This is a genomic window from uncultured Paracoccus sp. (assembly GCF_937873615.1).
Lineage (GTDB): Bacteria > Pseudomonadota > Alphaproteobacteria > Rhodobacterales > Rhodobacteraceae > Paracoccus.
Genome location: NZ_CALMYP010000067.1, coordinates 1 through 113,090, shown reverse-complemented (window position 1 = coordinate 113,090; position 113,090 = coordinate 1). Strand labels below are relative to the sequence as shown.

Below are 113,090 nucleotides of genomic sequence, written 5' to 3'. Positions count from 1 at the left end.
TGCGGAACTACGGCGCGCTGCGCAAGAAGATCCCGCTGACCTTCTATGCCATGCTGATCGGCACGCTGGCCATTACCGGCGTCGGCATTCCGCTGACCACCATCGGTTTCGCCGGCTTCCTGTCGAAGGATGCGATCATCGAAAGCGCCTGGGTCGGCAACGGCTTCGCCTTCTGGGCCCTGGTCGTGGCGGCCGGCTTTACCAGCTTCTACAGCTGGCGGCTGATGTTCCTGACCTTCTACGGCTCCGAGCGGGGCGATCACCACGCCCATGAACATGCCCATGAATCGCCGCCGGTGATGACCATCCCGCTTGGGGTTCTGGCCGTCGGCGCGATCTTCTCGGGCATGGTCTGGTATGGCGACTTCTTCGGCGACAAGGTGAACAGCTTCTTCCACCTGGGCGGGGCCGAGGCCCACGCGAGCGCCGAAGGCGACCATGCCGAGGCCGCGCCCGCCGATCACGCCACCGATGCCGCTCCGGGCACCGAGACCGCACCTGCCGAGGCCGCCCATGCGGAACCGGGCGTGCTGCGCACCGATGTGCCGGCCCCGGTCGGCGGCGCGATCTACATGCATCCCGACAACCATGTCATCCACGAGGCCCATGCGGCGCCGAAATGGGTGAAGGTGTCGCCCTTCATCGCGATGCTGATCGGGCTTTTCACCGCATGGATGATGTATATCCGCTATCCCGAGGCGCCGGCGAAGCTGGCGGCGACGCAGCGGCCGCTTTACAACTTCCTGCTCAACAAATGGTATTTCGACGAGCTCTATGACCGCGTCTTCGTGCGTCCGGCGCGCTGGCTTGGCCGCGTGCTCTGGCTCGACGGCGATGGCAAGGTCATCGACGGCACCATCAACGGTATTGCCATGGGGCTGATCCCGCGGCTGGCGCGCTTCGCGGGCCGGTTGCAATCGGGTTACGTCTTCCACTATGCGCTTGCCATGGTGGTGGGCGTCCTTGGCCTGCTGATCTGGGTGATGATGCGCGGGAGCATGTGATAAGATGACCAATATTCTCTCGATCATCACCTTTCTGCCGATTGTCGCGGCGCTGATCCTGGCCATCTTCCTGCGCGGGGATGACGAATCGTCTCAGCGCAATGCGAAATGGCTGGCCCTGATCGCCACTTCGGCGACCTTCGTGATCTCGCTCTATGTCCTGTTCGGCTTCGATCCGGCCAATACCGGCTTCCAGTTCGTCGAGGATCGCAACTGGATCTTCGGGCTGCGCTACAAGATGGGCGTCGATGGGATCTCGGTCCTGTTCGTGCTGCTGACCACCTTCCTGATGCCGATCACCATCCTCTCGACCTGGGAGGTGAAGGCCCGCGTCAAGGAATACATGATCGCCTTCCTGGTGCTGGAAGGGCTGATGATCGGCGTCTTCACAGCGCTCGACCTGATCCTGTTCTACCTGTTCTTCGAGGCAGGCCTGATCCCGATGTTCCTGATCATCGGCATCTGGGGCGGGCAGAACCGCATCTATGCGGCGTTCAAGTTCTTCCTCTATACCTTCCTCGGCTCGGTGCTGATGCTGGTCGCGATGATCACCATGTATCGCGCCGCCGGCACCACGGATATCGAGCAGCTTCTGGCCTTCGACTTCTCCTCCTCGCCGATCCACTTCCTTGGCTGGACGATCTTCGGCGGGATGCAGACGCTGCTGTTCCTGGCCTTCTTCGCCAGCTTCGCGGTGAAGATGCCGATGTGGCCGGTCCATACCTGGCTGCCGGATGCGCACGTTCAGGCGCCGACGGCGGGGTCTGTCGTGCTGGCGGCGGTGCTGTTGAAGATGGGCGGCTACGGCTTCCTGCGCTTCTCGCTGCCGATGTTCCCGATTGCGTCGGACATCTTCCAGCCCTTCGTCTTCTGGCTGTCGGCGATTGCCATCGTCTATACCTCGCTGGTGGCGCTGGCGCAGTCGGACATGAAGAAGCTGATCGCCTATTCGTCGATTGCGCATATGGGCTATGTCACCATGGGCGCCTTCGCGGCGAACCAGGCGGGCGTGAACGGCGCCATCTTCCAGATGCTGTCGCATGGTTTCGTCTCGGGTGCGCTGTTCCTGTGCGTCGGCGTGATCTACGACCGCATGCACACGCGCGAGATCGACGCCTATGGCGGTCTCGTGAACCGGATGCCGAAATACGCGCTGATCTTCATGTTTTTCACCATGGCCAATGTCGGGCTTCCCGGCACCTCAGGCTTCGTCGGCGAGTTCCTGACCCTGCTGGGCACCTTCCGGGTCAATACCTGGGTGGCCTTCGTGGCCGCGACCGGGGTGATCCTGTCGGCGGCTTACGCGCTCTGGCTTTATCGCCGGGTGACGCTGGGGGCGCTGATCAAGGAAAGCCTCAAGACCATCACCGACATGACCCCGCGCGAGCGCTGGATCTTCGTGCCGCTGATCGTCATGACCCTGTGGCTGGGCATCTATCCGCGCGTTGTGACCGACATCACCGGCCCGAGCGTCGAGGCCTTGGTGAGCCAATACAGCGCCGCGACCGAAAGCCGGCCGGAAAACCCGGCAGCCTACCGTGTGGTCGAGGCCACAACTGCGGCGGATAGCGCCGCGGCAGAGCACTGAGAGGACCGTCATGACTTCGCTCGATTTCACGATCATCATGCCGGAAATCCTGCTGGCGGCCTACGCCATGCTGGCGCTTCTGGCCGGGGCCTATTTCGGCAAGGACGCGATTGCGCGCCCGCTGCTCTGGGTGACGGTTCTCGTCTTCCTGGGGCTGGCCTTCTATATCGAACTCGGCGTCGCGCCCGAGGGTGCGGCCTTCCACGGCATGTTCGTCTCGGACATGTTCTCGCGCTTCTGCAAGGTGCTGATCCTGCTGTCGGCAGCCGCCGTCATGGCGATGAGCGCCGATTACATGGAGCGTCGCGGCATGCTGCGCTTCGAATTCCCGATCCTGATCGCACTGTCGGCGACCGGGATGATGGTCATGGTGTCCGCCGGCGACCTGCTGTCGCTTTACATGGGGCTGGAGCTGCAATCGCTGGCGCTTTACGTCATCGCCGCGATGCGCCGCGAATCCTCGCGCTCGTCGGAGGCCGGCCTGAAATATTTCGTGCTCGGCTCGCTCAGCTCGGGGATGCTGCTTTACGGTGCTTCGCTGGTCTACGGCTTTGCGGGCACCACCAGCTTTGCCGGTATCATCACCGTGGTGCAGGCCGGCACGCTGCCCGTGGGGCTGCTGTTCGGTCTGGTCTTCGTGATCGTGGGCCTGGCCTTCAAGGTCTCGGCCGTGCCCTTCCACATGTGGACGCCCGATGTCTATGAGGGCTCGCCCACGCCGGTCACGGCCTTCTTCGCCTCGGCACCAAAGATCGCGGCCATGGCGCTTCTGGCCCGGGTGCTGGTCGATGCCTTCGGGCAGGTGCCGGGCGACTGGGGGCAGATCCTCGCGGTGCTGTCGCTGATGTCGATGTTCCTCGGCTCGATCGCCGGTATCCGGCAGACCAATATCAAGCGCCTGATGGCCTATTCCTCGATCGCCCATATGGGCTTTGCGCTGATGGGCCTTGCCGCTGGCACCGCCATCGGTGTGCAGGCGATGCTGGTCTATATGGCGATCTATGCGGTGATGAATATCGGCGTCTTCGCCTGGATCCTGTCGCTGGAACGCGACGGAGAGCCGGTGACCGATCTGGCCAGCCTGAACCAGTTCGCCAAGGTCGAGCCGGTCAAGGCCTTCGCGGTCATGATCCTGATGTTCAGCCTTGCCGGTGTGCCGCCGATGCTGGGCTTCTTCGCCAAGCTGGGCGTACTGAACGCGGCTGTGAATGCCGGGATGGGCTGGCTGGCGGTGGCGGGCGTGATCGCCTCGGTGATCGGTGCCTTCTATTACCTGCGCATCGTCTATTACATGTATTTCGGCAGCGAGACCGAACCGCTGACAAGCCGCATGGGGCCGGTCTCATTCGTCATGCTGGCGGGGGCTGCGGTCATCGTCGTCCTCGGCGCGGTGACCACCTTCGGCGTCGACCGTGCGGCGGGTCGGGCGGCGGAATCGCTGATGCTGAGCGAGGGCGTCGCCGTCGAGCAGGCCGCAGCACCCGCGACCCAGCACGGTGGCTGAGCGCGATACCTGGCCCGAGGGCGTGGCGCGGCATATCCTGCCGCGCAGCCCCTCGACCAATGCCGATGCCCTGCGCATGGCGCCGCAACTCAGCGGGCCGGCCTGGATCCTGACCCATGACCAGTATCAGGGCCGCGGTCGTCGCGGTCGCAACTGGTCCATGCCGGCGGGCAATTTCGCGGCCTCGCTGGCGCTGCGTCCGACCGGGTCGCCGGGCGAGGTGGCGCTTTATTCCTTCGTTGCCTGTCTGGCGCTTTACGACGCGCTTGCGGCTGCCGCCGGACCGGTGGCGCGACTGGCGCTGAAATGGCCCAATGACGTGCTGCTGAATGGCGGCAAGGTGGCCGGCATCCTGCTGGAAAGTCAGGGGCAGGGCGGCGCCGTATCTGCGCTTGCAATCGGCATCGGCGTGAACCTGGCCGAGGCCCCACCGGCCGAGCCCGGCACCGCCTTCGTTCCGGTCAGCCTGCGCGGCGAGACCGCCATCGGCATCGCGCCCGAGGATTTCCTCGACCTTCTCGCCCCTGCCTTTGCGCATTGGGAATCGCGCCTGAAAGCCGAGGGTTTCGCGCCGCTGCGCCAGGCCTATCTGGCCCGCGCCGCCCGGCTTGGCGAAACCATCATCGCCCGCACCGGCACCGCCGAATGGAGCGGTCGCTTCGAGGGCATCGACGATGGCGGCGCGCTGATCCTCGTTTCGGCCAGCGGGCGGCAACTGATCCCCGCTGCGGATGTGTTCTTCTGATGCTGCTCTGTATCGACACCGGCAATACCAACACCGTCTTCTCGATCTGGGATGGCGAGAAATTCCTGTCGCATTGGCGCATCGCCACCGATCACACCCGCACCGCCGACGAATATTTCGTCTGGCTGGAAACACTGATCTCGCTCAGGCATTTCGAGCTGGATATCGACCGCTGCATCATCTCCTCGACGGTGCCGCGCGTGGTCTTCAACCTGCGGGTTCTGTGCAGCCGCTATTTCAACACCCGGCCCCTGGTCGTCGGCAAGCCCGACTGCCTGCTGCCGGCCGATCCGCGCGTCGATGCCGGCGCCACTGTCGGCCCCGACCGCATCGTCAACACCTGGGCCGCGCATGAGCGTCATGGCGGCGACCTGATCGTCGTCGATTTCGGCACCGCCACCACCTTCGACGTGGCCGCGCCCGATGGCGCCTATGTCGGGGGCGTGATCGCGCCGGGGGTGAACCTGTCGCTTGAGGCGCTGCATATGGGCGCGGCTTCGCTGCCCCATGTCGATGTGACCAAACCCGCGCAGGCCATCGGCACCAATACCGTCGCCTGTATCCAGTCGGGCATCTTCTGGGGCTATATCGGCCTCATGGAAGGCATCATCCGCCAGATCCGCGCCGAGCGCGGCCTGCCGATGAAAGTCATTGCAACCGGGGGGCTCGCCCCGTTGTTCGAACAGGGAACGGATGTCTTCGACAGCATCGAAGACGACCTGACCGTCCACGGGCTGCGGCTCATCTACGATCACAACAAGGAGGCGGGGAATGTCTGACCGGCTTTTCTATCTGCCGCTTGGCGGCGCGGGCGAAATCGGCATGAACGCCTATGTCTATGGCTATGGCCCCAAGGGCAAGGAACGCCTGATCGTCGTCGATCTGGGGGTGACCTTCGGCGATATGGATTCGACCCCCGGGGTCGATCTGATCATGGCCGATACTGCCTGGTTGCAGGCCAACAGAAACCGGATCGAGGCGATCTTCATCACCCATGCGCATGAAGACCATGTCGGCGCACTCGGGCTGCTCTGGGACCGGCTGGAAAAGCCCGTCCATTGCCGCCGCTTCACCGGTGCGCTGGCGCGGATGAAACTGGAAGAACGCGGGCTGTCGCCCGATGCCGTCCAGATCCACGAGCCGCGCCCGGCGGTGATCGAGGCCGGCCCCTTCAAGGTGCAGTTCGTCCCGATCAGCCATTCGATCCCGGAAAGCTCGGCGCTGATCATCGACACGCCCGCTGGCCGGATCGTGCATAGCGGCGATTTCAAGCTGGACGGCTCGCCCGTGGTCGGCGAACCCTTCGATCCGATCCTGTGGCACGACATCGCCGGCGAAGGGGATGGCGTGAAGGTGCTGGCCTGCGATTCGACCAATGTCTTCAGCCCGCATCCGGGCCGGTCCGAGGCATTGCTGGCCAACCCGATCCTCGATTTCGTCATGAAGCAGCCGAACATGGTCGCGGCGACCACCTTCGCGTCCAACGTGGCGCGGCTGAAGACGCTGGCCGATGCCGGCGTGGCGGCGGGGCGCAAGATCTGCCTGCTCGGCCGCTCGATGCGGCGGATGACGCAGGTGGCGCAGGAAACCGGCGTGGTGCACAACTTCCCCGCGACGATCAGCCCAGAGGAAGCCGCGAACCTGCCCCGGAACGAGGTCATGCTGATCGTCACCGGCAGCCAGGGCGAACGCCGGGCGGCGACGGCGCAACTGGCGCGCGGCTCCTATCTCGGGCTCAGGATGAAAGAGGGCGACAGCTTCCTGTTCAGTTCCAGCGTCATCCCCGGCAACGAGCGCGGCGTGATCCGGATCATGAACCAGTTCTCGGAAATCGGCGTCGATGTCTTCGATGCGCAGGACGGCACCTATCACGTTTCGGGCCATGCCAACCGGCCCGATCTGGAAGCCGTGCACGACCTGCTGAAGCCGAAGATGCTGATCCCGATGCATGGCGAGCATATGCATCTGCGCGAACATGCGGCCATCGGTGCGTCCAAGGGCATTGCCTCGATCGTGGCCACCAATGGCGCCATGGTCGATCTGACCGGCAAGCGCCCGCAGATCGTCGACAATGTCGATTCGGGGCGGATCTATCTTGACGGCTCGGTGCTGATCGGGGCCATGGACGGGGTCATCCGCGACCGCATCCGCATGGCGCTGAACGGTCATGTCACCGTCAGCGTGATCGTGGACGAGGACGACAATCCCTTCCCCGATGCCTGGGTCGAGCCGATGGGCCTGACCGAGTGCGGCCGTTCGAACCAGCCGGTGGCCGAGCAGATCGAATCCGAACTGGCCGAATTCCTGGAACGCGCCGATGCCAAGACCGTCGCCGACGACCAGAAGCTTGAGGAAGCGGTGCGCAAGATCACCCGGCAGGTGACGATGGAGGAGATCGGCAAGAAGCCCGAGGTCACCGTCATCATCAGCCGCCTGGCACCCTGACGGGCCGCTGATCGCGGCAGCGAGGGGGGGGCGGATAATGGCGGCACTGGCGCTTGCGGCGATGGTCCTGACCATGTTCGGCACCGGCCTTGGCCTGCATGGCCGCGATTTCCTGCGCGTCCAGACGGCGCCTGCGCCGATCCTGATCGGGCTGGCCCTGCAGGCGCTGCTGTTTCCGATGGCGATGGCGCTGCTGGTTGCGGGGCTTCTGCCGGCGGGCGATCTGGCTTTCGGCCTGTCGCTGGTGGGGTTGCTTCCGGCGACGGCGGCCAGCCATGCCTTTGTCGGTCTGGCGGGCGGCAATATCGGCATTGCCCGCTCGCTGACCGCATGGTCCTCGCTGACCTTCCTGATGGTGGTCTGGGCCATCGACCTGGACGAGGTGATGCCGCATCTGAACCTTGTCCTCGGGGCCTGCTATGTCCTGCCGCTGGCGGCGGGGATGGGCCTGCGCCAGTTGCGCCCGCAGATCGCGATCCGTGCCGAGCGGCCGGTCTTCATGGCCGGCTCGGTCCTGACCGGGCTGGCGGTGCTGGCGACGCTCTGGCTGGAATGGGATCCGCAATTGCTGGCGCAGTTCCCGCTGGCGCTGCTGATCGCCTGTATGGCGGGCCTGTTCGGCGGCGTCGCGGGCGGGCTGCGCGGCACCGGGCGGGGCGAGGCGATGGGGATCTCGCTCGCCATGCAGAATGTCGTGGTGCTGCTGGCCCTGGCCTGGGCGGCGGGACATGGCGGTTTCGCGGCGGGGGCGGCGGTCTATGCGGTCGCCATGTATCTGGCCGTCTTCGGCCTCATGATCTTCTGGCGGCGCATCGGATAAGGCCGCTTGACGGCGCCCCTGCGGCTTGCCACATGCTGCGCCATGTCCGACAAGCCCTTCGATCCGAACCCGACCCATCGCAATTTCTATGGCCGCCGCCATGGCAAGACGCTTCGGCGCAGCCAGAAGGGCTATCTGGCCGAGGATCTGGGCGCGCTGCAACCGGCCGGCATCACCCTGCAGGACAATCCCGGACGCACGCCCATCGAGCCCGGAGCGATCTTCGGCGACGACCGCCCGATCTGGCTGGAAATCGGCTTCGGCGGGGGCGAGCACATGGTTCACATGGCCGCCACCTATCCCGAAATCGGCATCATCGGCTGCGAGCCCTTCATCAACGGCGTCGCCATGCTGGTCGGCAAGATCAAGGCGGCGGGGGTGAAGAATGTCAGCGTCCATCCCGGCGATGCCCGAGACCTGATGGATGTTTTGCCCGATGGCGCCATCGCCAAGGCGTTTCTGAACTATCCCGATCCCTGGCCGAAAACCCGCCATCACCGCCGCCGCTTCGTCACCCCCGAACACCTGATCCCGTTGCACCGGGTCATGGCCCCGGGCGCGGAGTTCCGGGTCGCGACCGACATCCCCTCCTATATGGAGCAGACGCTGGAGGAGGTGCCGAAGGCCGGGTTCGAACTGCTCAGCCAGCGCGCCGAGGCCTGGCCCGACTGGTTCTCGACCCGTTACGAACAGAAGGCGCTGCGCGAGGGCCGAGTCCCCGCCTATGCCTCGTTCCGGCGGGTCTGAGCGGCGCTGTCCAGCCAGGCGCGCAGCTCGGCATTGCTGGAGGGCGCGAATTTCTGTTTCGGAAAGTCGTTATTGCCCGAGGGCGCCACGCGCAGCAGATCGAAGCCGGCATCGAGGCAGGCGATGCCGATCATCCGTTCGACCGCATGGGCCAGCGTGCCGTCCATCTGCCGAGCTTCCGGCGGGAAATTCGAAACGCCGAGCCCGAGGTCCAGCAGCGGCTGCAGGGCACCCGTTCGCGCCCAGAACATCGACCCAGCTGGAAAATCCAGCGCCCGGTCATCGGGCAGCGGGGCTGTCATCTTCAGGCGGTGGCGCAACTCCTCGGCCAGTTCGCGGTCATGCGCCCAATGCGCGACCCTGAGCGTCGGGCGATAGCCCTGCGGCGCGATCAGCCCGATCCGGTCGATATCCTTGAAGAAGGATAGGATGCGGTTGATCTGCGCGGTCTCGGGCAGCAGGCAGTCCAGCACATGCTCCATCCAGCCATCCAGCTTCCGGGCATGGGTCGAACGCTTGCCATGCAGGTGCAGCACGATGTCGTGATCCTCATGCGCCTTGCCGAAGCCGCAGAATTTCGGCGCGATGTCGCGGCCGCGATTGGGCATGATCTCGATCCGCGCCTGCGGCAGCGCCTCGGCAATCGTCGCCGCCTTCTGGTCGCTGTCGGTCGAGACGTAAAGCCGCAAGGGCGCGTCGATCCGGGCCAGCCTTTCGGCGAAGATCCCGGCCAGTTCGGCGTAATAGAGATGCAGGAAGACGCCGATGGGCCGTTCCGGTGCCAGCGCCGCGCGCCGGGGCCAGAGCGCGACATGCGTCTTCTGCCGGTCGAGGTCCAAGGCCGGCCCCTCATGCCGGTAAAGCGGCTTGTTGATCATCACCCGGACCAGATATGGATCGGTCAGCCTGCATGGCAGCAGGATTGTTTCAGCATTATCGGCGGCAAGAAGCTGGTCGATGATCCGTTGGGCGCGCAGCGCCAGCGCCTCGGCCCGGGCGGGCAGATCCTCGGGCGGCGGGCCCTCCAGCAGTGCCTGCGCCCGCCGATGATCCTGCATCAAAGGGTGGATGATGGCTTGGCCGTCGCCCTCGGGGTCGCGGAGGATTTCCAGCCCGGCAAGGGCAGGGCGGCGGGCCAGCACCTCAAGGATGCGCCGGATCGCCAGTGCGGCGCGCAGCATGGCCAGCGGCAGGCTGTCGATCCCGGGCATCGAGGCCGGATCGCAAAGCCGCATCCTGAGCCGAACCGGCCCCGCCGCCAGTGCCGCATCCAGCCGGGCGATCGGATCCTCGGTCGGCGTGCGGTTGTCGGGGCTGACATCGTCGGTCAGATCGAAGGCGGTCGCGGGGGCAGTATGTGCGCGCGGCGGTTGCTGGGCGAAAAGGCGCGGCACCCGGATATCGCGGGCCAGCAGATCTGCGAAGATCGCCAGCATCGCATCCGCCCGCGCCCCGAAGCTGTAGCCCTGCCGGATCCGGGCATTGCGGTCCAGCCGGGTCGCCATATCGGCGGGAGGCGTGGCCAGGGCCTTATGCAGCCAGGCCTCCAGCCTGGCCGGGTCTTCCTCGATCTGGACCAGTTCGGGCAGGTCCGGGGCCATGAACCCCTGCACCGGGTCCGACAGCACCATGGCCCCGGCGGCCAGCGCGTCGAAGCTGCGATTGCTCATCATTCCCAGCTGCGCCATATGGCCCATATGGCTGTTCAGCACGATGCGGCTGCGGGCATAGAGGCCCGGCAGATCCTCGTAGGGATAGCGGGTGCCGCGTATGCAGCGATCCGGGATCACGCCTTTCCAGCCATCGCCCCAAAGCGCCAGATCGAAATCCTGCAGCCCGGCCACCAGCCGGATCAGCCGGCGCGGCGCGCGCAGGCCGTAATTGCCGACGAAGACAAGCGGCAGGGTCTCGGTGCCCTCGGGCCGGCGCGAAGGGTGGAACAGGTCCGGGTCGGTCGCCTGCGCCATATAGAGCGCGGGCAGCCCCGCCTGCGCATATTGCCGGCTGAGCGCCGCCGACGACGTGATCACCCCCTGAAACCGCGCCAGCGCCCGGATGCTGACGTAATTCGGCATCGAGATCATCCAGACCAGGTTCGGCACCCCCGGCACGGTATCGTCGAGATGCGGGCCAGCGATGCGCAGGACCACGTCGCCCGCGCCCGACAGGCGCGGCGCTTCGCCAGAGAAGAACAGTTCGGCCTCATGCCCACGGGCGCGAATCGCCTGGGCAATCGCCTCGGCATAGGCGGTATCGCCCCAGTTCTCGCGGTCGTTGCGCTGCGCGCAGGTGCTGATATGGACCCGGATCGGGTGGGACGGCAGGTTCTGCATCTGGCCCCGATGGTTATCCGCGCTCGGCCCGCTTGGCCGCGTCCCAGAGCGCGTCCATCTCGGTCAGGGTCGAATCCTCGGGGCGACGGCCTTCGGCCTGCAATGCCGCCTCGATCGACTGGAAGCGACGGGTGAATTTCGCATTGGCGGCCCGCAGCGCCTCCTCGGGGTCGATATCGAGATGCCGGGCGAGATTGGCCATGACAAACATGAGATCGCCGAATTCCTCGGTCAGATGGGCGTGATCGGCATTGTCCTTCGCCTCGACCAGTTCGGCGGTCTCCTCGGCAAGCTTGTCGAGCACCTGTTCCGGGCCGGGCCAGTCGAAGCCGACCCTTGCCGCACGGTTCTGCAGCTTGATGGCGCGGGTCAGGGCCGGCAGGCCAAGCGCCACCCCGTCGAGCACGCCCTTCTCGGCCTTGGCGGCGCGTTCGGCGGCCTTGATCGTTTCCCAATCCTTGATCTGCTGCTCGGCCGACTTGTCGCGCGATTCGTCGCCGAAGACATGCGGGTGGCGGTCGATCAGCTTCTCCGAGATCTTCGCCGCGACATCGGCGAAATCGAACATGCCCTTTTCCTCGGCCATCTGGGCATGGAAGACCACCTGCAGCAGCAGATCGCCCAGTTCGCCCGGAAATTCGTCCCAGGCCTCGCGGGCGATGGCATCTGCGACCTCATGCGCCTCCTCAATGGTATAGGGAGAGATCGAGGCGAAATCCTGTTCGATATCCCAGGGACAGCCGGTCTGGGGGTCGCGCAGGGCGGCCATGATCCCGATCAGGCGGGCGATCTCGGCCTGGTTGCGGTCGGGCGTCTCGGGCATGTTCAGGGCGGCGCTGTCGGGCATGGCGATCTCCTTCCCGGGCAGGGGTGCCACAGCGCGGGGGGTAAGTCCACTCTGGCCCGATACCGCCCGGCGCGGCAACCGCGCCTGCATCGTTGCCGCTTTCTTGCCATTACCCGCCGCGAAGATTAGGTTGCGCGGCAATTCGGGGCGCGTGCACGCGTTCCATCACCCTGACCGACATTCCGAAAGGACCGCCGATGTTCATTTCTCCTGCTTATGCGCAAGCCGCCGGTGGCGCGGGTGGCGTGGCCGCGATTGGCCAGTTCATCCCGCTGATCCTGATCTTCGTGATCATGTATTTCCTGATCCTGCGCCCGCAGCAGAAGCGCATGAAGGAACATCGCAACATGGTCGGCGCGCTGAAGCGCGGCGATCAGGTGATCACCCAAGGCGGACTGATCGGCAAGGTCACCGATGTCAAGGACGAGGAAGTGACCGTCGAGATCGCCCAGGGCGTCAAGGTTCGCGTCGTGCGCAGCACCATTGCCCAAGTGCTGAACGTCACCGCCCCTGTCGCCGCCAATTCCTGAGGCCCATTCAAGGCTTTCCGACATGCTGGACATCCCGCTCTGGAAACGCGTCCTGATCCTGGGCGTGGTGGCAATCGGCCTGATCTGGGCGATGCCGAATCTGTTCTACAGCCGGGTCGAGACCCATAACGACGCGGTTGCCGCGTCTGAAAAGGCTGGATTTGCAACCGAGGAACAGCAGGCTGCCATGGCAGGCTGGCCGAACTGGCTGCCGAACGGGCTGGTCAATCTGGGTCTCGACCTGCGCGGCGGCGCGCATCTTCTGGCCGAGGTCGAGGTTGCGGAGGTCTACAAGTCCCGCATGGACGCGCTCTGGCCGGAAATGCGCCGGGTGCTGGCCGAACAGCGCGACACCATCGGCGCGGTGCGCCGGGTGCCGGCGCCCGATGGCGAATTGCATATCGAGATCGGCAATGCCGACCAGATGGCCGCCGCCGTCGCCGCGGCACGCACATTGGCCACGCCGGTCGTCTCGTTGAGCGGGGCGGGGCAGAACGACATCGACATCTCGGCCTCGGGCAAGGTGCTGACGATCAAGCTGTCCGATGCGGAAAAGACCGCGACCGACGACCGCACCGTCCAGCAATCGCTGGAAATCGTGCGTCGCCGCGTCGACGAGGTCGGCACTCGGGAACCGACCATCCAGCGTCAGGGCGCGAACCGTATCCTGATCCAGGTGCCGGGCATCGGTTCCGCCGCCGAGTTGAAGGCGCTGATCGGCACCACCGCCAAGCTGACCTTCAACCCGGTGATCCGCCGCACCACCGATGCCAATGAATCGCCCGGGATCGGCAATGCGCTACTGCCCTCGATCGACGAGGAGGGCGTCTATTACGTCATCGAGGACAGCCCCGTCGTCACCGGCGAGGAGCTGACCAACGCCCAGCCCAGCTTCGACCAGAACAGCCAGCCGGCGGTCAGCTTCAACTTCAACCCTTCGGGGGCACGCAAGTTCGGTGCCTATACTGCGGCGAATATCGGCCAGCCTTTCGCCATCGTGCTGGATAACGAGGTCATCTCGGCCCCGGTGATCCGCGATGCGATCACCACCGGGGCGGGGCAGATCTCGGGCTCGATGGATGTCGCCAGCTCGACCCAGCTTGCGGTTCTGCTGCGCGCAGGCGCCCTGCCGGCCAAGCTGACCTTCCTGGAAGAACGCACCATCGGCCCCGAGCTTGGCCAGGACAGCATCGATGCCGGTCGTATCGCCTCGCTCGTGGGCTTTCTGGCCGTGGTCGCGCTGATGATCGCCAGCTATGGGCTTTTCGGCGTCTTTGCCTCGGTCGCGCTGACGCTGAATATCGGGCTGATCTTCGGCCTTCTGTCGATGATCGGCGCGACCCTGACCCTGCCGGGGATCGCCGGGATCGTGCTGACCATCGGTATGGCGGTCGACGCCAATGTGCTGGTCTTCGAGCGTATTCGCGAAGAAACCGCCCGTGGACGCGGCCCCGCCCGCGCCATCGAGGAAGGCTATTCCAATGCCATGTCGGCCATTGTCGACGCCAACGTCACCACGCTGATCATCGCCGGTATCCTGTTCACCATGGGCTCCGGCCCGGTGAAGGGCTTTGCCGTGACGCTGGCCATCGGCATCGTGACTTCGGTCTTCACGGCGCTCTGGGTGACGCGCCTGATGATGGTGACCTGGTTCGACCGCGCCCGCCCGAAGACGATTGAGGTGTGATATGGCCTGGCGACTGAAACTCGTACCCGACAATACGCAGATCGACTTCTTCCGTCTGCAGGCCATCACCTTCGGGGTGTCGACGCTGCTGGCGGTGGCCTCGGTCGTCTGCCTGTTCGTCATGGGGCTGAACTTCGGCATCGACTTCCGGGGCGGCACCACCATCCGCACCGAGGCCACGCAGCCGGTCGATGTCGGTGCCTACCGGCAGGCGATTGCGCCCCTGAACCTCGGCGATGTTGCGATTTCGCAGGTCTTCGATCCGACCTTCGGCGCCGACCAGCATGTGGCCCAGATCCGCATTCAGGCCCAGGAAGGCGCCGAGGCGGTCAGCCCCGAGACCATCGCCAAGGTCGAGGATGCGCTGAAACAGGTCGATCCCTCGATCACCTTCCCCTCGGTCGAATCGGTCGGTCCCAAGGTCTCGGGAGAGCTGATCCAGACGGCGGTCATGGCAGTGATGGCCTCGCTGGTGGCGATCTCGGTCTATATCTGGTTCCGCTTCGAATGGCAGTTCGCGGCCGGTGCCTTCGTTTCGCTGATCCATGACGTGCTGATCACCCTCGGCGTCTTCAGCCTGTTCCAGATCAAGTTCGACCTGACCACCATCGCGGCGCTGCTGACCATTCTCGGCTACTCGATCAACGATACCGTCGTCGTCTTCGACCGGCTTCGCGAGAACCTGATGAAGTTCAAGACCACGCCGCTGCGCGATCTGATGAACCTTTCGGTCAACGAGACGCTCAGCCGGACGGTCATGACCTCGGGCACGACGCTGGTAGCGCTGATCGCGCTGCTGGCTTTGGGGGGCGACGTGATCCGTGGCTTCGTCTTCGCCATCACCTTCGGGATCGTGATCGGGACCTATTCCTCGATCTATGTTGCCAAGAACATCGTGCTCTGGCTGGGCGTCAAGCGCGACTGGTCGAAGCCCGACCCCGAGGCACTGCCCGACCAGTTCCGGGACGCGCCCTGATGCAACTGACCGAGGCCCAGTTTCCGTCCGGGGCAAGGCCCATCGACGGCTACGGGCCCGGTTTCTTCCGCATCGCCGGCAAGGTGCACGAGGGCGGGGTGACCGTCTCGGCCCTCGGTGTCTCGCCCTGGCGCGGGCTGGCGGATAAGGCCCCGCTGCTGGCGCTGGCAGGTCAGACGGATGTGCTGTTTCTGGGCATGGGCGGCGATATCGCGCCGCCGCCGCGCCCGCTTCTGGCCCAGCTTGAAGCGGCGGGGATCATGGCCGAGGCGATGTCCTCACCCTCGGCTGCGCGCAGCTATAACGTGCTGCTGGCCGAGGGGCGGCGCGTGGCCTGCGCGCTCATCCCGGTATGAGCCTGCTGGCCGTCCACGAGCTTGCCGTCGCGCGCGGCGGGCTGAGGGCGGTGGAAGGGCTGTCCTTTTCGCTCGATGCCGGGCGGGCGCTGATCCTGCGCGGGCCGAACGGCATCGGCAAGACCACGCTTCTGCGCAGTGTCGCCGGGTTGCAACCGCCGGCTGGCGGAAGGGTAGAGATCGCCCCCGAGAGCGTCGCCTATGCCGCCCATGCCGACGGGCTGAAATCGGCGCTGAGCGTAGTTGAGAACCTGCGCTTCTGGGCCAATATCTTCGGACAGCCCGACATTGCCCCGGCGCTTGATGCGATGAACCTGCGCGAGCTGGCCGAGCGTCCGGCCGGTGCGCTTTCGGCCGGCCAGAAGCGCCGGCTGGGGCTGGCACGACTGCTGGTCACGGGCCGCCCGCTCTGGGTGCTGGACGAGCCGACCGTGTCGCTCGATGCCGAATCGGTGGCGCTTTTTGCCGGTCTGGTCCGCGCCCATCTGGGGCAGGGCGGCGCGGCGCTGATCGCCACCCATATCGACCTTGGCCTGCCCGAGGCCGAAATCCTCGATCTTGGCCCTTACCGCGCAAGGCTGGGCGACCGGCAGAACGCGCCGAAAAGCTTCAACGAGGCCTTCGCATGAGCCGCGCCGTCAGGGAGACCCGGCCATGATGGCGCTGCTTCTGCGCGATCTGCGGCTTGCCACCCGCGCCGGCGGCGGCTTCGGGCTGGGACTGGGGTTCTTCCTGATCCTCTGCATGTTGATCCCCTTCGGGGTCGGACCGGAAGGCGATGTTCTGGCGAAAATCGCCCCCGGCATCCTCTGGGTCGGGGCGCTGCTCGCGTGCCTTCTGTCGCTCGACCGGATCTTCGCGCTGGATCACGAGGATGGCTCGCTTGACCTGCTGGCGACCGCGCCGATCCCGCTGGAAGGTGCGGTCGCGGCAAAGGCCTTCGCGCATTGGCTGACCTCCTGCCTGCCGCTGATCGTGGCCGCCCCGCTGTTCGGGCTGCTTCTGCACCTGCCCACTGCTGCGACCGGCTGGCTGATCGCCTCGCTTCTGATCGGCACACCGGCGCTGTCGATGCTCGGTGCCTTCGGGGCGGCGGTGACGGTGGGCCTGCGGCGCGGCGGGCTGCTTCTGTCGCTGCTGGTGCTGCCGCTTTACCTGCCGACGCTGATCTTCGGGGCCGAGGCCACCCGGCGCGGGGCCGCCGGCATGGACCCGACCACGCTGCTGGTGCTGCAAGGCGCGATCACGCTTCTGGTGCTGGCACTGATCCCCTTCGCGGCGGCTGCGGCAATACGTATCAACCTGCGGTAAAGACTTCGCCAGCCGAAGCCGGTAAGGGCTTCACGCGAACCCCGCCGCGCGCTAGGAAATGCCCATGTCGATCTGGGAATACGCCAACCCCGTCAAGTTCATGCAGACCTCCGGGCGATTTCTGCCCTGGGTGGTCGCGGGCGCGGTGCTGTGCATGGTGACGGGGCTGGTCTGGGGCTACTCGACGCCGCCCGATTACCGGCAGGGCGCCTCGGTCAAGATCATGTATCTGCATGTTCCCGCCGCGATGATGGCGATCAATTGCTGGCTGATGATGCTGGTCGCCTCGCTGATCTGGATCGTCCGGCGCCACCATGTCAGCGCGCTTGCCGCCAAGGCCGCCGCCCCCATCGGTGCCACCATGACCCTGATCGCGCTGGTGACCGGTGCCGCCTGGGGCCAGCCGACCTGGGGCACCTGGTGGGAATGGGACCCGCGCCTGACCTCTTTCCTGGTCCTGCTGCTGTTCTATTTCGGCTATATCGCGCTTTGGGAAGCGGTCGAGAACCCGGACAGCGCCGCCGACCTGACCGGGGTCCTCTGCCTTGTCGGTTCGGTCTTCGCGCTGCTGTCGCGCTATGCGGCGCTGTTCTGGAATCAGGGCATCCATCAGGGATCGTCGCTTTCCGTCGCCCCGGGCGAGCGGATGAGCGAGGTCTATCGCTATCCCCTTTACCTGACCATGCTGGGGTTTTTCCTGACCTTTGTGGCGCTGCTTCTGATCCGCACCCGGACCGAGATCCGCATCCGCCGCACCGCCGCCCTGCAAGCCCGCGAGGCCCGCTCATGATGGAACTCGGCAAATATACCCTGCCGGTGCTGCTGTCCTATGGGGTCAGCATCACGCTTCTGGCCCTGCTGATCTGGCAGAGCCTTTCCCGCAATGCCCGCGCCCGGCGCGCGCTGGAACGGCAGGAGGGCAAGCGCGATGCGCATTAAGCCCCTGATGCTGATCCCGCCGCTGGTCTTTCTGGGTCTGGCGCTGCTGTTCCTGTGGGGGATGGGTCGCGACGATCCGAACGCGATCCCTTCGACCTTCGTCGGGCGCGAGGCACCGCCCCTGCCGCAGACCGCGCTGCCCGGCAACACCCAGCTGACCGACGAGATGCTGCGCCAGCCCGGGGTGAAGCTGGTGAATTTCTGGGCCAGCTGGTGCCCGCCCTGCCGGGCCGAGCATCCGACCCTGACCGAGCTTTCGGCCCGCCTGCCGGTCTACGGCGTCGATCTGAAGGATAACGAGGCCGACGCGCTGCGCTTCCTTTCGCAGGACGGCAATCCCTTTCACGCCATGGCCACCGATCCGCAGGGGCGCGGCGCCATCGACTGGGGCGTGACCGCGCCGCCCGAGACCTTCATCATCGATGCTCAGGGCCGCATCCTTTACCGCCATGCCGGCCCGCTGGTGCGCGAGGATTACACGAACCGCTTCCTGCCCGAACTGGAAAAGGCGCTGGCCGCAGAATAACGGCATGTCCTGTCGCTGTCAGGGCGAGGCCGCCGGTCCGAAAGGGCCGGCTGTTTGCATATGCCCCGTCGCCTGTGGAGCAATCCATCGAACGGTGCCCGCGCCGAACGCAACCAGATAATCTGGCCGGTTCCGGGGCCTGCCCTGCGTGCGTTGGCAGCGGATCGCCTGCCTTGGGACGCAAGCCGGCTGACTTCAGATAGGCCACAACCATTGCGAATGCACTCCGGCGCGAGTCGCATAAATATGCAGAAAAAAGTCAAGAATTTCTGCGCCAGAAGCGATATGTGAGCGCAAACCTGCCGAAAAGGACAGGTTCAGAACAAATTTAGCTAATTTGTATATGCTTTGGTATAGTCTATCCTAACCCAGCGTCACGCCAAAAGGCGTGGCACAAGTGAACCATACGTTTCCGTATGGATAATTGCCTATCGATTGCGACGCGGTCTGCCGCCGTTGCGTCTGTTAAAGGGGAAAGTGTGAATGGCTCAATCTGTTACCTGGTATTTGACCGATGTGACGAGAACGGGTGGCAGCGGGGATTAGACGGTCAACGGCACATCGACGCAGGTCGATGTCTGGTTTGGGACCCAAGCAGAGTGGAATGCGCTGACCACGACCGAGCAGGGTGCTTACGATATTCATATCATAAGCACGGATTCCCTCGTCAACGCGGATGAGACCAAAGCGGCGTTTTCAACCTACAGTTCGACTAACAGCCTGAGCTACACGTTTCCCAACAATTCCGGTTTCCTGGGCACGAACGATATCGACCTTGATGGCAGCGGTCCCGGCGGGCTGGAGCCTTCAGTAGGCCTTGCTGTCGACGGCGGTTCCATCCAGTCCTCCAATCACGCCATTATCATTACTCTGGACCCGATCACGGCCGCGACAATAGGTGATGGCTATCAGCCTGGACAGGGTAACTTCAGCCCGTTCCGCCCCGGCAAGCTGACCCCGCCCTGCCTGACGCGCGGCACGCTTGTGCGCACGCCCGGCGGTACGGTCGCAGTGGAAGCGCTGCGTGTCGGCGATATGGTCGCAACGGCGGATCACGGTGCCCGTCCGGTGGCGATGATCTGCTCGACCAAGGTCGCTGCGTCCGGGTTGAGCGCTTCGCCCGAGTTGCGCCCGATCCGCATTCGTGCCGGCGCGCTTGGGGATGGGCTGCCCACTGCTGATCTTGTGGTCAGCCCGCAGCACCGGATGCTGGTCCGCTCGAAAATCGCGCAGCGCATGTTCGGCGCGCTGGAAGTGCTGGTTGCGGCCAAGCAGCTTCTGGCAATCGACGGGGTCGAGATCGACGAGATCGGGCAGGGGGTGGAGTATTTCCACATCCTTTTCGAGGAACATGAGGTGATCTTCGCCAATGATGCCCCGACCGAAAGCCTGTTCACCGGGCCAGAGGCGATAAAGGCGTTGTCCCCGGCTGCGCGGGCAGAGGTCTTCTCGATCTTCCCAGAGCTTGTGGAAGACGATACCACCATGCTGCCGGCACGGCTGCTGGTACAGGGTCGGCGCGGTCGCCAACTGGCAAACCGCCACGCAATCCAAAGCAGGGAACTGCTGATGTAATGGAATTTCGGGCCGGTTCGCTTGGCGATCCGGCCCGAATTCTGTCTTCTCGCTCGCCTCAGACGATCCCGCCGCCGCCGCCCGCCGATTTGGGCCGCGTCGCCGCCACTTTCGCCCGATAGCCCGAGGCGCGGTAGGCTGCGACCGGGTCGATGGCCGCGCCGGCACGTTGTCGCGCCATGGCCAGGATCGGCTCGACATCGGTGCGGAAGGCCGCGCGCAGGGTCGCCGCCGCCATCAGCGCATCGTTCTCCTGCCGGAAGCCCTCCAGCGCCGCACGATCCACCAGCGAGGCCTGCACATAGGCGCGCTGGATCTCGCACGCGCTGACGATCAGGCTTTCGATGGGATCGGTGACATTATGGCTCTGGTCGATCATGTGCGACAGGTTCAGGCCGGGCGTGTCTTCCAGCTCGACCAGCTCGTTGAAGACGAGGAACAGGCGGAAGGGTTCGATGGTGCCGCTGTCCAGGTCGTCATCGCCATATTTGCTGTCGTTGAAATGGAAACCGCCCAGCTTGCCGGCGCGGATCAGGCGCGCGACGATCATCTCGATATTCACATTCGGCGCGTGGTGGCCCAGATCGACCAGACATTGCGCCTGATCGCCCAGTTCCTGCGCGATCATCAGGCTGGTGCCCCAGTCCTGCACCACGGTCGAATAGAAGGCGGGTTCATAGATCTTGTGCTCGGAGAAGATCCGCCAGTCGCCGGGCAGCTTCGCATACACCTGCTTCATCGCATCGAGATAGCGCTCGAACTGCTGCGACAGCGAGGTCTGGCCGGGAAAGTTCGAGCCGTCGCCGATCCAGACCGTCAGCGCCTTGGAGCCGATCTTCTCGCCGATCTCGATACATTCGATATTATGCTCTATGGCCTGTTGCCGGGTCGCGGCGTCGGTATGCGACAGCGAGCCGAATTTATAGCTATGGGCCTGATCCGCCTGATCCTGAAACGTGTTCGAGTTCATGGCGTCGAAGCCCAGGCCCTGTTCTTCGGCCTTGACCAGCAGGTCGGCGGGGTCGGCCTTGTCCCAGGGGATATGCAGGCTGACTTTGGGCGTGGCGTCGGTCAATTGCTGGATGACCCCGCAATCGTCCAGCTTGTCCATGATGCCATTGGGCTCGCCCTCGCCCGGGAAGCGGGCGAAGCGGGTGCCGCCGGTGCCGGTGCCCCAACTGGGGATGGCGACGCCGAAACCGGTGGCGCGGGCGGTCAGGGCCTCGATATCGACGCCGCGCCGCGCCAGACGGGCGCCGAGGGCGTCGTAATCGCTGGCCAGATCGGCGGCGCGTGTGGCGTTTTCGGATTCGATGATGTGCTTGTCGATCATGGCGCTCACCGGGTGAAGGCCTGGACGTTGCCTGCGTCCACGTTGAGGATATTGCCGGTCGACTTGGCAGACAGGTCGCTGGCGAAGAAATAGGCGGCTTCGGCGATATCCTCGGGCAGGACGGATCGCTTCAGCATGGAACGCTGGCGATACATTTCCTCCAGCCCCTCCTTGTCGGTCTTGTAGGTCGAGGCGCGCTGATCCAGCCAGTCGCCCTCCCATATCTTCGAGCCGCGCAGAACCGCGTCGGGGTTGACGACATTGACGCGGATGCCCGCCTCGGCCCCTTCAAGCGCAAGGCAGCGCGCAAGGTGGATTTCCGCCGCCTTCGCCGTGCAATAGGCACTGGCATTCGGGCTGGCGGCAAGGCCGTTCTTCGAAGCCACGAAGATCACCGAGCCGCCGATATTTTCGGTGCGGAACAGGCGGAACGCCTCTCGGCTGACGAGGAAATAGCCGGTGGAGAGGATGTCCATGTTCTTGTTCCACAGCGCCAGCGAGGTCTCCTCGACCGGGGCCGAGGACGCGATGCCGGCATTCGATACCAGAATGTCCAATCCGCCGAACTCGACCGAGGTTTCCGCGAAGGCGGCGGCGACCTGGGCTTCGTCGGTGACGTTCATCGCAACGCCGCGCACGACATCGGCGCCGTGCCGGGCGGCGAAGCCCTTCGTCACCTCATCCAAGGCCGTGGCGTCGATATCGGCCAGCATGACGCAGGCGCCCTCGCGCAGGAAACGCTCGGCGGTGGCGGCGCCAATGCCCCCCGCGCCGCCGGTGACAAGCGCGATCCGGCCCGCCAGCGCCTTGGGTTTCGGCATCCGCTGCAGCTTGGCTTCCTCAAGCAGCCAGTATTCGATGTCGAAAGCCTCCTGTTCCGGCAGGCCCTGATAGGTGCTGACGCCGGAGGCACCGCGCATCACGTTGATGGCGTTGACATAGAACTCGCCCGAGATCCGCGCCGTCGCCTTGTCGAGTGCGAAGGTCAGCATACCGACGCCGGGGACCAGATAGACGACCGCATTCGGGTCGCGCAGCGCCGGGCTGTCGGGATGCTTGCAGCGGTCGTAATAGGCGGCGTAATCGGCGCGATAGGCGGCGACGGCATCGGGCAGGCTGGCGATGGTGGCGTCCAGATCGGGGTTGGCCGGGTCGAAATCGACGACCAGCGGGCGGATCTTGGTGCGCAGGAAATGATCCGGGCAAGAGGTGCCGAGCGGCGCCAGATCGTCCAGCATGTCCGAGCCGACGAAGTCCAGCACCGCCTTCTGGTCGTCGAAATGACCGACCTTGTGGCGATCTTTCGAGATCAGCCCGCGAATGACCGGCATCAGTTTCGCGGCAATCTCGCGGCGCTGCGCCTCGGGCAGGGTGGGGCCCTTTTCGCCGCCAAAGGCCGGCTTGCCGTCGGTCTTCGCCTCCAGCCAGGCGGCGGCCTTGTTGATGACATCGAGCGTGGTCTGATAGCAGTCTTCCGCCGTGTCGCCCCAGGTGAACAGCCCGTGGCTTTCCAGCACCGCGCCCTTGGCGTCCGGGTTTTCCCTGGCGAATTTTTCCAGCCACAGGCCAAGCTCGAAACCGGGGCGCTTCCAGGGCAGCCAGCCGATTTCGTTGCCGAAGATCTCGGCGGTCAACTCCCTTGAATTGACCGAGGCCGCGATGGCGATGATCGCGTCGGAATGGACGTGATCGACATGCTTCTTCGGCACATAGGCGTGCAGCGGCGTGTCGATGCTCGCGGCGCGCGGGTTCAGCGCGAAGGTGCAATGGGGCAGGTAGCCGACCATTTCGTCTTCATGTTCCAGCCCGCGATACTTGCCCTTCAGCGCCTCAAGCTTCTCCATGTAGAGCGTCGAGAACCCGTCCATCTTCATCGAGCCGATATCGCCTCCCGAGCCCTTGACCCACAGGACCTCGACCTGATCGCCGCTCAGGGGGTCGGTTTCCATCACCTTGGCCGAGGTATTGCCGCCGCCGTAATTCGTCACCCGCTTGTCGGACCCCAGCAGGTTCGACCGGTAAAGCAGTTTTTCCGATTCGCTCATGGATGCGGCTTTTGCGTCATCCCACAGATTTTCAAGACGATTCCCGGTATCGGACTGGGTCATGGGTGCCTCCCTCATCGCAGCGCGGCGGCGCGCGTTCCTGCCTTCGGATACAGGCAAAACCGCGTAATGGTCAATCAATTTCGATCATAAGCGATCATTATGCAGGTGCAGAAAGCAATTCTGCGATTGAAAATGATTGACAATGATCGAAACCGATGAAATTTTGCGACAAGGGAGAGGGACATGCTGGAAACCGAACGCCATCGCATCATTCTGTCCGCCGTGCAGGAAAAGCCGGTGGTGACGGTCGCGGACCTGTGTGCGCTGACCGGCGTGTCCGAGGCGACGGTGCGCCGCGATATCGCCACGCTGCATATGGGCAAGAAGCTGCGCCGGGTGCGCGGCGGGGCCGAGGCCATCGCGCCGCCGCAATTCGCCGGCATCAATGCGCGCCCCTTCGCGGTGAACCAGACCGTCAACGTGGCCCAGAAGCGCGCCATCGCCCAGGCGGCGGTCGAGTTGTGCGATGACGGCGACGCGATCATCATCAATGGCGGCACCACCACCTTCCAGATGGTCCACCCGCTGACCACCAAGCGGTTGCAGGTCTTTACCAACAGTTTCCCGATTGCCGAACATCTGCTGAAGCAGTCGAAGAACACCGTGCTGCTGCCCGCCGGCGCCATCTATCGCGAACAGAACATCATCCTGTCGCCCTTCGATGCCGATGGCTCTGGCCATTTCTATGCCAAGCGCATGTTCATGGGTTGCCGGGGCCTCGGCCCGCTGGGGCTGATGGAGGGCGATCCGCTGCTGGTTCAGGCCGAACAGAAGCTGATCGGTCAGGCCGATGAGTTGGTCGTGCTGGCCGACAGTTCGAAATTCAAACAGCGCTCCAGCCTGCTGCTCTGCCCGCTGAACCGCATCCATACCGTCATCACCGACGATGGCATCGGCGATCGCGAGGCGCAGATGCTGGAGGCCGCCGAAATCCGTCTGATCGTGGCCGAGGTGGCTGCCTCGGACCGCAGGAAACGCGCGGAGGAGTAACGCGCAATCACGCTCATGGGGAGGATAACGATGAGCATTCTGAAGAAGGCACTGACCACCGCAGCACTGGCGACGGCACTTCTGGCCACCACCGCCCAAGCTGAAAACATGCGCATCGCGCTTGTCGCCAAGGCGCTCGGCATCGGCTTTTTCGAGGCCGCCGACAAGGGCGCCGAGGAAGCCGCGAAGGAGCTCGGCGATGTCGAGATCATCTATACCGGCCCGACCGACACCACGGCGGAAGGCCAGATCGAGGTCATCAACAGCCTGATCGCCCAGAAGGTCGACGCCATCGCCATCAGCGCCAATGACACCGACGCGCTGGTGCCGACGCTGAAAAAGGCCATGGATCGCGGCATCACCGTGATCAGCTGGGATTCGGGCGTGGCCCCGGAAGGCCGGATGATGCAGCTGAACCCGTCCAGCTCGCCCCTGATCGGCAATACCATCATCAAGCTGGCCGCCGATCACCTGCCCGATGGCGGCGATGTGGCGGTGCTGTCGGCCACCACCACCTCGACCAACCAGAACACATGGATCGAGGAGATGAACAAGGTCAAGGACAACTACCCGAACATCAATGTCGTGGCGACGGTTTACGGCGACGATCTGGCCGACAAGTCCTATCGCGAGGCGCAGGGGCTGATGCAGACCTATCCCGACCTGAAGGCGATCATCGCGCCGACCTCGGTCGGGATCGTGGCGGCCGCGCAGGCGGTGACCGATGCCGGCAAGATCGGGCAGGTGAATGTCACCGGTCTGGGCCTGCCGTCCGAAATGGCGGGGCATGTGAAATCGGGCGCCTCGCAAAGCTTCGCGATCTGGAACCCGATCGACCTCGGCTATACCGCGACGATGATCGCCTATCACCTGGCCAAGGGTGACGTGAAGGCGGAACCCGGCGCGGTGATCCCGGTCGGGCGCATGGGGGAAGTCACGCTCGACGACAAGACCGAGGCCGCGATGGCCGACCCCTTCACCTATGACGCCAGCAATATCGACGAGTTCAGCTCGATCTTCTGATTGCGACTTGCGGGGTCCGGTGGGTCCGGGCCCCGCTTTCATTGGGGGGGAGCACATGCAGGATCAATCGACACAGCCGGTGCTGTCCCTGCGCGGCATCGTCAAGACATTCCCCGGCGTGCGGGCGCTGGATGGGGTGCAGATCGACCTTTACCCGGGCCAGGTCACCGCGCTGATCGGCGAGAACGGGGCCGGGAAATCGACCATCGTGAAGACCCTGACCGGGATCTATCAGCCTGACGAGGGCCAGATCTTCGTCGACGGGGTCGAGACGCGCTTTCCCACCGCGCAGGCGGCGGGTCATGCCGGCGTCACCGCGATCCATCAGGAAACCGTGCTCTTCGACGAATTGACCGTGGCCGAGAATATCTTCATCGGCCATGCGCCCCGGGGCCGTTTCGGGCTGATCGACCGCGCCGCGATGAAGGCGCGCGCCAGCGAGATTCTGGACAGCATCGAGGCCGATCTGGATCCCGGCGTGAAGCTGGCCGATCTGGGCATCGCGTCCAAGCACCTCGTCGCCATCGCCCGCGCGCTGTCCATCGACGCCCGCGTGGTCATCATGGACGAGCCGACCGCCGCCCTCAGCCACAAGGAAATCGCCGAGCTTTACGAACTGGTCGAGAAGCTGAAGGCGCAGGGCAAGGCGATCCTGTTCATCAGCCACAAGTTCGACGAGATCTTCCGCATCGCCGACCGCTGGACCGTCTTCCGCGACGGGCAATTCGTGGGCGAAGGCCTGATGGCCGATGTGACCGAGGCCGAACTGGTCCGCCTGATGGTCGGCCGTGCGGTCGACCAGATCTATCCCAAGCGCCCGGCCGAAATCGGCCCGCCGGCGCTGACCGTTTCCGGCTATAGCCACCCGACCGAGTTCGAGGACATCAATTTCACCCTGCATCAGGGCGAGATCCTGGGCTTCTACGGGCTTGTCGGCGCCGGCCGATCCGAGGTCATGCAGGCGCTGTTCGGGATTACCCAGCCGTCGAAAGGGGCCACCCGGATCGGCGAGGATGTGCGAGTCATCCGCTCGACCGCGCAGGCGGTAGAGGCGGGGATCGTCTATGTCCCCGAGGATCGCGGCAAGCAGGGCGTGGTCAAGGGCATGGCGATCTTCGAGAACGTCACCCTGCCATCGCTGAGCCAGACCAGCCGGAACGGGTTCCTCAAGCTCGCCAATGAATTCGCACTGGCGCGGGACTATACGCAACGGCTGGATCTGCGCGCGGCCAGCCTCGATCAGGATGTGGCGCTGCTCTCGGGCGGCAACCAGCAGAAGGTGGTGATCGCGAAATGGCTGGCGACGAAGCCGCGCGTCATCATTCTGGACGAACCGACCAAGGGCATCGACATCGGCTCCAAGGCCGCCGTGCATGACTTCATGTCGGAACTGGCGGCGGAAGGGCTGGCGGTCATCATGGTCTCCAGCGAGATCCCCGAAGTGCTGGGCATGGCCGACCGCGTCATCGTCATGCGCGAGGGCCGCATCGCCGCAGAATTCGCGGGCGACGAGATGACGCCGGAAAACCTTGTCCGCGCCGCCGTCGGAATCGAAGGAGCCGCCGCATGAACCTGCTGAAATCCCGCGAGGCGATCCTGGGTCTTGCCATTCTGGTCCTGCTGGCGGTGATCGCCACCCGCTTTCCCGCCTTCGTCCGGCCCGACAACCTCGCCCGCGTCTTCACCGATACCTCGCCGCTGATGCTGCTGGCGCTCGGGCAGATGGTGGTGATCCTGACCAAATGCATCGACCTGTCGGTGGCAGCGAACCTCGCGCTCTGCGGGATGATCGCGGCGCTGATGGACGGGGCAGGGGTGCCGCTGGTGGTGATCCTGCCCATGGTAATCGCGCTTGGCGCGGTGCTTGGCGCGGTGAACGGGGTGCTGGTCTGGCTGCTGGGGATCCCCTCCATCGTCGTCACGCTTGGCACCATGACCATCTATCGCGGCACCATCTTCCTGCTGACCGATGGCGCCTGGATCAATGCCCACCAGATGAGCGACGCCTTCAAGGCCTTCCCGCGCGCCGTGATCCTTGGCCTGCCGGTCATGGCATGGATCGCCGTGGCGGTGATCGCGGGCTTCGTCCTGCTGCTGAGCCGCACCGCCCTGGGCCGCGCCTTCTATGCGGTCGGCGGCAACCCTCATGCGGCGGTCTATACCGGCATCTCGGTCGGGCGGACGCAATTCGCCGCCTTCGTGATCGCAGGCGCGCTTGCCGGGCTGACCGGCTATCTGTGGGTCGCGCGCTATGCCGTCGCCTATGTCGATATTGCCGGGGGTTTTGAGCTCGACGTGGTCGCCGCCTGCGTCATCGGCGGCATCGCCATCGCCGGCGGGGCCGGCAGCGTCGCCGGCTGCGTCATGGGGGCGCTGTTTCTGGGCATCATCAAGAACGCGCTTCCCGTGGTCGGCATCTCGCCGTTCTGGCAGATGGCGATTTCCGGCAGCGCCATCCTGATCGCCATAGCCTTCAACGCCCGCACCAACCGCGCGCCGGGCCGCATCATCCTGAAACAGGCGGAGCACCGGGCATGACCGATATGACCGAAACCCATGCCGACCATCCCACGGGCCGCGCCGTCCCCGACCGGTTGCAGACACCGCTCGCGCGCGCGCTGAAAAGCTGGGAGGCCCTGCTGCTGGTCGTCGCCGTGGCGATCTTCATCCTGAACTCGCTGGCCTCGCCCTATTTCCTCGATCCGTGGAACCTGTCGGACGCGACCTTCAACTTCACCGAGAAGGCGATGATCGCCTTCGCCATGGCGCTGCTGATCATCTCGGGCGAGATCGACCTGTCGGTCGGCGCGATCATCGCGCTTGCCTCGACCGCGATGGGCCTCGCCATGCAGGCGGGTGCGGGCACGCCGGTTCTGGTGCTGGTAGGCCTCGCCACCGGGCTGGCCTGCGGTGCCTTCAACGGGCTGCTGGTGGCGCGTTTCGGGCTGCCCTCGATCGTCGTCACCATCGGCACCATGAGCCTCTTTCGCGGCATTTCCTATATCGTGCTGGGCGACAGCGCCTTTACCGGCTATCCGTCCGGCTTCGCCTGGTTCGGGCAGGGCTATGTCTTCTGGGTCATCACCGTCGAACTGGTGATCTTCGCCATCGCCGCGCTGATCTTCGGCATCCTGCTGCACCGCACCGATTTCGGCCGCATCACCTATGCCATCGGCAACAACGACACCGCCGCGCGTTTCAGCGGCATCCGGGTCGAGCGGATCAAGTTCATCCTCTTCCTGCTGACCGGGCTGATGAGCGGGATCGCCGCGATCTGCCTGACCTCTCGCCTCGGCTCCACCCGGCCCAGCATCGCGGCGGGGTTCGAGCTGGAGGTGGTGACGATTGTCGTCCTCGGCGGGGTCAGCATCCTTGGCGGCTCGGGGTCGATCCCCGGCGTGGTCATTGCCGCCGTGGTCATGGGGCTGGTGACCTTTGGCCTTGGGCTGCTGAACGTGCCCGGCATCGTCATGTCGATCATCATGGGCCTGCTGCTGATCGGGGTGATCGCGCTGCCGAGGCTCTGGGCGATGGCAAGGAGGAGATGATGCAGAAATACGCCTTCCGCATGATGCTGAACCCCGGCATGGAGGCCGAGTATCGCCGCCGCCATGACGCGATCTGGCCGGAACTGGTTGAGCTGCTGAAAGGCGCGGGCGTCAGCGATTATTCCATCCATCTGGACCCCGAGACCAACGCGCTTTTCGGGGTCCTGTGGCGCGAGGACGATCACGGCATGGACGACCTGCCATCGCATCCGGTGATGCGCAAATGGTGGGCGCATATGGCTGATCTGATGCAGACGCATCCGGATAACGAACCGATGGCGGTGCCGCTGATCCCGATGTTCCACCTGCCATGACCCGTATCGCCGTCATCGATATCGGCAAGACCAATGCCAAGCTGGCGCTTGTCGACGGCGCGACGCTGGCCGAGATCGACGTGGTGACCCGCCCGAACAAGGTCCTGCCCGGCCCGCCCTGGCCGCATTTCGACCTCGACGGGCATTGGGATTTCTTCCTGACTCATCTGGCCGATTTCCATGCCCGCCACGGGATCGACGCGATTTCAGTGACGACGCATGGCGCCTCCTGCGTGGTGCTGGATCGCACGGGCGGGCTGGCGGCGCCAATGTTGGATTACGAACATCCCGGCCCGGACGATCTGGCCGCCGAATATGACGCGCTGAGGCCGGATTTCGCCGAAACCGGATCGCCGCGCCTGCCGATGGGGCTGAATGTGGGCGCGCAGCTGCACTGGATGCTGAAGACTGATCCGGGGCTGGATGCGCGGCTGGCGCATGTGCTGACCTATCCGCAATATTGGGGGCTGCGCCTGACCGGGGAACTGGCCAGCGACGTGACCTCGCTCGGCTGTCATACCGACCTGTGGAACCCGTGGGTTGGCGATGTTTCGGCGCTTGTCGACAGGCTGGGCCTGACCGGCCGCATCGCGCCCCCGCGCCAGCCGGGCGAGCGTCTGGGCGGTCTGCTGCCCGAAATCGCGGCGCGCACCGGCCTGCCCGCCGGGCTGCCGGTGGCGGTCGGGATCCATGACAGCAATGCCTCGCTTTATCCCTATGTGCTGGGGCGGGCCGCGCCTTTCGCGGTGGTCTCGACCGGCACCTGGGTGATCGCGATGGCGATGGGGGCCGAAGATCCGGTGCTGGACCCGGCCCGCGACGTGCTGGTGAACGTCAACGCCCTTGGCCAGCCGGTGCCCTCGGCGCGGTTCATGGGCGGGCGCGAATACGAGATCGTCCGCGAGGGCAGCGAGGCCGTGCCCAGCGATGCCGACCGCAAGGCGGTGCTGGCGGCGGGGGCGATGCTGCTGCCCTCGGTCGAGCATGGCTCGGGTCCGTTTCCCGGCCGCGCCGCCGGCTGGCACCACCGGCCAGAGCGACCGGGAGAGATCATGCTGGCGCTCTCCTGGTATCTGGCGCTGATGACCGAGACCTGCCTGAACCTGATCGGCGCGCGCGGCCCGACCATCATCGAGGGACCATTCGCGCGCAATCCCGATTACTGCGCCATGCTGGCCGCGCTGCGACCCGATGGGGTCGAGGTGGCGGCCTCAGCCACCGGCACCTCGGTCGGGGCGGCGCTGCTGAGCCTTGGCCAAGCCGCACCGCCGGCGACGCGGGCCGTGGCGGTGCCTGATAATGCCGAGGCCCTGCGCGCCTATGCCAGACGCTGGCGGGCAGCGGTGGACGCGGCCTAGACGCGGCCTAGCTGGCCGCGCCTACCGCAGTCGCATCGCCCTCGACCGGGGCCGGCGGAAGCTCTCCGATAGGGGCAGGCTGACCCGCTGCAAGCCGCGCGGCCTTGATGCGTTCGCCGAGCGCGCGGACCTCTGCTTCCAATTCGACGGTGGCGGTCTGCGCCGCCTTCAGCATCTCGGGGTTTTCGTGGCTGACAATGTCGGGACGCCAGGCCTGCGCCATCGTCAGCATGTGCGTCTGATCGGCAGCGGCAAAGCCACTGGTGATCTCCTGCGCCTCGGGCCGGGTCAGGCCAAGCGCCTCCAGCACCGAACGCGCCATGCGCAGCGAGCTGTCGAAGGTCTCGCGGATGATGTCCTGCGCGCCGGCGCTGTAAAGTTCGAACACATGCATCCGGTCGAAGGCGCGGGCGACGATATGCACATCGGGATAGTTCTGGCGGATGTAATGCGTGATCTCGGTGGTCTGGTCCTTGTTGTCGATGGCGATGACCACGACCGAGGCCTCGGCAACTCCGGCCGCATGAAGCATGTCGGGGCGGGTGGCATCGCCGAAATAGGCCTGCACCCCGAAGGCGCGCAGCATTTCCAGCTGTTTCGACGAAAAATCGACCACCACAACCGATTTGCCAAGCGCGCGCATCATCCGCGCGACGATGCCGCCGACGCGGCCATGACCCAGCACGATGATCTTGCCCGGCTCGTCGATCTGATCGGCCTCGCGCTCCTGCTCGTTCAGGAAGCGGGGGGCCACGACGCGGTCGTAAAGGATGAACAGGCCGGGCGTCAGCAGCATCGACAGGGCGACGATCAGCAGGGCAATGTCGGCCACGCTTTGCGGGATCACGTCATTGGCGACGGTGAAGGACAGAAGCACGAAGCCGAACTCGCCCGCCTGCGCCAGTGCCAGCGCGAACAGCGCGCGGTCGCTGCCGCGCACGCCGAAAACCCAACCGAGCCCGTAAAGCACCGCCGCCTTCAGCACCATCAGCGCCAGTGTCGCGCCGACGACGATCAGCGCATTATCCAGAAGCAGGCCGAAATTGATGCTCGCCCCCACGGTCATGAAGAACAGACCCAGCAGCAGCCCCCGGAACGGGTCGATATCGCTTTCCAGCTCGTGCCGGTATTCGCTGCCGGCCAGAACCACGCCGGCCAGGAAGGTGCCAAGCGCCGGCGACAGTCCCACCGCCGACATCAGCAACGCGATGCTGACCACGAAGCCGAGCGCGGTGGCGATGAAGATCTCGCGCAGGCCGGCCATGGCGACATAGCGGAAGACCGGCCGGGTCAGATAGGTGCCGGCGGCGATCACCACGGCGATGGCCGCAAGCGTGATCAGCGCCACCTGCCAGCCGGGCCGACCATCAACCAGGCTGAAACTGGCATGTGCCGCCTCGGTGGCGTGTTCGGCCACCGGGGCGGGGTCCATCAGCCCGGGCATGGCCAGCAGCGGGATGAAGGCCAGCATCGGGATGACCGCGATATCCTGAAACAGCAGAACCGAGAACGAGGCCTGCCCGCCGTCAGAACGCAGCAGCCCCTTTTCCCCCAGCGTTTGCAGCACGATGGCTGTTGACGACAGCGCAAAGACCATCCCCAGCGTCAGCGCAATGGTCCAGTAAAGCCCGAAGGCGATCCCCGCCGCCGCGACCAGAAGCGAGGTCAGCACGACCTGCAACCCACCAAGGCCCAGAAGCCGGCTGCGCATCTGCCAGAGCATCTTCGGCTCCAGCTCCAGCCCGACGAGGAAGAGCATCATCACCACGCCGAATTCGGCGAAATGCTGGATCGAGACCACATCGACATGCAGCCAGCCGAGGATCGGCGAGATCACGATCCCGGCGACCAGATAGCCCAGAACCGAGCCGAGGCCGAAACGCGAGGCCAGCGGCACGGCCAGAATGCCCGCCACCAGAAAGATCGTCGCCAGCATCAGAAATCCGGACATGCGGAGGCCTCCATCATTACGGCCCCAAAAAGGGCGGCTACCGTTTCATGTCGGCCAGAATTACAGCCTGTTACGGCCACGTCCAGAGGGGATCAGGCGATGCGCTGCCCACGCACCCATGTCTCGCGCAGGGCCGGGGTGCCGCCCACCAGCCGGAAGCGGATCAGATCGGCGCGCAGACCCGGCTGCAACCGGCCCCGGTCGGCCAGACCTGCGGCGGCGGCGGGGGTCGCGGTGACGCAAGCCATGGCACGCGGCCAGTCGGCCCAGATATCCGCCAGCAGCGCCGCCGCCGAGAGCAGCGCCGAGGGCACATAGTCGGAACTGACGATATCCAGAAGCCCGGCCTCGGCCAGTTCGCGCGCCGAGACATTGCCGGAATGCGAGCCGCCCCGGATCAGGTTCGGCGCCCCCATGATGGTGCGGATCGAATGGCGCCGACATTCCTCGGCGGCCTCGCGGGTGGTCGGGAATTCCGCCAGCCGGATGCCATGCGCGGCCGAGCGGCCGACCTCGCCCGCGGTCGAATCGTCATGGCTGGCCAGCACCGCGCCCATGCGGCCGGCAAAGGCCACGGTTCCGGCCTCGTGCGCGGCACCGTTACGGGCCGACATCTCGCGAAGCTGGGCGAAATAGGCGTCGATCTGGTCGTCGGTCAGTTGCACCTTGCTGCGCAGATAGGTGCGGAAGGCGGATGTGTCGCGGAACTGGCGCTGCCCGGGGGTGTGATCCATCAGGCTGACCAGCCCGACGCGGTCGCCGGGACCGAAGCTGGCGAGTTCTTCCAGCAGGCTCTCGCAGCAGATTTCCGCGCGCAGATGCAGGTGGTGGCTGATGCGCAGGTTCCCGGCATCGACCTGAGCCAGCAGCTCGGTCGCCAATTGGCGCGCATAGGGCGCGTAATCCTTGCGGTCGGGGATCGAGCCCACACGCATCGCATCGAAGACGGTGGTGATGCCGCAACCGGCCAGCTCCGCATCATGGGCATAGATCGCCGCCGCATGGGGCCAGTCGACGCCGGGGCGGGGCTGGATATGGCGTTCCAGATTGTCGGTATGCAACTCGATCAGGCCGGGGGCGATATGCGCGCCGTCGCAATCCTGCGCGGATCGCGGCGCTGTGCCCTCGCCGATCTCGGCGATCAGGCCGTCGCGGATCACGACATGGCCTTTCATCAGGCGATCGGGCAGGATCAGCGTCGCATGGGCCAGAACGGTTTCTTGCATTGTCATACCCAGAGGTCACCTGATGTCGCCATATCGCAGATACGCCGTCTATTACAGCCCACCGCCGGGACCTTTCGCGGATTTCGGCGCGGCATGGCTGGGATGGGACGTGGCGACGGGCCGCGAGGTGGCGCAGCCGGCGATCTCGGGGCTGGACCTGCCGGCACTGACCGCCGCGCCGCGCCGCTATGGCTTTCACGCCACCCTGAAGGCGCCCTTCCGTCTGGCCGCCAGCATGGGGCCAGTCGAGCTTGTGGCCGCCGTCGCGACGCTGGCGGCAAGGACCGCTCCGGTTGTGCTGCCTTGCCTCGACCTGGTGCGACTGGGCTCGTTCCTTGCATTGGTTCCCAAGCAGAATGATCTTCCCTTGGCGGAATTTGGCGCAGCCATCGTGACCGGGCTCGATCCGCTGCGCGCACCCCTGACCGAGGCCGAGCGCGCCCGGCGCTACCCCGACCGGCTGACGGCGCGGCAACGGGAATATCTGGATCGCTGGGGCTATCCTTTTGTGCTGGAAGAATTCCGCTTCCACATGACGCTGAGCGGGCCCTTGACAGATGCCGATCTGGACCGGGTCGCGGCGGTGCTTGAACCGCGGCTGAGGGTGGTGCCAAAGCCTTTGCCAATCGAAGACATCTGCCTGATGGGCGAAGATGAGGCGGGTCATTTTCATCTGATCGAGCGGTTTGCATTGCAGGCGCGGGCACCCGTTCACGAAGGCGTTACAGGCAGCGTTTGTTGACCATGCGTCAGGCCGAACGCCTTGCCCCTTTCCCGTGGGCGGGGTGCCGGCATGGCATCAGGGAAAATATTTCGCCCTCGCATTTTCATCTGGACCGGCAGCGCGCCGAGGCGGCGATAAAAGCGCAGGATCTGATTCGCGTCGCGGTAGTGCAAAGAATGAACGACGTTCAAAATCTTGCGTCAAAACGGGTGGATTTCGAAATTTTACGCTGCGTCACTATCCAAAAAGATAGGTCCAAGGGCGATTTTTTACTCTGCAAGCGCGATCATGTTTGCTACATTTACATTGTGTTGCGAGTTAACTTGGTTGAGTGGCGGCAGTGTCGAGAGGCACTGCCGCGGCTGCTCCCAAAGAAGCGGGAAAAGGGCGCCATTCGGCGCCCTTTCGTTTTTCAGGAATATTGTTCCGATCGGTCTTGGTCGTGCCGGAGCGCGAAAAGCCGTCCGCCGGCCTCGTTCCTGGTTCGTCGCCGCCGCTCCTGCAACCTGCCCGAGAGTTCACCTTCGTCCCGGCGGCCCTGGTCGGTTCGTCACCCTCTCACGCCACGGCTCCCTGAATTGGTCCCGCTGCCCTCAACGATACTGCGGCTCATCTGACCCACGCCGATAATCTTCGCCCACGGCCTCCAGCCCGCCGATGACGAAGCGGTGGATGTGGTCCACCATCTGCGCCCGTGGCAGCTCGAATGCGCTGCGGTCGAAGGGGGAATGCGCGCTGTCCAGAAGCAGCAGCGCCAGGCAGGGCGCGCCGACGCAGGGCACGCAGCGCAGCAGCGCCGGGTCGCCCACCGGGATCCCGGTAATCTCGCTTAACACCGGCAGCAGCAGGCGCAGCTTCGGCGCAATCTCGGTTTCGCGCAGCACCGCGATTTGCGAACTGGGCGAGGCGATCTCGCGGACCAGCACGATGATCGGCCAGCGATCCGTGCCCGAAATGCTGAAGGCCAGGAAGGCGATGAACTGGCGCAGCTTTTCGCGCGCCGGCAACTCGGATGTCGCCAGCGGCTCGATCTTGCTGCGGTCGATGATGCGGCGATGGGCCTCGATCAGCACCGCCTGATAAAGCCCGTTGCGGCTGCCGAAATGGTAATTGATCGAGGCCATGTCGACCCCGGCCCGGGCGGCGATCATCTTGTTCGTCGCCTCGGCAAAGCCGGCGCTGGCAAAAAGCGCGCCGGCGGCTTCCAGAATCCGGGCGCGTGTCGCCTCGCCATCGGCGCGCTGCGGGCGTGTGGTGCTGGTCATGAGGTAATGCGCCCCTCCGGCTGGTGTCGATGAAGATTCCATCTCGACATGAAATCAAATTTAAACTAAATCAATATTAGACTAATGGTCAAGCCATGTCAGGCCCGCAATATCGAAAGCCCTGCCCATGAAGAAGCTCATCCCGATTGTCGTCCTTGCCGCCGCCATTGCCGGCGGCTGGTATTGGTGGGGTCATCGCGACAGCGGCACCGGCACCGATCTGCTGCTTTACGGCAATGTCGATATCCGTCAGGTCGCGCTCGCCTTCGATGGCAGCGGCCGGATCAGCGAAATGCGGGTCGAGGAGGGCGACCGGGTCACGAAAGGGCAGGTGGTGGGGCTGCTGGATACCGAGGTGCTGGCATTGCAGGCCGATGCGCAGGTAGCGGCGGTCGAGGCGCAGCGTCAGGTGCTGCTGAAGCTGCGCAACGGCTCCCGCCCCGAGGAGGTCGCTCAGGCCCGCGCCATGCTCGATTCCGCCGAGGCCTCGGAACTGCTGGCCCAGCAGGAGTTGACGCGCGCGACCCAGCTTCGCGCCTCGCGCAGCGGTGCGGCCAGTCAGCAAAGCGTCGATCAGGCGCAGGCCCAGGCGCAGGCGGCGGCGGCCAGTGTCGAACAGGCCCGCGCCGCGCTGCGTCTGGTCGAGGCCGGCGCCCGGGCCGAAGAAATCGCCCAGGCCGAGGCCCAGTTGCGCGGTGCCGAGGCGCAGTTGCGATTGCTGCGCCACCAGATCGGGCAGGGGGAATTGAAATCCCCCGCCGATGCCGTGGTCCGCACCCGCCTGCGCGAGCCGGGGGACATGGTCACGCCAAGCGCGCCGGTCTTCTCGCTGGCGCTGACCCAGCCGAAATGGGTGCGCGTCTATGTCAGCGAACCGGATCTGGGCCGGGTCCAGCCCGGCATGGGGGCCGAGGTCACCAGCGACGGCTCCGACCAGCCGGCCGCGGGCTCGGTCGGCTATATTTCCTCGGTCGCGGAATTCACCCCGAAATCCGTCCAGACCGAGGAATTGCGCACCAGCCTCGTCTATGAGGTCCATATCATCCTCGACGATGCCGAGGACCGCTTGCGCCTTGGCCAGCCGGTCACCGTGCGCCTGATCCCGGCGGCGTCATGAGCGGCGACATCATCCGGGCCGAGGGGCTGCGCCAGACCTTCGCCGGGCCGGATGGGGGCCGGGTGGTGGCCTTGGACGATCTGTCGCTCTCCATCCGCCCCGGTGCGCTGACCGCCCTTGTCGGGCCGGACGGGGCCGGCAAGACCACGCTGATGCGGCTGTTTGCGGGGCTGCTGGGGCCAGAGGCCGGGCGGCTGTCGGTTCTCGGCACGGATGTGCTTGCCGATCCGCAGGCGGTGCAGGACCGGATCAGCTATATGCCGCAGCGCTTCGGCCTTTACGACGACCTGAGCGTGCAGGAAAATCTGGACCTCTATGCCGATCTCCACGGCGTGCCCATGGCCGAGCGGCAGGCGCGGTTCCAGCGCATGCTGGACATGACCGACATGGCCCGCTTCACCGCGCGGCCCGCCGGCAAGCTCTCGGGCGGGATGAAGCAGAAGCTGGGGCTGGCCTGCACGCTGGTGCGCTCTCCCGACCTGCTGCTGCTGGACGAACCCAGCGTCGGGGTCGACCCGCTGTCGCGCCGCGATCTGTGGTCGATCATCAAACAACTGGTCGAGGACGAGAAGCTGAGCGTGGTCATCGCCACCGCCTATATGGACGAGGCCGAACGCTGCGCCGAGGTCTTCGTCATGGATCGCGGCAGGTTGCTGGCCAGCGATACGCCCGACGGGCTGACCGCGCGGGCCGAGGGGCTGACCTATGCGGCGGTCCCGCCCGCCGGGATGCCGGCGCGGGCCCTGCAGGCGCGGCTGATCGACCGCCCCGACCTGATCACCGATGCCGTACCCGAGGCCGGGCGCGTCCGCTTCATCCGCCAGCCCGCTGCCACGCCCGATGCGCTGGCCGGGCTTCTGGGCGACATCCCTGCCGAACCCCGCCCGCCCGAGCTGGAAGACGCCTTCATGATGCTCCTGCGCCAGCAGGGCGAGGTGCCGCCCGCCACGGTGCCCGCCGATACCCGGATCGCCGCCACCGGCTCGGCCCCCGGTCCGGTGATCGTGGTGCGCGATCTGGTGCGGAAATTCGGCGATTTCACCGCCGTCGCCAATACTTCCTTCGAGGTCGCGCGGGGCGAGATCTTCGGGCTTCTCGGCCCAAATGGCGCCGGCAAGACCACCACCTTCCGGATGCTCTGCGGGCTGCTGCCGGCCACCAGCGGACATCTGGAAGTCGCCGGTCGCGACCTGCGCACCGCCTGGGCCGAGGCCCGCGCCCGGATCGGCTATGTAGCGCAGAAATTCGCGCTCTATGGCAATCTCACCGTGCGCGAGAATCTGGAATTCTTCGGCGGCGCCTACGGGCTGCGCCGCAAGGCGCTGCAACAGCGCATCCGCGCCTCGCTGGAGCAGTTCGAGCTCGACCCGGCGGCGAAAAGCGGGCTTCTTCCGGCGGGCTTCAAGCAGCGTCTGGCCATGGCCACGGGGCTGCTGCACCAGCCCGGCATCCTGTTTCTGGACGAACCGACCAGCGGCATCGACCCCCTGGCCCGGCGCGCCTTCTGGCGCACCATCACCGCCCTGGCCGAGGGCGGCGTGACCATCGTCGTCACCACACATTTCATGGAAGAGGCCGAATATTGCGACCGCATCGCCATTCAGGACGCGGGCGAGATGCTGATCATCGGCACCCCGCGCGAGGTGCGCGAACGCGCCGCCCTTGGCGTGGGCGGCGCGACCGTGCGCAACATGAACGAGGCCTTCATCGCCGTGGTCGAACAGAATCGCGCCCGCCGTGACAACGGGCGGGCGGCGGCATGACCAGTTCCGGTTTCGCCCGGCGGCTGATCGCGCTGACCCGGAAAGAGACCCGGCAGATGCTGCGCGACCGCAGCAACCTGATCATCGGGCTGATGCTGCCCGCCGTGTTGATCCTGCTGTTCGGTTACGGCCTGTCCTTCGACGTGCGCGATGCGCGGGTGGCGGTGGTGCTGGAAGACAGCTCTCCGGCGACGCTGAACGCGGTGGCGGGGCTGGCGGGGTCCGACTATCTCAGCCCGATCTGGCTGCATTCCATGCCAGAGGCCGAGGCGATGATCCGCGCCGGCAGCGCCGATGCCATCCTGCGCGTGCCTTCGGAATTCATGCGCGATCTGGTCCATGGATCGGGCCAGTTGCAACTGATCCTGAACGGCGTCGATTCCAACACCGCCCAGGCGATCGAGGGCTATGCCACCGGTGCCGTCACCAATGTGCTGGACCATCTCTCCGACCGCAGCGACACCCGCATCACCGGGCCAGAGGGCATCGCCATGGTCCAGCGGATCTGGTTCAACGAGGCCAATAACAGCACCTGGTTCCTCGTCCCCGGCCTGATCGTGCTGATCATGACGCTGATCGGTGCCTTCCTGACCTCGCTGCTGATCGCCCGGGAATGGGAACGCGGCACACTGGAATCGCTTTTCGTTACCCCGGTCCGCCCGTTGGAGCTGGTGCTGTCGAAACTCGCGCCCTACATGGTCGTCGGCGCCATCGACCTCATCATGTGCCTCCTGGCGGCGAAGCTACTGTTCGGGGTGCCGATCCGAGGCTCGCTCGGCATCATCGCCTTCAGTTCGATGCTTTATCTGCTGGTCTCGCTGGCGCTCGGGCTGTGGATCTCGGGGGTGACGAAGAACCAGTTCACCGCCAGCCAGATCGCGCTTCTGGTCAGCTTCCTGCCCGCCACGATGCTCTCGGGCTTCGTTTTCGACCTGCGCAATGTGCCGCTGGTGGTGCAGGGCGTCAGCCAGATCCTGCCGGCCACGCATTTCATGACCCTGATCAAGACCCTGTTCATGGTCGGCGACTACTGGCCCGAGATCGTCCGCGAAGTCCTCATCCTCTCGCTTTACGCGGTGGTGCTGATCTGGGCGGTGCGCCGCAAACTGGTGAAAAGGCTGGATTAGGGCCATGGCGATGATGATCTATCTGGCGCGGATCGTCGCGCTGATCCGCAAGGAACTGCTGACCATCCTCAAGGATCCGTCCAGCCGGGCGCTGCTGTTCGGCCCGGCGCTGATGCAGGCGCTGCTGTTCGGATACGGCGCCACGTTCGAGCTGACCAACGCCCCCTTCGCCGTGCTGGATCAAAGCCGCAGCGAAGCCTCGACCGAAATCCTCGCCCGGCTGGAAGGCACCGGGGTCTTTCACCGCATCGCCACGCTGGACAATTCGGACCAGATCGCCGCCCAGATCGAAAGCGGCAACGCGCTCATGGTGGTGCATTTCCAGTCCGATTTCGCCGCCCGTCTGGCCTCTGGCGGGCCGGCGCCGGTGCAGGTGTTGCTGGACGGGCGCAATTCGGCGACGGCGGGGCTGGCCTCGGCGCAGGTGGCGGCGATCATCGGGCGCTACAATGCCGAGACCGGCGCCAGCCATCCGCTGACCGTGGTCCGCCGGGCCTGGTTCAACCCGAATTTCGAGTCGCGCTGGAACCTGCTTCCGGCGCTCATCGCCTCGCTTTCCATGCTGCAAACGCTGATGCTGGCGGCGCTGTCGGTGGCGCGAGAGCGCGAGCAGGGCACCTTCGATCAGCTTCTGGTCACGCCCCTGACCCCGACCCAGATCCTGATCGGCAAGGCGCTGCCCTCGATCATGGTCGGGCTGCTGCAATCGACGATCATCCTTCTGGTCATCCGCTTCTGGTTCGGCGTGCCGATGAATGGCCAGATCTGGCTGCTGTATTTCGGCCTGATCATCTTCACCACGGCAGCAGTCGGGATCGGGCTGTCGATCTCGGCCATTGCGCTGACCATGCAGCAGGCGATGCTCTACACCTTCATCCTCATCATGCCGCTGATCCTGCTGTCGGGGCTTCTGACCTCGGTCCAGAACATGCCCGAGATCCTGCAATGGGCAACTTACGCCAACCCCCTGCGCTTCGGGATCGAGCTGACCCGGCGCATCTATCTGGAAGGCGCGAGCTTCCGCGACATCGCCCCCGCATTCCTGCCGCTGCTGATCGTGGCGGCGCTGACCCTGCCGCTGGCCGGCTGGCTGTTCCGCCACCGGCTCAGCTGATCGGCGATTCCCTGCCGGTTCGGGGGCGGGATATCCAACCGGCCCGAGGGCGGCGCGCCTTCGGTGCGCCGCATTTCGCTCAAGCGGGCTTGACGATTCCCCGGTTGTGGGAAACAACAGGACCCCAGTGAGGTTCCCATGTCAGATCTGTCCCCGCCGGCCGCGTCCGAGGACGCGCCGCCCGCTGCCGTAACGCCCCCGCCCGAGAAGACCACCTGGCTGATCCTGGCCGGCGTCAGTCTGGGCCACATGTTCAACGATGTGATGCAATCGCTGCTGGCGGCGATCTATCCGCTGCTAAAGGCCGAATTCGCGCTGAAATTCTGGCAGATCGGTTTCCTGACCCTGGCCTTCCAGGGCACCGCCTCGCTTCTGCAACCGGCGGTGGGGGCGGTGACCGACCGCCGCCCGATGCCGATGTCGCTGCCCATCGGCATGGGCTCCAGCCTGATCGGGCTGGTGGCGCTGTCGCAGGCCGCCAGCTATCCGATGCTGGTCTTCGGCGCGATGCTGATCGGCTTCGGCTCTGCCGTCTTCCACCCCGAGGCCAGCCGGGTCGCCCGCCTCGCCTCGGGCGGGCGTTACGGCACGGCGCAATCCTTCTTTCAGGTCGGCGGCAATGCCGGCACGGCACTCGGGCCGCTGCTGGCGGCCTTCATCGTGGTGCCGAACGGGCGCGGCTCGATCCTGTGGTTCACCGTCATGGCCATGGTCGGCATTCTGGTCCTGACCCGGGTCGGGCGGTGGTATGGCGCCTATATGCGCGCCTCGGCGGCGCGGCGGCGGCCCCTGCCCATGCACAACCTGTCACGAGAGCGGGTGCGGCTGGCCATCGTGGTGCTGGCGCTGCTGACATTTTCCAAGAACATCTACACCGCCTCGATCACCAGCTATTACACCTTCTTCCTGATCGACCGCTTCGACCTCAGCCAGCAGCAATCGCAGCTGATGCTGTTCGTCTTCCTTGCCGCCATGGCGGTGGGGGTATTGCTGGGCGGCCCGCTTGGCGACCGCTTCCGGCCGATCACGGTGATCTGGATCTCGATCCTCGGCGTGTTGCCCTTCACGCTCATGCTGCCCCATGCCGGGCTGGTCGGCACCGGCGTGCTGACGGTGGTGATCGGCATCGTCATCGCCTCGGCCTTCCCGGCCATCGTCGTCTTCGCGCAGGAACTGGTGCCGGGCCGGGTCGGGCTGATCGCCGGCATCTTCTTCGGCTTCGCCTTCGGCATGGGCGGCATCGCGGCGGCGGTGCTGGGCGTGATCGCCGACCGCAACGGGGTTGCCTATGTCTATCAGCTTTGCGCCTGGATGCCGGCCATCGGCCTGCTGACGATCTTCCTGCCCCGCGATGCCGAGATGCGCACCCGCTGACGAAAAAGGCCCGCCCGCATCGCTGCGGGCGGGCCGTGATCCGGCAAGGCCGCGGTCTTATTCGGTGGCGATGATGCTGTCCATCAACTCCTTGCCATATTGCGCTTCATAATCGGCATAGGCCCCGGCCAGTTGCTCCTGAAACGCCTTCTTGTCCTCGGGCGAGACCTCGTTCACCTCCATGCCGCGCTCTTTCAGCGTGGCGACGCCCTCGGCCTCGACGGTATCGACATAGGCGCGCATGGCGGCAACGGCAGCAGTCCCGGCCTTGTCGAAGGCGGCCTTCTGGCTGTCATCCAGCCCGTCCCAGAGCGTTTTTGACACCAGGATGATCGCCGGCGAATAGACATGGCCGTCCAGCGACAGGTATTTCTGCACCTCGTTCAGATTGGCCGAGACGATCACCGAAAGCGGGTTTTCCTGCCCGTCGATGGCACCCTGTTGCAGGGCCGGGATCACCTCGGGCCAGGCCATCGGCGTCGGCGCCGCGCCAAGCGCCTCGAAGGCTTTCAGATGGACCGGGTTCTCCATGGTGCGGATCTTCAGCCCGTCCAGATCGGCCGGCGCGGCAATCGGGCCACGGCTGTTGGTGATATGGCGGAAACCCTGCTCGCCCCAGGCCAGCGCATGCAGCCCGGCATCGTCGAACTTGGCCAGCATCTCCTGCCCGATCGGGCCGTCCAGAACCGTGCGCGCATGATCGAGATCGCGGAACAGGAAGGGCACGTCGAAGACGCCCACCTCGGGCACGAAATTCGACAGCGTGCCAGAGGAGGCGATGGTCGCCTCGATGGTGCCGATCTGGATGCCCTCGATCACCTCACGCTCGCCGCCCAGACCCGAATTCGGGAATTGCTGAACGGTGAAGTCATCGCCCAGCTCAGCGTCGATTACCTCAGCGAAGGCCTTGGCGCCGGCACCGTAATGGCTGTCCTCGGACAGCGCATAGCCCAGCTTCAGATCGGTGGCCGAGGCCATGACGCTCGATGCCGCCAGCAGCGCGGCAGCCAGAGTGAAATGTCGTGTCATATGCAGTATCTCCCTTTGCGGGCCACAGATTGGGCCGGTGCGCGGCCCGCGTCAATGGCTGCAACCCTAAAGCCGGTACTTGCGCGCATCGGCCACCAGCTGTTTCAGATCGGCGACATTCAGCTTGCCGAAGGCGGATTCGTGGCCGGCGATAAAGGTTGGCGTGCCGGTCAGCATCATCGTGTCGGCCAGATCCATGGTCTCGTAGATCTGATCCAGAATGGCGCGCTTCTCCATATCCACGCGCAGCTTGTCGGTATCCAGCCCGACCTCGCGGGCGGCGCGCATCACCGTCGCCTCCTCGGCGCGGGCCTTCATCGTCATCAGCGCCTCGTGGAACTGCCAGTATTTCCCCTGCTGAAGCGAGGCCAGCGAGGCCTTGGAGGCGAACATCGACCCCTCGCCGAAGACCGGCCATTCGCGATAGACCACCCGCAGCGCCTTGTCCTCGCCGATCAGGCGCTGCACGTCGCGCATGTTCTGGCGGCAATAGGGACAGTTATAGTCGAAAAATTCGCTCAGCGTGACATCGCCCTGCGGATTGCCCAGAACCGGCAGGGCCGGGTTGCGTTCCAGCACCTTACGCAATTCCGCCGGCATCGGATTGGGATGTTCGGGCCGGGTGTCCTGCGCCCGCGCCGGCAGCCCGCCAAGCGCCGCCCCCATGGCGGCCGCACCCGCCCCGATCACGATCCGCCGGTTCATCCGCTGCCCGGTTTCTGGCTTCTGCATCATCTGCCCTTCCTGTTTTCCGGGACACAGCCTGACGCCCCCCGGCGCTTCCGGCAAGTGTGCCACGCAAACAATGCCGTGATGGGGCGCGCGCATTCGCCGCTGCTGCGCAATTGTCCGTTTGTCGCATTGCTGTTACGAGAAAGTCGCGAATCCTGCGGGGGAATGATGGCCGACAGCGACCCAAAGTCTTGGAAGACACTGAACAAGGACCTCGAACGCATCTCCATGCTGGAGCAGGCCGCGACGCTGGTCTCGCGCCCGCTGGTGGCGCCGGGGATCGGGCTGGCCTTCATGGTTCTGGTCGGGCTGGCCGTGGCCATCTTCACCGGTCTGAGCACCACCACCGCCATCGTCATCGCGGCGGCCGTGGTCGGCGCCTATATGGCGCTCAATATCGGCGCCAACGATGTGGCGAATAATATGGGCCCGGCGGTCGGCGCACGGGCGATGACCATCGGTTCGGCCCTGGTTGTGGCGGCGGTCTGCGAGACCGCCGGCGCGCTGCTGGCCGGGGGCGACGTGGTCTCGACCGTGTCGCGCGGCATCATCTCTCCCGAAAGCGTGGCCCAGCCGGGCGTGTTCATCTGGGCGATGTTCTCGGCGCTTCTGGCCGGCGCGCTCTGGATCAACCTCGCCACCTGGATCGGGGCACCGGTCTCGACCACGCATTCCATCGTCGGCGGAGTCATGGGAGCGGGCATCGCCGCTGCCGGCTTTGCGGCGGTGAACTGGTCCACCATGGGCGCCATCGTCGCCAGCTGGATCATCTCTCCGCTCATGGGCGGGCTGATCGCGGCGGCCTTCCTCGCCTTCATCAAGATCAAGATCATCTATACCGAGGACATGATGGCCTCGGCCCGGCGCTGGGTGCCGGTGCTGATCGGCATCATGGCCGGCACCTTCGCCTCCTATCTGGCACTGAAAGGCTTCAAGAAGATCTTCCCGGTCAGCTTCGGCACCGCGATTTTTCTGGGGCTGGCCATCGGTCTTGTCACCACCTTCGCCATGCGCCCGATCATCGCCCGCCAAAGCGCCGGGCTGGAGAACCGCAAGAAGGCGCTGAAAGAGCTGTTCGCCATCCCGCTGGTGCTGTCGGCGGCGCTGCTCTCCTTCGCGCATGGCGCCAATGACGTGGCCAATGCGGTCGGCCCGCTCGCCGCAATCGTCCACGCCGTGCAGGATGGCGGCATGGGCGACAAGGTGCAGATCCCGCTCTGGGTGATGCTGATCGGCGGCGTCGGGCTGTCGGTCGGGCTGCTGCTCTTCGGCCCGAAGCTCATCAATATCGTCGGCAACGAGATCACCCGCCTGAACGCCATGCGCGCCTATTGCGTGGCGCTGTCGGCGGCCTTCACCGTCATCATCGCCTCCTGGCTCGGGCTTCCGGTCAGTTCGACCCATATCGCCATCGGCGGCATCTTCGGCGTCGGCTTCTTCCGCGAATGGTATCACGAGCGCGTCATGGGAGAGATGCGGACCGACACCGCCTCGACCCCCGAACAGCGCCGCCGCCGCAAGGTCGTGCGCCGGGCGCATTTCACCACCATCCTCGCCGCATGGCTGATCACCGTGCCGGCGGCGGCGCTGCTTTCGGCGCTGCTCTATTGGGTCTTCACCGGCATCTGGCTGTGACGATGGGGAACTGGCCCGATCTCTGGCTGATGCGGCATGGCCAGACCGAATGGAATGCCGCCGGCCGGATGCAGGGCCATATGGACAGCCCGCTGACCGCGCTTGGCCGGACCCAGGCGGCGCGGCAGGCCAGGATCATGGCCCCGGTCCTTGCCGATCCGGGCATTGCCCGCATCGCCAGCCCGCTTGGCCGCGCGGTCCAGACCGCCGGCATCGTCTTCGGCGAAAGGCCCTATGCCACCGATCCGCGCTTCCGCGAGATTTCGGTGGGCGCGTTCGAGGGCCGCACCCGCCCGGAACTGGAAGCCGCCTTCCCCGAACTGTTCGCCGAAAGCTGGCTCGGCTGGTATGACCGCGCCCCGGGGGGCGAGCGTCTGGACGGGTTGCGCGCCCGCGTGACCGCCGCGCTGTCCGATCTGAGCGGGCCTGCGGCCATCGTCTGCCATGGCATCACGCTGCGGATGATCCGGCTGGTGGTGCTGGGCTGGCCTGACAACCGGCTGGAGGAGTTGGAGGTCCGGCAGGGCGCCGTCCATCTGATGCGCGACGGCCAGCATCAGATGCTGGTCTGAGCCGGGCATGAAAAAGGGGGCCGCGATGGCCCCCTTTTCCGTTCCGTCGGTTTCACAGTCTCAGGCCGCTTCCAGCACCAGATGCGGCTGGCCGTCCGAGGTGCGCCCGATGCTGCGCCCATCTGCGTTGATCGTGGCGTTGATCCGCTTGCGCGGCACCTCCATCAGCGCCGATTGCGAGACGTTCACCGGCCTGTCGAAGGCGATGGTCAGCGCGTGGTGCTTCGGTCCGCGCTCGCTTGCCGCGATTACCCGGCCGGTAAATTCCTGACCGAGATAGCGGCCCTTCACCGCGCCGCCGAACTGCCAGAGCGGCGCCGTCTCGGCACTGGCATGGGCGGTGTTCCAGTCGCGCGCGCCGTGGCTTTGCGCGACCAGTTCCAGCGCCTGCGAATGGCTGACCGGATTGCCCGCACGTTCCAGCGCGGCGCGAAGGTTCTTCGCCTGGGATTTCATTCTGTTCAAATCATGGATCATGGCCATGGTATCACCTGTCTGCATACATGCCTGAAAGGGCGGGGCTCACATTGCCGCCAACCGGCAGGATGCCAGATGGGGGTCTCGATCTCAGGACTTCACCATGGGCTTGCACCCTGTGAGCGGCCGGGGCCTGACCCCGTGAGCGCTGATATGGGAGGACGCCCGTTCTTCGTCAAGCCCCCCTCAGGCCGGGCCGGATTCCGGGGGCTGCCGCTGTATCGACAGGGTATGCACAGGCTATGCACGCGATATGGACGGGATATGCCACCCCGAAAATTGCACAAAAAACAGGCGCCCAGAGGGGCGCCTGTGGATGGTTCTGTGGATAACTGCCCGATCAGCAGCTGTAATACATCGCGTATTCGACCGGGTGCGGGGTGTGCTCGTAGTTGTAGACCTCTTCCCACTTCAGCGCCATGTAGCCTTCCAGCTGGTCGCGGGTGAAGACATCGCCCGCCAGCAGGAAGTCCATGTCTTTCTCAAGTTCTTCAAGGGCTTCGCGCAGGCTGCCGCAGACGGTCGGGATCTCGGCCAGTTCTTCCGGCGGCAGGTCGTAAAGGTCCTTGTCCGAGGCCGGGCCCGGGTCGATCTTGTTCTTGATCCCGTCGAGACCCGCCATCAGCAGCGCCGCGAAGCACAGATAGGGGTTCGCCGAGGGGTCGGGGAAGCGGGCTTCGACGCGCTTGGCCTTCGGGCTTTCGGTCCACGGAATACGCACGCAGCCCGACCGGTTCCGCGCCGAATATGCCCGCAAAACAGGGGCTTCGAAGCCAGGGATCAGGCGCTTGTAGCTGTTGGTCGAGGGGTTGGTCAGCGCGTTCAGCGCCTTGGCATGTTTCAGCACGCCACCGATGAACCACAGCGCTTCCTGCGACAGGTCGGCATATTTGTCGCCGGCGAACAGCGGCTTGCCGTCCTTCCAGATCGACATGTTCACATGCATCCCCGAGCCGTTATCGCCCTTCATCGGCTTCGGCATGAAGGTCGCGGTCTTGCCATAGGCATCGGCGACATTGTGGATGACATATTTGTATTTCTGGATGTTGTCGGCCTGCTCGGTCAGACCGCCGAAGATCATGCCAAGCTCGTGCTGGGCCGAAGCGACCTCGTGATGGTGCTTGTCGACCTTGATGCCCATGCGCTTCATGGTGGACAGCATCTCGCCGCGGATATCCTGGGCGGCGTCGATCGGGTTGACCGGGAAATAGCCGCCCTTATGCGGGGCGCGGTGGCCGAGGTTGCCGTCCTCATAGGCGGTGTCGGTGTTCCAGGCGGCATCGACCGAATCGATCTGATAGCCGACTTTCTGCGGGGTCACCGAATAGCGCACGTCGTCGAACAGGAAGAACTCGGCTTCCGGGCCGAAATAGGCGGTGTCACCGATGCCCGAGGATTTCAGATAGGCTTCGGCCTTCACGGCGGTGCCGCGCGGGTCGCGCGAATAGGCTTCGCCGGTATCGGGCTCGGCCACGTTGCAGTGCACGCAAAGCGTCTTCTCGGCATAGAACGGGTCGATATAGACCGAGGCCGGGTCGGGCATCAGCTTCATGTCGGACTGGTCGATGGACTTCCAGCCGGCGATCGAGCTGCCGTCGAACATGAAGCCTTCTTCGAAGAAGTCCTCGTCGACCAGGTCGGCGACCAGGGTCACATGCTGCAGCTTGCCCTTCGGATCGGTGAAGCGGATGTCGACATATTCGACCCCTTCATCCTTCATCAGTTCGAGGACGTCTTTGACTTTCATGGCGCCTTTTCCTTCTTCAAGGCGGAACCGGCCAAGGCCGGTCCCAGTGTAATGGTATCTGGTTGGTAACGTGTAAGCTGTGTGGATCAGACCGCGTCGTCGCCGGTCTCGCCGGTGCGGATGCGAATCGCCTGATCGACCGGCGAGACGAAGATCTTGCCATCGCCGATCTTCTCGGTCCGGGCAGCCGAGGTGATGGCCTCCACGGCTGCGTCGATCTGGTCGTCGGGCAGGATCATCTCGATCTTGATCTTGGGCAGGAAGTCGACGACATATTCCGCCCCGCGATACAGTTCCGTATGCCCTTTCTGACGACCGAAGCCCTTGACCTCGGTGACGGTCAGGCCCTGCACGCCGACTTCCTGTAGGGCTTCTTTCACATCATCCAGTTTAAAAGGCTTGATGATCGCTTCGACCTTCTTCATCGCGGTGATCCTTCCTGCGCTTGTCTGTGACCTGCTTGCCGGGTTTGCCGTCAATCGTCCACGCGTTCAGCGTAATATGCGGGCGTTTGGGGTCAAGTTAGCCGGATATCTGCACATAATTTACGCAACATGTCGAAATTTCGCGCAGATCACCATTGCGAGACCTTCCGATCCACCTCCAGGATCCCGCTCCGCCAGGTGGGCACCGGATAGGAATCGGGCCAGTATTCGGTCTGCCGCAGGATCTGTTCGCCCCGTATCTCGTGAAAGGTGATGGCGTGGATCGAGACCTCCAGCGGGTTGTTCGAGATGCGCATGTCGGTCACCACGCGCAGCCCGGCATCCACCAGCGAGAATTCCTCGAACTCCCAGGTGCCGCCGCCGGGGAAGGCCCGGTTGATTTCGGCATATTTGCCCGGGCCACGAATGACCTCGCCGGTCTGGGGCCAGAGACCGATATAATCGGGCGCGAGCCATGTCCGCGCCGCCCTGTCGAAATCGTTGCTGCGCATCGCGGCCCAGAAGGCGCGCACAATATCAGCGCTGTTCATCAGACCTCCTGAACAAAAAAGCCGCGACCCGAGAGTCGCGGCTTTTCCGTTCAACTGCAAGGTGCAATCAAAGTTCGTCGAGCGCCTCGACCGCCTTTTCCAGATCCTCTTTCGAGACTTCCTTGTCTTTCACCTTCGCCTGCTCGGCGATGTGATCGACAACCTTGTCCTCGAAGATCGGGGCGCGCAGCTGCTGTTGCGCCTGCGGGTTCTGCTGGATGAACTCGAAGAACTGGCGTTCCTGACCCGGGAACTGACGCGCCTGCATCATCACCGCCTGGGTGAATTCCTGATCGGAAACCTGAACTTCGGCCTTCTGGCCAACTTCGGCCAGAAGCAGGCCCAGGCGAACGCGGCGCTCGGCCAGCTTCTTGTGCTCGTCGGTCGGCTCGATCGCGCCATGTTCGTGGCCATGATCGTCCGGGTGTTCCTCGTGGTAAAGCTGATGCGCGATCTGGCCGGCCTCGGCCTCGACCAGCACGTCAGGCAGATCGAACTTCACCAACCCGTCGAGCTGGTCCAGCAGGGCGCGCTTCATCACCGCGCGGCTGGCACCCTTGTATTCGGATTCCAGACGCTCGCCGATCTGCTCTTTCAGCTTGTCCAGCGATTCGGCACCGAAGCGCTTGGCCAACTCGTCGTCGATCTTGGCATCGACCGGCTTCTTGACCGCCTTGACGGTGGTCGCGAAGACGGCGTCCTTGCCGGCCAGGGCGGCATGGCCGTAATCGGCCGGGAACTGCACCTTCACTTCGACCTCGTCGCCGGCCTTGGCACCGGTCAGCTGATCCTCGAAACCGGGGATGAAGCTGCCCGAGCCCAGAACCAGCGGGTAATCCTCGGCAGTGCCGCCTTCGAACAGCTCGCCATCTACCGACCCCTTGAAGTCGATCACCACCTGATCGTCCTTGGCGGCCTTGGAGCCCTTGCGCTTGTCCTCATAGGATTTCGCGTTCTTGGCCAGATTTTCCAACGCCTCGGTGACGGCGGCGTCCTCGGCCTTCACGACCAGACGTTCCAGCTTCAGCTTGGCCAGGTCCACTTCCGGGATTTCCGGCAGGATTTCATAGGAAACGTTGACGATGACATCGTCGCCCTCTTTCCAGTTCTCGCCATCCTGCATCTCGATCTTCGGCTGCACGGCCGGGCGGTCGCCGGATTTCTCCAGATGCTCGCGCAGGGCGCCGTCGATGGAATCCTGCATGGCATCGCCCATCACGCGGGGGCCGAACTGCTTTTTCAGCATCGCCATCGGCACCTTGCCCTTGCGGAAGCCCTTCATCTCGACTTCGGGCTGGGCTTCTTTCAGTTTCTGATCGACCATGGTGGCCAGATCGGCCGCCGGGAGGGTCATCTGGTAGCCGCGCTTGAGGCCGTCGTTCTGGGTCTCTTTGACCTGCATGTCCTATCCTTCGTCATGGTGCGGGTGGAGGGACTTGAACCCCCACGCCTTGCGGCGCCAGAACCTAAATCTGGTGCGTCTACCAATTTCGCCACACCCGCAATGTCCAGTAGCGGACACCAAGGCCCGCCACGAAAATCCGCGCCGTTCTAGCAAAGCGCAGGCCGGGGCGCGAGGGGAAAATCAAGCCCCCTCGCCGAGGATCGCGGGGATCTGTTCGGGCAGGTCGTCGGCGATCAGTCCCGGCCCGAAGCGGCGGGCGGCCTCGGCATGTATATGGGCACCGAAGCGGGCGGCGTCGAAGGGCGTAAATCCGCGCGCCAGCAGTCCTGCAATCAGCCCGGAGAGCACATCGCCCGATCCGGCGGTGGCCAGTCCGGGCGCGTCCTCGGCCCGGTTCAGCGCCGATTCGCCCGAGGGCGAGGCGATGGCCGTGGCCGGGCCTTTCAGCAGCAGGGTCGCGCCAAGTTGCCTTGCGGCGCTGCGAGCGGCCTGCACCAGGCCCTCGGGATCGTCGGGAAGGTTCCGGGCCAGATCGGGCAGAAGCCGCGCGAATTCGCCGCGATGCGGGGTCAGGACGATATCCGGGCGCAGGGGCAGGGGCGCTTCCTGCCCGGCAAGGGCGGTGATCGCATCGGCGTCCAGCACCGTGGGCAGGTCTGCGGCCAGCACCGCCGGCAGAAGCGAGGCCGCGCGTGCCACCCCGCAGCCGGGGCCGATGACGATGACGCCGATCCGCCGTGCGGCGAGCAGCCCGGGCAGGTCACGCGCCTGATCGAGCGGATGGCGCATCAATGCGTCGGGTGGCCCGCAATGCTCGATCATGGCCGAGGCGGGCGGCGCGATGGTCACCAGCCCGGCACCGATCCGCAACGCCGCCCGCGCCGCAAGCCGGGCCGCGCCGCCCATGCCTGGCCCGCCGGCCACGATCAGCGCATGGCCGTGATCGTATTTGTGGCCGCCCCGCTTTTGCAGCAGGTCGATCAGGCCGGGCATCTCTGGCGCGTCGGCCATCGGTCAGAGGTTCCGCATACGCTTGTCGTTCTCGGTGCGCTCGGCCTCGGCCTCGCGCTCGGGCGTGTCGCCGCTGCGGGTGTTGAGAAATTCGTGCAGCCGGTCGGCGGCATTGCTGAAATCGCGGATGATCTCGTCGCTATTGGTCGAGACCTGGCGGAAGGCTTCCAGCGCCGTCGCCGCCGCGCCGATCAGGGCGGTCACATTGCGCGCGGCCGCGCCGATATTGTCGCCGAGGCTGGCCGTCTGCGGGGGCCGGCGGCGTCTGCGGCGCGCGCGCAGGGCGGCGGCGCGGATTTCCTCGGCGCGGTCCTCGTAATCGGCGAAATCGGCCTGGGCGCGGGCGCGCATCCGGTCGCGGGCTTCCGCATCCAGTGCCGCATAGCCCGGCGCGTGGCGGGGGCGTGGGGGTTGCCGGGGCCGGTCCTCCCTGTCGCCGGCCAGCGCATCGGCGGCGGCGCGGGCGGCAAGCGCGCCCACTGTCAGGGCCAGCCCCAGCCCGCCCCAGACAAGCAGGGTCGAGCGCAGCGATTTCGGCGCAGGGGCCGGCGGCGGATCCTCGGTCGGGATATGGTCTTCGGGAACCGGGCGCGGTCCGTGCGGCGTGTCGGAGGTGACATCGGCAAAGCGTGACATGCTGGCGGTCCCTTTCAGATCATGAGTGCTACGAAAACGAGCGGCAGGGCGGTTTCGTTCCGGTTGTGACCTGTCCCGGCGCGGATTGCCATCGGGACGGACAGTATCGTGCGGGATAAATCGCGCAGGATAAAAAAAACCGCGCCGGAAATCCCCGGCGCGGTTCTGGTCCTTGCAACGGATGGTGCGGCTTATTCGCCGGCGCCCGCCGTCGTTTCCGGGCCGTCCTCGTCGCGCGAGGCGGAACCGATATCGTCGAACAGCTCGGCGATCTCGAACTCGGCAGCGGCATCTTCTTCCGCGGCCAGATCCTGGATCGACTTGCCCGAGGCCTGCAATTCGGCCTCTTCGGTCGAGCGGGCGACGTTCAGCACGATTTCCGCCTCGACTTCCGGGTGCAGGACGACCAGCACCTTGTGCAGGCCCAACTCCTTAATCGGCGCGCCCAGAACGACCTGCTTGCGGTCGACCGAATGGCCCGATTCGTTGGCGGCATCGGCGGCGTCACGCGGGGTGACCGAGCCGTAAAGTGCGCCGGCATCCGAGGCCGAGCGGATGATGACGAAGGTTTCACCATCGAGTTTCTCGGCCAGTTTCTGCGCATCGACCTTCGATTCGTCGTTCTTGGCGACGAGGGCGGCCTTCTGCGCTTCGAAAGCGGCGATATTGGCGTCCGAGGCGCGCAGCGCCTTGCCCTGGGGCAGCAGGAAGTTACGGGCGTAACCTTGCTTGACGTTCACCACGTCGCCCATGGCGCCGAGCTTGGCCACGCGTTCCAGCAGGATGACTTGCATCGGTCTTCCTCCTTATTTCACGACGTAGGGCAGCAGCGCCAGGAAGCGCGCGCGCTTGATGGCCTGGGCCAGCTTGCGCTGGTTCTTGGCCGAGACGGCGGTGATGCGCGACGGCACGATCTTGCCACGCTCAGAGATGTAGCGCTGCAGCAGACGGGTGTCCTTGTAGTCGATCTTGGGGGCGTTATCGCCACCGAACGGATCGACCTTGCGACGACGGAAAAACGGTTTGTTCGCCATGGATCAGATCTCCTCAGTTGTCGCGGTCGCGGCGCTCGCGGCGTTCGCCACGGTCCGAACGATCACCACGGTCGCCACGATCCCCGCGCTCGCCACGCTCTTCGCGCTTCTGCATCTGGACCGAGGGGCCTTCCTCATGCGCGTCGACCTTGATCGACATCACCCGCATGACATCGTCATGCAGACGGGCGAGGCGCTCCATCTCCTGCACGGCGGCCGAGGGCGCGTCGGTGCGCAGGAAGGCGTAATGGCCCTTGCGGTTCTTGTTGATCTTGTAGGCGAGGGTGCGCACACCCCAGTATTCGCTGTCGACCACCTTGCCGCCATTATCGGCCAGCACGGTGGAAAAATGTTCGATCAGCCCTTCGGCCTGCGCATTCGACAGGTCCTGACGGGCGATCATCACATGCTCGTATAGCGGCATGTCAGACCTTTCAGGTTCAGGGCGGCTTCAACGGCGGGATAACCTTCCGCGCCCCGCCACGAGGGGCCTGCCGGTTTCGCGATTGCGGAAGGATGGGGCTTTATAGCGGCGAAGCGCGTCAACACAAGGCGATTCGTTTCGTCCCGCCAAGCGCGGGCGGAAAGCCGCCCGCTGCGCGACAGATCACGTCTCGCCTTTCGGGGTGGTCGTGATATGGCTTGCGATGGCGGGACGTCCATTGTTCGGGGGTGGAGATGGCGCTGGAAGACGCAAAGACCCAGGTCGATCAGGCCTTTACGCGGACGGACCCGCGCGGTCCCAGCTTTGAGAACGCCTTCGGTGGCGCCACCAGTTTCCTGCGCAGGCGCTATACGAAGGATCTGGCCGGTTTCGATCTGGCGGTGACCGGCATTCCCTTCGATCAGGCGGTGACCCATCGCCCCGGCACCCGCTTCGGGCCGCGCGCCATCCGCGAGGCCTCGACCCTGCAACCTTACGATCCGCCCTTTGGCTGGGGTTACGACCCGCTGACCGAGCTGGCCATCGCCGATGCCGGCGACATGGCCTTCGATTACGCCAATACCCGCGAGGTTCCGGCCCGGATCGAGGCCCATATCGGCGGTTTGCTGGATCAGGGCGTGGGCACGGTCACGCTTGGCGGCGATCACTTCATCACCCTGCCGATCCTGCGCGCCTATGCCAGGCGGCATGGCCCCGTCGCGCTGATCCAGTTCGACGCCCATTCCGATACCTGGGTCGATGACGATCCCGACCGGATCGACCATGGCACCTTCCTTTACAAGGCGATCCGAGAGGGCGTCGTCGACCCTGCCGCCAGTGTCAGCGTCGGCATCAGGACCGAGAACCCGGACACGCTCGGGGTGACGATCCTCGATGCGGCTTCGGTTCATCGGGATGGGGTAGAGGCGACGCTGGCCCGTATCCGCGAGGTGGTGGGCCAGCGGCCTGTCTACATCACCTTCGATATCGACGCGCTCGACCCCGCCTTTGCGCCGGGCACCGGCACCCCGGTCTGGGGTGGGCTGGCCAGTTGGCAGGCGGCGGCGTTGCTGCGCGGGCTGGCGGGGGTGAACCTTCTGGGCGGCGACGTGGTCGAGGTCTCGCCCCCCTATGACACGACCGGGGCCACGGCGATTGCCGGCGCCCATGTCGCCACCGAACTGATCTGCCTTTACGGCTGGACCCGGCGGCAGGCGTGACAACCTGACAGGAGGACCATATGGCAAAGCTCTTGACCCTTCTCGCATTGCTTTTCGGCGGGCTGTGCTGCCTGATCGGGCTGGCGCATATCCTTTTCGGTCCCTCGGTCATTCCCGGCAGCATTCCGGGCACGGTGACCATGGATAACGAGGATCGCTTCTATGCGACCGTCTTCCTCGGCTACGGGGTCGCGATGATCTGGGCGGCGCGCGACCTTGCCGCCCGGCGCGGCACCTTCTTCGCGCTTGTGGCGCTGTTCTTCGTTGCCGGGTTATCGCGTCTGGTCTCGGTCGCGATGGTCGGCTGGCCGGTTCCCTCGATCACCGCCTTCCTGATCTTCGAGTTGATCCTGCCGCCGCTTTTCTGGTGGATGCATCGACGCGCCTATCCGGGCTGAGCCCGGATTGCGCCTTGTCGGTCAGCCGTCGCGGCGGTAATTGCGGCACATGCTGCCCGAAGATCGCCTTGTCCAGATTTCCCAGCGTTTCGAGTTTCTCGAAGCGAAGCTGAATGCCGGCCCCGCCCCCGATGAGATCGCCGCGATCAGCCGCGAATATGCCGATCTGAAGCCGGTGGTGACCCAGATCGGCGAATGGCGCGCCGCCCGCGACGGGCTGGCCGAGGCACAGGCGATGCTCTCGGATCCCGACATGCGCGAACTGGCCGAGGAGGAGGTGACGCGCCTGAAGGCCGCGCTGCCCGCTCTGGAACAGGCGCTGCGCATCGCGCTTCTGCCCAAGGATGCCGCCGATGCCCGCCCGGCCATCGTCGAGATCCGCCCCGGCACCGGCGGCGAGGAGGCGGCGCTTTTCGCGGGCGATCTGCTGTCCATGTATCGCCGCTATTCCGAGGCTCAGGGCTGGTCCTTCCAGATGCTCGATCTGTCCGAGACCGAGCTTGGCGGGATCAAGGAAGCCTCGGCCCGGATCGAGGGCGAGGGCGTCTTCGCCCGGCTGAAATACGAATCCGGCGTGCATCGCGTGCAGCGGGTGCCGGAAACCGAATCGGGCGGGCGCATCCATACTTCGGCGGCGACCGTGGCCGTTCTGCCCGAGGCCGAGGAGGTCGATATCGACATCCCCGCCACCGATATCCGCATCGACACCTATCGCTCCTCGGGCGCGGGCGGTCAGCACGTCAACACCACCGATTCGGCGGTCAGGATCACCCACCTGCCAAGCGGGATCGTGGTCACCAGTTCCGAAAAGTCGCAGCACCAGAACCGTGCCAACGCGATGGCGGTGCTGCGTGCGCGGCTTTACGACATGGAACGCGCGCGCGCCGACAGCGAACGCGCTGCCGACCGCAAGAGCCAGGTCGGCTCCGGTGACCGATCCGAACGCATCCGCACCTATAACTTTCCTCAGGGGCGGATGACCGATCACCGGATCAACCTGACGCTCTATGCGCTCGACCGGGTGATGGCGGGCGATCTGACCGAAATCATCGACGCGCTGACCGCGCATGACCAGGCCGAGAAGCTGGCGGCGCAGGAATGACCTGGCTCGAATGGTTCGAGTTGGCCGAGGCCCGGCTGGCCGCGGCCGGAATCGAGGATACGAAACATGAGGCTCGGGCGATTGTCGCAGCGGTCATGCCGCGCAATACGCGCTTTTACATGCCGCTGACCCAGCCCGTCGATGCCGAGTGGTTGCAGGCCTTGAATGGTATCTTGGCGGCACGGGTGGCGCGCCAGCCGCTCAGCCAGATCACCGGGCTGCGCGCCTTCTGGAAGCATGAATTCCGGGTGACGCGCGATACGCTGGACCCGCGCCCGGATACCGAAACCCTGGTCGAGGCGGCGCTGAAACAGCCCTGGCAAAGCGTGCTGGACCTTGGCACCGGGACCGGCGCGATCCTGATCTCGCTTCTGGCCGACCGTCGGGGGGCGACGGGGCTGGGCACGGATATGTCCGAGGCCGCCCTTGATGTGGCGCGGGAGAATGCCTCGCTGATCGGGGTGGGCGCGCGTTTCATCAGGGCCGACTGGTTCGACGGGGTTCAGGGGCGCTTCGATCTGATCGTCTCGAACCCGCCTTATATTGCCCGATCCGAAATGGACGGGCTTCAACCCGAGGTCCGCGATTGGGAACCGCATCTGGCGCTGACCGATGGCGGCGACGGGCTGTCGGCCTATCGGGCGATCGCGGCGGGCGCGGTTGCGCACCTGAACCCGGGCGGGCAGGTTTTCGTCGAGATCGGCTGGCAGCAGGCCGCCGATGTCAGCGCGATCTTTTCCGAACATGGTGCCCGGACCGAGGTTATCCGCGATCTCGGAGCGCGCGACCGGGTGATTCGGGCAAGATTCGATACGAATCCGGCCTGAAACGTGTTAAACTCGGGCAATATTCCGCCTTCCACAGGGAAATAGTCACTTTTCGCTTGTAACGCGGGTCGTGCCGTGGTTATTGCGGCTCAAGTGATGGCGGACGGCAGTCCGCTGCGCTGACCAGCCACGACATTCTGAAGCCTTGATGCGGGTGACCGCAATCATGGGGCCAGAGCAAGTTGTCGCGGGCGAGAGGAACTTCCAGATCACTGGATAAAGTCAGGCAAATGAGATCATCGAAATCCCGTTCGCGTTCGAAGTCGAACCGTCAGCGTTCGCTCGGCAATGTTGTCAATCGTGTATTTGATTCCTCGGGGCCGGAGGGCAAGGTCCGCGGCACCCCGCAGCAGATCATCGAAAAATACCTGACACTGGCCCGTGATGCCCAACTGTCGAACGACCGTGTGGCTGAACAGTCCTTCCTGCAACATGCCGAACATTACACCCGTATGCTGGGCGAGGCGCAGCGCGAACAGGCAGAGCGTCAGCAACAGCAATTGCTGAACCAGCAGCAAAATCATCAGAACCAGCATCAATACAACCGTAACGGTGACGAACCGCAGCCCCGTCAGGCAGATGATGCGCGCGACGGCCAGAACGCGCGTAACGAGGATGGCGGCCAGCCGCGTGCCGATGCCCCGCCCGAGCGCCGCGAACAGCCGGAACCCCGGCCCGCTTCTCGGCCCGAACATGCCGCCGAGGCCGAGGTAACCCCTTCCGCTCGCCGCTCGCGCGGGCCGCGTCGTCAGGCCGCATCCTCGGCTGATGCGCCATCCGACGCCGCGCCGGTTGCATCCTCTGATGCCTTGCCCGATGCGGTCGGCACGGATGCCGATAGCGGCGAAAGCCGTGTCGAGACGCCCGAGGAAAAGGCCCCGGCCAGCCGGGCCCGCGCGCCGCGCAGTGCCAATTCCACCCCGCGAACCAGGCGCAAGCCGGCAGCCGCCGCCGCGCCGGCGGCAGATGGTGCCGAACAGGGCTGATTGCCGCAGATTGCTGTATGAGCGAAGCGGGCCGCCGATGCGGCCCGTTTTGCTTTGTCGGTGCTCAGTTCTTCTGGCGCGCGGCCTGCAACAGGCGCGCGAGGGCGCAGAAATGTTCGAGGTCGATCTCCTCGGCCCTTGCGGTGGGCGCGATGCCGGCATCTTTCAGCAGGGTCTCGATATCCGGGTGCAGGCCGCGCAACGAGGCGCGCAGCATCTTGCGCCGCTGGTTGAAGGCGGCGGCGGTGAGTTGCGACAGCGTGGCCGGATCGGCGGGAAAGCGCGGCGCAGGCAGCGCGGTCAGGTGGACCACGGCGGAATGGATCTTCGGCGGCGGCACGAAGGCCTCGGGCGGCAGGGTCATGACGATGCGGGCATCCGTGCGCCATTGCGCCAGCAGCGCCAGCCGACCGTAGGCCTTGCTGCCGGGCCGGGCCACGATGCGTTCGGCCACCTCCTTCTGGAACATCAGCGTCAGGCTGTCCCAGAAAGGCGGCCAGTTCGGCGGCGTCAACCAGCGGACCAGCAATTCGGTGCCGATATTATAGGGCAGGTTGCCGGCGATGCGGATCGGCGGCGTCAGATGCGCCAGCGGGTCGATTTCCAGCGCATCGCCATTGATGACGGAAAGCCGGCCCGGATAGGCGGCGGCGATCTCGGCCAGAGCGGGCAGGGCACGGGCGTCCTTTTCGATGGCGAGCACCCGGCGCGCGCCTTCGGCCAGCAGGCCCCGGGTCAGCCCGCCGGGGCCGGGGCCGATTTCCAGCACATCGCTGCCGGCCAGATCGCCGGCCTGGCGGGCGATCTTGGCGGTCAGGTTCAGGTCCAGCAGGAAGTTCTGTCCGAGGCTCTTTCTGGCGCGCAGATCGTGGGTCGCGATTACCTCTCGCAGCGGCGGCAGCCCGTCGATGGTGCTCATCTCGTGCCCCTGGCCCCGGCCATGTCCCAGGCCATGCGCAGGGCGGCGATGGCGCTTGCCGCATCGGCGCGGCCCTGCCCCGCGATATCGAAGGCGGTGCCGTGATCGGGCGAGGTGCGGATGAAGGGCAGACCCAGCGTGACATTCACCCCGCCGGCGAAATCCAGCGTCTTGATCGGGATCAGCGCCTGATCGTGATAGGCGCAGATCGCGCCGTTATAGCGTGTCCGGGCCGGGGCGTGGAACATGGTATCGGCGGGCAGGGGGCCGGCGATGTCGAGCCCTTCGGCCCGCAGCCGGTCCAGCAGCGGGGCGATCCAGTCGGTTTCCTCGCGCCCCATGGCGCCGCCTTCGCCGGCATGGGGGTTCAGCCCGGCCACGGCGAGGCGCGGCGCGGCAATGCCGAAATCGCGGATCAGCCCGTCGCGGGTGAGGCGGATCGCCCGTTCCAGAAGCGCGGGTGTCAGCAGGGCCGGCACTTCGGAAATGGCGACATGGATCGTGGCCGGTACCACCCGGCAGGGCGGCTGGACCGTGGTCGAGGCGAGCATCATGACCACATCCGCCCCGCCGGCGAGATGGGCGAGATATTCGGTATGGCCGGGGAAGGGGAAGCCGGCGCCGTCCTTCAGCGCCTTCTTGTTGATCGGCAGGGTGCAGATGGCCGAGGCCTTGCCCTCGCTCACCAGCGTCACGGCGCGGGCGATCACGTCGATGACGCCCTGCGCATTGGCTGGCTCCGGTCGGCCCGGTATGGCGGGGCCGGCGAAATCGTGACGCAGGACCGGCAGCACGCCTTCGGGCAGGTCAGCCTCTGGCGAGGCGATCTCGGCCCAGGCGCAACCCTGCGGCAGGTGGCGGGGATCGCCCAGCCAGACCATCGGCACGCGGGCGGCGGTCATCAGGGGCGCAAGCTCCGGTCCGATCCCGGCCGGTTCCCCGCAGGTGACGATGACCGGCCGCGCCATGTCAGGGCCTCCGGATCACCGCATCGGCGCGCAATTCGGCCAGATAGGCGTCCGAGGCGAGGCCGATCTTGCGGTTGAAGATCTGCTCGCGCACGGAATCGCGTTCGGGCAGGGCATTGGGATCGGCCTCGGTCACCGTCTCGCCTTCTGTGCTGGCGGTGGCCACGGGGCCTGCATCCAGCCCGGCCAGCAGCGCCGGGCGGCGATCGCACAGCATCAGCACCTCGCCCGCGCCGCCGCGATCCGTCACCGTCGCCTCGTTCTTGTCCATCGAGGCAAGGCGGATGGCGACATATTCCGGCACCGCGCCCTGGCTCGCATCGGTGCGCTGCACCTGCTGGTCGGGCAGGCCATTGGCGAAGACGTAAAGCTCGTCGCAGGAGCGCGCCAGCGAGGCGGCGTTCTGGGCATCGGCCATGCTGGCGAAGGTGACGGTCATGTAATCCAGCTGCTGTTCGCTGGCACCGGGGCGCAATTCGCCCTGGGTGTCGCGCAGATAGAACATCACCACCGCGCCCGGAACGGTCAGCGGCGGGGTCATCTGGCCCGGCTGCAGCCCGAGGATGATCTGGCGCAGGCTTGGCGGCATGTTCTCGACCGCCATCCATTCCAGCCGACCGCCGCGCCCGGCCGAGGGCGTGGCCGAATAGCGCCGCGCGGCATCGGCAAAGCCGCCCTCGCTGCGGACGCTGGCGCGGATCTGTTCGGCCCGGGCCTGCACGGCCTCTTCCTGGCCGGGCGGGGCGGGCATGATCAGTTCCGACAGCAGGACCTGCTTGATCAGCGGGGTCTCGACGATGCGCTTCAATGCCTGATCGACCTCGGCGTCCGAGACGCTGATCGTCGGGGCGATGCGGCGGCGGATGACCTCTCGCCAGGCGACGCCGGCCTTGACGAAATCGCGATAGGCCTGGCGGTCGACGCCATTCTTTTCCAGCACTTGAATGAACTCGCCCGTGCTCATCCCGGCGCGACCGGCGAATTCCGACAGACCCTGTTCCAGCCCTTCGTCGCTGACCTCGACGCCAAGCTGGCGGGCGGATGCCAGACGCAGACGGTCCTCGATCAGGGCCTTCTCGACCTCGGCCTCGCTTTGGTCGGGCGCGTTCAGCACCTTCATGAAGCGCTGCCGTTGCTGGATCTCGTAGCGGGTGACGACGGAATTGTTGATATAGACGACCGGCGAGAAATCCTGTGCCAGCACCGGGGCCGCGCCTGGCCCGGTCAGGGCTGCCGCGAGCGCCATGGAGATAAGAAACTGCCGCATGAAACCCATGCCCCCTTTTGATTTGCCGCCAATCTAGCGCAAGCAATTGCGCCGCGCCACCGTGCCCTTGCCGGCCGGTGCGCGCCCGAAACCGCCAAGGCGGATCGACAGGTCGATATCGGTCGAGGGATCTACCTCCTCGGTATCGGTAAAGCGCCGCGAGGCCGCCAGCTCGACACTCACGCATTCATTGCGATAGGTCAGCCCGAAGCCGGCCTTATGGGCGGTGCTTTCCTCGATATCGTAGCGACCATAGGCATTTGCCCACCAGCCCTCGGCCATTTGCCAGCCGATCTCGCTGGTCAGTTCCGACAGGTCGCGGCTGCGATCCTCGAACTGGTCGGCCTCCATCCACAGATAGCCAAGGCCGAATTGCAGCCCGGGGCGAAGCCAGCCGATGCGAAGCTCGTCCCGGGTGACGTTGAGATCGTCGTCCAGCAGCGCGCGATTGGCGATGGTCAGGCCGTTATTGTTGGCGTAATGCCCGGCAATCAGCCAGTCCGAGCGATTGCCGCGTTGCAGCAGCGATGTGGTGTTGTCGTCGCTGTTGTCGAGATTGCGGTAAACCCGCCCGGCGGCAAATGCCAGCGACCAGCCGGTCGGATCGAAGCGCGTCCAGGTGATACCCAGATTCGCCCTGAGCCCGGTTTCCTGAACGTCCCAGCCCGGATAGCGCGACAGCGAGAACAGGTTGCCCTCGTCGAATTCGACCTGCCGGCTGTCCTCGTTCGGGATATCGTCCTGATCGCGGTCGGGCGACCAGACCAGTTGCGCCACCGGTTCCAGCACATAGGAGGCATAACCGTCGCTGCCGGTCATCGGAAAGCGCAACTCGGTCGAGAGCCATGGGGTGACGCGGGTCACGGTGCGATCATAGCGGCTGTCATCGCCGATGGCGAAGATGTCGGCGTCGATCCCGGCTGCGCCCCGCGCCACCAGCCCGCCCCGCAGGATCTGCATCCGCTGCCAGTCGAACGCGATCGAGCCGCGCGCCATGTCGCGCCCGATGATATCCTTGCTGGAGGGGCGGCGATGGGCATGGACCGACCATTGCAGTTGCGCCTGCCCGCCGCCGGTCTGCCAGCGCCGGATCCACATCACGTCGGCGACCTGAGCGGGCGAGGTCGAATTGTCCTCGTCATCGCGCAGCGAGTGGTAATTGCCGACCCGCGCCCAGACCAGCTTGTCGGCGGTGACCCGCTCCAGCGTCAGCCCGCTCCACAACCGGTCGGCATCCGAGATGTCGTAATCCAGCAGATAGCCGTCATCCGAAGTGAGCTGGATCTGCAGGCCCAGCTTGTAGCCGCGCGGCAATTCCCACTGCGCGGCACCGAACAGATAGCCGCGGGTCTCGCCGTCGCGGATATCGTCGCGGGTGATGGCGCCGTTCCATTCCATCGCGCCGTTCCAATAGGCCTGGCGATAGCGCAGCATCAGCGTCGAGGTCCGCGAGGCCGAAAGATAGGGCGTCACCGTCAGGTCGGCATGTAGCCCGAGCGTCTTGAAATAGGGCACCATCACCCCGAAGCCGAGATTCGAGGTGGTGCGGAAGTTCGGGCGCAGGAAGCCCGACATGCGGTCGACCGTGGGATCGGGGGCGGTGACGCGGCCCGGCCAGGCACCGATGGGCAGGCCGAAGGCGCGCAGTTGCGGGTGGTCGAAGACCAGCACGTTCAATTCGTCGTCATGCACGATCTGACGGGCGCGCACCTCCCACAGCGGGATCGGGTCTTCGGCGCAGATCCGGCAGGAGGAGGCGACGACATGGTTCAGCGTGGTGAAGCGGCCATTGCCGGACAGAACCGCCTCGGTCGCGGCCAGTTGCATCTCGCGGGCCAGCACCGCGCGGGCACCGCGCAACATGCCCTCGCGCATGTCCTGGCTCAGCTGGGCCTCATCGGCGATCAGGATCGCCTCGTCCTCGGTGCCGGCCTGGCCGGGTCGGGTCAGGTGGATCGGGCCGGTCACGGTCATGGCCCCGGTGCCGCCGTCATAGCGGACCTGATCGGCGACAAGCCTTGCGCCCTGATACCAGACCACCACCCCGCCCGAGGCGGTCAGCGTCCGGTCGCCCGACAGCGTGATGTAATCGGCCAGCAGCGTTGCCGCGCCGCCCTCGTCCCCGGCCTGACCGCCCCCGTCCGAAATGGTCACGTCGCGCGGGCGGGTGCTGACAGAGCGGGTCAGCCGGCTGAGTTCGGTCCCGTCGGCATAGGGCGCGTTCAGATCGCGGCTCTCGGTCGGGGCAAGGGCGGGCCCATCGACATCGGCATAGGCGGGATCGGTGGTCCACCACGGCGGCTCGGTCATGTCCTGACCGAAGGCCGGGGCCGCCGCAAGGCAGAGCGATGCGATTGTCAGGCGGCTTATCATCATCCGTCCTCAAGTTGCAGCAGCGCGCCGATCGAAAACAGCAGCGCGATGACCGGCGGCGCCCAGCCCGCGAAGGCCGGCGGCAGGCCCGCGCTGTCACCCAGAACCTGCGCCATGCTGCGCAGGAAGAAAAGCGCCAGCCCGCAGGTGAAGGCGGCCATGACCAGCCCGCCGGTCTTGCGCCCGCGCATGTGGCGGATGGTGAAGACCGAGGCGACCAGCACCATCGCCGCCAGCGTCAGCGGCAGGGCCAGTTCCATCTGCAGCCAGACCCGGTGGCGCAGGGCGGAAAAGCCTGCCCGCTCCAGCCCGGCGATATAGGCCGGCAATTCCCAGACCGGGATCGCCTGCGGGCTGCCGAAGCCGTCGCGGATGCGGTCGGCGGTCAATTCGGTCGGCAGCGACATCGCGTCGGCGCGGCTGGCGGTGGCCTCGGGGTTGGGGTCGGTCAGCGACCACCGCTTGACATCGCGAAGCTGCCAGTTGCCATCGGCCAGCACCGCCTCGCGCGCCTCGATCCGGGTGGCCGGGCCGATGGTGGGCTCATAGATCACGAAGCTCGCATCATAAAGCGTGGTCGCGTCGGGGCTGCTGCGGGCGGCGCGGATCATCATCTGGCCGCCATCCTGGCCCATCGCCTGCCGCAGCCAGAGCGCGTCCTCGCTGATGCTGACGGTCTGCGTCGTGCCCGATTCGATGCGCGCCGTAGCGGCCGAGTATTTCGATTCGGTTGCCGCCACCATTGGGTTCAGCACCGCAACCGCGAATATCCCGATCAGTGCCGCCATGACCGCAGGTGCCGCCACCACGCGCAGGGCCGAACGCCCGGACGCCCGGATCGCCACCATTTCCGAGGATCGCGACAGCGCCAGAAACAGCATGATCGCCGCCAGAAGCCCGATCAGCGGCAGAATGGTATAGAAGCTGCCCGCCACTGCCAGCGCCGAAAGTTCCGCCGCATCGCCAAGCGTGATGCCATTATCGGCAAACCGCCGGATCTGTTCGACCATGTCGATCAGCAGCAGGATGGCCAGAAACACCCCGGCCAGCAGCAGGAAGGCGCGCAGGTAGCGATTGGCGACATAGCGGGCCAGGATCATGTCGCAGCCTCGACGTCATGAATGCCGGGTCGCGGTTTGCGCGGCCGGGCCGCCAGCCACAGAAGCGTGATGCAGATCGCGGTGCCGACAAGCGCCGGCAGGTAGACGAGCGGCCATTTCGCGGCATCCTCGCCCGCCTGGCTCGCGGCCCAGTTGCTCAGCAGTTGCACGAAGATCAGCGCGACCACGGCCCAGGCGATCTGGCGCCAGACCCCGAAGCGAGAGAAGCCGCCGACCAGAAGCGCGGCAAAGCCCAGCATCGCCGCCACGGGCGACAGCAGGGGCTGGGCGATCCGCTCATGCGCTTCCAGCCGGGCCTGGGCCGGCGTGGCCCCGGTCGCGTCGAGCAGCGCCTGATCGGGCAACATCAGCCGTTTCGTCGAATAATCGCGCAGGTCGCGCCCGCTTTTCGACGATCCGCCGAACATCGCGGCCAGATCATAGGCCATGTCGTCGAAGCGCGTCACCGAAAGGCGCTGCGCGGTCTCGCCCGGTCGCAGCGACTGGATCATCCCGTTCAGCATGATCAGCTTGGGGCCGGTCTCGGATTTCACGATCAGCGCCTTCTCGGCGCTGTAGGAGGTGGCAACCTCGCCATTGCGCGCATCTTCAAGGAAGACGCCCTCAAGCTCTCCCACCGGGGAAATCTCTCGGATGAACAGGGTGATGCCGCTGACCGGGTATTGAAAGACGCCCGGCCGCATGAACTGCGCGGTCACGTTCTCGGCGATCTGGTCCTGCCGTGCCGCCAGCTGCGCCCGCGCCGCAGGCACAAGCGCATGGACCAGCACCGCCACCATGAGGCTGACCAGAAAGCCGAAGATCAGCACCGGCCGCGCCAGCCGCCAGGGAGAAAGGCCGGCGGCCTGCATGGCCACAAGCTCGGATTCGCCGGACAGGCGGTTGGTGCCATAGGCGGTGGCCGCGAAGGCCGCGACCGGCAGCACGACCGAGATCACCAAGGGCAGCGTCAGCAGGGTGAATTCCAGCACCACGAGCGCGGTCTGGCCGTCGCCGATCAGGCGTTCGAACAGCGACACGGCGCGGTTCACCCAATAGACCGCGACCAGCACGAGCGCGAAGAAGCCGAAGAAGATCAGCATCGTTTTCAGAATGTAACGGTCGATGCTGGTCATGCACACGGTCCTTCGGGCTGCGACCTGATTAGCCCCTGTCGCGGCTTTGGGGAAGCCCGGCCTTTATCCGGGGATGGTCCGGGCCTCTCTCTGGTCAAGCGCGGGCGGCGGGGATAGGTTTCACGGCAACGCAGACAGGAGTGCCCCATGACCCATCCGGTCGAGATCCGATTCGCAGAAACCGCAACCGAAGGCCTGACCGCGCGCGAAGGCCGGATCGCGATGATCCTGGACGATGGCGGCAAGTTGCCGGCACGGCTGGCGCGGGGCGCGCGCGCGGCCTTGTCGCGCGCTCTGGGGTCGAGCGATTTTCAGAAGCTGAAACCGGGCGAGGCGCTGAAACTGGCCTGGCCGGCGGGCTGGGCTGCCGAATCGGTCCTGCTGGTCAAGCTGCCGCGCAAGGCCAGCGTGGTGGAGGCGCGCCGGGCCGGCGCGACCATCGGCGCGGCACTCGGCAAGGGCGAAGTGCTGGTCATGGCAGGCACCCATCCGCAGGCAGCCGAGGTTGCCCTGGGTCTGGCGCTGCGCGGCTATGACTTCTCGGTCTACAAGTCGAAGAAGCCCGAGGACGGGGAAACCAGCGGTTCCGCCCGTCCCCGCGTCACCTTCATGGCGGCAAAGCCAGAGGCTCTGGCGAAATCCGCCGGCGATCATGCCGCCGTGGCCGAGGGCGTCTTCTTCACCCGCGATCTCGTCAATGAGCCGGCAAATGTCCTGACCACCAGCGATTTCGCCGACCGGCTGAAGGCGATGGAGGCCCTGGGCCTCGATGTCGAGGTGCTGGAAGAGGCCGATCTGGAAAAGCTCGGGATGCGGGCGCTTCTGGCGGTCGGGCAGGGGTCGGTGTCGCCCTCCAAGGTCGTGGTGATGCGCTGGAATGGCGGCAGGAAGGATCAGGCGCCGGTCGCTCTGGTCGGCAAGGGCGTGGTCTTCGACACTGGCGGGATTTCTATCAAGCCGGCGGCGGGCATGGAAGAAATGACCATGGATATGGGCGGCGCGGGCGTCGTCGCCGGCGTCATGCGCACGCTGGCGCTGCGCCGGGCCAAGGCCAATGTCGTGGGTCTTGTGGGTCTGGTCGAGAACATGCCCGACGGTGCCGCACAGCGTCCGGGCGATATCGTGCACTCCATGAAGGGCGACACGATCGAGGTCGTCAATACCGATGCCGAGGGGCGGCTGGTGCTGGCAGATGTGCTCTGGTACGCGCAGACCCGGTTCGAGCCTGCGGCGGTGGTCGATCTGGCGACGCTGACCGGGGCCGTCATCATCGCGCTCGGTCACGAAAATGCCGGCGTCTTCTCGAATGACGATGCCTTTGCCGGGCAGGTGCTGGAGGCCGCCCGGGCCGAGGGCGAAGGCGCATGGCGGCTGCCGCTGGCACCGGCCTATGACAAGCTGATCGACTGCCGGCTGGCGGACATGAAAAACACCGGCGGTCGCCCGGCGGGTTCGATCACGGCGGCGCAGTTCCTGCAGCGCTTCATCCGCGAGGACCAGCCTTGGGTGCATCTGGACATTGCCGGGGTGGCGCTGCCGCCCGGTGCGACGGATCTGGCCCCGAAGGGCGCCTCGGGCTGGGGGGTGATGACGCTGAACCGCATGATCCGCGACAATTACGAGGGCTGATCGGGGGCCATGGGCAATGCGCTTTTCTATCACCTGACGCGCTCGAATGCCGCGTCGCTGCTGCCGCAACTGATCGGCAAGGCGATGGGCGCGGGCTGGCGGGTGGAATTGCGCGGCCCCGACCGGGCGCGGCTGGAAGGGCTGGATGAAGCGCTTTGGATGGGCGACGGTTTCCTGCCGCACGGGTTGGCGGGCGGCGCACATGACGTCCGCCAGCCGGTCCTTTTGCGCGACCCCGCAGCACTCGCCGCCGCCAATAATCCCGACTGCATCATGGCCATCGACGGGGTGGAGGTCGGCGCGGAAGAAGCCGGTGCCGTCGCCCGGACCTGCATCATCTTCGACGGCAACGATCAGGCGGCTGTCGAGCGCGCCCGCGATCAGTGGCGCGCCCTGACCGGCGCAGGCGTCGAGGCGGAATACTGGTCGGAAGCCGGCGGTCGCTGGGAAAAGAAGCGTTAGGCCGAAAGCCTCAGCGTTCCAGCACCATGGTCTCGCCCTCGAAACCCACGCGGGCGAAGCGGCGCAGATAGGACATGCCCAGAAGCGAGATATCCAGATCGCCCTCGACCACGTCGGCGCGGACATCCTCGTCGCTGATATCGCCGATCTCGATCAGGCCGATGCGCACCGGCGCGGTCGAGACGGTCCCGTTCGCGGTCGAGGCGAAGCCGGTATAGCTGAGCCGGTCCATCTCGATCCCGGCGCGTTCCGCATCCTTGCGGCGCAGCGCGATATCGCTGGCGCCGGTATCGACCATGAAGGGCACCTCGACCCCGTTCAGGCGCAGGTCGATATAGAAATGCCCGTCGACCGCCATCGGCAACTCGATCCGGTTGCCCTCGACGATCTGCGGCGGCGCGATATTCTTGCGGATATCGTCCCAGAGCCCGAAACCCGCGATCAGGCCGAGGAAGATCAGCCCCCAGGCGAGCATCTGGCGCAGCGACTTGCCGAAATCCTTGCGCATCTCGACCAGCAGGTAACCGCTGAGCGCGATCAGCAGCAGGACGAAATAGGCGATACGCGGCCAGTTGTCGCTCATGTGAACAGACCCGTGCCGCGCAACCCGTCAAGGATGAACTGGATCGACAGCGCCGCCAGCAGCATCCCCAGAAGCCGCGTCACCACCATGGTCCCGGTCCGGCCAAGCGCGCGCGACAGCGGTCCGGCCAAAAGAAACAGCAGCATTGCGGTGCCAAGGACCATGCACATCACCAGCAGGATCAAAGCCGTATGAACGGCACCCGGATCCTCGCCCACCAGCAGGATCATTGTTGCCATGGCACCCGGCCCGGCCAGAAGCGGGGTCGCCAGCGGGAACACGCTGGGGTCGTGGTCGTGATCGGCGGATTGGCCCTCGCGCCGCTCGGTCCGGCGCTCGAACAGCATGTCGAGCGCGGTGAGAAACAGCAGGATCCCCCCGGCGATGCGGAAGGCCGGCAGCGAGATGCCGATGGCGGTCAGGATATTCTCGCCGGCAAGGCCGAAAAGCGTCAGCAGGATGGCTGCGATCAGGGTGGCACGCCAGCCGATTCGCCGCCTTTGCGCATCGCTCATGCCTTGGGTCAGCGCGATGAACAGCGGCGCCAGGCCGATCGGGTCGATGACCACGAACAGCGTCACGAAAGCGGTCAGGATCGCGGCCATGTCCATAGTCCCGCTTATGGCCCAGCCGGACGGCGCTGCCAAGCCGGACCGCGAATGAGGGGGCGAAGGTCCCGATCACATCGTCGCGCGGCGCAAACGAGGCTTTGCAAATGCCCCCCGGACCCCCTAGATATATGGCGTCATCGGGCGATCCCGCTCGAGAAGGGAAAGAGACATGCTGAACAATATCGGCCTTCCAGGCCTTCTGCTGATCGCCGTTGTCGTGCTTGTGCTGTTCGGGCGCGGCAAGGTCTCGTCGCTGATGGGCGAGGTGGGCAAGGGCATCAGCTCGTTCAAGAAGGGCGTCAAGGAAGGCAGCGAGGAAGTCGAGAATTCCGGCCGCGAACTGACCGCCGAAATGAAGACCGAAGAGGCCAAGCGCGACGAAAAGCTGCGCGACGTGACCCCGGACGACCAGAAACAGGCCTGAGGGCCAGGGCCGCGTTAGGGGCGCCAGATGCTGGATATCGGCTGGAGCGAGCTTCTGCTCATCGGAGTGGTGGCGCTGATCGTGATCGGTCCGCGCGACCTGCCGCACATGTTTCGCGCCCTTGGCCGGATCACCGGCAAGGTGCGGATGATGGCGCGCGAATTCTCCTCGGCGATGGAGGATGCGGCGCGCGATTCGGGTCTGGATGAGGCGACGAAATCGCTGAACGATGTCCGCAACCTGACCTCGAAACGCTCGCTCGGGGTGGAGGCGCTGGATCGCGCCGCCGACCGGTTCGAGAAATGGGACCCGAAGATGCCATCCGCGCGCGCCGCCGCCAAGCCCGATCCTGCGGCCTCCGGCCCGGCACCGAGCGATGGAGAGACGCCGGCCTCGGTCGCACCGGCCCCCGCCCCGGCCACAGCCGCGCTCGCCGAGGCGCCGCAACAGGAAAGCCCCGCCGGCCAACGTCGCTTGCACGCGGTTCGGCGCAGTGATTCGAAGGACGCCTGAGGTGAGTGAGAAGCCCGCGACAGGGGACGAGATCGACGACAGTTCGGCCCCGCTGATCGAGCATCTGGCCGAACTTCGGACCCGGCTGATCTGGTCGGTGCTGGCCTTCCTGGCCGCGATGGTGATCTGCTATACGGTCTGGAACCCGGTCTATAACTTCCTGACCCGGCCGATCTGTTCGGCGCTGGAAGGGCGCGGGCAGGAATGCGGGCTGATCCTGCTGAAACTGCAGGAAGGCTTCTTCGTCGCCATCCAGATCAGCTTTTTCGGCGGCTTCATCCTGGCCTTCCCGGTCATTGCCTATCAGATGTGGCGCTTCGTCGCGCCCGGCCTTTACCGCAGCGAGAAGCAGGCCTTCCTGCCCTTCCTGATCGCCTCTCCGGTGATGTTCTTCCTCGGCGCGTCCTTCGCCTATTACGTCATCCTGCCGATGGCCTATGACTTCTTCCTGGGCTTCCAGCAGGGACCGCTGGCATTGCCGGACGACCCCGATGCCGTGCAGACCGCCTCGACCGCGATGGCGGGGATCGTCTTTCAGGGCTCGGTCAGCGAATACCTGTCGCTGACAACGAAATTCATCCTTGCCTTCGGTCTGTCCTTCCAATTGCCGGTGGCGCTGACGCTGATGGGCAAGGCGGGGCTGGTGTCTTCGGCGGGTCTCGGCAGCATGCGCAAATATGCCATCGTGCTGATCCTGATTCTGGCGGCGGTGGTGACCCCGCCCGATGTGATCAGCCAGGTGGTGCTGTTTACCGTGGTTTACGGGCTTTACGAGATCTCGATCCAGCTTGTCCGCCGGATCGAGCGCCGCCGGAACGAGGAATTGCGCGCACAGGGCCTGCCGGTCGATGAATGACGCGGCCCTGACCCGCATTGCCGCGGCGTTGGAGCGTCTGGCCCCTGCGCCCGCACCCGCGCCCAGCTTCGCCGAGGCCGATGCCTATATCTGGCACACCAATCCCGACCGGCTGGAAGCCGTGACCAAGGTCAACCGGGTCGATCTGTCCCAACTGGTCGGCATCGACCGCGCCCGCGACACGCTGCTGGCCAATACGCTGCAATTCGCGCGCGGCCATGCGGCGAATAATGCGTTGCTCTGGGGTGCGCGCGGGATGGGCAAGTCCAGCCTGGTGAAGGCCGCCCATGCCGAGGCACGCGCGCAGGGCCTGCCGCTGGTGCTGGTCGAGATCGCGCGCGAGGATCTGGACAGCGTCGGTCGGCTGCTGTCCGTTCTGGGTCATGCCGAAGACAAGCGTTTCGTGCTGTTCGCCGATGACCTGTCCTTCAGCCATGACGATACGCAATACAAATCGCTGAAGGCGGTGCTGGATGGCGGGCTGGCCGGGCGACCGGACAATGTGATCCTCTATGCGACCTCGAACCGGCGTCACCTGATGCCGCGCGACATGATCGACAACGAACGCGCGACCGCCATCCATCCCGGCGAGGCGGTCGAGGAAAAGGTCTCTCTGTCCGACCGTTTCGGGCTGTGGCTGGGTTTTCATCCCTGTGCGCAGGACGAATACCTGCAGATGATCCGGGGCTATTGCGACGCCTATGGGCTGGAGATCGGGGACGAGGCGCTGCGCGCCGAAGCGATCGAGTGGCAGGCGACACGCGGGGCGCGCTCGGGTCGGGTGGCCTGGCAGTTCTTCACCGATCTGGCCGGGCGTCACGGCTTGCGGCTGTAAAATCATCGCCGATCTGTAAATCTGTCGCTCAAGCAAATGCTTGCTTGATTTCGCCGCTTCGGCTTTTCTGTAAAGATGAGTCCGCAGAACACCCCCTCCCGCATCTCTGCCGGTGCCCGCATCCGCGAGCTGCGTCTGGCGCAGGGCCGCGCCCAGGCCGAGATGGCCCATGCGGCGGGGATCTCTCCGGCCTATCTGAACCTGATCGAACATGACCGGCGCAGCCTGACCGCCCCGGTGCGCGCCCGTCTGGCCGAGGTACTTGGCACCACCGAGGAGGAGTTGGAGGCCGGGCGCGAGGAATCGCTGCTGGCTGGCTTGCGTGTCGCGGTGGCGGCCGCCCCCGACAATATCGCGGTCGAGGCCGGGCGCATGGCCGAATTCGCCACAAGGATGCCGGGCTGGGCCGGGCTGGTCGTGGCGCTGACCCAGCAGGCCGATGGGCTGGAGCGGCGGCTCGCTGGCCTGTCCGACCGGATGACCCGCAATCCCTATCTGCTGGACACGCTGCACGAGGTGCTTTCGGCAGTGACCTCGCTGCGCTCGACCGCCTCGATCCTTGTGCAGGAACCCGAGATGACGCCGGATTGGCGCGCGCGGTTTCACGGCAATCTCGATCAGGACAGCCGCCGGCTGTCGGTCACGGCGCAGGCGCTCGTCGCCTATCTGGAAAGCTTCGAGCAGGACGCGGCGCTTTTGCCCCCGCAGGAGGAGTTCGAGGCCTGGATTGCCGAGGGTCGTCCCGCCGAAGGACCCGCCACGGATGCGGCCCGGGATCTGGCCCGGGACTGGTCGGAGATTGAAGCGGCGGATCGCGCGGCCCTTCCCGATGAGCGATTGGTAGGGGCCGAAGGCGCTGACCCGATGCGACTGGCGGTGCAGCAGGACAAGCCGCTGGATCTGGTGCTGCGGCGGCTGGCCGGGATCGAGCCCGATTCGGGCCTGCTGATCTGTGACGGGGCCGGTGGCGTGATCTTTCGTCGTCCGGCACGCGGCATGGGCGCCTTCCGCGCCGGCGATCCCTGCGCCATGCTGCCGATCTTCGAGGCCCTGGCCCAGCCCGGCGCCCCGGTCGAACGGCTGATTGAGACAGAGACCGGGCAGCGCCTGCGCGCGCTTGCCATCGCCCGACGGCTGCCGGCGGCGTCAATCGCTGCGCCGGTCCTCAGCCGCGCGGTAATGCTGATGCGCCCGGTTGCCGAAGAAGACGGCCCCGCCATCCCGGTCGGGCCGACCTGCCGTATCTGCCCGCGCAGCGATTGCCCGGGCCGTCGCGTCGCCTCGATTCTGCAGCGATAAGGCGACAGCGCCGCAGCGTTAGCACGCGGCGGGCCTCTGGCGCTTTGACAAGCGGGGCGGTCGCGTGCCTAATCTGGCGCGGGGAAGGGGGCAGTGATGACATCGGGCACCGACATTCTGCTGATCGAGGACGAGCCGAACATCGCCGAGGCGATCCGCTTCATCCTGTCGCGCGAGGGCTGGCAGATGCAGCATTGGCACGAGGGCGGCGAGGCGCTTGACCGGATCCGCGCGCTCAGGCCGCGCCTGCTCATCCTCGACGTGATGCTGCCGGTCCGGTCGGGGCTGGAGGTGCTGGACGATCTGCGCGCCGATCCGGCGCTTCGTCCGACGCCGGTGCTGCTGCTGACGGCGCGCGGCACCGCCGGGCGCAGCGGCGTTGCCTCTGACGCGGCCGACCGGGTGCTGGCCAAGCCCTTCGACAATGCAGAACTGCGCCAGGTGGTCCGCGATATGCTGGGCGCCGCCGGATGAGCCTGCCGCCCGAAGGCCCGATCTTTCTGGAACGCGCCGCCTATCGCCGCCGCCGCCTGCAGGACGCGGCGCGGCTGCTGCCGATGGCGACGATCGTCCTGCTTCTGGTGCCGGTCTGGCTGATGCCTTCCGCCCTGTCCGGCGCGCTCGGCATGGTCGGGCTGTTCGCGGTCTGGCTGCTGATCGTCATCGCCTCGGGGCTGCTGCATCGCCGCCTTGGCCGTCCGCTGCCGACAGAGGCCCCGAAAGATGAGCTTTGACACGCTGATCCTGGCCGCACTCGGCTATGTCGGTCTGCTGTTCACGGTCGCCTGGGCCGCCGACCGCGCCGCCGCGCGCGGGCGGACGCGATGGACCGACAAGCCCATCGTCTATACGCTGTCGCTTTCGGTCTATTGCTCGGCCTGGACGTTTTACGGCGCGGTCGGCTATGCCAGCCGCTCGGGGCTGGAATTCGCGACGATCTATCTTGGTCCGACCATCGTGCTGGCGGGAAGCTGGTGGGGGCTGCGGCGGCTGGTGCGGGTCTCGCGCCTGCACCGTGTCACCTCGGTCGCCGATCTCGTTTCGGCCCGCTTCGGCAAGTCGAACCCGCTGGCGGCGCTGATTACCCTGATCGCGCTGATCGCGGCCACGCCCTATCTGGCGCTGCAACTGCAATCCATCTCGGTCTCCTTCGCGGCCTTCAGCCCGGGGGATCTGCCCTCCGGGCCGCTGGATGGCTGGGTCGCCGTGGGGCTTGCCGTCTTCGCCATCCTGTTCGGCACCCGCAATCTTGCTGCCGACGAGCGTCATCACGGCGTGGTCATGGCCATCGCGGTCGAGGCGATGGTGAAGCTTCTGGCCTTCATCGCGCTTGGCATCTGGGTGGTCTGGGGGCTGGCCGATGGCCCTGCCGACATGCTGGCCCGGATCGCCGCGCGCGCCGCCCAGCCAGACGCCGCCGGCTGGACCCTGCGCCCGGACCGCTGGACGGCGCTGATCGCGGTTTCGGCGGCGGCGCTTCTGACCCTGCCGCGCATGTTCCAGGTCATGGTGATCGAGCCCGCCGACGAGACCCCACTGACCTCTGCCGCCTGGGCCTTTCCTGCCTATCTCATGGCGATGTCGCTGTTCGTGTTGCCCATCGCCGTGATCGGCAAGGAGATGCTGCCTGCGGATGCCGCCCCGGACCTTTACGTTCTGCACCTTCCCTTGTCGCAGGGGGCGGACGGGCTGGCGCTTCTGGTCTTTCTCGGCGGGCTGAGTTCCGCCACTTCGATGGTCATCATCAGCACGATTGCACTGGCGACCATGGTCTCGAACCACTGGCTGGTGCCGCTGTTTCTGGCGCTGCGCCGGATTGATGCGAGCGATACCGCCCCGGCCGATATCCGCGGCCCGCTTCTGGCCTCGCGCCGGATCGCGATCATGGCGGTGATCGGGGCGGGCGCGCTGTATCAGGCCATTGGCGGCGGGCAGGCACTGGCGGCCATGGGCACGGTGGCCTTTGTCGGCGTGGCGCAGCTTCTTCCGGCCATGCTGGGCGGGCTTCTGTGGCGCGGTGCCACGCGCAAGGGGGCCTATGCAGGGATCTGCATGGGCAGCGCGATCTGGCTGCTCTGGGTCTTTCTGCCCTCGCTCGGGCTGCGCGGGCTGCCCGATCTCGGCCCTGTCGATCCACTGGCGGGGGCGGTCTTCGTCTCGCTGGGGCTGAACATCGCCTGTTTCACCGCCGTCTCGCTGCTGACCCTGCCGGACCCGCAGGAACGGCTGCAGGGCCTGTCCTTCGTCCATGCCGTCTCGCCCGAGGCGACCATGGCCGGCGGTGCCGTGAGGCCCGAGGGCGCAGTCCGGGCCGAGGCGCTGCTGACGCTGGCGCGGCGCGTCTGGGGCGGGGACGAGGCGTTGCTCTTCTTCCGGTCCGAGGCCGACCGGCAGGGCAAATCCGGCTTCCTGCCCGATGTCACCGCCAGTTTCCTGTCGCGGCTGGAACGCCGGCTGGCGGGGTCCATGGGCACGGCCACGGCCCATGCCATGCTGGCCCAGGTCGCCGGTCAGCGGCAGACCACCATGTCCGAACTGATGGCCGTGGCCGGAGAGGCGCAGCGCGCCAAGGAACGCGCCCGCCAGCTTGAGGACGATTCAGACGAGTTGGCCCGCACCGCCCGCAGCCTGCAGGAGGCCAATGACCGCCTGACCGCGCTGTCGGTGCAGAAGGATGCCTTCCTGGGCCAGATCAGCCATGAATTGCGCACGCCGATGACCTCGGTCCGGGCCTTTTCCGAACTGCTGAAACTGCCCGACCTGTCGCCCGAGGATCGCGAGCGTTTCGCCGGCATCATCAATGAGGAAGCCACGCGCCTGACCCGGCTGCTGGACGATCTGCTGGACCTTTCGGTGCTGGAAAGCGGGCGGGCGCGGCTGTCCTCTTCGGTGGTCAACCTCCACGACCTGATCTCGCGCGCGATCGAGGCCAGTTCCGCCCTAGGCAGCGGTGCCGAATTGCGCATCGACCGCGATACACCGACCGAGCAGATCATGGTCATGACCGATGCCGACCGGCTGCTGCAGGTGCTGATCAACCTGATCGGCAATGCCCGTAAATATTGCGATGCCGCTCGTCCGGTGCTGACCATCCGCACCCGCAAGCTGACGGACGGCACCCAGATCACGGTCATGGATAACGGATCGGGCATTCCGGCTGAGCAGCAGGACCTGGTTTTCGAGAAATTCTCGCGCCTGAACGATCCCGCACGGGCGGGCGGGGCGGGGCTGGGGCTGGCGATCTCGCGCGAGGTGATGACGGCGCTTGGCGGGACCATCACCTATCTGCCGGGCCATGACGGCGCGGCCTTCCGGCTGGAACTTCCGGTGCGTCCGCCGGGACTGGGCGCCTCCGCAGAAACGTCCTGAACGAGGGCAAGCAAGGTCCGGGCTGCGAATCGGGCCTGCGACATGTCTCTCGGACGGTTTGCAGGGTCGGTTTCGCGCCTGTTTTGCCACGCCCAAGCCGGAAAGCGCGCATCCGGCGCTTTTCCCCTTGATTATCTGCGGCTGCGGTCGCATTTAACGCGCGCTTGCGATGTCCGCAGGCACGCAATCAAGGAGTGACCATGGCCAAGGAAGAAATGCTCGAATTTCCCGGCGTCGTGAAGGAACTCCTGCCGAATGCGACATTCCGGGTCGAGCTTGAAAACGGCCATGAGATCATCGCGCATATGGCAGGTAAGATGCGGAAGAACCGCATCCGGGTTCTGGCCGGCGACAAGGTTCAGGTGGAAATGAACACTTACGACCTGACAAAGGGTCGCATCAATTATCGCTTCCGCTAAGCGATGCATGTGGGGCGGCGGCGCAAGCCGGCTGTTTTCACCGCCCGCATTTCGCGCTAGGCCGACGCGACCATGAGATTCGGCCCCGCTATGACTGCCAATGCCCCCTTCCGCCTGATCCTCGGCTCTGCCAGCCCGCGCCGGCAGGAGCTGCTGGCCCAGATCGGCATTACCCCCGACGCGATCCGGCCTGCCGATATCGACGAGACCCCGCATCGCGGAGAGGTTGCGCGCAACTATGTCCGGCGCATGGCAGTCGAGAAATGTGCCGCCATTCCCGCCGCCCCGGATGAGGCCGTGCTGACCGCCGATACCGTGGTGACCGCCGGCCGGCGTATCCTCGGCAAGCCCGAGGATCGGGGCGAGGCGCGGGATTTCCTGAAGCTTCTCTCGGGCCGCCGGCATCGCGTCATGACGGCTGTGGCCCTGCGTCGCGGCGACCGGCACTGGTTCCGGCTGGTCGAGACCATCGTGAAGATGCGCCCGCTCGACGAGGCCGAGATCGCCGCCTATCTCGATACCGGCGAATGGCAGGGCAAGGCCGGCGGCTATGCCGTGCAAGGCCATGCCGGGGCCTTCGTCAGCTGGATTTCGGGGTCGTTTACCGGCGTCGTCGGCCTGCCGCTGGCGGAAACCGCCGGGCTTCTGAAAGCCGCTGCGGCGGAAAGGATGTGAACCGATGAAGGGACGCCAGATCCTGTTGGGGCAGGTCTTCGGTCGTGACGGTGCCGTGCTTCTGGTCGATGGCCGACTGGAGGATTTCGCCATCGACCCGGGCGAATTGGTGCCCTTCGCCCCCGGTGCCATCCTGCGCGGCAGGGTCAACCGGCTGATCAAGGGGCAGGGCGGTGTCTTCGTCACCCTGCCGGGCGGCGAAAGCGGCTATCTGCGCGACCGTGCGGGTCTGGGCGAGGGGCAGCCGGTGCTGGTCCAGGTCAGCGGCGTGGCCGAGCCCGGCAAGGCCGTGCCGCTGAATTCCCGCCTGCTGATTCGGGGTCGTCATGCCATTGCCACGCCGGGCAAGCCGGGGGTGAACGTCTCGCGCAGCATCGCCGATCCCGACCGCCGCGCGGCGTTGCAAGCTGTGGGAGATGAGATCCTTGCCGGTCGCGATTGCGGGGTGATCCTGCGCAGCGCCGCCGAATGGGCGGACGATCAGGACATTGCCGAGGAACTCGGTCAGGTCCTCGACATCGCCATGGCCATCACCGGCGATCTTCAGGGTTCCGAGGAACTGCTGCTCGATGCCCCCACGCCTGCCGACACCGCCTGGCGCGACTGGGCCGAACCGCCGCCCGACAGTATCGAGGAATTCGATCTGCTGCCCGACGATGCGACCGATGCACTGCACGCGCTTCTGTCGGACAGCCTGCCCTTGCCCGGCGGCGGTTTCGCCGCGATCGAGCCCACCCGCGCCCTTGTCGCCATCGACGTCAATACCGGCCGCGACCATTCCCCCGCCGCCGGTCTGAAGGCCAATATCGCGCTTGCCCGCGAACTGCCGCGCCAGTTGCGCCTGCGCGGTCTTGGCGGTCAGGTCGTCGTCGATTTCGCGCCAATGTCGAAGCGCGACCGCGGCACGCTGGAGCAGGAGCTGAAAAAGGCTTTCCGCGCCGATGGGGCCGATACGGCGCTGTCGGGCTGGACGGCGATGGGGCTGTTCGAACTCAGCCGCAAGCGCGACCGCATCCCGCTGTCCCTGATCGCGAGGGAGGGGTGATGTCGCGCTGTCCGATCTGCAGGAAGCCCTCTCTTCCCGAGTATCATCCCTTCTGTTCCAAACGCTGCGCCGATATCGACCTGGCGCGGTGGTTGCGCGGCGATTACGTCATTCCGGGCGACAAGGCGCATCCTGCCGAAACTCATGACGAAGAATAGCGTTTTCGGTCTGGACACCGCACGGCGCGTTGCGTAAATACGCCCAACCTCAGCCAAGGCTGATGTGCCCGGATAGCTCAGTTGGTAGAGCAGCGGATTGAAAATCCGCGTGTCGGTGGTTCGAATCCGCCTCCGGGCACCACTTTAATGAAGATTAGTCGATAACATCAGCATACTGCAGTAGTGTGCTTTTTCTGCCCTCCTTTTGGTTCCCCTTTCGGTCGGTGGTAAATGTGAAAAAGGGGGGAATCTAACTGACCGCAAGGCGTATCATCTGGGCGTAGCGCCCCGGCCCACGAACCGAATAAAGTTCAGCCAACTTGGATCAAGCCCGAGACTGCGAAAATCCGGGTCAACAAATCGTCCGCACATCGGCACCCCCACCCGGCACAGGTTGGTCGTGGCAGGTCGATTCGACAAGCTTACTATTGCTGACATGAAAATCCCCGTGCTGGGCGGGACGCTTTAGAGTGTTGGCATTACGTCAAGGCTGCCGGATCTGTCTCAGATTAAAGGCGGGTTGCTTTGGGCTCAGCGATCTTCCTTCGGATTCACAACGTAGATCGCCACCGCATCCGATCCCGACGGTGCGCCGGGGCGAAAGCTCAGCCCAAGATCCGGCCGAGCGACTTGGCCGATCGCCTCCATCAAGGCGGTACGCGTCAAGTCCCGCCCTGCCACGGTCAGTGCGTCAAGCAGGATCTCGGCAACAAGTGCTGCATGGACATCCAACGGTTCCTGTTCCGTGGCAGCGGCCCGTGTCAGCGTTGCTGCCTCGTGTCTTGCGATAACCAAGGTTCCACCGATCCCGACAATCGCGGGACCAAGCGCGTGGGCGCTCTCGACCGTCAGATAGAGGCGCGTGGTGTCCGCCCAGTCCCCGACGACAGCCCCACCACCGTCTGCGATCAGTGCGCAGTCGGTGGCCCCGTCGTCCAGGCTGCAGCCATCTGTGCGCGCGCGCTCGGCCAGTGCCGCGTGCAACTGCTCTCGCGTTGCATAAAGACTTCGGACCAGCTCCGGATCGTCGGCCTCGGAAATCGCCGCGAGTGGGAAAAGGACGGGTATGCCTGCTGCTGTAAATTCTGCCGTACCGTGAACAGGTGACAGGACAGCCGTGGCTTCGGAACGGACGCTTGTCAGAATCTCGGGCATGTCGCCCGACAGCATCTGCAACACGATGCGCCTTCCATGAGTCCCGTTGGGCGGCTGCCGCGCGACGATCGCCGCTTCCAGCGCCTTGGCCAGGCGCAGGTCACCCGCCTGAACCGGCACGGCCAGCACAATGCGGTCCGGCAAGACCCCGGCACGCTGTTCGGCCGGGAGCCTGGTCAGATGTGCAATCAGCTTCGCGACCACCTCTTCATCCAGATCGTAGCGCGGCATGAGGCGGCTCAGATCGCGCCCGCCAGGGGCCTTGCCGGTGGAGAGCGCGCGCGCGAAAGCCCTTGTGTCGTAGGCCGGGCGCTCCTCTGTCGGCTGCGTCAGTGCCTGCCAGGTGATCGGCGGCGCGTCGCCCTCGCCGCCGCCTTCACCATCGCGGCGATGGCAGTTTCGGCAGGCAAACTTCTGTATTGGCACTCGCGCGCTGCCGATCAGGGCAGCGCCAGCCGCGCCCGGCTGGCCTTCAAAAATCGCGCGTCCCGGATCGGCCGCCGCACCGGAGTCGATGGCCAAAAGCCCGGCCACGACTGCCGCCAGAGCGCGCATCAGGCATCGAACCGGTCGAGCATCGCAATCAACTCGTCAGCATCCGGCAGCGACAGCGACCGGAAATAACGCCCCGTATCCATATCGCCGACAAGGAACACCGGGTCGTGCGATTCGATATCCGCCGTGCTTGCATCCGCCGCGCGCAGGATCTCGGCGATCACGCCGGGCGCGGCAGTCAGCCAGTGCCAGTTGCCGCTCGCGCCAAACGCTTCGGCAGAGGCGCGCATGACCTCGGGGGTGTCGTTGGCCGGGTCTATGGTGATCGTCAACAGATGCACCTCGCGCCCGATTTCGTCCCGCCGTTCGTCGACGAACTGAAGGATCTGGTTGCCGAGCGGGCAGATCGATCCGCAGGTCGTGTAGCTGAAATTGATGACGACCAGCGCGTCGTCGCCGATGTCGCCGCGCAAGCGGAACGGCGTGCCCGACTTGTCAAGCATCGTGGCATCCGGCAGGAGGATCCGTTCGGCGCGGAAGTTTTCGGGGTCGGCGCGCCATAACCCATTGGCTGCTGCGCCTAACCCCAGCGTGGCAAGGGTCAATACCAGACCCAAGATCAGCGTGAGTGGTCGGATCATGACGAGACCTCCAGCAAAAGGGCGCTTGTCAGGTAAAGATCGCGCGGCAGCCCAAGGGGTTGCAGCACGAAAGGACCGGGATGTGGGAACCGCATTTGGCCCCTGAGCGTGCCGTCCTCTGACCGGGACAGGCTCATGCGGCCGATCCAGGATGAGGCCAGGCTCGGCACCAGAAACTCCGCCCGCTCGACCGGGACCACGGCGCCCTTGCGGTCGCGGAACGTCAGCGCGATGTTTATGTCCTGACCCGCCATCAGCGGGCCGTTGGGCTCGGCCAGTGCAAGTGTGACCGGCTCAATCGCCTGAGCGTCGCTCCCACCCCGGACCGACAGTGGCAGACAGGCGGTCATGCCGCCGATCCCCGTTGTCAGGACCAACTCGTGCTCGCCCGCCGGCAGGACGGCGACGGTCTGGAAGTGGCCCGGCGCCACCTCGCGCAAACTGCGATCCAGCACGGCGAGGCGGGCGGGCACACCGCCCCTCAGGCCGACCGAGTCCATCGGCGGCATCTCTCCGACCGCCTGGTTGTCGTGCAGGATCCAGCCGGTCTGGGTCTCGGGCGACACCGCGATCACCTGAGGCGAAGGCCAAAGCGGCACCAGAAGGCCCTCGCCCGCCACCGGATCCGCCGCCTTGCGCGCTAGGTCGATCTTTCTGATCTGGGCGGCCCGGCCCGGCGCCACCGAATCCAGGTCGATAAGCCCGGCGAAGCCACCGTCTAGGCTGAGAAGGTATGCCGCCTCGTCGGTAAATGCCACGTCGCTGATCCCGCCCTGAGTGAATGCAAGCGGCTGCACCACCTCGCCGCGCACCACGTCGATCACCACCGCGCCCGCGCCCGCCGGAGCATAGGCGATGGCATGGCGGCCATCGGGGCTGGCGGTTATGCGCCCAGCCCGTAGCCCGAGCGGCACATCAACTGCATGATCGGGCGCGTCGCCATAGACGATGCGCATCACGTCACCATCCTTGGGCAGACTAAGCACCGTGCCGTCGGCCAGAAGTGCGAGATCGGCCAAGGCCTCGTACCGAGCGCGCTCGAACACGGTGCGTCCTGTAGCTGCGTCGAACACACTTAGCCCGCCACCCGCGCCAAAGGCCGCAACGAGCGGGCTGTCGGGTTCGGACGAGGCGCGAAACCGCACCCCGCCCAATCCGATCACCTGCGCCGCCTCGGGCGCGTCGGTGGCGAGGATGGCGCCGTCCTCTCGTCCCAGCCATACCCGCCCTCCCCGGGCGACGACATCCGAAAGCGCCATGTCGGATAACAAGACCTCCTGCGCGCCATCCAGGATCGAGATCACAACGATACCCTGCGCGTCGGGCAGCACGAAAAAGGCGCGGAAGCTTTCGGGATCAACCGCCATCGCCACGGGCGGCGCATCCAGTCGTGCTGCCGCGATCATGTTCGACGACTTCAGGTTCAGCTTTGGGTCGATGACGCCTACACTGGCGTCCTCGTTGACCGAGACCAGCAGAATGCCGTTCAGATCGGTGGCCCCGAACGGAGCCTCTGCGGTCACGCGAAAGGCGCGGGCGGCGTCCCTGCAATCGGAATTGCCGGCGACGACGGCGCGAATCCACCCCGCCAGCGCCACGCCGCGCGGTGCCCGCCCGGTGGTGACGTCGGTAAGCATGGCCGACAGGCGAAAGGGCTGCCCCGCCTCGACGCGGATGGTGCGGCCCGTCACGGGGTCGGAAGTCGCCAGTTCGGCGGCCAGACTGGCGCGCGCGGATTCTTCGGCACCTGCCGCACCGCCCGCGCCGGCCAAGGCGAAGGCCAGCATCCCCGCCCTAATGGTCGCAGCGCGAGACACTTTTGTCCTCCGCCTGTCCCGCGCCCACGACATCCAGAAGGCCCCAGGTGCCGCCCGAGCGCAGGTGCAAAGGCCCGTCGAACCACAGGTAACAGCCCGGAGCCATCACCCTCGTCAGGCTGGCGGTCATTGATTTACCCGGCGCCAGAAGCCCCGAATGCGGAAAGCCGAAGCCTGGGAACAAGTCATGGTAATCCTGCGCGATGGTGACGAACGCGCGTTGGCGCGCCCGCCCGCCCGGGTGGACGAGGTGGATCACCACTTCTTCGCCGGCTTCGGCGCGCAGAACCGGCGTGGCCTCGTCCGCTTTGAAGACGCCCTCGCCGAAGTCGAGGGCATTCAGGTTGTAATGCCGTTCGGACGTCGCATTGCCGTTCACGCCGCGAAGGGCGCGCGCGAAGCTCGCGCTGCCATAGTTCACGCCCTGGTCGCCCAGGTCGTAACTGTCGTCGCAGACCTCGCATTCGGCGACCAGCTTGGGCGAAATTGGCACGGTTTTGCCCGGCGGCAGAAAACCCCGGAAAATGTCCAGCGAGTCGTTGTCGCGCAGGTTCAGCCCGTCCTGCCAGAACAGCGTGAACTGGCGGATGGCGTGGGGCTGGTCCCCTAGCGTCGTCTCGATCCGGCTGACCCAGGGCCGCGCCGCCGCGCCCGGCGCAATGACGAAGGTATTGGGCGCGATGGCGATGCGCTCCGGACCCGAAGTCAGCTTTGCGCTTCGCGGCATGACATTCAGCGAGCCGAACAGACCATGCGTTCCGTGCCCGACCACGTCGCCCAGCGATTTCACCGGAAGGGCGCCATAGGCATAGGGGATGAAGTGAACATCCTCGACGATCTTCGCCCGGGCCGTCTCGGTCAGCTCGTTGATCTTGTCCTGCAGCGCCTTGTGTTGGGATTGCGGCAGGACATCGCGCATGTTCTTTCGCTCGCCAGAGGCAAAGACATTGATGTCTATCGGTCGGCCCGCGACCGTGAAGACAGCGTCCGCCTGCTCGCTCTTAAGCACCTTGCTAATGCCGTTCAGCCCCTCGGCCTCGGCCGCGCGACGCAGCCCGCTCCAAGCCGGATCCTCCGAGTTCCAGGCAGCCTCAAAAGCGCTCGCAACACGCGCGAATGGATCGAAATCCAGATCCTTCGGCGCCGAGGCGCGCCCGGCGTAAAACGTCAGCAACTCGATCTGGCTCTGACGCGGCGCATCCGGAGTGTCGGTGCAGCCGTTCGACCCAGTGCATAGCCTGAGCGCCGGATCGCCTGCAGAGGGAATGCCCGCCAGCGCCCAGGTGACGTTGCCGCCGATCGGCATGGCCACGTTCTGACGATGGTTCAGCACAGGGAGCGGCATCGACAGCGCCAGCCGCGACGAGGGCCTGAGGTTCACCGTCTCGCGCTGATCGAAGGTACCGGGGCTGTTGTGCCCACCGTCGCTTTCACTCCAGACGGGTTCGACATTGAGCGGTGTGATCTGGGGCATCCGCGCATCCCCCAGATCGTCCCACAGCCCGCTCGGGTCACCCTCGCCGGTGTCGCGCAGTGCGTTCAGAACCGCCAGGTTCACGCAATCGCCCGCGTTGACCGACAAGACGAAGGGTTCGGGGCGCACATAGGCGTCGTTGATCGCCTTGGTGATCCGCGACAGCGGAATTCCGTCCCAGGTCTCGGGACGGTTCAGCGCCTCGGGCGTGACGCTGGCCGGATCAGCGGGGTCGATCAGCACCCGCGGATCGACCAGGGCCAGGAACAGCCCGTTCCGGTCGTAATGGCCTTTGTCATAGGGCGTGCCCCAATCGCCCGCCTCATCCAGCTTGCCGAAGACGGCGCTGGCCTCGATGGCGACGGCGGCGGCGTGGATGCGGGGCGCGCCCGGCGCGCAGCCGAACACCTGGGTGGGTGGTAACTCCAGCACATCGCCGCCGGGAACCGCCGCAGAACTGCCACTCAGCGCGTATACCGACAGGTCAGCCAGGCATTCGTCCATGGCATCCCCACGATCGGTGGGGGGCGGAACCATCGCCGCGATGCGGTATCCGCAGGTCGCCGCGCGCGTCTTGTGGACACGGAAGAGCCCCCAGGCACCGTTCCACAAGGCATCGACTGAACCGAAATGCATCAGCGTATCCGAGGGCCGGTCCTGAAGCACGTCTGGGTTGATGGCCGGCGCGGCTTTTTGCCCCGAGTCGTCTCGCCTGAACATGGCCTGGAACTCTGAGTTGGGGGGGCGCCTGAATTCCAGCCCCGAGGCCTCTTGCCTGAACACGCCCTGGAACTCGAAATGTTCCGAGATGCCGATTTCCTGGGCGGGAACGCGCCCGGTGGCGTTGAAGCAATCGGCCAGATATTCCTCGTAGTCGCTCCAATAGGCCTGATCGGCGGGGGCAGCAAAGCCGAGGGGGCCAAGCCTGAGCCATGTCGAATACTGGTCGGGCCGTCCAGCGCGCGCCTCGGCCAGACGCGAACAGGCAATGGTCAGCGTGCCGTCCGGCGTCAGGTCACCGCCGATCGGATACCCGGCGGGGAAGTGCTGGTCGATATGGCGCGGCCAGGTATAGCCTTCAAGCGTGAAGGTGTGCTGCACCTCCTGCGCGCCCTGGATCAGCCGGAACTGCACCTTGTCGCCCGACATGGTTTCAAATACCGGGGTCGCGGGGTCGCCGTGGACCGGGGACAGAAACACGTTCGCCATATCACCGGCCTCACCCGGTCTCTGACGCGCGACCGAACAGGTCTCGGTGACGCCCGATGCCAGCTCCGGCACCCAATATTCCGGCGCCTTCAAGGCGCAATCCTCGCCCGAATTTATGCCCTCCCCGACACGCAGTGGGATCGGCTCGCCCCGGTAGTTGACCAGATAGGGGTCGTGATGGTCGACCGAGATGCTTTCGGGCCGCTGCGGCGCGACCACGGGTTTCGCCATCGGCGCCCCTGGGCCAGGGGCATATCCGGCGGCCATCTGGCGATAACTGGTCATCCAATTCTTCAAGCCGGCCAGTTCTTCGTCTGTAATCAACGCCGAGGTCCCGGCGATATGGGCCGGCAGGTCGCCCGGACGTCCTGCTGCGACCCAGGATGGTGGTGCATTGCCGCTCGGCGCGAAGAAGTGGCCGGGGTTCAATTCGTCCTTCTTGATTTCGGAGTGGCAGATTGCGGCCAGTGCCACGGGGTCGCCCTGGTGGCGAGCCTCGCAGACAAGCGTTCCCATACCTTTGAAACCGGCCCCCTGGCGATCGTCCAAAGCGACTTCGAATTCCTGCGGAGTCATGCGGTCGCGCGGGTCATAGAGCACCGCGAAATCCGCCACGGCCAGAGCGAACTCGCGATAGGTGCGGTCCTCGATGGAATCGGGGCCGGGCGCGGCGGCCAGACCCTTGACGCTGAGCAACGAAGCGTCATAGCGGTCAATCACGTCCCGATCCGAGATTACCTTGCGCGCGCCCACGTCGCGATCATCCGACTGAACCAGTGCGCGGTCGTTGCGTTGGTCGGTGCAGGTCTCGCCGGTGCCGTTGCTCTCGGGTGCGCAGGTGATCGAGCGCTGCGGTTCGATCACGAGAGCGGTATAAAATCCGTGCTGCTGGATCGACGAGGGGCCGAAATGGTCGTGGCTGAAGACGGTCTTGAGCGTGCGGTCGGCCAGGCCTCCATCGCCATCGCCTTCAACGCGGGTGGCGCTCAGGATCGGGTCGGCGAACCAACGCTGCACCGTGGTCTGGAAAAGGTTGCGGTTGGTATCGGCCTGCATCTCGCGCCGCCAGATGTCCTTGAAATCCTCGCTGACATGCCACACCCCGTCTTTCTCGACGCATAAGCCCGGCACCTCGCGCAGTTCCAGTGCCGAGGGCGCGCGTTCGCCCGTCGTCTCCATTTCGGCGTTCTTTGCCGCGCAGATGCGGTGGGCGATCTCGTCGGGGGCCAGTGTGCCGTCCTCATAGTTGAAGCCGTTGCCAGATCCGTCAGACGAGGTCACGTCGAACTTCACCAGATGGATGTGCTGGCCGATGGTGTCGGTCGGTGTCTTGATCTGGAAATCGTCAAGCTCCAGCTCTTTGGGCAATTCGTTGGTATGGCGAAACTCGATGCATTCGCCAGAGACCGCGCGGAAGAAGAACGGCTCCTCGCTGGCGCTGATGACGGGCGAGAACCGCCCCTGAGCGGTCCCGTAGTCGAAGCCAAGGCCGGTCTTGTAGCGCCCGGAATTGGCGCTCAGTACGTTGATGCGCGCCTGCGGATCGTGCCAGCCGGCGCGGTTTGTCACCAGATCCAGCTGCACCGCCGAAGCCTCGTAGCGACGATAGCCGACGACCGCCGGATCGGCAGTGAAGGCGCCCGCGATCTCGGTGCTCGTCAGGAATGGATCATCCTCGACAATCTGAACCGGGCCAGTGATCTCGACCTGGTTGCCGCCGGGATCGACGGTGTAAAGCCGGGGCCGGTCCTCTGGCTTGGCACCGGGGGCGAGGCGGCGGACCCAAGCCGTCACCTGCATTGCCCCGGCCGCCGCGCGATCGGCCTCTGCTATGGGGATGCTCGGGTCGATGTCACCGTTCACGAAGAACACTGGTCGGCCCAAGTGGCTATAGCCTCCGCCCGAGTCGGTGATCGTGCCAAGTTGATCGGGCGCGCCGCAGGGATCGGCAAAGGGCGCGCCGGGTTTCGGCGGGGCACCATTGACCGAATAGATCCCGCCGGGCGAAGCATATCCCCCGAGCACGGTGTCGAAAGCCGTCAGATTGCCTTTGGCGTCGCGCAGGGTCAGCCCGGCGCCGTCGTGATGGAACGCCATCGCGGCGCGTTCCAGGGGTGTTCCGTCATAATCCAGCAGGTCGAGTTTGACCTTTTCGATCTCCATCGTCATGTCGCCGAGCGCTAGCGCCTTGGCGACGATCTGCTCCTGAGTGATCTCGCGCGCCGTGCGGGTGCGGTCATTCAAGGCCTGATCCAACGTCCCGGTCGTCGGCGCGTCGCCTAGATCGGGGATCTCGAAGGGGAAATGCCGCTCGCCACCGGTCACCACATGGCGCGGCAGGCCGCCATCAAGAAACTCGTCGCCTGGGCCAGGCGCGGGGTTGCGGGCAATGTCCATCGGCGCCTGGGGCGGGCGGTGGCCGGGACGGCCCGCGACGTAGAAGGGATAGCCCGGCATAGCGTCGGCGATCTCGCCCGGCTCGGGGGTCACATCCTCGTCGCCATAGGACGGCAGCACCGGCCAGGGCTGGCCGGGCAGGGGAACGATCGCCGGGATCGGCGTGCCAAGCGCAGTCGCACCTTCGGGGCCGGGCGCGTTCCAGGCACCGGTCGTGGGATCGACCGAGCCGGGGCGGCTCTGGGCGCGGATCTCGGGTGCCATCTCGGCCAGGGACAGGGTCGGCTCCAGCTGACCGTCGGGCAGCTTACGGCTGCCGTCCTCCAGCACGTCATGGACGCGCCACAACTCCCACATGCCCTGGGCGAAATGCGGGTAGAGGTGACAGTGGAAGATCGAGTCTCCCACCGTGCGATTGCGGTTGCCCGAACCCAGCGTGTCGTACCAGCCCTTCTGGGTTTCGTCGTCGCGGCGATAGATTTCCGTCCCGCCGCCATAGATGCGGTACGAGAACCCCTGCTGCGGCGCCACGGTCTGGGAGTCGAGATAGGCGCCGCGACCGGTATCGTTGCCACTGAACCACTGATGGGCGTGCAGGTGGAATACATGGGTTTCCTTGGGGCCGGCGTGGAAATTCCGGAACACCACCGGATCGTTCAGATAGGAATGATGCACGTTCGACGGATCGTCGCTGAACTGTTCCAAAAGCGCCGGATCGCCATTGGCCCACGAGGTCAGGAAGAATTCCTCGTATAGACACTCGATGCAATCGGCAGCAGGTCCGATGCCCTTGCGGTTGGCAACCAGCATCGCCCCCATGCCGCTGGCGCCGTAATTGATCGCGAACCCGTCCTTGACCCCGGCAAGCTGCCCGTTGGCAAACATGCCAAGCTCCTGGAAATTCCGGGTGACGAAGGTTTTCGTTTCATCATGAAAAAACACCGAGAACTCGCGATAGATGACGCCGGCGCCAGCATCGGGCGCGCGGTGGACGATGGCATTGAGGTCGCCATGGACCAGTTCATGCGCGCCGCTGCCCCGATCCATCAGCATATCGAGGATCGGCACGCCGTTGTCGTCGGCAGCCTCGTAGGGCTTCATCACATCGGCATCGGCATCGGCCACGGCATCGAGCCGACCGTCACTTGCACGCGTCACCTCCCAGGCGGCGTCGAAAGCGGCGCGCGTGACCTGGCTGCGATACCAGCGCGTTCCCGCAGGTTCGGCCACCACGGCGCCGAAAAGCCCATGCGTCAGCGAGCCGCCATCGCCCTCGCCCCCCGAAGGCGCCGCGGTCGAGGCCAGAAAATACGGTCCCTCGCGCTCTACCGCGTAGTAGCAATCGACCGGCCAGCCCTGCTTGACCGGCGCCAGGCCGACGCAACGGTTGTCCGCCTGGCTGCCGTTGATGTTGACGGCCCTCAGCCCCTGGATGGCGAAATTAACGCCACGCGTGCGCGGCCAGTCGCCGCCTTCGGGCGCCGCGCCGGGCGATTGCGCCGCCGAACCGGCTTCGCAAAGCGCCTCGCCATGTTTGACACGGCTCGCGTCGCCCCAGGCCACCCAATCGCGCAAGGTCTTGAACAGGTTGTCGGCGCCGTCCGGCGTGCTCCGGCAGAAGGTTTCGGAAATCCCCGGCGCCTCGTGGCGCAACAGGTTGTCGAGCCGCACATGCAGCAAGTCGCCGACATTGGCGCGAAGGGTCAACGGGCGCGGTCGCTTGCAATCCTTCAGACGCACGTTGCCCGCGACCAGGTCGCCGCCACCGGCCTCGGTGCCAAGAAATGCGTCGCAGGCATCGGCGGTAAAACTTTTGGGCGCCTCGTCCATCGAAGCCACATCGCGCCTCAGCGCGAAGATCATGCCATAAGGGTTGAACGAGCCGAAGCGGTTGTAAACCAGCGTCTGGTCCAGGGCGACGACATCGGCGCAGACCGTCCGATCTAGCTTGAGATCCGTGAACTCCGCGAACTTTGCGTGAATGGGCGCGCAATCCATCGCGTCGGCTGTGGTCTGGCCGCCCGTCTGCACCTGAGAATCGGCGGCATGCAGAGCGTCGGGCATCAGCCACGCAGACAGAAGCGAGACAGCGACAAAATGTACAAATCGGTCCATGAATTCAGCCTCTTGTAAGAAAGCCGCTCCGGCGCGAAACGCGCCGGAATTGAAAGAAAGCCAATAGAACGATAGACTTCCACGATACCAATGATTCCCTTTTCGTCAAAGATTCTTCCGGTAATTTCGTAAAAGGAGCCGATCATGCAGGATCTTCCGACCCGTCCTCGCCGCCCGATTGCGATCCAACCCAAGACGCTGAGGCGGCTCGCCGGCAAGCCACTTGCCAAGATTGTCTCGCCCCGGATGCTCGAACAGCGCCGGCTCGATCCGGATCGGGTCGAACGGCTGCACCAGCGATTGCAGCAGGGCGAGGAGTTGAGCGAATCCGAACAGATGGTCTTGCGTTCGATATTCATGCAGCCGGCAGCCCCGGTGCTGAATGACCTGCCTGAACATATCGAGGGGCCGCTCTGGACCGACCTCAACGAACCTGCCGCCCATGCGCGTCTCGAACCCATCTGCCGCGCGACGGCGCGAGTCGAGTATTCCTCGGGCGCAGAATTCCAGAAATACGGCAGTTGCTTCCTGGTCGCCGATGACCTCGTGATGACGAACAACCATGTCGCCTCCGTATTTTCCGGAAACCACGAGGTCTTTGGCCCCTATATCCGCCCCGGATATTCTGTACGCGTCAATTTCTGCCGCGAGAGGGACCGCTGGGACACCGATCCGACGGCCTCGCGAGCGGTGACGCGGATCGTCATGCGCCATCCCTGGTTCGACCTCGCGCTGTTGCGCATCGAGGGCAAGCCGGATGGCGCCGAGCCGCTGGCCCTGTCGGTCGCCGATGCCGCCGGAGCCGACGATGCGCGGGTGGTGGTTGTCGGCTATCCCTCTAAAAATTCAGAAGAGGACGTGGCGCTGCAAAACGCGACGATTTCCGAATTTGACACCAAGCACCTGTCGCCCGGCATCGTCGGCTCGGTTGAGATCCGCAATATCAATGGCAGAACCGGGCGCTTCCTCGGGCACGATTGCTCGACCCTGACGGGCAATTCCGGCAGCGCGGTGGTAGATATCGACAGCGGCTCGGTCGTTGGGCTGCATTTCAGGGGCAATCTTGACGGCTCAAACTGGGCTGTGCCTGCGTCCGACATCGCAAGCGATGTCCGCATCGTCGACGCCGGCGTGACCTTCGATGCCATCCCGACCCCCGGTCCGGGGCCTTGGGAAGACGCGTGGAAAGGAACATGATCAAGGAGTTCGGTCCAGACCAGACCGGTAAACGGCTTGGAAATATCGCCGCCGGCCGCTGTACTATTTGCAGTGTTGCAGGCCATTATCCTTACCGAAGCGGAGGCGGATTGAGGAACATAAGCAAATGCGTAGACCGATGTTACAACTGGCCGTGGCTCTAACACTCTCAATACTGATGCAAACGACCTCGGCCAGGTCAGTCGCTGCGCAAACCTCCCTGCTTGAGGAAACCGTGTCCTTCAGTGGACAGGTTCTCTTTCTTGAAACCGGCGTTCCGGGTCTGGTCATCGGTGCGGTTCGGGATGGCGACAGGGCGGTCTTTGGCTTTGGCGAGACCGAACGTGGCAATGGTGTCACGCCTGATGGCGACACTCTGATGCGGGTCGGCTCGATCACCAAGGTCTTCACCGGGGCGGTGCTGGCCGAGATGGCCGCCGAGGGAGAGATAGGCCTGACCGACAGTCTTCAGCAGCACCTGGATGGCACAGAAATTCCAGAGCTTGGCAGCCGCCCGATCCGACTGATCGATCTGGCGACGCATACCTCTGGCCTGCCGAGAGAGTTGGATCGCCCCGCTGGACCGGATGACGACCCTTTCGCAACACTGACGCATGAAGCCTATCTGGATGCGCTTTCGGCGGGCGTGCAGCTTTTTCCGGCTGGAACAGGCGGCCTGTATTCGAATTTCGGCTTCGACATGCTGGCGGTCGCGCTAGAGAAGGCGAGCGGCAAGGCCTACCCGTCTTTGCTGAGCGAGCGCATCCTGGACCCGCTCGGCCTGGAGGATACCGGTTTCGCACCGCGTGACGCTGATCGACTGATGTCGGGGCATGGCTTCGACGGCGAAGTTCTTCCCGATATTCCTACGTCCCCGGCTATGGTTGGTGCCAGCGGGCTATACTCGTCCGCCAATGACATGCTGACCTGGATGGAATGGCATCTGGACGATGGCGATCGGCCAGAGACCCGTCTTCTCGATCACGCGGTCTTCGTTACGCGTGACGGGCTCGATCCTGCCTATGGGTTCGACGAATCGGGAGACATGGACGCAATGGGCCTTGGCTGGATCGTCATGCAACAAAAGGGAAACCAGCCGTTCATCCTGCAAAAGGCAGGGGGCTTGCAGGGAATGTTCCTCTACCACGCCTTCGCGCCGTCGCATGATATCGGTGTCTTCATCGCCATCAACCAGTTCGATTTCGCTGCATCGGCACAGATTGCACAAATGGCCAATGACCTGATTGCTCAACTGGCAACGCGGTAGGTGGTTTCCATCTTCTGCCCTTCAGGTTCAGATCCTGGAAGTTTCAATGCGGAAGGTGCCTTCACATAACCTATTGAAACTGCTGAATGTGAACGCGCCCCTCCCAGCACAACATTCCCTGCAAGGTCGCCGTGGGCCAGCCTGTCCTGTTGGCTGCCACTGACCTGTCCACATCTCAGCGCGCCCTGCCGACGACAAGGCACGGTGATGGTATTCAGTCGTATTTGCGGCGGTCCTCGATCACCAAGCCGTCATTTGGCAGGCTGCCCGGCGGCACGATCTGGATGCGGCCCTTCATCTTCAGCGTCTCGACGACCGAGCCGGCGTAATCGGCCTCGGTCGAGCGGGGGCTTTCGATCTGGACGGTCATCCTGTCCATCTCGCCCTCGCGTTCGGCAATGATACGGGCGCGGGTGATTTCGGGGTGGCGGGCAACCAGGGCTGCGACCTGTTCGGGGCGCACGAACATGCCCTTGATCTTGGTGGTCTGGTCGGCCCGGCCCATCCAGCCCTTGATGCGCATATTCGTCCGCCCGCAGGGCGACAGCCCGGGCAGCACCGCCGAAAGGTCACCGGTGGCGAAGCGCACCAGCGGGTAATCGGGGTTAAGCGTGGTCACGAGCACCTCGCCCACCTCGCCATCGGGAACCGGATCGCCGGTGCCGGGGCGGACGATTTCGATAATGGCGCCCTCGTCGGCGATCATCCCTTCCATCGCCTCGGATTCATAGGCGATATTGCCCAGATCGGCGGTGGCATAGCATTGCTGGGTGACGATGCCGCGATCCGCGTAATACTGGCGCAGAGAGGGGAACAGCGCCCCCCCGGCGACGGCGGCGCGGGTGAAGGAGAGGGTTTCGCCCAATTCATCCGCGCGGTCGAGGATGACCTTCAGGAAATCCGGTGTGCCGGCATAGGTGGTGGTGCCGATATCGGCGGCGGCGCGTACCTGCAGGTCGGTCTGGCCGGTGCCGGCGGGCAGCACGGCGGCATCGACGGCGCGGGCGGCGCTGTCGAACATCATGCCGGCAGGGGTCAGGTGATAGGCGAAGCAGTTCTGCACGATATCGCCGCGCCGCACCCCGCAGGCGAACAGAAAGCGGCCAAGCCGCCACCAGTCGCCCTCGCGCCGGCCGGGTTCATAGATCGGGCCGGGCGACTGGAAGATATGGTCGAATTCGGCGGCGAGGCGGGTGGCGAAGCCGCCGAAGGGCGGATTCTTCTTCTGCGCCTCGGTCAGTTCGGCCTTGCGGATCACCGGCAGCCGCGCCAGTGCCGCGCGATCCGTTACCTCGCCCGGTTCGACATCGCGCAACAGCCGCGCCAGTGCCGGTGCCGTCTTCGCGCGCGAGATCGCTGCCGGAAGCGCCGTGGCCAGCCATTCGGCGCGCTCATCCTCGCTGCGCAGTTCCAGATCGTCGAAATATTCACCCATCATCGGCCCTCATTCCATCGGCAGGATCACAGATTGTCCAGTGAAATCAGGACAGCCAGCGCTTGCGGCGGCGATAGGAGCGCACGTCGCGGAAGGATTTGCGGCCCTTGTCCGACATGCCGAGGTAGAATTCCTTCACATCGGGGTTTTCGCGCAGCGCCTTGGCGGCGCCGTCCATGACCACGCGGCCGTTTTCAAGGATATAGCCGTAATGGGCGAAGCGCAGCGCCACATTGGTGTTCTGCTCGGCCAGAAGGAAGGTCACGCCCTCGCCCTCGTTCACCGCCTTCACGATGTCGAAGATCTGCTCGACCAGTTGCGGGGCAAGGCCCATGGAGGGTTCGTCCAGCAGGATCATCTCGGGGCGCGACATCAGGGCGCGGCCCATGGCGACCATCTGCTGCTCGCCGCCCGAGGTATAGCCGGCCTGGGACCGGCGGCGTTCGCGCAGGCGCGGGAAATAGTCATAGACCATGTCGAGGTCGCGCCGGATCGCGCTTGCGCCGTCGGTGCGGGTATAGGCACCGGTCATCAGGTTTTCCTCGACCGTCAGGTGTTCGAAGCAATGGCGGCCTTCCATCACCTGGATGACGCCTTTCTTCACCAGCGTGGCCGGGTTCAGATCGGCCACCCGCTCGCCCCGATAGGTGATGGCGCCCTTGGTGACCTCGCCCCGTTCTGAGGCGAGCAGGTTCGAGATCGCCTTCAGCGTCGTGGTCTTGCCGGCGCCGTTGCCGCCCAGAAGCGCGGTGATGCTGCCCTTGGGGACCGAGAGGCTGACGCCTTTCAGGACGAGGATGACGTGATTGTAGATCACCTCGATATTGTTGACCTCCAGCAGGGTCTCGGTCTCTGGCGTGGCGTCGAGCATGGCGGGTCCTCGAAAGGGAAGGGGGCCCGGCAGCGGGTGCCGCCGGGCCGGTCGGTCTTAATCGCAGGCGCGCGGGGTGATGTTGTTCTCGGCCGTATAGGCCGCCGCGTCCTCGGCGATCAGCGGGGCCAGAACCTCGGCATCGGGTTCGGTGAACTCGGTGATCAGGTTCCACTTCTTCGCCGCCGCATCCCATTGCTGCAGACGGGCCATGCCGCTGCCGCCATGGTTGGCGCAGCTCAGCTTGATCTCGGGGCCGAAATCGGGAAGGCCGATCTCGACCAGCCGCTCGGGCGTGATGTCGAGCTGTTCGAACCCGTCGCGAAGCTGTTCGGGCGAGATCGCCGAGGTGCCGGAAAGCTCCTGCGCCTTGCGGATCGCCTCGGCGATGACGACGGCGGCATACATGCCGCGCGAATAGACTGCCGAGCCGACATGCTCGCCGCCCTGGCTGGCCTTGCCGGGGTCGATGACATGGGTCTTGAGGTCGTCGTAAAGCGGGTAGTCCATGCCGACGCCGTTGAAGGTCAGCGATTTGTAGCCATTGGCGCCGTCGCCGGCGGGCAGCACGTCAAGCTCGGACCCGGCCCACCAGATGCCGATGAAATTCTCCATCGGGAAGCGGATGTTCGCGGCTTCCTGAATGGCGACCTGGTTCATAACGCCCCAGCCCCACATCAGAACGTAATCCGGCTTGTCGCGGCGGATTTGCAGCCATTGCGACTTCTGTTCCTGGCCGGGTGCCTCGACCGGGATCTCGGTCAGGGTGAAGCCGTGCTTCTTGCCGAGTTCCTGCAGGGTGCGGATCGGTTCCTTCCCGTAGGCCGAGTTGTGATAGACGAGCGCGACCTTCTTGCCGTTCAGGTCGCCGCCATTCTGGTCGAGCAGATACTTGATCGCGACCGAAGCGCCGTCCCAGTAGTTCGCGGGCGCATTGAAGACCCACTCGAAGACCGCCCCGTCCTTGGCCGAGGTGCGGCCATAGCCGGGCGTGTAAAGCACCTTCTTGTCCACCGAGACCTTCGGGATCAGCTGATAGGTGATCCCGGTCGAGAGCGGGTTGAAGACAAGCGCGCCCTCCTTGGTCGCCTCGTAGCATTCGACGCCTTTTTCGGTGTTATAGGCGGTCTCGCATTCGGGGACCTGGATCTTCTCGCCGCCGATGCCGCCGTCGCGTTCGTTCAGGAGCGTGAAGTAATCGTTGAAGCCGTCGGCATATTGGGTGCCGTTGGCGCCGTAAGGGCCGGTGCGATAGGACAGGTTCGGCACGATCAGATCGGCCATGGCGGGGGCTGCGGCCATCACCGCGCCGGCCACGAGGCTTGCGAATTTCAGTTTCATTCTTGGTCTCCTCCCAAGGGTTTCAGGTGCCGGCTTGCCCGGTTCTGATTGGTTAATGCGGGAACGGCCAGAGCCGCAGTTTCTCCTTCACCAGCCGCCACAGCCGGGCGAGGCCATGGGGTTCGACGATGAGGAAGAAGATGATCAGCGCACCCACGATCATCAGTTCGAAATGCGCGGCAAGGTCGGTCGGCCAGCCGAATGTGCCGACCAGCAGGTTCTTCAGGAAGACCGGCAGGACGACCAGGAAGGCCGCGCCGGCGAAGCTGCCGAAGATGGAGCCCAGCCCGCCGATGATGACCATGAAGAGGACGAGGAACGACTTGTTGATGCCGAAGGCCTCGGTCACCTCGGCGGCGCCCAGATAGACCGCGAACAGCAGCGCGCCGGCGATCCCCACGAAGAACGAGCTGACCCCGAAGGCCGAGAGTTTCGCCGTCAGGGGATTCACGCCGATGATCTCGGCGGCGATATCCATGTCGCGAATGGCCATCCATTTGCGCCCGAACATGCCGCGCGTCAGGTTGCGCGCGATCCAGGCGGCGAAGACGACGAAGGCAAGGCAGACCAGATATTTCGCCGCCGGTGTGGCCGCCGGTCCGGTCACCGCCCAGCCCAGCACCGTGCGTTCCGGCGCGTTGATCTGGCCCGAGGCCGAGTTGTTGTAGAACCACGGCACCTTGTTGAACAGCCAGACCAGAAAGAACTGCGCCGCCAGCGTCGCCACGGCCAGATAGAAGCCCTTGATGCGCAGGCTGGGCAGGCCGAAGGCCATGCCGACAAGCGCGGTCATGCCGCCGGCCAGCAGGATATGGGCGATGATGCTGATCTCGGGGAAGGCGGTCATCAGCTTGTAGACCGAATAGGCCCCCACCGCCATGAACCCGCCGGTGCCGAGGCTGACCTGACCGGCATAGCCGACCAGGATATTCAGCCCGATCGAGGCGATGGCATAGATCAGGAAGGGCAGCAGGATGGCACTGGCCCAGTAATCGTTGATGACGAAGGGCACCACCAGCGCCGCCACCGCGACGATGGCGTAATAGCCCCAGCGATCCAGCGCGATCGGGAAGGTCTGCCCGTCGTCGCGATAGCTGGTCTTGAAGTCTCCGGCCTCACGGTAGAACATCGTCACACCCTCTCGATGATGCGTTCGCCGAACAGGCCCTGCGGCCGGAAGACGAGGAAGATCAGCGCCAGCACATAGGCGAACCAGTTCTCGGTCGCGCCGCCGACCATGGGGCCGATCCAGAATTCGAACATCTTCTCGCCCACGCCGATGATCAGCCCGCCGACAATGGCCCCGGGGATCGAGGTGAAGCCGCCCAGCATCAGCACCGGCAGCGCCTTCAGCGCGATCAGCGACAGGCTGAACTGCACCCCGGATTTGGTGCCCCACATGATGCCCGCGACAAGCGCCACGAAGCCGGCGATGGACCAGACCATGATCCAGATGAACTGCAGCGAGATCCCGACCGACAGCGCCGCCTGATGGTCGTCGGCCACCGCCCGCATGGCCCGGCCCTGCTTGGTATATTGCGCGAAGGCGACCAGTGCGGTGACCAGAAGTGCGGCGATGATCGTGGCCCAGATGTCCAGCCGGTCGATGAAGAAACCATAGCCGAACCAGCTGTCGGTCAGTTGCTCGACGGTGTCGGAAATCCCCTGCGGCAGGCCCACATCCAGCGTCTTGATATCGGCGCCCCACATCACGTCGCCCAGACCTTCAAGGAAATAGGCCAGCCCGATGGTCGCCATGAACAGGATGATCGGCTCCTGCCCGACCAGATGTTTCAGCACCAGCTTCTCGATCAGGATCGCCAGCAGCACCATGACGCCCGCCGTCAGCACGATGGCCAGCACCGCCGGCACGGTCCAGCCGAACTTGTCCAGATGGGTGCCGAACATGGCGTTGATCAGATGCGCGAAGGGCACCTGTCCGTTCATGATGCCCACGAGTGTCAGCGCCGCGAACAGCGCCATCACGCCCTGCGCATAGTTGAACACGCCCGAGGCCTTGTAGATCAGCACGAAACCGAGCGCGACGAGCGAATACATCACCCCGGTCATCAGCCCGTTGATGAAGACTTCCGAGGCATAAAGAAGCTGGTCCATCAGCGCGCGCTCCTGCAATTGCGGTCAGTCATGGGCCACCCCCAGATAGGCATCGATGACCTCCTGGTTGTTGCGCACCTCGTCGGGGGTGCCGTCGCCGATCTTGCGGCCGTAATCCATGACCACGACGCGGTCGGACAGGTCCATGACCACGCCCATGTCATGTTCGATCAGCACGGTGGTGGTGCCGAATTCGTCGTTCACGTCGAGGATGAAGCGGGACATGTCCTCCTTCTCCTCGACATTCATCCCGGCCATCGGCTCGTCCAGCAGCAGGATCTGCGGTTCCGCCGCCAGTGCCCGGGCCAGTTCGACCCGCTTTTTCAGCCCATAGGGCAGGCGGCCGACCGGGGTCTTGCGGATATTCTGGATCTCCAGGAAGTCGATGATCTTCTCGACCTGCGCGCGATTGGCGATCTCCTCGGCCTCGGCACGGCCCCACCACAGCGCCTGGCTCAGGAAGCCGGCCTTCATCTTGTTCAGCCGTCCGGTCATGATGTTGTCCAGAACCGACATGCCGTCGAACAGCGCGATGTTCTGGAAGGTCCGGGCGATGCCAAGGCGCGCCACCTGATAGGGGCGCATCGGGCCGCGGCGATAGCCCTTGAACCAGACCTCGCCCTCCTGCGGGACGTAGAAGCCGGAAATCACGTTCAGCATCGAGGATTTCCCGGCCCCGTTCGGCCCGATGATGGCGCGGATCTCGCCCTCGCGGATGTCGAAGCTGATATTCTTGATGGCTTCGACGCCGCCGAAGCGCAGGGTGATGTTCTTGAGGTCCATCACCACCGGGCCGATCTGGCGGCCATCGGCAGTGGTCTGGTTTTCGGCGGCGTCGAGCATGATCAGCTTCCGCTTGCTGCAAGCCAGCCGACAAGCGCGCCATAGACGGCGACGGCGGGGCCATACTGGATCATCTGGCCAAGCGGCAGGCCTGGCCAGAAGCGGGCGGCGAAGGCCACGCCGAAGCCGCCGGTGATCGCGCCGGCCAGAAGGTTCGCCACCACCGGCGGCAGGAAATCGGGCAGAAGCCAAGCGATCACCAGCCCGGCAAGCGCAATCGCCGCGCCGATGACATAGCTGGGTTTGTAGGTCACGACAGGTTTATTCATCAGGTAGTTCCTTTGTTTTCCGCGTCGCGGCGCCCGGCCTCATTCCGCTGCAACCTTCTGCAGCGCGCCCGGCACCACGGCCGCATCCTCGATCTGGAGCGTGGCCTTGATCGCGCCCTTGCGGCCGTCCTCATAGGTCACTTCCGTCTCGGTATAGACACTGGCGGAACCATCATAGAGCGCGTTGACCAGATCGGCGAATTTCTCGGCAATCACGGCGCGGCGAACCTTGCGGGTGCGGGTCAGTTCGCCGTCGTCGGCGTCCAGTTCCTTGTGCAGCACCAGAAAGCGGTGGATCTGGCAGCCCGACAGCATCGGGTCTTCTGCGACCGAACGGTTGACCTCTTCGACATGGGACTTGATCGTCGCATAGACCTGCGGATGTCCGGCCAGTTCCTGATAGGAGGCATAGGCGATATTGTTCCGCTCGGCCCAGTTGCCGACCGCGCTCAGGTCGATATTGATCATCGCGGTGCAATAGTCGCGGCCATTCCCCAGCACGACGGCTTCGAGGATGTTGGGATAGAACTTCAGCTTGTTCTCGACATATTTGGGCGCGAACATGCTGCCATCGGCCATCTTGCCGACATCCTTGGCGCGGTCGATGATGCGCAATTGACCAGTGCCTTCGTCGAAGAAGCCGGCATCGCCGGTGGCCACCCAGCCTTCCGCATCCTTGGTCGAGGCGGTGCTTTCGGGGTTCTTGTAATATTCGACGAAGGTGCCGGGGCCGCGATAGAAGACCTCTCCGCTTTCGGCGATCTTCAGCTCCACCCCCGGCGAGGGCACGCCGACCGTATCCGAACGCACGCCGCCATCGGGCTGCTGGGTGATGAAGACCGAAGCCTCGGTCTGGCCGTAAAGCTGTTTCAGGTTGATCCCGAGCGAGCGGTAGAAATCGAAGATTTCCGGCCCGATCGCCTCGCCCGCCGTATAGCCGACACGGATGCGGGAATAACCCAGCGTGTTCTTCAGGGGGCCATAGATGAACAGGTTGCCAAGCGCATAGGACAGCCGCCCGCCAAGCCCCACCGGCTTGCCGTCCAGAAGCGACGGCCCGACCCGGTTCGCCACCGCCATGTAATGCCGGAACAGCCAGCGCTTGACGGGACCGGCATCTTCCATGCGGATCATTACATTGGTCAACTGCCCCTCGAAAACGCGGGGCGGGGCGAAGAAATAGGTCGGCCCGATCTCGCGCAGGTCGGTCATCATCGTGGCCGCACTTTCCGGGCAGTTCACGGTAAAGCCCGACCAAGTCGCCTGTCCCATCGAGAAGATGAAATCCCCGACCCAGGCCATCGGCAGATAGGCCAGCACCTCGTCGCGATGGGTCAGCCCGTCGAACTCGCTGGTATTCTTCGCCGTCTCGATGATGTTGCGGTTCGACAGCACCACGCCCTTCGGCTTGCCGGTCGTCCCCGAGGTATAGAGCATCACGCAGGTGCTGTCGTAATCCAGCCCGGCAATGCGACGGTCCAGTTCCGGCGACAGGCGCTGGCTGGCGGCGCGACCCTCGGCCTGCACATCGGCAAGGGCGTTCATGCGGGTGTGGTCGTATTTCCGCATCCCGCGCTTGTCGGTATAGATGATCTGCTCGACCGAGCGGGCGTCGTCGCCCACATCCAGCACCTTGTCGACCTGTTCCTGATCGCCACATATGACGAAACGCGCGCCGCAATGATTCAGGACATAGGCCATCTCCTCGGCCACGGCGTCCTGATACAGCGGCACCGGCACCGCGCCGCACATCTGCGCCGCGATCATCGCCCAGTAATGGGCCGGGCGGTTGCGACCGATCACCGCGACATGATCGCCCGGCGCCAGGTCCAGGCTCAGCATGCCAAGTGCCAGCGCCCGAATCTCCTCGGCGGCCTCGGACCAGCTCCAGCTTTGCCAGATGCCGAATTCCTTCTCGCGGTAAGCCGGGCGGTTGCCCAGGCTTGTCGCGTTGCGCGCCAGAAGCGCGGGTATGGATTGCAGGCCGTTATCCGCTGGCCGGGCCGTCTCTGCCATGTCTCCTCCCACCTCCGTCCCCTTTGGCGAAGGGACGGTCGCTGCCGGCGGCGGGTCTTCCGCCTGCGCACCGGCCCGAACAGATTTCATCCCGATACTTACCGGAGTTTTGCCAGATCCTAACGAATTGTTACGCTCTTCCAGAACCTCTCCAGCGGTGCTAACCACCTATCCGGAGGGTGAGATGGTCACCGAAAATTCACGGGCAGAGTTGATGCAATCGGGGCTGAACCTGATCGGTCAGGCCCTGTCGATCTTCGATGCCGATCTGCGGTTGGCGGTCTCGAACCGGCAATATCAGGCCATGTTCGACCTGCCCGACAGCCTGACCCGCCCCGGTGCCTTCTTCGAAGACACCATCCGCTATCTGGTCCTGCGCGGCGAATACGGCCCGCAGGACGACCCGGACGAGGCCGTGCGCATCCGCGTCGATCAGGCCCGCGCCTTCCAGCCGCATTACATGGAGCGCGAGCGTGCCGACGGTCGCTGGGTTGCGGTCGAGGGCGCGCCCCTGTCGCAGGGCGGCTGGGTCGCCGTCTATACCGACATCACCGAGACCAAGCGGCAGGAGGCGCTGTTGCGCACCCGCTCCGAACTGCTCTCGGAACAGGTGCTGGATCATGCCGAGCGGCTGGCGGGCGCGAACCGCGAACTCGCCGCGACGATCAGCGCGTTGCAGGAAGCCAAGCGGGTTGTGACCGAGACCCAGGCCCGCACCCGGCAGGTGACCGAGATGGTCGCCGCCCATATCGCCCATATCGACCCGGATTTCCGCTATCTCTTTTCCAACGGGCAGTTGCCGCAGGTGTTTCCGGGCAGCCGCGCCGATATCGTCGGGCTCAGCGTGGAACAGGCGCTTGGCCCGGCGAATTTCGTCGTGCTGCGCCCCTATCTGGAACTTGCGCTTTCGGGCCGCAATCAGGTCTTCGAGATTACCGATTCGGATTCGGGGCGCCGTATCCGCATCGCGCTGACCCCGGACCGGGCCGGGAAAGGGGTCTATATCCTGTCGACCGATGTCACTGCCGAGGTCGAGGTGCGCGAGGCCCTGACCCATGCCTCGCGGCGCGAGCTGGCGGCCAAGATCACCTCGGGCCTTGCGCATGATTTCGGCAATCTGCTGACCGTGATCCTCGGGCTGCAGGATCGTCTGGCGCGCAGCGGTCTGCCGGCCGAGGCGCAGGGCGATGTCGAGGCGACATTGGCCGCCGCCCGGCGCGGGGTGCATTTGCTGGAACGGATCGGTCAGATCGCCCAGCCCCCCGGTACGACGCGCGAACCGGTGGCCCTGCGCGACCTGCTCGACGATCTCAGCAAGATGGCCCGTCCCAGCCTGGGCGAGCATCTGCAGTTGGAGGTCCGCTGCGATCTGCCCGAGACGCCGCTGATGCTCGATCCCGGCCATGTGCAGGATGCGCTGCTGAACCTGATCCTGAATGCCCGCGATGCCATGGGCGAGGCCGGTGGCACGATCCTGATCGAGGCCCGCGCCGCCGCGCCCTGGCTGGAACTCAGCGTCAGCGATACCGGCCCCGGCTTCACCGCCGAGGCGCTTGCCCGCGCGACCGAGCCGTTCTTTACCACCAAACGCGGGCAGGGTTCCGGCCTCGGGCTTGCCATGGTTTTCGACCAGACCAAGCTGGCCGGCGGCACCCTGCATCTGTCGAACCGTTCCGACGGTCCCGGCGCCGTGGCACGGCTGCGCCTGCCGCTGCACCCGGTCACGCCGCAGATGATCCTGCTGGTCGAGGACGATCACAGCCTGCGCGAGGTCCTGCGGCGGATGCTGATCGGCATGGGCCATTCGGTGATCGAGACGGCGTCCTTCGCCGAGGCCGAACAACTGGTCGATCTGCCGGGGCTGACGCTGATCCTGTCCGATATCCAGCTTGGCGACGGGCTGGGCCCCGACCTGCGCCGGGCCGGGGGGCCGCCACTGATCCTGATGACGGCGCTGCCGCCGGGCGATCCGCTGCGGGTCGCGGCGGGCGGCATCGTGCTGACCAAGCCATTCGACGCTGTGTCGCTGGCCGAAACGCTGAACCGGGTGCTGCATGACTGACGCCGACGACCGCCAACTGATCGCCATTCTCGAAGACGAGCCCGAGATCCGCCGGATCATGATGGATGTGCTGGAAGGGGCTGGGTTCCGTACCATGGGCTTTTCCCGCGCCACCGAATTCGAGGCGGCCCTGCGCCACATTACCCCCGATGCCTGCCTGGTCGATCTTGGCCTGCCGGATCGCGACGGGCTGGCGCTCGTGCACCGGCTGGCGATGGAATCGGGGGCGGCGATCATTATTGTCTCGGGCCGGGCGCAGGTGCAGGACCGGGTCACCGGGCTGGAACTCGGCGCCGACGATTACATCATCAAGCCTTTCGAGCCGGCCGAACTGCTGGCCCGGCTGCGCGCGCGCCTGCGTCGCCCGGCGGCGAAGGCCCATCCCGATCAGCGCAGCCGTGCCCGCTTTGCCGGCTGGATTGCCGATTTCGACCGTTACAGCCTGACCTCTCCCGAAGGCAGCGACACCCCCATGAGCCATGCCGAGGCCGAGGTGCTGCGCATCTTTCTCGATGCCTCGCGGCGGCTGATCTCTAGGGCGCAGATGCAGGAATCGCTGGGGGCGGCGGGGGGCGAAAGCTTCGATAGGGCGATGGATGTGCGGATTTCACGGCTGCGCAGCAAGCTGGGCGAAGATCCGAAAAACCCGCAGCTGATCAAGACCATCTATGGTGCCGGCTATATCTTCCTGGCGGAAGTCAGCTGGAACTGAACGGCCCGCTTAGCCCTCGGCGATGCCCAGATCGGTCAGAACGCGCTGCCGGATCAGGGCCGAATCGCGGTCGTTGATGCCCAGAAGCCCGGCCACCAGCCGGACCAGAGATTCCTCGTCCGCGCTGCGCTCGCCATCGGCATAGGTGATTTCCCACATCGCCGCGAGCACGCCCGAGCGGTCGTCCAGCGGGATCCGGTCCTTGATCTGGCGGGTGAAGCGGACGGTATCGGGGGCCTCGCCCTCGATCATCTCGGCGGCGGCGCGATGTTCGGCGGCCTCGTTCAGGTCCAGCCCACGACGACGGGCAAGGATCTGGTCGATCCGAGCCTCTTCCTGCGCGGTATAGTGGTCATCGGCCCGCGCGACCCGCACCAGAAGCGCCGCGATGGCCACTTCGGCATCCGTGCCCTGAAGCTGTGAGCTGGGGCTTTCCTGATCGAAAAGGCGCGACATGAGGTTGCGGAACATGCGAGGATCATACGCTATCATGCGGAAACGACAAGCAGAATGCGGCTGGCCGCGCGGCGCGCGGGCTCAGTATTTCTGCGGAACGTAGAGATCGCGGGGCAGCACTTCGCGCTCGTAATCCGGATTGAAGACCCGGTTCGGCAGGGTGATGTCCTCATGCGGGATCTCGGTATAGGGCATCAGCGACAGAAGATGCGCCATGCAGTTCAGCCGCGCCCGCTTCTTGTCGTTGCCGGGCACGATATACCACGGCGCCTCGGGGATATTGGTGCGCTCGAACATCTCCTCCTTGGCCTTGGTATAGGCCTCCCAGCGGACCCGGGACTGCAGGTCCATGGGCGAGAGCTTCCATTGCTTCATCGGGTCGTGGATGCGCATGAGGAAGCGCATCTGCTGTTCCTCGTCGGTGACCGAGAACCAGTATTTCACCAGCCGGATGCCGGATCGGACCAGCATACGCTCGAATTCCGGCACGTCGTCGAAGAATTGCCGGACCTCGTCCTCGCTGGCGAAACCCATGACCCGCTCGACCCCGGCGCGGTTGTACCAGCTGCGGTCGAACAGCACGATTTCGCCGCCGGCGGGGAGATGGGGGACGTAGCGCTGGAAGTACCATTGGGTCTTTTCGCGGTCGGAAGGGGCGGGCAGGGCGACGACGCGGGCGACGCGGGGGTTCAGGCGCTGGGTGATTCGCTTGATCGCGCCGCCCTTGCCGGCGCTGTCGCGGCCCTCGAAGATCACGACGACCTTTTCCCTGGTGTGGCTGACCCAGTCCTGAAGCTTGATAAGTTCCGATTGCAGGCGCAGAAGTGACTGAAAATAAAGACTTCTATCCATCTGATCAGGATGGGTGTCGCGGTAGATCTGCTTGATCTCCCGGCTGAGAACGGCGTCTTCCAGTTCGAGCTCGTAATCCTCGTCCAGCGTGTCCTGCAGCTCTGCTTCGAGCCAGTCCTGCGGTCCGTCGTCCATGAAATCCTCCGGTTGCCTGGAGAGATATAAACGCGAATTGTGACGGTTTTACAGGGGGCGCCGGGCAGACATATCCCGTACATACGCCGTGCATATCGCGTGCATATGTTTTCGGCACCCGCCGGTGAGGCAAGGCGCAGCCGAAACTGCGCCCCGGCGCGGCAGGCTCAGACCAGCCGGGCGCCTTCCTTCGCGGCCTCGACGAAGCCGTCGAACAGGGGGGCCGGGTCGAAGGGTTTCGACTTCAGCTCGGGATGGGCCTGCACGCCGATGAACCAGCGGTGATCGGGATATTCGACCGCCTCGGGCAGCTTGCCATCGGGCGACATGCCTGAGAAGGACAGGCCGGCTTTCTCTAGCTGCGGGATATAGCTGGCATCGACCTCGTAACGGTGGCGGTGGCGGTCCTCGATCTCATGCGCGCCGTCATAGGTCGCGGAGATGCGCGAGCCGGGTTTCAGCACCGCCGTATAGGCACCGAGCCGCATGGTGCCGCCCTTGTCGTCGGAGAGCTTGCGCTGGACGGTGTAATTGCCCTGCACCCATTCCTTGAGGTGGTAGACGATGGGGGTAAAGCGTTCCTTGCCGGCCTCGTGGTCGAATTCCTCGGAACCCGCATCCTCGATCCCGGCCAGATTGCGCGCCGCCTCGATCACCGCCATCTGCATCCCGAGGCAGATGCCGAGATAGGGCACGTTCTTTTCGCGCGCATAGCGCGCCGCCGTCACCATGCCCTCGGTGCCGCGTTCGCCGAAGCCGCCGGGCACGATGATGCCGTGATAGCCGTCCAGAAGATGCTGCCCGCCCTCGGCCTCGATATCCTCGGCGGCGATCCAGTCGGAACGGACCTTCACGCGATTGGCCATGCCGCCATGGGTCAGTGCCTCGGCAATCGACTTATAGGCGTCTTCAAGCTGGGTATATTTGCCGACGATGGCGATCTTCACCTGACCGTCGGTATGGGTCAGCCGGTCCATGACATCTTCCCAGCGGGTCAGGTCCGGGCGCGGGGCCGGGCTGATCTGGAAGGCGTTCAGCACCGCCTGATCGAGACCGGCGCGATGATAGGCCAAGGGCGCCTCGTAGATGGATTTCAGATCGTAGGCCGGGATCACCGCGTCGGGGCGGACATTGCAGAAGAGCGCGATCTTGGCGCGTTCCTTTTCCGGGATCGGATGTTCGGAACGGCAGACCAGCACATCGGGCGCAAGGCCGATGGATTGCAATTCCTTGACGCTGTGCTGGGTTGGCTTGGTCTTCAATTCGCCCGAGGCCGCCAGATAGGGCAGCAGCGTCAGGTGCATCAGGATGCATTCGCCGCGCGGGCGTTCATGGATGAACTGGCGGATGGCTTCGAAGAAGGGCAGGCCTTCGATGTCGCCGACGGTGCCGCCGATTTCACAGAGCATGAAATCGACCTCGTCATCGCCGATGGTCAGGAAATCCTTGATCTCGTTGGTGACATGCGGAATCACCTGAATGGTCTTGCCGAGATATTCGCCGCGCCGCTCTTTCTCCAGCACATTGGAATAGATCCGGCCCGAGGAGATCGAATCGGTCTTGCGGGCATGGACGCCGGTGAAACGCTCGTAATGGCCAAGGTCGAGATCGGTTTCGGCGCCGTCATCGGTGACGAAAACCTCGCCATGTTCGAAGGGCGACATGGTGCCGGGATCGACGTTCAGATAGGGGTCGAGCTTGCGTAGGCGGACGGTGAATCCACGGGCCTGTAGAAGCGCGCCGAGCGCCGCCGAGGCCAGACCCTTGCCAAGCGAGGAGACGACGCCGCCGGTGATGAAAATGTAACGCGCCATACGGCCCCCGTGAGTTCGAATCAGTCTGATGCGCGGCCGCAGATACGCACCGTTCACGGGAGGAAAGATATAACCGAATTATCCCGTGTCCGCAACGCGGACCGCAAGTTGTCGTGGGGGCGCAAGTGCTGCCCCCAAGTTATAGGGTGTCAGTTGGCCGCAGGCGGCGCGACCGGGCTGTCAGCCGGGGCATCGGCGGCAGGTGCCGCCGCTTCTGCCGCCGCAGGGGCCGCAGCTTCGGGCGCGGGCGGGGCGATCGGTTCGCCGGCGCCGGGCGGCGGCGTGTAACTGGGCAGGGCGGGCGCGCCGCTGTCGGTCTGGCCGCTGTCGCTGCCGCCGGTCGAGACGCCGAGCTGGTCGAGGACCGAGCCGCCATCCGCGCTGTTCGAGGCCAGCACCGCCAGCGTGATCGAGGTCGCAAGGAAGGCCGCCGCGATGATCCAGGTCATCTTCGACAGTGCATTGGCGGCCTGACGGCCAGTCATGACGCCGCCGCCGGCACCGCCACCGCCGCCCATGCCAAGCCCACCGCCTTCGGAGCGTTGCAGCAGCACGATGCCGATCAGCAGCAGCGCAAGGATCAGGTGGACGGTCAGGACGACGTTTTCCAAGACTCGGGCCTTTCGATTACGGACGGGCCTATCTAGTCAGCAGCGGCTGGCTTGGCAAGGCGCGAGCGTGCGGGCGCGGGAAATCCTGACCGGGCGCTGTCGTGCCGTGCCGGGGCGGGTCGGACACAGAGAAATATTGCGTCAGGGCAGAAATGAGGACAACAAGGTCGGGCAAGACATTTGTATGGGTCTAGCAGTCATGTTGTCAGTTATTTCTTCCAGCGACGATGCCCGGCGGGCCTTTCGGGATTTCCTTTCCGATTTCAGCGATCAGATCAGGATTTCCGAGGGTGAATTGCAGACAGAGACCACGGATTTCATCCCGGTGTCGAGCCGGCGCGTGGTCGCCGCGCTGCATGAGATTTCCGGTCTGACGGGTCTTCCCCGGCCCTCGGACGAGATCGGGGTCATAGATGCGCTGTGCCAATGGATTATGGCGGCCTCGGACGAGGAGAAGGCGGTGGCGGGGCTGGACCTGCCGGTGCCGCCGAAAGTGATCCACCATGTCGCGGGGCGATACCCGATCTTCTACGATTTCCGCAATCTCGACATCGTCCTGACCGAGCTGGTCCGGGCCGGGGCGAAGATCGAGGGGCGGTTTCTCGATTTCGGGTGCAGTTCGGGCCGCAGCCTCGCGGTGCTGAAACGCGCCTTTCCGGATCGGCTGGAGCTGTTCGGGGTCGATCCTTCGGGGGCCTCGATCAATTGGCTTGAGCAGCATATCGACGGGGTGACGGCCTGTCAGTCCAGCCAGTCGCCGCCGCTTGGCTTCGCGGATGATTTTCTGGACATCGTCATTGCCAAGAGCATCTGGACGCATTTTTCGCCGCCTGCCGCGAAGGCGTGGTTTGCCGAGATCGGGCGATGCCTGAAACCGGGCGGGCATTTCTTCTTCTCGACCCACGGGCCGCATGACGTGGCCTCGCGCATCCTGCGCGATCTGCCCAGGCCGAAATACGAACGCTATACCGGGCATCCGCATTGGACGCGCGACGAGTTCCTGATGGCGATCATCGAGGGGTTCCGCGCGGACGGGCATTTCTTCGCGGCCTTCCGCGAGATCTATCACCAGTCCGATCTCAGGGGGGCCGCGCAGCCGACGACGGCGGATTGGGGGCTGAGCTTCCTGCTGCCGGGTTTTGTCGAGACGCTGCTGCCAGAGGGGTTGTCGGTGGTGCGCCATGAAGCCGCGCGCACGGCGTCGCGCCATGACGCCTATGTGGTGCGCAAGGCGGCATGATCCGCTGTCAGGGCCGCGTGAAGACGTAGCGGGTGGTTTCGGACCAGGCCTCGCCCGGGCGCAGGATCGTATCGGGGAAATTCGGCTGGTTCGGGGCGTCGGGCCAGGCCTGAGCCTCCAGCGCCAGCCCGGCCTGGGGGCCGTAGATGCGGCCGTCCAGCCCCGGCACGTCGCGCAGGTAAGCGCCGTTGTAGAATTGCAGCCCGCAGGCGGTGGTCTCGACCCGCAGCGCAAGGCCGCTTTCGCCGGTGATCCAGGCCACCGGGCGCTGCGGGCGCGGGCCGTCCGACAGGCAGAAGCAGCGGTCGCAGGGCTCGGGGCCGAGGGGGCGGGGCTGGCGGAAATCGAAGCGGGTGCCGGCGACGGGGGCGACTTCCCCGGTCGGGATCAGGTCGTCGGTGGTGGGCAGCATATGCTCGGCGTCGATATGGACGGTATGGTTGCGCACATCGTCCGAGCCGTCGAGGTTGAAATAGCCGTGATGGGTCAGGCTGCAGGGCGTGGGCGCGTCGGCAGTCGCGCCCAGAACGAAGTTGAGCGCGCCGTCTTCCAGCGCGATACGGGTGGTCATCGTGATCGTGCCGGGAAAGCCCATATGGCCGTCGGGCAGGCTGAGCGAGAGTGTGACGCTGGAAGGCGTCCGGGCCTCGATCTGCCAGATATGGACATCGACGCCATCGCTGCCGCCATGCAGCGTGTGGCGGTCGCGGAAATTCGGATCGGTTTGGTAGTCGCGCCCGTCGAGGGTGAAGCGGGCATTGCCGATGCGATTGGCGAGGCGGCCGACTATGGCCCCGAAATAGCGCGCAGGGCCGAGATAGCTGGCCGCATCCGGCGCGCCGAGGACCAGCGGATAGTCGATGCCGTCGAGCCGCAGGTCCTGGACGATGGCGCCGAGGGTCAGGACGGTGGCGCTCAGCCCGCCGCCGCGAAGCGTCAGGCGCTGCACCTCGCGCCCGTCGGGCAGGGTTTCGATCTGGGAAGCGGTCACAGGATCACCTTCGGTTCGGGCAGGCCGGGGGCCGGCGCGCGGGTCAGATAGGGCAGGCCCTGGGCGGGGTCGGGGTCAGTCATGCCCTGACGCGCGGTGGTCACCAGCAGGTCCTGCATGTCGCTGCCGCCAATGGCCAGGCAACTGGCATGAAGACCGCCGACCGCGATCCGGTCGAGTTCGTGGCCCTGCGGGTCGAAGCGCCGCACCGCGCCATCGCCCCAGCAGGCGACGCAGAAGGCACCGCTGGCGTCGATCACCGCGCCATCGGGGTTCAGCCCGCGCGGGGCGAGGTCGAGATAGGGGCGGCGTTCGCCCTCGGGCCAGCCCTCGGCATCGAGCGGCTGGGTCCAGACCCGGCTTTCGCGCGTATCTGCGTAATGGGCGAGGCGGCCATCGGCGGAAAAGCAGATGGCATTGGGGATGGTCACGGCATCGACGAGCTTGCGCAATTCCCCCCGATACCAGCGATAGATGGCGCCGGCACGGGCCTCGGCCTGTTTGCCCATGGTGCCGATCCAGAAGCCGCCCTGCCGGTCGGCGCGGCCATCGTTGGAGCGGGTGCCGGGGCTCGCGGCCTCCAGCGGGGTCAGGGGCGTGGGCGATGTGTCGCGCAGGTCGAGCACGGAAAGCCCGGTCTCGGTCGCGATCAGCAGGCGGTTGGCGTCGATCCAGCCCGCCGCCGAGGCCATTTCCGCAAACTGCCATTCCCGCGCGCCCGAGATGTCGCGCGACATGAGCCGCTTGCCGATGATGTCGAACCAGAAGAACTGCCGGCGTTGCGGATGCCAGAAGGCGCCCTCGCCCAGAAAGCAGGCACGGGCGTCATAGGCGCTGGCCGTCGAGGTGGCGGTGTCGTTCATGCGGTCCCCCGTGACAGGCGGGCTTGCGAGAGGCTGAGCAGCCCCTTTTGCAGCAGGATGAAGATCAGCAGCAGGATGCCGATGACGATCTTGGTCCACCAGCTGGACAGCGTGCCGTCAAAGACGATGTAAGTCTGGATCAGCCCCATGGTCAACACGCCGACCAGGGTGCCGAACATATAGCCCGCGCCGCCGGACAAAAGCGTGCCGCCGATCACCACGGCGGCGATGGCGGTCAGCTCCGTGCCCACCGTCGCCAGCGAATAGCCCGAGCCGGTATAGATCGAGAAGACGATGCCCGAGAGGCCCGCCATCAGCCCGGAAAACGCATAGACCATGATCGTGGTGCGGCCCTGGCGCACGCCCATCAGCCGCGCCGTCGCCTCGCCCCCGCCAAGGGCATAGACGCTGGCCCCGAAGCGGGTTTTGTGGGCGACGATCATGCCGGCCAGAACGGTCAGCAGCATGACCACCCCGATCAGCGTCAGCCGGCCCTTGCCGGGCATCAGCCAATAGGCCTTCTGCAGCGTGGTATAGAACGGGTGCTGGATCGGCACCGAATCGATGGACAGCATATAGGCCGCGCCACGGGCCAGAAACATGCCGGCCAGCGTGACGATGAAGGCCGGCATGGCCAGCCGGTCGATGAGAAGGCCCATGGCCGCGCCGAATGCCGTGGTCAGCGCCAGCAGCAGGGCGAAGACGATCAGCGGATGCAGCGGCGTCTCGCGCAGGATCACGGCGATGAAGACGCCGGAAAAGGCGATCACGCTGCCGACCGACAGGTCGATCCCACCCGACAGGATCACCAGCGTCATGCCCACCGCGACGATGCCCAGATAGGCATTGTCGGTCAGCAGGTTGCCGACGACCCGGGTCGAAAGGATATTCGGGAATTGCAGCCAGCACAGCAGATAGGCGATCAGGAAGATCGCGATGGTGGCGTAAAGCGGCAGGGCGCGGGTGTTCATGTCGGGGCTCCTCCGCTGACCGGCTTCGGTTCGCGTCTGGTGTCGCGCCAGACCCGCCACTCGGCGGCGATGCGGGGCGATTGCAGCACGAGGATCACCAGCACCAGCACCGCCTTGATGACGAGGTTGTATTCCGGCGGAAACCCGGCCAGCAGCACGCCGGTGTCGATGGTCTGGATGATCATCGCCCCGATCAGCGAGGCGAGGACCGAGAAGCGACCGCCCAGAAGCGAGTTGCCGCCGATCACCACGGCGAGGATGGCGTCAAGCTCCAGCCAGAGGCCGGCATTATTGGCGTCGGCGCCGCGAATATCGGCGGTGACGACGATCCCCGCCCGTGCCCCGCAGAGCCCCGCGGCGACCTAAACCGCCCTCAACAGCACCCTGCCCCCTGGCATAGATGACGTGCTGCAAAAAGCCATGGCAAAAAGCGCCGCGGATCGCTACCAGCGCGCGGGGGACCTGGTGGAGGCTCTGGCCGCGGCCTTCGGAGAAGCACCCGAAACCCTCACCCTCACCGCAGTGTACCCGTTCCGTAAGGTTTCCCCGCCCACACTCACCGCCCCCACGCTGGGAGATTCCAGTTCCAATGCCTCTACGCACAAT

Annotated in this window: 105 protein-coding genes, 2 tRNA genes and 1 pseudogene (1 of these 108 running past the window's edge); 59 read left to right on the top strand and 49 right to left on the bottom strand. The window is 65.4% G+C overall.

What is annotated here, in order from left to right; translation table 11 throughout:
* The 8 genes in view from nuoL to trmB are tightly spaced (at most 42 nt apart) and all read left to right on the top strand, a layout consistent with a single transcriptional unit that may run on beyond the window.
* Window positions 1-1,004: the final stretch of an NADH-quinone oxidoreductase subunit L gene (gene nuoL, locus Q0330_RS17395; protein ID WP_299482499.1), read on the top strand. It extends 1,111 nt beyond the left edge of the window; only the last 1,004 of its 2,115 coding nucleotides appear in the window; its start codon lies off the left edge, out of view; its stop codon occupies window positions 1,002-1,004.
* Between the two features lie 4 nt (window positions 1,005-1,008).
* Window positions 1,009-2,592 carry an NADH-quinone oxidoreductase subunit M gene (locus Q0330_RS17390; protein ID WP_299482496.1) on the top strand — a complete coding sequence of 528 codons (1,584 nt, stop codon included), beginning with the start codon at window positions 1,009-1,011 and terminating at the stop codon, window positions 2,590-2,592.
* 10 nt (window positions 2,593-2,602) lie between these two features.
* Window positions 2,603-4,096, top strand: coding sequence for an NADH-quinone oxidoreductase subunit NuoN (gene nuoN, locus Q0330_RS17385; protein ID WP_299482493.1), 1,494 nt, complete (start codon window positions 2,603-2,605; stop codon window positions 4,094-4,096).
* Window positions 4,089-4,841 carry a biotin--[acetyl-CoA-carboxylase] ligase gene (locus Q0330_RS17380; RefSeq protein ID WP_299482490.1) on the top strand — a complete coding sequence of 251 codons (753 nt, stop codon included), beginning with the start codon at window positions 4,089-4,091 and terminating at the stop codon, window positions 4,839-4,841. The genes nuoN and Q0330_RS17380 overlap by 8 nt, the downstream gene beginning before the upstream one ends.
* Window positions 4,841-5,620 (top strand): type III pantothenate kinase, encoded by a 780-nt coding sequence (locus tag Q0330_RS17375; protein ID WP_299482487.1) that lies wholly within the window; start codon window positions 4,841-4,843, stop codon window positions 5,618-5,620. The genes Q0330_RS17380 and Q0330_RS17375 overlap by 1 nt, the downstream gene beginning before the upstream one ends.
* On the top strand, window positions 5,613-7,286 hold the full coding sequence (locus tag Q0330_RS17370) for a ribonuclease J (RefSeq protein ID WP_299482484.1): 1,674 nt from the start codon (window positions 5,613-5,615) through the stop codon (window positions 7,284-7,286). Before Q0330_RS17375 ends, Q0330_RS17370 begins: the two co-directional genes overlap by 8 nt.
* 37 nt (window positions 7,287-7,323) lie before the next feature.
* Window positions 7,324-8,106, top strand: coding sequence for a hypothetical protein (locus tag Q0330_RS17365; RefSeq protein WP_299482481.1), 783 nt, complete (start codon window positions 7,324-7,326; stop codon window positions 8,104-8,106).
* A gap of 42 nt (window positions 8,107-8,148) precedes the next feature.
* Window positions 8,149-8,853 carry a tRNA (guanosine(46)-N7)-methyltransferase TrmB gene (gene trmB, locus Q0330_RS17360; protein ID WP_299482478.1) on the top strand — a complete coding sequence of 235 codons (705 nt, stop codon included), beginning with the start codon at window positions 8,149-8,151 and terminating at the stop codon, window positions 8,851-8,853.
* On the opposite strand, the gene Q0330_RS17355 is transcribed toward trmB, so the two are convergent.
* Together Q0330_RS17355 and mazG are read right to left on the bottom strand one after the other, a co-directional pair.
* Window positions 8,829-11,186 carry a rhamnan synthesis F family protein gene (locus Q0330_RS17355; RefSeq protein ID WP_299482475.1) on the bottom strand — a complete coding sequence of 786 codons (2,358 nt, stop codon included), beginning with the start codon at window positions 11,184-11,186 and terminating at the stop codon, window positions 8,829-8,831. The two genes, trmB and Q0330_RS17355, sit on opposite strands and share 25 nt — an antisense overlap.
* 13 nt (window positions 11,187-11,199) lie before the next feature.
* On the bottom strand, window positions 11,200-12,009 hold the full coding sequence (gene mazG / locus Q0330_RS17350; RefSeq protein WP_299482767.1) for a nucleoside triphosphate pyrophosphohydrolase: 810 nt from the start codon (window positions 12,007-12,009) through the stop codon (window positions 11,200-11,202).
* Window positions 12,010-12,230: 221 nt separating this feature from the next.
* Between mazG and yajC the strand changes: the two genes are divergently transcribed.
* The 10 genes from yajC to Q0330_RS17300 all read left to right on the top strand — a co-directional run bounded on the left by yajC (window position 12,231) and on the right by Q0330_RS17300 (window position 19,933).
* Entirely contained in the window at window positions 12,231-12,563 is a 333-nt protein-coding gene (gene yajC, locus Q0330_RS17345; protein ID WP_299482472.1) for a preprotein translocase subunit YajC, read from the top strand.
* Between the two features lie 22 nt (window positions 12,564-12,585).
* Window positions 12,586-14,250, top strand: coding sequence for a protein translocase subunit SecD (gene secD / locus Q0330_RS17340; protein WP_299482469.1), 1,665 nt, complete (start codon window positions 12,586-12,588; stop codon window positions 14,248-14,250).
* A gap of 1 nt (window position 14,251) precedes the next feature.
* Window positions 14,252-15,226, top strand: a complete 975-nt coding sequence (gene secF / locus Q0330_RS17335; protein WP_299482466.1) for a protein translocase subunit SecF — start codon at window positions 14,252-14,254, stop codon at window positions 15,224-15,226.
* Window positions 15,226-15,582: an Mth938-like domain-containing protein gene (locus tag Q0330_RS17330; protein ID WP_299482463.1), complete on the top strand. Its 357-nt coding sequence runs from the start codon at window positions 15,226-15,228 to the stop codon at window positions 15,580-15,582. Before secF ends, Q0330_RS17330 begins: the two co-directional genes overlap by 1 nt.
* Window positions 15,579-16,211, top strand: a complete 633-nt coding sequence (gene ccmA, locus Q0330_RS17325; protein ID WP_299482460.1) for a heme ABC exporter ATP-binding protein CcmA — start codon at window positions 15,579-15,581, stop codon at window positions 16,209-16,211. The genes Q0330_RS17330 and ccmA overlap by 4 nt, the downstream gene beginning before the upstream one ends.
* A 25-nt stretch (window positions 16,212-16,236) precedes the next feature.
* Entirely contained in the window at window positions 16,237-16,893 is a 657-nt protein-coding gene (gene ccmB, locus Q0330_RS17320; protein WP_299482457.1) for a heme exporter protein CcmB, read from the top strand.
* A gap of 64 nt (window positions 16,894-16,957) precedes the next feature.
* Complete coding sequence (locus tag Q0330_RS17315; protein ID WP_299482454.1) at window positions 16,958-17,683, top strand: heme ABC transporter permease; 726 nt, start codon at window positions 16,958-16,960, stop codon at window positions 17,681-17,683.
* Complete coding sequence (ccmD, locus tag Q0330_RS17310; protein WP_366518345.1) at window positions 17,683-17,832, top strand: heme exporter protein CcmD; 150 nt, start codon at window positions 17,683-17,685, stop codon at window positions 17,830-17,832. The genes Q0330_RS17315 and ccmD overlap by 1 nt, the downstream gene beginning before the upstream one ends.
* A 7-nt stretch (window positions 17,833-17,839) precedes the next feature.
* On the top strand, window positions 17,840-18,358 hold the full coding sequence (locus Q0330_RS17305) for a DsbE family thiol:disulfide interchange protein (protein WP_299482763.1): 519 nt from the start codon (window positions 17,840-17,842) through the stop codon (window positions 18,356-18,358).
* A 951-nt stretch (window positions 18,359-19,309) separates the two neighbouring features.
* Window positions 19,310-19,933, top strand: coding sequence for a Hint domain-containing protein (locus Q0330_RS17300; protein WP_366518347.1), 624 nt, complete (start codon window positions 19,310-19,312; stop codon window positions 19,931-19,933).
* A 58-nt stretch (window positions 19,934-19,991) separates the two neighbouring features.
* Here the strand turns inward: Q0330_RS17300 and rhaI are convergent, their stop codons facing one another.
* Both rhaI and Q0330_RS17290 read right to left on the bottom strand, forming a co-directional pair.
* Window positions 19,992-21,266, bottom strand: coding sequence for an L-rhamnose catabolism isomerase (rhaI, locus tag Q0330_RS17295; protein WP_299482447.1), 1,275 nt, complete (start codon window positions 21,264-21,266; stop codon window positions 19,992-19,994).
* Window positions 21,267-21,271: 5 nt separating this feature from the next.
* Window positions 21,272-23,374: a bifunctional rhamnulose-1-phosphate aldolase/short-chain dehydrogenase gene (locus tag Q0330_RS17290; protein ID WP_299482444.1), complete on the bottom strand. Its 2,103-nt coding sequence runs from the start codon at window positions 23,372-23,374 to the stop codon at window positions 21,272-21,274.
* Between the two features lie 183 nt (window positions 23,375-23,557).
* Here Q0330_RS17290 and Q0330_RS17285 point away from each other — a divergent pair, with 183 nt between their 5' ends.
* Genes Q0330_RS17285 through Q0330_RS17255 form a run of 7 tightly spaced genes read left to right on the top strand, consistent with a single transcriptional unit; the run spans window position 23,558 to window position 30,607 of the window.
* Window positions 23,558-24,364, top strand: a complete 807-nt coding sequence (locus Q0330_RS17285) for a DeoR/GlpR family DNA-binding transcription regulator (protein ID WP_299482439.1) — start codon at window positions 23,558-23,560, stop codon at window positions 24,362-24,364.
* 30 nt (window positions 24,365-24,394) lie between these two features.
* On the top strand, window positions 24,395-25,387 hold the full coding sequence (gene rhaS / locus Q0330_RS17280) for a rhamnose ABC transporter substrate-binding protein (RefSeq protein WP_299482436.1): 993 nt from the start codon (window positions 24,395-24,397) through the stop codon (window positions 25,385-25,387).
* Window positions 25,388-25,442: 55 nt separating this feature from the next.
* Complete coding sequence (locus tag Q0330_RS17275; protein WP_299482433.1) at window positions 25,443-26,957, top strand: sugar ABC transporter ATP-binding protein; 1,515 nt, start codon at window positions 25,443-25,445, stop codon at window positions 26,955-26,957.
* Window positions 26,954-27,925 (top strand): ABC transporter permease, encoded by a 972-nt coding sequence (locus Q0330_RS17270; protein ID WP_299482430.1) that lies wholly within the window; start codon window positions 26,954-26,956, stop codon window positions 27,923-27,925. The genes Q0330_RS17275 and Q0330_RS17270 overlap by 4 nt, the downstream gene beginning before the upstream one ends.
* Window positions 27,922-28,935, top strand: a complete 1,014-nt coding sequence (locus Q0330_RS17265; RefSeq protein ID WP_299482428.1) for an ABC transporter permease — start codon at window positions 27,922-27,924, stop codon at window positions 28,933-28,935. Before Q0330_RS17270 ends, Q0330_RS17265 begins: the two co-directional genes overlap by 4 nt.
* Window positions 28,935-29,249: an L-rhamnose mutarotase gene (rhaM, locus tag Q0330_RS17260; RefSeq protein WP_299482426.1), complete on the top strand. Its 315-nt coding sequence runs from the start codon at window positions 28,935-28,937 to the stop codon at window positions 29,247-29,249. Before Q0330_RS17265 ends, rhaM begins: the two co-directional genes overlap by 1 nt.
* Complete coding sequence (locus Q0330_RS17255) at window positions 29,246-30,607, top strand: FGGY-family carbohydrate kinase (RefSeq protein ID WP_299482423.1); 1,362 nt, start codon at window positions 29,246-29,248, stop codon at window positions 30,605-30,607. Before rhaM ends, Q0330_RS17255 begins: the two co-directional genes overlap by 4 nt.
* A gap of 7 nt (window positions 30,608-30,614) precedes the next feature.
* Here Q0330_RS17255 and Q0330_RS17250 read toward each other — a convergent pair whose 3' ends face one another.
* Window positions 30,615-32,558 carry a cation:proton antiporter gene (locus tag Q0330_RS17250; protein WP_299482419.1) on the bottom strand — a complete coding sequence of 648 codons (1,944 nt, stop codon included), beginning with the start codon at window positions 32,556-32,558 and terminating at the stop codon, window positions 30,615-30,617.
* A gap of 92 nt (window positions 32,559-32,650) precedes the next feature.
* Complete coding sequence (locus Q0330_RS17245; RefSeq protein ID WP_299482416.1) at window positions 32,651-33,790, bottom strand: alpha-D-ribose 1-methylphosphonate 5-triphosphate diphosphatase; 1,140 nt, start codon at window positions 33,788-33,790, stop codon at window positions 32,651-32,653.
* Between the two features lie 16 nt (window positions 33,791-33,806).
* Between Q0330_RS17245 and Q0330_RS17240 the strand changes: the two genes are divergently transcribed.
* Window positions 33,807-34,526 (top strand): DUF1045 domain-containing protein, encoded by a 720-nt coding sequence (locus Q0330_RS17240; protein ID WP_299482413.1) that lies wholly within the window; start codon window positions 33,807-33,809, stop codon window positions 34,524-34,526.
* Between the two features lie 575 nt (window positions 34,527-35,101).
* Here Q0330_RS17240 and Q0330_RS17235 read toward each other — a convergent pair.
* A complete protein-coding gene (locus Q0330_RS17235; RefSeq protein WP_299482410.1) occupies window positions 35,102-35,773 on the bottom strand; it encodes a CerR family C-terminal domain-containing protein in 672 nt (223 codons plus the stop codon).
* Window positions 35,774-35,900: 127 nt separating this feature from the next.
* Between Q0330_RS17235 and Q0330_RS17230 the strand changes: the two genes are divergently transcribed.
* From Q0330_RS17230 to Q0330_RS17210, 5 genes are all read left to right on the top strand, one after another.
* Entirely contained in the window at window positions 35,901-36,890 is a 990-nt protein-coding gene (locus Q0330_RS17230; protein ID WP_299482407.1) for an HlyD family efflux transporter periplasmic adaptor subunit, read from the top strand.
* Complete coding sequence (locus Q0330_RS17225; protein ID WP_299482404.1) at window positions 36,887-38,653, top strand: ATP-binding cassette domain-containing protein; 1,767 nt, start codon at window positions 36,887-36,889, stop codon at window positions 38,651-38,653. The genes Q0330_RS17230 and Q0330_RS17225 overlap by 4 nt, the downstream gene beginning before the upstream one ends.
* Window positions 38,650-39,780, top strand: coding sequence for an ABC transporter permease (locus Q0330_RS17220; RefSeq protein ID WP_299482401.1), 1,131 nt, complete (start codon window positions 38,650-38,652; stop codon window positions 39,778-39,780). Before Q0330_RS17225 ends, Q0330_RS17220 begins: the two co-directional genes overlap by 4 nt.
* Window positions 39,781-39,784: 4 nt before the next feature.
* A complete protein-coding gene (locus tag Q0330_RS17215; RefSeq protein ID WP_299482398.1) occupies window positions 39,785-40,894 on the top strand; it encodes an ABC transporter permease in 1,110 nt (369 codons plus the stop codon).
* A 249-nt stretch (window positions 40,895-41,143) separates the two neighbouring features.
* The gene (locus Q0330_RS17210; protein WP_299482757.1) at window positions 41,144-42,268 is read left to right on the top strand and encodes an MFS transporter; all 1,125 of its coding nucleotides are present in this window, start codon (window positions 41,144-41,146) and stop codon (window positions 42,266-42,268) included.
* 57 nt (window positions 42,269-42,325) lie between these two features.
* Here Q0330_RS17210 and Q0330_RS17205 read toward each other — a convergent pair whose 3' ends face one another.
* Together Q0330_RS17205 and Q0330_RS17200 are read right to left on the bottom strand one after the other, a co-directional pair.
* Window positions 42,326-43,297 carry a TRAP transporter substrate-binding protein gene (locus tag Q0330_RS17205; RefSeq protein WP_299482395.1) on the bottom strand — a complete coding sequence of 324 codons (972 nt, stop codon included), beginning with the start codon at window positions 43,295-43,297 and terminating at the stop codon, window positions 42,326-42,328.
* A 66-nt stretch (window positions 43,298-43,363) separates the two neighbouring features.
* Window positions 43,364-44,032, bottom strand: coding sequence for a DsbA family protein (locus Q0330_RS17200; protein WP_299482392.1), 669 nt, complete (start codon window positions 44,030-44,032; stop codon window positions 43,364-43,366).
* A 165-nt stretch (window positions 44,033-44,197) separates the two neighbouring features.
* Here Q0330_RS17200 and Q0330_RS17195 point away from each other — a divergent pair, with 165 nt between their 5' ends.
* Together Q0330_RS17195 and Q0330_RS17190 are read left to right on the top strand one after the other, a co-directional pair.
* A complete protein-coding gene (locus tag Q0330_RS17195; protein ID WP_299482755.1) occupies window positions 44,198-45,664 on the top strand; it encodes an inorganic phosphate transporter in 1,467 nt (488 codons plus the stop codon).
* A gap of 2 nt (window positions 45,665-45,666) precedes the next feature.
* Window positions 45,667-46,236 (top strand): histidine phosphatase family protein, encoded by a 570-nt coding sequence (locus Q0330_RS17190; protein ID WP_299482389.1) that lies wholly within the window; start codon window positions 45,667-45,669, stop codon window positions 46,234-46,236.
* A 60-nt stretch (window positions 46,237-46,296) separates the two neighbouring features.
* Here the strand turns inward: Q0330_RS17190 and Q0330_RS17185 are convergent, their stop codons facing one another.
* The 11 genes from Q0330_RS17185 to rpsF form a co-directional block, all read right to left on the bottom strand.
* Window positions 46,297-46,713 (bottom strand): glyoxalase superfamily protein, encoded by a 417-nt coding sequence (locus tag Q0330_RS17185; RefSeq protein WP_299482386.1) that lies wholly within the window; start codon window positions 46,711-46,713, stop codon window positions 46,297-46,299.
* Window positions 46,714-47,053: 340 nt separating this feature from the next.
* On the bottom strand, window positions 47,054-48,460 hold the full coding sequence (gene glnA, locus Q0330_RS17180; protein ID WP_299482383.1) for a type I glutamate--ammonia ligase: 1,407 nt from the start codon (window positions 48,458-48,460) through the stop codon (window positions 47,054-47,056).
* A gap of 86 nt (window positions 48,461-48,546) precedes the next feature.
* Window positions 48,547-48,885, bottom strand: coding sequence for a P-II family nitrogen regulator (locus tag Q0330_RS17175; RefSeq protein WP_299482380.1), 339 nt, complete (start codon window positions 48,883-48,885; stop codon window positions 48,547-48,549).
* Window positions 48,886-49,034: 149 nt separating this feature from the next.
* On the bottom strand, window positions 49,035-49,436 hold the full coding sequence (locus Q0330_RS17170) for a nuclear transport factor 2 family protein (RefSeq protein ID WP_299482377.1): 402 nt from the start codon (window positions 49,434-49,436) through the stop codon (window positions 49,035-49,037).
* Between the two features lie 67 nt (window positions 49,437-49,503).
* A complete protein-coding gene (gene tig, locus Q0330_RS17165; protein WP_299482374.1) occupies window positions 49,504-50,838 on the bottom strand; it encodes a trigger factor in 1,335 nt (444 codons plus the stop codon).
* Between the two features lie 16 nt (window positions 50,839-50,854).
* Window positions 50,855-50,939: transfer RNA gene (locus Q0330_RS17160), tRNA-Leu, on the bottom strand.
* An 82-nt stretch (window positions 50,940-51,021) separates the two neighbouring features.
* Entirely contained in the window at window positions 51,022-51,852 is an 831-nt protein-coding gene (locus Q0330_RS17155; protein WP_299482371.1) for an NAD(P)H-hydrate dehydratase, read from the bottom strand.
* 3 nt (window positions 51,853-51,855) lie between these two features.
* Window positions 51,856-52,488 carry a hypothetical protein gene (locus Q0330_RS17150; RefSeq protein WP_299482368.1) on the bottom strand — a complete coding sequence of 211 codons (633 nt, stop codon included), beginning with the start codon at window positions 52,486-52,488 and terminating at the stop codon, window positions 51,856-51,858.
* A 191-nt stretch (window positions 52,489-52,679) separates the two neighbouring features.
* Window positions 52,680-53,282 carry a 50S ribosomal protein L9 gene (gene rplI, locus Q0330_RS17145; RefSeq protein WP_299482365.1) on the bottom strand — a complete coding sequence of 201 codons (603 nt, stop codon included), beginning with the start codon at window positions 53,280-53,282 and terminating at the stop codon, window positions 52,680-52,682.
* Window positions 53,283-53,294: 12 nt separating this feature from the next.
* The gene (gene rpsR / locus Q0330_RS17140) at window positions 53,295-53,522 is read right to left on the bottom strand and encodes a 30S ribosomal protein S18 (protein WP_090520233.1); all 228 of its coding nucleotides are present in this window, start codon (window positions 53,520-53,522) and stop codon (window positions 53,295-53,297) included.
* 13 nt (window positions 53,523-53,535) lie between these two features.
* Window positions 53,536-53,946, bottom strand: a complete 411-nt coding sequence (rpsF, locus tag Q0330_RS17135; protein WP_299482361.1) for a 30S ribosomal protein S6 — start codon at window positions 53,944-53,946, stop codon at window positions 53,536-53,538.
* Between the two features lie 254 nt (window positions 53,947-54,200).
* Here rpsF and speB point away from each other — a divergent pair, with 254 nt between their 5' ends.
* From speB to Q0330_RS17110, 5 genes are all read left to right on the top strand, one after another.
* Window positions 54,201-55,166 (top strand): agmatinase, encoded by a 966-nt coding sequence (gene speB, locus Q0330_RS17130; protein ID WP_299482358.1) that lies wholly within the window; start codon window positions 54,201-54,203, stop codon window positions 55,164-55,166.
* A 20-nt stretch (window positions 55,167-55,186) separates the two neighbouring features.
* Complete coding sequence (locus Q0330_RS17125; protein ID WP_299482355.1) at window positions 55,187-55,564, top strand: DUF4345 domain-containing protein; 378 nt, start codon at window positions 55,187-55,189, stop codon at window positions 55,562-55,564.
* Between the two features lie 49 nt (window positions 55,565-55,613).
* Window positions 55,614-56,666 (top strand): peptide chain release factor 1, encoded by a 1,053-nt coding sequence (prfA, locus tag Q0330_RS17120; protein WP_299482352.1) that lies wholly within the window; start codon window positions 55,614-55,616, stop codon window positions 56,664-56,666.
* Window positions 56,663-57,493, top strand: coding sequence for a peptide chain release factor N(5)-glutamine methyltransferase (gene prmC / locus Q0330_RS17115; protein WP_299482349.1), 831 nt, complete (start codon window positions 56,663-56,665; stop codon window positions 57,491-57,493). Before prfA ends, prmC begins: the two co-directional genes overlap by 4 nt.
* 230 nt (window positions 57,494-57,723) lie before the next feature.
* Window positions 57,724-58,479, top strand: coding sequence for a DUF4167 domain-containing protein (locus Q0330_RS17110; RefSeq protein WP_299482347.1), 756 nt, complete (start codon window positions 57,724-57,726; stop codon window positions 58,477-58,479).
* Window positions 58,480-58,543: 64 nt separating this feature from the next.
* Here Q0330_RS17110 and rsmA read toward each other — a convergent pair whose 3' ends face one another.
* Genes rsmA through lptF form a run of 6 tightly spaced genes read right to left on the bottom strand, consistent with a single transcriptional unit; the run spans window position 58,544 to window position 66,242 of the window.
* Window positions 58,544-59,398 carry a 16S rRNA (adenine(1518)-N(6)/adenine(1519)-N(6))-dimethyltransferase RsmA gene (gene rsmA, locus Q0330_RS17105; protein WP_299482344.1) on the bottom strand — a complete coding sequence of 285 codons (855 nt, stop codon included), beginning with the start codon at window positions 59,396-59,398 and terminating at the stop codon, window positions 58,544-58,546.
* Window positions 59,395-60,366, bottom strand: a complete 972-nt coding sequence (pdxA, locus tag Q0330_RS17100) for a 4-hydroxythreonine-4-phosphate dehydrogenase PdxA (RefSeq protein ID WP_299482341.1) — start codon at window positions 60,364-60,366, stop codon at window positions 59,395-59,397. Before pdxA ends, rsmA begins: the two co-directional genes overlap by 4 nt.
* Before the next feature lies 1 nt (window position 60,367).
* Window positions 60,368-61,633 carry a peptidylprolyl isomerase gene (locus Q0330_RS17095; RefSeq protein ID WP_299482338.1) on the bottom strand — a complete coding sequence of 422 codons (1,266 nt, stop codon included), beginning with the start codon at window positions 61,631-61,633 and terminating at the stop codon, window positions 60,368-60,370.
* Window positions 61,634-61,666: 33 nt separating this feature from the next.
* Complete coding sequence (gene lptD / locus Q0330_RS17090) at window positions 61,667-64,006, bottom strand: LPS assembly protein LptD (protein ID WP_299482335.1); 2,340 nt, start codon at window positions 64,004-64,006, stop codon at window positions 61,667-61,669.
* Window positions 64,006-65,106 carry an LPS export ABC transporter permease LptG gene (gene lptG / locus Q0330_RS17085; RefSeq protein WP_299482332.1) on the bottom strand — a complete coding sequence of 367 codons (1,101 nt, stop codon included), beginning with the start codon at window positions 65,104-65,106 and terminating at the stop codon, window positions 64,006-64,008. Before lptG ends, lptD begins: the two co-directional genes overlap by 1 nt.
* Complete coding sequence (lptF, locus tag Q0330_RS17080; RefSeq protein ID WP_299482329.1) at window positions 65,103-66,242, bottom strand: LPS export ABC transporter permease LptF; 1,140 nt, start codon at window positions 66,240-66,242, stop codon at window positions 65,103-65,105. The genes lptG and lptF overlap by 4 nt, the downstream gene beginning before the upstream one ends.
* A gap of 147 nt (window positions 66,243-66,389) precedes the next feature.
* Between lptF and Q0330_RS17075 the strand changes: the two genes are divergently transcribed.
* A complete protein-coding gene (locus Q0330_RS17075) occupies window positions 66,390-67,871 on the top strand; it encodes a leucyl aminopeptidase (RefSeq protein ID WP_299482326.1) in 1,482 nt (493 codons plus the stop codon).
* A gap of 9 nt (window positions 67,872-67,880) precedes the next feature.
* A complete protein-coding gene (locus tag Q0330_RS17070; protein WP_299482323.1) occupies window positions 67,881-68,333 on the top strand; it encodes a DNA polymerase III subunit chi in 453 nt (150 codons plus the stop codon).
* Between the two features lie 10 nt (window positions 68,334-68,343).
* Here the strand turns inward: Q0330_RS17070 and Q0330_RS17065 are convergent, their stop codons facing one another.
* The gene (locus Q0330_RS17065; protein WP_299482320.1) at window positions 68,344-68,916 is read right to left on the bottom strand and encodes a TIGR02281 family clan AA aspartic protease; all 573 of its coding nucleotides are present in this window, start codon (window positions 68,914-68,916) and stop codon (window positions 68,344-68,346) included.
* Window positions 68,913-69,527 carry a MarC family protein gene (locus Q0330_RS17060; protein WP_299482317.1) on the bottom strand — a complete coding sequence of 205 codons (615 nt, stop codon included), beginning with the start codon at window positions 69,525-69,527 and terminating at the stop codon, window positions 68,913-68,915. The genes Q0330_RS17065 and Q0330_RS17060 overlap by 4 nt, the downstream gene beginning before the upstream one ends.
* A 169-nt stretch (window positions 69,528-69,696) precedes the next feature.
* Here Q0330_RS17060 and Q0330_RS17055 point away from each other — a divergent pair, with 169 nt between their 5' ends.
* From Q0330_RS17055 to Q0330_RS16995, 13 genes are all read left to right on the top strand, one after another.
* Window positions 69,697-69,951: a twin-arginine translocase TatA/TatE family subunit gene (locus Q0330_RS17055; protein ID WP_299482314.1), complete on the top strand. Its 255-nt coding sequence runs from the start codon at window positions 69,697-69,699 to the stop codon at window positions 69,949-69,951.
* Between the two features lie 27 nt (window positions 69,952-69,978).
* Window positions 69,979-70,464, top strand: coding sequence for a Sec-independent protein translocase protein TatB (gene tatB / locus Q0330_RS17050; RefSeq protein WP_299482311.1), 486 nt, complete (start codon window positions 69,979-69,981; stop codon window positions 70,462-70,464).
* Window position 70,465: 1 nt separating this feature from the next.
* A complete protein-coding gene (gene tatC, locus Q0330_RS17045) occupies window positions 70,466-71,320 on the top strand; it encodes a twin-arginine translocase subunit TatC (RefSeq protein WP_299482308.1) in 855 nt (284 codons plus the stop codon).
* Entirely contained in the window at window positions 71,313-72,155 is an 843-nt protein-coding gene (locus tag Q0330_RS17040) for an ATP-binding protein (RefSeq protein WP_299482305.1), read from the top strand. Before tatC ends, Q0330_RS17040 begins: the two co-directional genes overlap by 8 nt.
* 75 nt (window positions 72,156-72,230) lie before the next feature.
* A complete protein-coding gene (locus tag Q0330_RS17035; RefSeq protein WP_299482302.1) occupies window positions 72,231-73,454 on the top strand; it encodes a short-chain fatty acyl-CoA regulator family protein in 1,224 nt (407 codons plus the stop codon).
* A gap of 96 nt (window positions 73,455-73,550) precedes the next feature.
* Window positions 73,551-73,928, top strand: coding sequence for a response regulator (locus Q0330_RS17030; protein ID WP_299482299.1), 378 nt, complete (start codon window positions 73,551-73,553; stop codon window positions 73,926-73,928).
* Entirely contained in the window at window positions 73,925-74,188 is a 264-nt protein-coding gene (locus Q0330_RS17025; RefSeq protein ID WP_299482296.1) for a hypothetical protein, read from the top strand. Before Q0330_RS17030 ends, Q0330_RS17025 begins: the two co-directional genes overlap by 4 nt.
* Window positions 74,178-76,823 (top strand): ATP-binding protein, encoded by a 2,646-nt coding sequence (locus Q0330_RS17020; protein ID WP_299482293.1) that lies wholly within the window; start codon window positions 74,178-74,180, stop codon window positions 76,821-76,823. Before Q0330_RS17025 ends, Q0330_RS17020 begins: the two co-directional genes overlap by 11 nt.
* A 200-nt stretch (window positions 76,824-77,023) precedes the next feature.
* The gene (gene infA, locus Q0330_RS17015; RefSeq protein ID WP_271072009.1) at window positions 77,024-77,242 is read left to right on the top strand and encodes a translation initiation factor IF-1; all 219 of its coding nucleotides are present in this window, start codon (window positions 77,024-77,026) and stop codon (window positions 77,240-77,242) included.
* Between the two features lie 72 nt (window positions 77,243-77,314).
* On the top strand, window positions 77,315-77,917 hold the full coding sequence (locus tag Q0330_RS17010; protein ID WP_299482284.1) for a Maf family protein: 603 nt from the start codon (window positions 77,315-77,317) through the stop codon (window positions 77,915-77,917).
* Window positions 77,918-77,921: 4 nt separating this feature from the next.
* Window positions 77,922-78,962 carry a ribonuclease E/G gene (locus Q0330_RS17005; protein ID WP_299482281.1) on the top strand — a complete coding sequence of 347 codons (1,041 nt, stop codon included), beginning with the start codon at window positions 77,922-77,924 and terminating at the stop codon, window positions 78,960-78,962.
* Entirely contained in the window at window positions 78,962-79,120 is a 159-nt protein-coding gene (yacG, locus tag Q0330_RS17000; RefSeq protein WP_299482278.1) for a DNA gyrase inhibitor YacG, read from the top strand. Before Q0330_RS17005 ends, yacG begins: the two co-directional genes overlap by 1 nt.
* Window positions 79,121-79,186: 66 nt before the next feature.
* Window positions 79,187-79,262 (top strand) — tRNA-Phe (locus Q0330_RS16995).
* Between the two features lie 389 nt (window positions 79,263-79,651).
* On the opposite strand, the gene Q0330_RS16990 is transcribed toward Q0330_RS16995, so the two are convergent.
* The 5 genes from Q0330_RS16990 to Q0330_RS16970 are packed head-to-tail and all read right to left on the bottom strand — an operon-like array spanning window position 79,652 to window position 90,569.
* Window positions 79,652-80,830, bottom strand: coding sequence for a hypothetical protein (locus tag Q0330_RS16990; protein ID WP_299482275.1), 1,179 nt, complete (start codon window positions 80,828-80,830; stop codon window positions 79,652-79,654).
* Window positions 80,830-81,375, bottom strand: a complete 546-nt coding sequence (locus Q0330_RS16985) for an SCO family protein (RefSeq protein WP_299482272.1) — start codon at window positions 81,373-81,375, stop codon at window positions 80,830-80,832. The genes Q0330_RS16990 and Q0330_RS16985 overlap by 1 nt, the downstream gene beginning before the upstream one ends.
* Before the next feature lie 32 nt (window positions 81,376-81,407).
* Window positions 81,408-83,228, bottom strand: coding sequence for a hypothetical protein (locus tag Q0330_RS16980; RefSeq protein WP_299482269.1), 1,821 nt, complete (start codon window positions 83,226-83,228; stop codon window positions 81,408-81,410).
* Window positions 83,206-90,372, bottom strand: coding sequence for a hypothetical protein (locus tag Q0330_RS16975; RefSeq protein WP_299482266.1), 7,167 nt, complete (start codon window positions 90,370-90,372; stop codon window positions 83,206-83,208). The genes Q0330_RS16980 and Q0330_RS16975 overlap by 23 nt, the downstream gene beginning before the upstream one ends.
* Window positions 90,372-90,569: a hypothetical protein gene (locus Q0330_RS16970; RefSeq protein ID WP_299482263.1), complete on the bottom strand. Its 198-nt coding sequence runs from the start codon at window positions 90,567-90,569 to the stop codon at window positions 90,372-90,374. The genes Q0330_RS16975 and Q0330_RS16970 overlap by 1 nt, the downstream gene beginning before the upstream one ends.
* Between Q0330_RS16970 and Q0330_RS16965 the strand changes: the two genes are divergently transcribed.
* Entirely contained in the window at window positions 90,568-91,620 is a 1,053-nt protein-coding gene (locus tag Q0330_RS16965; protein WP_299482260.1) for a serine protease, read from the top strand. The two genes, Q0330_RS16970 and Q0330_RS16965, sit on opposite strands and share 2 nt — an antisense overlap.
* A gap of 139 nt (window positions 91,621-91,759) precedes the next feature.
* Window positions 91,760-92,887 (top strand): D-alanyl-D-alanine-carboxypeptidase/endopeptidase AmpH, encoded by a 1,128-nt coding sequence (gene ampH, locus Q0330_RS16960; protein WP_299482257.1) that lies wholly within the window; start codon window positions 91,760-91,762, stop codon window positions 92,885-92,887.
* A 214-nt stretch (window positions 92,888-93,101) separates the two neighbouring features.
* On the opposite strand, the gene Q0330_RS16955 is transcribed toward ampH, so the two are convergent.
* Genes Q0330_RS16955 through Q0330_RS16920 form a run of 8 tightly spaced genes read right to left on the bottom strand, consistent with a single transcriptional unit; the run spans window position 93,102 to window position 101,777 of the window.
* Window positions 93,102-94,322 (bottom strand): phenylacetate--CoA ligase family protein, encoded by a 1,221-nt coding sequence (locus tag Q0330_RS16955; RefSeq protein ID WP_299482254.1) that lies wholly within the window; start codon window positions 94,320-94,322, stop codon window positions 93,102-93,104.
* A gap of 46 nt (window positions 94,323-94,368) precedes the next feature.
* Entirely contained in the window at window positions 94,369-95,193 is an 825-nt protein-coding gene (locus Q0330_RS16950) for an ABC transporter ATP-binding protein (protein ID WP_299482251.1), read from the bottom strand.
* 57 nt (window positions 95,194-95,250) lie between these two features.
* Entirely contained in the window at window positions 95,251-96,534 is a 1,284-nt protein-coding gene (locus tag Q0330_RS16945) for an ABC transporter substrate-binding protein (RefSeq protein WP_299482248.1), read from the bottom strand.
* A 52-nt stretch (window positions 96,535-96,586) separates the two neighbouring features.
* Window positions 96,587-97,663 carry a branched-chain amino acid ABC transporter permease gene (locus Q0330_RS16940; RefSeq protein WP_299482245.1) on the bottom strand — a complete coding sequence of 359 codons (1,077 nt, stop codon included), beginning with the start codon at window positions 97,661-97,663 and terminating at the stop codon, window positions 96,587-96,589.
* Between the two features lie 2 nt (window positions 97,664-97,665).
* On the bottom strand, window positions 97,666-98,652 hold the full coding sequence (locus Q0330_RS16935; RefSeq protein ID WP_299482752.1) for a branched-chain amino acid ABC transporter permease: 987 nt from the start codon (window positions 98,650-98,652) through the stop codon (window positions 97,666-97,668).
* A 21-nt stretch (window positions 98,653-98,673) separates the two neighbouring features.
* Window positions 98,674-99,492 (bottom strand): ABC transporter ATP-binding protein, encoded by an 819-nt coding sequence (locus tag Q0330_RS16930; RefSeq protein WP_299482242.1) that lies wholly within the window; start codon window positions 99,490-99,492, stop codon window positions 98,674-98,676.
* A 2-nt stretch (window positions 99,493-99,494) separates the two neighbouring features.
* Window positions 99,495-99,761, bottom strand: coding sequence for a hypothetical protein (locus Q0330_RS16925; RefSeq protein ID WP_299482239.1), 267 nt, complete (start codon window positions 99,759-99,761; stop codon window positions 99,495-99,497).
* Window positions 99,762-99,800: 39 nt separating this feature from the next.
* Entirely contained in the window at window positions 99,801-101,777 is a 1,977-nt protein-coding gene (locus tag Q0330_RS16920; RefSeq protein ID WP_299482236.1) for a long-chain fatty acid--CoA ligase, read from the bottom strand.
* Window positions 101,778-101,961: 184 nt separating this feature from the next.
* On the opposite strand from Q0330_RS16920, the gene Q0330_RS16915 reads away from it, so the two are divergent.
* Both Q0330_RS16915 and Q0330_RS16910 read left to right on the top strand, forming a co-directional pair.
* On the top strand, window positions 101,962-103,839 hold the full coding sequence (locus Q0330_RS16915) for a PAS-domain containing protein (protein WP_299482233.1): 1,878 nt from the start codon (window positions 101,962-101,964) through the stop codon (window positions 103,837-103,839).
* A complete protein-coding gene (locus Q0330_RS16910; protein ID WP_299482230.1) occupies window positions 103,832-104,551 on the top strand; it encodes a response regulator transcription factor in 720 nt (239 codons plus the stop codon). The genes Q0330_RS16915 and Q0330_RS16910 overlap by 8 nt, the downstream gene beginning before the upstream one ends.
* Before the next feature lie 9 nt (window positions 104,552-104,560).
* Here Q0330_RS16910 and Q0330_RS16905 read toward each other — a convergent pair whose 3' ends face one another.
* From Q0330_RS16905 to secG, 4 genes are all read right to left on the bottom strand, one after another.
* Entirely contained in the window at window positions 104,561-105,022 is a 462-nt protein-coding gene (locus Q0330_RS16905) for a TerB family tellurite resistance protein (RefSeq protein ID WP_299482227.1), read from the bottom strand.
* Window positions 105,023-105,088: 66 nt separating this feature from the next.
* Window positions 105,089-105,994: a polyphosphate kinase 2 gene (gene ppk2 / locus Q0330_RS16900; protein WP_299482224.1), complete on the bottom strand. Its 906-nt coding sequence runs from the start codon at window positions 105,992-105,994 to the stop codon at window positions 105,089-105,091.
* A gap of 167 nt (window positions 105,995-106,161) precedes the next feature.
* The gene (locus Q0330_RS16895; RefSeq protein ID WP_299482221.1) at window positions 106,162-107,808 is read right to left on the bottom strand and encodes a CTP synthase; all 1,647 of its coding nucleotides are present in this window, start codon (window positions 107,806-107,808) and stop codon (window positions 106,162-106,164) included.
* 149 nt (window positions 107,809-107,957) lie between these two features.
* Window positions 107,958-108,419 (bottom strand): preprotein translocase subunit SecG, encoded by a 462-nt coding sequence (gene secG, locus Q0330_RS16890; RefSeq protein WP_299482218.1) that lies wholly within the window; start codon window positions 108,417-108,419, stop codon window positions 107,958-107,960.
* A 199-nt stretch (window positions 108,420-108,618) separates the two neighbouring features.
* Here secG and Q0330_RS16885 point away from each other — a divergent pair, with 199 nt between their 5' ends.
* Window positions 108,619-109,659, top strand: a complete 1,041-nt coding sequence (locus Q0330_RS16885; RefSeq protein ID WP_299482215.1) for a class I SAM-dependent methyltransferase — start codon at window positions 108,619-108,621, stop codon at window positions 109,657-109,659.
* Between the two features lie 7 nt (window positions 109,660-109,666).
* Here Q0330_RS16885 and Q0330_RS16880 read toward each other — a convergent pair whose 3' ends face one another.
* The 4 genes and pseudogenes from Q0330_RS16880 to Q0330_RS16865 all read right to left on the bottom strand — a co-directional run.
* Window positions 109,667-110,650 (bottom strand): aldose epimerase family protein, encoded by a 984-nt coding sequence (locus tag Q0330_RS16880; RefSeq protein ID WP_299482212.1) that lies wholly within the window; start codon window positions 110,648-110,650, stop codon window positions 109,667-109,669.
* A complete protein-coding gene (locus tag Q0330_RS16875; RefSeq protein WP_299482209.1) occupies window positions 110,647-111,513 on the bottom strand; it encodes an SMP-30/gluconolactonase/LRE family protein in 867 nt (288 codons plus the stop codon). Before Q0330_RS16875 ends, Q0330_RS16880 begins: the two co-directional genes overlap by 4 nt.
* On the bottom strand, window positions 111,510-112,484 hold the full coding sequence (gene yjfF, locus Q0330_RS16870) for a galactofuranose ABC transporter, permease protein YjfF (protein WP_299482206.1): 975 nt from the start codon (window positions 112,482-112,484) through the stop codon (window positions 111,510-111,512). Before yjfF ends, Q0330_RS16875 begins: the two co-directional genes overlap by 4 nt.
* Window positions 112,481-112,831, bottom strand: a pseudogene (locus Q0330_RS16865) (ABC transporter permease); the annotation flags it as partial. The pseudogene Q0330_RS16865 and the gene yjfF, both read right to left, overlap by 4 nt.
* Window positions 112,832-112,904: 73 nt before the next feature.
* On the opposite strand from Q0330_RS16865, the gene Q0330_RS16860 reads away from it, so the two are divergent.
* Window positions 112,905-113,090 (top strand): hypothetical protein (locus tag Q0330_RS16860; RefSeq protein WP_299482203.1); only part of this gene is annotated, 186 nt, incomplete at its 3' end.

Coding starts and splice junctions, on each gene's coding strand:
- Q0330_RS17170 (WP_299482377.1), bottom strand. CDS start 49,436: ATGAACAGCGCTGATATTGTGCGCGCCTTCTGGGCCGCGATGCGCAGC.
- rsmA (WP_299482344.1), bottom strand. CDS start 59,398: ATGAGCACCATCGACGGGCTGCCGCCGCTGCGAGAGGTAATCGCGACC.
- Q0330_RS17265 (WP_299482428.1), top strand. CDS start 27,922: ATGACCGATATGACCGAAACCCATGCCGACCATCCCACGGGCCGCGCC.
- Q0330_RS16925 (WP_299482239.1), bottom strand. CDS start 99,761: ATGAATAAACCTGTCGTGACCTACAAACCCAGCTATGTCATCGGCGCG.
- Q0330_RS16910 (WP_299482230.1), top strand. CDS start 103,832: ATGACTGACGCCGACGACCGCCAACTGATCGCCATTCTCGAAGACGAG.
- prfA (WP_299482352.1), top strand. CDS start 55,614: ATGCTGCCCGAAGATCGCCTTGTCCAGATTTCCCAGCGTTTCGAGTTT.
- lptF (WP_299482329.1), bottom strand. CDS start 66,242: ATGACCAGCATCGACCGTTACATTCTGAAAACGATGCTGATCTTCTTC.
- rhaS (WP_299482436.1), top strand. CDS start 24,395: ATGAGCATTCTGAAGAAGGCACTGACCACCGCAGCACTGGCGACGGCA.
- yjfF (WP_299482206.1), bottom strand. CDS start 112,484: ATGAACACCCGCGCCCTGCCGCTTTACGCCACCATCGCGATCTTCCTG.
- Q0330_RS17230 (WP_299482407.1), top strand. CDS start 35,901: ATGAAGAAGCTCATCCCGATTGTCGTCCTTGCCGCCGCCATTGCCGGC.
- mazG (WP_299482767.1), bottom strand. CDS start 12,009: ATGCCCGAGACGCCCGACCGCAACCAGGCCGAGATCGCCCGCCTGATC.
- Q0330_RS17215 (WP_299482398.1), top strand. CDS start 39,785: ATGGCGATGATGATCTATCTGGCGCGGATCGTCGCGCTGATCCGCAAG.
- tig (WP_299482374.1), bottom strand. CDS start 50,838: ATGCAGGTCAAAGAGACCCAGAACGACGGCCTCAAGCGCGGCTACCAG.
- Q0330_RS17005 (WP_299482281.1), top strand. CDS start 77,922: ATGAAGGGACGCCAGATCCTGTTGGGGCAGGTCTTCGGTCGTGACGGT.
- Q0330_RS17010 (WP_299482284.1), top strand. CDS start 77,315: ATGAGATTCGGCCCCGCTATGACTGCCAATGCCCCCTTCCGCCTGATC.
- Q0330_RS17275 (WP_299482433.1), top strand. CDS start 25,443: ATGCAGGATCAATCGACACAGCCGGTGCTGTCCCTGCGCGGCATCGTC.
- Q0330_RS17190 (WP_299482389.1), top strand. CDS start 45,667: ATGGGGAACTGGCCCGATCTCTGGCTGATGCGGCATGGCCAGACCGAA.
- Q0330_RS16965 (WP_299482260.1), top strand. CDS start 90,568: ATGCAGGATCTTCCGACCCGTCCTCGCCGCCCGATTGCGATCCAACCC.
- ccmB (WP_299482457.1), top strand. CDS start 16,237: ATGATGGCGCTGCTTCTGCGCGATCTGCGGCTTGCCACCCGCGCCGGC.
- prmC (WP_299482349.1), top strand. CDS start 56,663: ATGACCTGGCTCGAATGGTTCGAGTTGGCCGAGGCCCGGCTGGCCGCG.
- Q0330_RS17040 (WP_299482305.1), top strand. CDS start 71,313: ATGAATGACGCGGCCCTGACCCGCATTGCCGCGGCGTTGGAGCGTCTG.
- Q0330_RS17250 (WP_299482419.1), bottom strand. CDS start 32,558: ATGTCCGGATTTCTGATGCTGGCGACGATCTTTCTGGTGGCGGGCATT.
- Q0330_RS17240 (WP_299482413.1), top strand. CDS start 33,807: ATGTCGCCATATCGCAGATACGCCGTCTATTACAGCCCACCGCCGGGA.
- Q0330_RS16975 (WP_299482266.1), bottom strand. CDS start 90,372: ATGCCCGACGCTCTGCATGCCGCCGATTCTCAGGTGCAGACGGGCGGC.
- ppk2 (WP_299482224.1), bottom strand. CDS start 105,994: ATGGACGACGGACCGCAGGACTGGCTCGAAGCAGAGCTGCAGGACACG.
- Q0330_RS17290 (WP_299482444.1), bottom strand. CDS start 23,374: ATGACCCAGTCCGATACCGGGAATCGTCTTGAAAATCTGTGGGATGAC.
- yajC (WP_299482472.1), top strand. CDS start 12,231: ATGTTCATTTCTCCTGCTTATGCGCAAGCCGCCGGTGGCGCGGGTGGC.
- Q0330_RS17070 (WP_299482323.1), top strand. CDS start 67,881: ATGGGCAATGCGCTTTTCTATCACCTGACGCGCTCGAATGCCGCGTCG.
- Q0330_RS17235 (WP_299482410.1), bottom strand. CDS start 35,773: ATGACCAGCACCACACGCCCGCAGCGCGCCGATGGCGAGGCGACACGC.
- rhaM (WP_299482426.1), top strand. CDS start 28,935: ATGCAGAAATACGCCTTCCGCATGATGCTGAACCCCGGCATGGAGGCC.
- Q0330_RS17200 (WP_299482392.1), bottom strand. CDS start 44,032: ATGATGCAGAAGCCAGAAACCGGGCAGCGGATGAACCGGCGGATCGTG.
- Q0330_RS17305 (WP_299482763.1), top strand. CDS start 17,840: ATGCTGATCCCGCCGCTGGTCTTTCTGGGTCTGGCGCTGCTGTTCCTG.
- Q0330_RS17205 (WP_299482395.1), bottom strand. CDS start 43,297: ATGACACGACATTTCACTCTGGCTGCCGCGCTGCTGGCGGCATCGAGC.
- rpsR (WP_090520233.1), bottom strand. CDS start 53,522: ATGGCGAACAAACCGTTTTTCCGTCGTCGCAAGGTCGATCCGTTCGGT.
- Q0330_RS17065 (WP_299482320.1), bottom strand. CDS start 68,916: ATGAGCGACAACTGGCCGCGTATCGCCTATTTCGTCCTGCTGCTGATC.
- Q0330_RS17210 (WP_299482757.1), top strand. CDS start 41,144: ATGTTCAACGATGTGATGCAATCGCTGCTGGCGGCGATCTATCCGCTG.
- Q0330_RS17270 (WP_299482430.1), top strand. CDS start 26,954: ATGAACCTGCTGAAATCCCGCGAGGCGATCCTGGGTCTTGCCATTCTG.
- Q0330_RS17375 (WP_299482487.1), top strand. CDS start 4,841: ATGCTGCTCTGTATCGACACCGGCAATACCAACACCGTCTTCTCGATC.
- Q0330_RS17125 (WP_299482355.1), top strand. CDS start 55,187: ATGGCAAAGCTCTTGACCCTTCTCGCATTGCTTTTCGGCGGGCTGTGC.
- Q0330_RS16885 (WP_299482215.1), top strand. CDS start 108,619: ATGTTGTCAGTTATTTCTTCCAGCGACGATGCCCGGCGGGCCTTTCGG.
- tatB (WP_299482311.1), top strand. CDS start 69,979: ATGCTGGATATCGGCTGGAGCGAGCTTCTGCTCATCGGAGTGGTGGCG.
- Q0330_RS16940 (WP_299482245.1), bottom strand. CDS start 97,663: ATGTTCTACCGTGAGGCCGGAGACTTCAAGACCAGCTATCGCGACGAC.
- ampH (WP_299482257.1), top strand. CDS start 91,760: ATGTTACAACTGGCCGTGGCTCTAACACTCTCAATACTGATGCAAACG.
- ccmD (WP_366518345.1), top strand. CDS start 17,683: ATGGAACTCGGCAAATATACCCTGCCGGTGCTGCTGTCCTATGGGGTC.
- infA (WP_271072009.1), top strand. CDS start 77,024: ATGGCCAAGGAAGAAATGCTCGAATTTCCCGGCGTCGTGAAGGAACTC.
- Q0330_RS16875 (WP_299482209.1), bottom strand. CDS start 111,513: ATGAACGACACCGCCACCTCGACGGCCAGCGCCTATGACGCCCGTGCC.
- Q0330_RS17110 (WP_299482347.1), top strand. CDS start 57,724: ATGAGATCATCGAAATCCCGTTCGCGTTCGAAGTCGAACCGTCAGCGT.
- Q0330_RS17150 (WP_299482368.1), bottom strand. CDS start 52,488: ATGTCACGCTTTGCCGATGTCACCTCCGACACGCCGCACGGACCGCGC.
- Q0330_RS17330 (WP_299482463.1), top strand. CDS start 15,226: ATGCAACTGACCGAGGCCCAGTTTCCGTCCGGGGCAAGGCCCATCGAC.
- rplI (WP_299482365.1), bottom strand. CDS start 53,282: ATGCAAGTCATCCTGCTGGAACGCGTGGCCAAGCTCGGCGCCATGGGC.
- Q0330_RS17285 (WP_299482439.1), top strand. CDS start 23,558: ATGCTGGAAACCGAACGCCATCGCATCATTCTGTCCGCCGTGCAGGAA.
- Q0330_RS16895 (WP_299482221.1), bottom strand. CDS start 107,808: ATGGCGCGTTACATTTTCATCACCGGCGGCGTCGTCTCCTCGCTTGGC.
- Q0330_RS16945 (WP_299482248.1), bottom strand. CDS start 96,534: ATGAAACTGAAATTCGCAAGCCTCGTGGCCGGCGCGGTGATGGCCGCA.
- Q0330_RS17055 (WP_299482314.1), top strand. CDS start 69,697: ATGCTGAACAATATCGGCCTTCCAGGCCTTCTGCTGATCGCCGTTGTC.
- Q0330_RS17060 (WP_299482317.1), bottom strand. CDS start 69,527: ATGGACATGGCCGCGATCCTGACCGCTTTCGTGACGCTGTTCGTGGTC.
- ccmA (WP_299482460.1), top strand. CDS start 15,579: ATGAGCCTGCTGGCCGTCCACGAGCTTGCCGTCGCGCGCGGCGGGCTG.
- Q0330_RS17030 (WP_299482299.1), top strand. CDS start 73,551: ATGACATCGGGCACCGACATTCTGCTGATCGAGGACGAGCCGAACATC.
- Q0330_RS17255 (WP_299482423.1), top strand. CDS start 29,246: ATGACCCGTATCGCCGTCATCGATATCGGCAAGACCAATGCCAAGCTG.
- Q0330_RS17035 (WP_299482302.1), top strand. CDS start 72,231: ATGAGTCCGCAGAACACCCCCTCCCGCATCTCTGCCGGTGCCCGCATC.
- Q0330_RS17095 (WP_299482338.1), bottom strand. CDS start 61,633: ATGCGGCAGTTTCTTATCTCCATGGCGCTCGCGGCAGCCCTGACCGGG.
- Q0330_RS16905 (WP_299482227.1), bottom strand. CDS start 105,022: ATGTTCCGCAACCTCATGTCGCGCCTTTTCGATCAGGAAAGCCCCAGC.
- Q0330_RS16930 (WP_299482242.1), bottom strand. CDS start 99,492: ATGCTCGACGCCGCCGAAAACCAGACCACTGCCGATGGCCGCCAGATC.
- Q0330_RS16970 (WP_299482263.1), bottom strand. CDS start 90,569: ATGATCGGCTCCTTTTACGAAATTACCGGAAGAATCTTTGACGAAAAG.
- secD (WP_299482469.1), top strand. CDS start 12,586: ATGCTGGACATCCCGCTCTGGAAACGCGTCCTGATCCTGGGCGTGGTG.
- Q0330_RS17220 (WP_299482401.1), top strand. CDS start 38,650: ATGACCAGTTCCGGTTTCGCCCGGCGGCTGATCGCGCTGACCCGGAAA.
- Q0330_RS17185 (WP_299482386.1), bottom strand. CDS start 46,713: ATGATCCATGATTTGAACAGAATGAAATCCCAGGCGAAGAACCTTCGC.
- Q0330_RS17245 (WP_299482416.1), bottom strand. CDS start 33,790: ATGACAATGCAAGAAACCGTTCTGGCCCATGCGACGCTGATCCTGCCC.
- Q0330_RS17355 (WP_299482475.1), bottom strand. CDS start 11,186: ATGCAGAACCTGCCGTCCCACCCGATCCGGGTCCATATCAGCACCTGC.
- Q0330_RS16990 (WP_299482275.1), bottom strand. CDS start 80,830: ATGCGCGCTCTGGCGGCAGTCGTGGCCGGGCTTTTGGCCATCGACTCC.
- secF (WP_299482466.1), top strand. CDS start 14,252: ATGGCCTGGCGACTGAAACTCGTACCCGACAATACGCAGATCGACTTC.
- Q0330_RS17025 (WP_299482296.1), top strand. CDS start 73,925: ATGAGCCTGCCGCCCGAAGGCCCGATCTTTCTGGAACGCGCCGCCTAT.
- Q0330_RS17315 (WP_299482454.1), top strand. CDS start 16,958: ATGTCGATCTGGGAATACGCCAACCCCGTCAAGTTCATGCAGACCTCC.
- Q0330_RS17020 (WP_299482293.1), top strand. CDS start 74,178: ATGAGCTTTGACACGCTGATCCTGGCCGCACTCGGCTATGTCGGTCTG.
- nuoN (WP_299482493.1), top strand. CDS start 2,603: ATGACTTCGCTCGATTTCACGATCATCATGCCGGAAATCCTGCTGGCG.
- Q0330_RS17370 (WP_299482484.1), top strand. CDS start 5,613: ATGTCTGACCGGCTTTTCTATCTGCCGCTTGGCGGCGCGGGCGAAATC.
- Q0330_RS17225 (WP_299482404.1), top strand. CDS start 36,887: ATGAGCGGCGACATCATCCGGGCCGAGGGGCTGCGCCAGACCTTCGCC.
- lptD (WP_299482335.1), bottom strand. CDS start 64,006: ATGATAAGCCGCCTGACAATCGCATCGCTCTGCCTTGCGGCGGCCCCG.
- Q0330_RS17175 (WP_299482380.1), bottom strand. CDS start 48,885: ATGAAGAAGGTCGAAGCGATCATCAAGCCTTTTAAACTGGATGATGTG.
- Q0330_RS17075 (WP_299482326.1), top strand. CDS start 66,390: ATGACCCATCCGGTCGAGATCCGATTCGCAGAAACCGCAACCGAAGGC.
- Q0330_RS16950 (WP_299482251.1), bottom strand. CDS start 95,193: ATGCTCGACGCCACGCCAGAGACCGAGACCCTGCTGGAGGTCAACAAT.
- rpsF (WP_299482361.1), bottom strand. CDS start 53,946: ATGCCGCTATACGAGCATGTGATGATCGCCCGTCAGGACCTGTCGAAT.
- Q0330_RS17155 (WP_299482371.1), bottom strand. CDS start 51,852: ATGGCCGACGCGCCAGAGATGCCCGGCCTGATCGACCTGCTGCAAAAG.
- Q0330_RS17195 (WP_299482755.1), top strand. CDS start 44,198: ATGGCCGACAGCGACCCAAAGTCTTGGAAGACACTGAACAAGGACCTC.
- rhaI (WP_299482447.1), bottom strand. CDS start 21,266: ATGATCGACAAGCACATCATCGAATCCGAAAACGCCACACGCGCCGCC.
- Q0330_RS16915 (WP_299482233.1), top strand. CDS start 101,962: ATGGTCACCGAAAATTCACGGGCAGAGTTGATGCAATCGGGGCTGAAC.
- Q0330_RS17365 (WP_299482481.1), top strand. CDS start 7,324: ATGGCGGCACTGGCGCTTGCGGCGATGGTCCTGACCATGTTCGGCACC.
- lptG (WP_299482332.1), bottom strand. CDS start 65,106: ATGATCCTGGCCCGCTATGTCGCCAATCGCTACCTGCGCGCCTTCCTG.
- trmB (WP_299482478.1), top strand. CDS start 8,149: ATGTCCGACAAGCCCTTCGATCCGAACCCGACCCATCGCAATTTCTAT.
- glnA (WP_299482383.1), bottom strand. CDS start 48,460: ATGAAAGTCAAAGACGTCCTCGAACTGATGAAGGATGAAGGGGTCGAA.
- Q0330_RS16955 (WP_299482254.1), bottom strand. CDS start 94,322: ATGGGTGAATATTTCGACGATCTGGAACTGCGCAGCGAGGATGAGCGC.
- pdxA (WP_299482341.1), bottom strand. CDS start 60,366: ATGGCGCGGCCGGTCATCGTCACCTGCGGGGAACCGGCCGGGATCGGA.
- yacG (WP_299482278.1), top strand. CDS start 78,962: ATGTCGCGCTGTCCGATCTGCAGGAAGCCCTCTCTTCCCGAGTATCAT.
- Q0330_RS16920 (WP_299482236.1), bottom strand. CDS start 101,777: ATGGCAGAGACGGCCCGGCCAGCGGATAACGGCCTGCAATCCATACCC.
- Q0330_RS17390 (WP_299482496.1), top strand. CDS start 1,009: ATGACCAATATTCTCTCGATCATCACCTTTCTGCCGATTGTCGCGGCG.
- speB (WP_299482358.1), top strand. CDS start 54,201: ATGGCGCTGGAAGACGCAAAGACCCAGGTCGATCAGGCCTTTACGCGG.